The 114520-nt window shown below is 62.7% G+C and carries 106 protein-coding genes, 2 tRNA genes and 1 riboswitch (2 of these 109 cut by a window edge); of the genes, 65 read left to right on the forward strand and 43 right to left on the reverse strand.

The window, feature by feature from the left end; all coding sequences use genetic code 11:
* A protein-coding gene (locus tag BLW08_RS03730) for an SGNH/GDSL hydrolase family protein (protein WP_254779662.1) crosses the window boundary here: on the reverse strand, window positions 1-728 show its 5' portion. It extends 118 nt beyond the left edge of the window; the window shows 728 of its 846 coding nt (coding positions 1-728); the start codon lies at window positions 726-728; its stop codon lies beyond the left edge, outside the window.
* Window positions 729-1011: 283 nt separating this feature from the next.
* On the opposite strand from BLW08_RS03730, the gene typA reads away from it, so the two are divergent.
* The 5 genes from typA to BLW08_RS03760 all read left to right on the forward strand — a co-directional run bounded on the left by typA (window position 1012) and on the right by BLW08_RS03760 (window position 6703).
* Window positions 1012-2928, forward strand: coding sequence for a translational GTPase TypA (gene typA / locus BLW08_RS03735; protein ID WP_062072937.1), 1917 nt, complete (start codon window positions 1012-1014; stop codon window positions 2926-2928).
* Between the two features lie 33 nt (window positions 2929-2961).
* Window positions 2962-3378: a hypothetical protein gene (locus BLW08_RS03740; RefSeq protein ID WP_090818053.1), complete on the forward strand. Its 417-nt coding sequence runs from the start codon at window positions 2962-2964 to the stop codon at window positions 3376-3378.
* A gap of 319 nt (window positions 3379-3697) precedes the next feature.
* Entirely contained in the window at window positions 3698-4024 is a 327-nt protein-coding gene (gene fdxA, locus BLW08_RS03750; protein WP_024817464.1) for a ferredoxin, read from the forward strand.
* A gap of 14 nt (window positions 4025-4038) precedes the next feature.
* Window positions 4039-5187 (forward strand): succinyldiaminopimelate transaminase, encoded by a 1149-nt coding sequence (gene dapC / locus BLW08_RS03755; protein ID WP_091323398.1) that lies wholly within the window; start codon window positions 4039-4041, stop codon window positions 5185-5187.
* A 232-nt stretch (window positions 5188-5419) separates the two neighbouring features.
* Window positions 5420-6703 (forward strand): citrate synthase, encoded by a 1284-nt coding sequence (locus BLW08_RS03760; protein ID WP_090818059.1) that lies wholly within the window; start codon window positions 5420-5422, stop codon window positions 6701-6703.
* A gap of 84 nt (window positions 6704-6787) precedes the next feature.
* Here the strand turns inward: BLW08_RS03760 and galE are convergent, their stop codons facing one another.
* Window positions 6788-7828 carry a UDP-glucose 4-epimerase GalE gene (gene galE / locus BLW08_RS03765; protein WP_091323400.1) on the reverse strand — a complete coding sequence of 347 codons (1041 nt, stop codon included), beginning with the start codon at window positions 7826-7828 and terminating at the stop codon, window positions 6788-6790.
* An 80-nt stretch (window positions 7829-7908) separates the two neighbouring features.
* On the opposite strand from galE, the gene BLW08_RS03770 reads away from it, so the two are divergent.
* Both BLW08_RS03770 and BLW08_RS03775 read left to right on the forward strand, forming a co-directional pair.
* On the forward strand, window positions 7909-8535 hold the full coding sequence (locus tag BLW08_RS03770; protein WP_091323401.1) for a TetR/AcrR family transcriptional regulator: 627 nt from the start codon (window positions 7909-7911) through the stop codon (window positions 8533-8535).
* Window positions 8536-8637: 102 nt separating this feature from the next.
* Window positions 8638-9249, forward strand: coding sequence for a hypothetical protein (locus tag BLW08_RS03775; protein WP_090818067.1), 612 nt, complete (start codon window positions 8638-8640; stop codon window positions 9247-9249).
* Between the two features lies 1 nt (window position 9250).
* On the opposite strand, the gene BLW08_RS03780 is transcribed toward BLW08_RS03775, so the two are convergent.
* Together BLW08_RS03780 and dapD are read right to left on the reverse strand one after the other, a co-directional pair.
* Window positions 9251-10093: a hypothetical protein gene (locus BLW08_RS03780; RefSeq protein ID WP_091323403.1), complete on the reverse strand. Its 843-nt coding sequence runs from the start codon at window positions 10091-10093 to the stop codon at window positions 9251-9253.
* Between the two features lie 13 nt (window positions 10094-10106).
* Complete coding sequence (gene dapD / locus BLW08_RS03785) at window positions 10107-11132, reverse strand: 2,3,4,5-tetrahydropyridine-2,6-dicarboxylate N-succinyltransferase (RefSeq protein ID WP_090818074.1); 1026 nt, start codon at window positions 11130-11132, stop codon at window positions 10107-10109.
* A 95-nt stretch (window positions 11133-11227) separates the two neighbouring features.
* On the opposite strand from dapD, the gene dapE reads away from it, so the two are divergent.
* Window positions 11228-12352, forward strand: coding sequence for a succinyl-diaminopimelate desuccinylase (dapE, locus tag BLW08_RS03790; RefSeq protein ID WP_091323406.1), 1125 nt, complete (start codon window positions 11228-11230; stop codon window positions 12350-12352).
* 6 nt (window positions 12353-12358) lie between these two features.
* Here dapE and BLW08_RS03795 read toward each other — a convergent pair whose 3' ends face one another.
* On the reverse strand, window positions 12359-13087 hold the full coding sequence (locus tag BLW08_RS03795) for a helix-turn-helix transcriptional regulator (protein ID WP_091323408.1): 729 nt from the start codon (window positions 13085-13087) through the stop codon (window positions 12359-12361).
* A 73-nt stretch (window positions 13088-13160) separates the two neighbouring features.
* Between BLW08_RS03795 and BLW08_RS03800 the strand changes: the two genes are divergently transcribed.
* Window positions 13161-13892, forward strand: a complete 732-nt coding sequence (locus tag BLW08_RS03800) for an alpha/beta fold hydrolase (RefSeq protein WP_091323410.1) — start codon at window positions 13161-13163, stop codon at window positions 13890-13892.
* A 190-nt stretch (window positions 13893-14082) separates the two neighbouring features.
* Here the strand turns inward: BLW08_RS03800 and BLW08_RS03805 are convergent, their stop codons facing one another.
* The 4 genes from BLW08_RS03805 to BLW08_RS03820 form a co-directional block, all read right to left on the reverse strand.
* Window positions 14083-14976 (reverse strand): amino acid ABC transporter permease, encoded by an 894-nt coding sequence (locus tag BLW08_RS03805; protein WP_090818086.1) that lies wholly within the window; start codon window positions 14974-14976, stop codon window positions 14083-14085.
* The gene (locus BLW08_RS03810; protein WP_090818089.1) at window positions 14973-15623 is read right to left on the reverse strand and encodes an amino acid ABC transporter permease; all 651 of its coding nucleotides are present in this window, start codon (window positions 15621-15623) and stop codon (window positions 14973-14975) included. Before BLW08_RS03810 ends, BLW08_RS03805 begins: the two co-directional genes overlap by 4 nt.
* A 92-nt stretch (window positions 15624-15715) precedes the next feature.
* On the reverse strand, window positions 15716-16591 hold the full coding sequence (locus tag BLW08_RS03815; RefSeq protein WP_090818092.1) for a glutamate ABC transporter substrate-binding protein: 876 nt from the start codon (window positions 16589-16591) through the stop codon (window positions 15716-15718).
* Window positions 16592-16666: 75 nt separating this feature from the next.
* On the reverse strand, window positions 16667-17422 hold the full coding sequence (locus BLW08_RS03820) for an amino acid ABC transporter ATP-binding protein (RefSeq protein WP_090818095.1): 756 nt from the start codon (window positions 17420-17422) through the stop codon (window positions 16667-16669).
* A 163-nt stretch (window positions 17423-17585) separates the two neighbouring features.
* Here BLW08_RS03820 and BLW08_RS03825 point away from each other — a divergent pair, with 163 nt between their 5' ends.
* The 4 genes from BLW08_RS03825 to BLW08_RS03840 all read left to right on the forward strand — a co-directional run bounded on the left by BLW08_RS03825 (window position 17586) and on the right by BLW08_RS03840 (window position 20460).
* On the forward strand, window positions 17586-18425 hold the full coding sequence (locus tag BLW08_RS03825; protein ID WP_175538566.1) for an LOG family protein: 840 nt from the start codon (window positions 17586-17588) through the stop codon (window positions 18423-18425).
* 18 nt (window positions 18426-18443) lie between these two features.
* Window positions 18444-18785 (forward strand): DivIVA domain-containing protein, encoded by a 342-nt coding sequence (locus BLW08_RS03830; RefSeq protein ID WP_091323416.1) that lies wholly within the window; start codon window positions 18444-18446, stop codon window positions 18783-18785.
* A 77-nt stretch (window positions 18786-18862) separates the two neighbouring features.
* The gene (locus tag BLW08_RS03835) at window positions 18863-20065 is read left to right on the forward strand and encodes a hypothetical protein (protein ID WP_090818102.1); all 1203 of its coding nucleotides are present in this window, start codon (window positions 18863-18865) and stop codon (window positions 20063-20065) included.
* Between the two features lie 227 nt (window positions 20066-20292).
* Window positions 20293-20460, forward strand: coding sequence for a DUF3117 domain-containing protein (locus tag BLW08_RS03840; protein ID WP_064721643.1), 168 nt, complete (start codon window positions 20293-20295; stop codon window positions 20458-20460).
* Window positions 20461-20543: 83 nt separating this feature from the next.
* Here BLW08_RS03840 and BLW08_RS03845 read toward each other — a convergent pair whose 3' ends face one another.
* Entirely contained in the window at window positions 20544-21176 is a 633-nt protein-coding gene (locus tag BLW08_RS03845) for an O-methyltransferase (RefSeq protein WP_090818104.1), read from the reverse strand.
* A 236-nt stretch (window positions 21177-21412) separates the two neighbouring features.
* Here BLW08_RS03845 and sigE point away from each other — a divergent pair, with 236 nt between their 5' ends.
* From sigE to BLW08_RS03860, 3 genes are read left to right on the forward strand one after another with little or no spacing between them, the layout of a single operon-like run.
* A complete protein-coding gene (gene sigE, locus BLW08_RS03850) occupies window positions 21413-22036 on the forward strand; it encodes an RNA polymerase sigma factor SigE (protein WP_090818107.1) in 624 nt (207 codons plus the stop codon).
* A 7-nt stretch (window positions 22037-22043) separates the two neighbouring features.
* The gene (locus tag BLW08_RS03855; protein ID WP_254779664.1) at window positions 22044-22958 is read left to right on the forward strand and encodes a hypothetical protein; all 915 of its coding nucleotides are present in this window, start codon (window positions 22044-22046) and stop codon (window positions 22956-22958) included.
* A 31-nt stretch (window positions 22959-22989) separates the two neighbouring features.
* Window positions 22990-23388, forward strand: coding sequence for a twin-arginine translocase TatA/TatE family subunit (locus BLW08_RS03860; protein WP_090818111.1), 399 nt, complete (start codon window positions 22990-22992; stop codon window positions 23386-23388).
* A gap of 37 nt (window positions 23389-23425) precedes the next feature.
* Here BLW08_RS03860 and BLW08_RS03865 read toward each other — a convergent pair whose 3' ends face one another.
* Genes BLW08_RS03865 through BLW08_RS03875 form a run of 3 tightly spaced genes read right to left on the reverse strand, consistent with a single transcriptional unit; the run spans window position 23426 to window position 26553 of the window.
* The gene (locus tag BLW08_RS03865) at window positions 23426-24553 is read right to left on the reverse strand and encodes an Mrp/NBP35 family ATP-binding protein (protein WP_090818114.1); all 1128 of its coding nucleotides are present in this window, start codon (window positions 24551-24553) and stop codon (window positions 23426-23428) included.
* A gap of 4 nt (window positions 24554-24557) precedes the next feature.
* Window positions 24558-25289, reverse strand: a complete 732-nt coding sequence (locus tag BLW08_RS03870; protein WP_091323421.1) for a DUF1003 domain-containing protein — start codon at window positions 25287-25289, stop codon at window positions 24558-24560.
* Window positions 25270-26553 (reverse strand): magnesium transporter MgtE N-terminal domain-containing protein, encoded by a 1284-nt coding sequence (locus BLW08_RS03875; protein ID WP_026539974.1) that lies wholly within the window; start codon window positions 26551-26553, stop codon window positions 25270-25272. The genes BLW08_RS03870 and BLW08_RS03875 overlap by 20 nt, the downstream gene beginning before the upstream one ends.
* Window positions 26554-26629: 76 nt before the next feature.
* Between BLW08_RS03875 and BLW08_RS03880 the strand changes: the two genes are divergently transcribed.
* Window positions 26630-27448: a YflT domain-containing protein gene (locus tag BLW08_RS03880; protein ID WP_175538567.1), complete on the forward strand. Its 819-nt coding sequence runs from the start codon at window positions 26630-26632 to the stop codon at window positions 27446-27448.
* A 90-nt stretch (window positions 27449-27538) separates the two neighbouring features.
* On the opposite strand, the gene BLW08_RS03885 is transcribed toward BLW08_RS03880, so the two are convergent.
* On the reverse strand, window positions 27539-29140 hold the full coding sequence (locus BLW08_RS03885; RefSeq protein ID WP_091323877.1) for an aminopeptidase P family protein: 1602 nt from the start codon (window positions 29138-29140) through the stop codon (window positions 27539-27541).
* A gap of 80 nt (window positions 29141-29220) precedes the next feature.
* On the opposite strand from BLW08_RS03885, the gene BLW08_RS03890 reads away from it, so the two are divergent.
* Together BLW08_RS03890 and BLW08_RS03895 are read left to right on the forward strand one after the other, a co-directional pair.
* Window positions 29221-30066: a PHP domain-containing protein gene (locus tag BLW08_RS03890; RefSeq protein WP_090818123.1), complete on the forward strand. Its 846-nt coding sequence runs from the start codon at window positions 29221-29223 to the stop codon at window positions 30064-30066.
* Between the two features lie 13 nt (window positions 30067-30079).
* Window positions 30080-30688, forward strand: coding sequence for a MarC family protein (locus BLW08_RS03895; RefSeq protein ID WP_090818126.1), 609 nt, complete (start codon window positions 30080-30082; stop codon window positions 30686-30688).
* Between the two features lie 7 nt (window positions 30689-30695).
* Here the strand turns inward: BLW08_RS03895 and BLW08_RS03900 are convergent, their stop codons facing one another.
* The 3 genes from BLW08_RS03900 to BLW08_RS03910 form a co-directional block, all read right to left on the reverse strand.
* On the reverse strand, window positions 30696-31580 hold the full coding sequence (locus BLW08_RS03900; protein ID WP_090818129.1) for a DNA-methyltransferase: 885 nt from the start codon (window positions 31578-31580) through the stop codon (window positions 30696-30698).
* An 8-nt stretch (window positions 31581-31588) separates the two neighbouring features.
* Window positions 31589-33295, reverse strand: a complete 1707-nt coding sequence (locus tag BLW08_RS03905) for a DEAD/DEAH box helicase (protein ID WP_091323428.1) — start codon at window positions 33293-33295, stop codon at window positions 31589-31591.
* Window positions 33296-33572: 277 nt separating this feature from the next.
* Window positions 33573-35045: an RNB domain-containing ribonuclease gene (locus BLW08_RS03910; RefSeq protein WP_091323430.1), complete on the reverse strand. Its 1473-nt coding sequence runs from the start codon at window positions 35043-35045 to the stop codon at window positions 33573-33575.
* A gap of 123 nt (window positions 35046-35168) precedes the next feature.
* Here BLW08_RS03910 and BLW08_RS03915 point away from each other — a divergent pair, with 123 nt between their 5' ends.
* Window positions 35169-35837 carry a ferritin-like fold-containing protein gene (locus BLW08_RS03915; RefSeq protein WP_091323432.1) on the forward strand — a complete coding sequence of 223 codons (669 nt, stop codon included), beginning with the start codon at window positions 35169-35171 and terminating at the stop codon, window positions 35835-35837.
* Window positions 35838-35858: 21 nt separating this feature from the next.
* Here BLW08_RS03915 and thiE read toward each other — a convergent pair whose 3' ends face one another.
* Entirely contained in the window at window positions 35859-36527 is a 669-nt protein-coding gene (gene thiE, locus BLW08_RS03920; protein ID WP_091323434.1) for a thiamine phosphate synthase, read from the reverse strand.
* 27 nt (window positions 36528-36554) lie between these two features.
* A riboswitch (TPP riboswitch) is annotated at window positions 36555-36673 on the forward strand.
* Here thiE and thiO point away from each other — a divergent pair.
* The 4 genes from thiO to BLW08_RS03940 all read left to right on the forward strand — a co-directional run bounded on the left by thiO (window position 36666) and on the right by BLW08_RS03940 (window position 39331).
* Window positions 36666-37931 carry a glycine oxidase ThiO gene (thiO, locus tag BLW08_RS03925; protein WP_091323436.1) on the forward strand — a complete coding sequence of 422 codons (1266 nt, stop codon included), beginning with the start codon at window positions 36666-36668 and terminating at the stop codon, window positions 37929-37931. (Overlaps the previous riboswitch by 8 nt.)
* On the forward strand, window positions 37928-38164 hold the full coding sequence (thiS, locus tag BLW08_RS03930) for a sulfur carrier protein ThiS (RefSeq protein ID WP_090818147.1): 237 nt from the start codon (window positions 37928-37930) through the stop codon (window positions 38162-38164). The genes thiO and thiS overlap by 4 nt, the downstream gene beginning before the upstream one ends.
* Before the next feature lie 3 nt (window positions 38165-38167).
* Window positions 38168-38965: a thiazole synthase gene (locus BLW08_RS03935; protein ID WP_090818150.1), complete on the forward strand. Its 798-nt coding sequence runs from the start codon at window positions 38168-38170 to the stop codon at window positions 38963-38965.
* Window positions 38966-38995: 30 nt separating this feature from the next.
* Window positions 38996-39331, forward strand: a complete 336-nt coding sequence (locus BLW08_RS03940) for a 4a-hydroxytetrahydrobiopterin dehydratase (protein WP_090818153.1) — start codon at window positions 38996-38998, stop codon at window positions 39329-39331.
* Between the two features lie 58 nt (window positions 39332-39389).
* Here BLW08_RS03940 and BLW08_RS03945 read toward each other — a convergent pair whose 3' ends face one another.
* From BLW08_RS03945 to BLW08_RS03955, 3 genes are read right to left on the reverse strand one after another with little or no spacing between them, the layout of a single operon-like run.
* A complete protein-coding gene (locus BLW08_RS03945) occupies window positions 39390-39692 on the reverse strand; it encodes a cytochrome c-type biogenesis protein (protein ID WP_091323440.1) in 303 nt (100 codons plus the stop codon).
* 34 nt (window positions 39693-39726) lie between these two features.
* Window positions 39727-39951: a DUF3107 domain-containing protein gene (locus tag BLW08_RS03950; RefSeq protein ID WP_090818159.1), complete on the reverse strand. Its 225-nt coding sequence runs from the start codon at window positions 39949-39951 to the stop codon at window positions 39727-39729.
* A 50-nt stretch (window positions 39952-40001) separates the two neighbouring features.
* Complete coding sequence (locus BLW08_RS03955) at window positions 40002-40736, reverse strand: TetR/AcrR family transcriptional regulator (protein WP_175538568.1); 735 nt, start codon at window positions 40734-40736, stop codon at window positions 40002-40004.
* A 6-nt stretch (window positions 40737-40742) separates the two neighbouring features.
* On the opposite strand from BLW08_RS03955, the gene moeB reads away from it, so the two are divergent.
* Both moeB and BLW08_RS03965 read left to right on the forward strand, forming a co-directional pair.
* Window positions 40743-41945 (forward strand): molybdopterin-synthase adenylyltransferase MoeB, encoded by a 1203-nt coding sequence (gene moeB, locus BLW08_RS03960; protein ID WP_091323442.1) that lies wholly within the window; start codon window positions 40743-40745, stop codon window positions 41943-41945.
* A 40-nt stretch (window positions 41946-41985) separates the two neighbouring features.
* Entirely contained in the window at window positions 41986-42972 is a 987-nt protein-coding gene (locus BLW08_RS03965; RefSeq protein ID WP_091323443.1) for an SDR family NAD(P)-dependent oxidoreductase, read from the forward strand.
* 8 nt (window positions 42973-42980) lie between these two features.
* On the opposite strand, the gene BLW08_RS03970 is transcribed toward BLW08_RS03965, so the two are convergent.
* Window positions 42981-44303, reverse strand: coding sequence for a glutamyl-tRNA reductase (locus BLW08_RS03970; protein WP_091323445.1), 1323 nt, complete (start codon window positions 44301-44303; stop codon window positions 42981-42983).
* Between the two features lie 158 nt (window positions 44304-44461).
* Here BLW08_RS03970 and hemE point away from each other — a divergent pair, with 158 nt between their 5' ends.
* From hemE to hemL, 9 genes are all read left to right on the forward strand, one after another.
* Window positions 44462-45577, forward strand: a complete 1116-nt coding sequence (hemE, locus tag BLW08_RS03975) for a uroporphyrinogen decarboxylase (protein ID WP_090818173.1) — start codon at window positions 44462-44464, stop codon at window positions 45575-45577.
* Window positions 45578-45582: 5 nt separating this feature from the next.
* Window positions 45583-47049, forward strand: a complete 1467-nt coding sequence (hemG, locus tag BLW08_RS03980) for a protoporphyrinogen oxidase (RefSeq protein WP_091323447.1) — start codon at window positions 45583-45585, stop codon at window positions 47047-47049.
* 75 nt (window positions 47050-47124) lie between these two features.
* Complete coding sequence (gene hemQ / locus BLW08_RS03985) at window positions 47125-47826, forward strand: hydrogen peroxide-dependent heme synthase (protein ID WP_090818179.1); 702 nt, start codon at window positions 47125-47127, stop codon at window positions 47824-47826.
* Entirely contained in the window at window positions 47823-49046 is a 1224-nt protein-coding gene (locus BLW08_RS03990) for a ferrochelatase (protein WP_090818182.1), read from the forward strand. Before hemQ ends, BLW08_RS03990 begins: the two co-directional genes overlap by 4 nt.
* Window positions 49043-50041 (forward strand): hydroxymethylbilane synthase, encoded by a 999-nt coding sequence (gene hemC, locus BLW08_RS03995; protein ID WP_091323449.1) that lies wholly within the window; start codon window positions 49043-49045, stop codon window positions 50039-50041. Before BLW08_RS03990 ends, hemC begins: the two co-directional genes overlap by 4 nt.
* A gap of 70 nt (window positions 50042-50111) precedes the next feature.
* Entirely contained in the window at window positions 50112-50906 is a 795-nt protein-coding gene (locus BLW08_RS04000; protein WP_368086871.1) for a uroporphyrinogen-III synthase, read from the forward strand.
* Complete coding sequence (gene hemB / locus BLW08_RS04005) at window positions 50903-51883, forward strand: porphobilinogen synthase (protein ID WP_091323453.1); 981 nt, start codon at window positions 50903-50905, stop codon at window positions 51881-51883. Before BLW08_RS04000 ends, hemB begins: the two co-directional genes overlap by 4 nt.
* Window positions 51883-52962 carry an LLM class flavin-dependent oxidoreductase gene (locus tag BLW08_RS04010; protein ID WP_091323455.1) on the forward strand — a complete coding sequence of 360 codons (1080 nt, stop codon included), beginning with the start codon at window positions 51883-51885 and terminating at the stop codon, window positions 52960-52962. Before hemB ends, BLW08_RS04010 begins: the two co-directional genes overlap by 1 nt.
* A gap of 43 nt (window positions 52963-53005) precedes the next feature.
* A complete protein-coding gene (gene hemL / locus BLW08_RS04015) occupies window positions 53006-54325 on the forward strand; it encodes a glutamate-1-semialdehyde 2,1-aminomutase (RefSeq protein WP_091323456.1) in 1320 nt (439 codons plus the stop codon).
* 86 nt (window positions 54326-54411) lie between these two features.
* On the opposite strand, the gene BLW08_RS24070 is transcribed toward hemL, so the two are convergent.
* Complete coding sequence (locus tag BLW08_RS24070; RefSeq protein WP_254779666.1) at window positions 54412-54705, reverse strand: hypothetical protein; 294 nt, start codon at window positions 54703-54705, stop codon at window positions 54412-54414.
* Between BLW08_RS24070 and BLW08_RS04020 the strand changes: the two genes are divergently transcribed.
* Window positions 54704-55711: a glycoside hydrolase family 3 N-terminal domain-containing protein gene (locus BLW08_RS04020; protein WP_254779668.1), complete on the forward strand. Its 1008-nt coding sequence runs from the start codon at window positions 54704-54706 to the stop codon at window positions 55709-55711. The genes BLW08_RS24070 and BLW08_RS04020 overlap by 2 nt on opposite strands.
* 85 nt (window positions 55712-55796) lie before the next feature.
* On the opposite strand, the gene BLW08_RS04025 is transcribed toward BLW08_RS04020, so the two are convergent.
* The 4 genes from BLW08_RS04025 to BLW08_RS04040 all read right to left on the reverse strand — a co-directional run bounded on the left by BLW08_RS04025 (window position 55797) and on the right by BLW08_RS04040 (window position 59293).
* Window positions 55797-56534 carry an amino acid ABC transporter ATP-binding protein gene (locus tag BLW08_RS04025; protein WP_090818202.1) on the reverse strand — a complete coding sequence of 246 codons (738 nt, stop codon included), beginning with the start codon at window positions 56532-56534 and terminating at the stop codon, window positions 55797-55799.
* Window positions 56531-57295 (reverse strand): amino acid ABC transporter permease, encoded by a 765-nt coding sequence (locus tag BLW08_RS24025; protein ID WP_090818204.1) that lies wholly within the window; start codon window positions 57293-57295, stop codon window positions 56531-56533. Before BLW08_RS24025 ends, BLW08_RS04025 begins: the two co-directional genes overlap by 4 nt.
* Window positions 57296-57307: 12 nt before the next feature.
* Window positions 57308-58258 carry an ABC transporter substrate-binding protein gene (locus BLW08_RS24030; protein ID WP_090818207.1) on the reverse strand — a complete coding sequence of 317 codons (951 nt, stop codon included), beginning with the start codon at window positions 58256-58258 and terminating at the stop codon, window positions 57308-57310.
* Between the two features lie 324 nt (window positions 58259-58582).
* Window positions 58583-59293 (reverse strand): 3'-5' exonuclease, encoded by a 711-nt coding sequence (locus tag BLW08_RS04040; RefSeq protein ID WP_090818210.1) that lies wholly within the window; start codon window positions 59291-59293, stop codon window positions 58583-58585.
* Window positions 59294-59358: 65 nt separating this feature from the next.
* Between BLW08_RS04040 and BLW08_RS04045 the strand changes: the two genes are divergently transcribed.
* The 3 genes from BLW08_RS04045 to BLW08_RS04055 are packed head-to-tail and all read left to right on the forward strand — an operon-like array spanning window position 59359 to window position 66655.
* Window positions 59359-59775, forward strand: a complete 417-nt coding sequence (locus BLW08_RS04045) for an MGMT family protein (RefSeq protein WP_090818213.1) — start codon at window positions 59359-59361, stop codon at window positions 59773-59775.
* Window positions 59772-63110 (forward strand): ATP-dependent helicase, encoded by a 3339-nt coding sequence (locus BLW08_RS04050; RefSeq protein ID WP_091323460.1) that lies wholly within the window; start codon window positions 59772-59774, stop codon window positions 63108-63110. Before BLW08_RS04045 ends, BLW08_RS04050 begins: the two co-directional genes overlap by 4 nt.
* Entirely contained in the window at window positions 63107-66655 is a 3549-nt protein-coding gene (locus BLW08_RS04055; protein WP_091323461.1) for an ATP-dependent helicase, read from the forward strand. Before BLW08_RS04050 ends, BLW08_RS04055 begins: the two co-directional genes overlap by 4 nt.
* On the opposite strand, the gene BLW08_RS04060 is transcribed toward BLW08_RS04055, so the two are convergent.
* A complete protein-coding gene (locus BLW08_RS04060) occupies window positions 66618-67916 on the reverse strand; it encodes a macrolide 2'-phosphotransferase (protein ID WP_175538569.1) in 1299 nt (432 codons plus the stop codon). The two genes, BLW08_RS04055 and BLW08_RS04060, sit on opposite strands and share 38 nt — an antisense overlap.
* Window positions 67917-68088: 172 nt before the next feature.
* Between BLW08_RS04060 and nudC the strand changes: the two genes are divergently transcribed.
* From nudC to BLW08_RS04075, 3 genes are read left to right on the forward strand one after another with little or no spacing between them, the layout of a single operon-like run.
* Window positions 68089-69078 carry an NAD(+) diphosphatase gene (nudC, locus tag BLW08_RS04065; RefSeq protein WP_091323465.1) on the forward strand — a complete coding sequence of 330 codons (990 nt, stop codon included), beginning with the start codon at window positions 68089-68091 and terminating at the stop codon, window positions 69076-69078.
* On the forward strand, window positions 69075-71207 hold the full coding sequence (locus BLW08_RS04070; protein ID WP_091323467.1) for an ATP-dependent DNA helicase UvrD2: 2133 nt from the start codon (window positions 69075-69077) through the stop codon (window positions 71205-71207). Before nudC ends, BLW08_RS04070 begins: the two co-directional genes overlap by 4 nt.
* Complete coding sequence (locus BLW08_RS04075; RefSeq protein ID WP_090818231.1) at window positions 71207-71824, forward strand: M48 metallopeptidase family protein; 618 nt, start codon at window positions 71207-71209, stop codon at window positions 71822-71824. The genes BLW08_RS04070 and BLW08_RS04075 overlap by 1 nt, the downstream gene beginning before the upstream one ends.
* Before the next feature lie 51 nt (window positions 71825-71875).
* Here BLW08_RS04075 and BLW08_RS04080 read toward each other — a convergent pair whose 3' ends face one another.
* Entirely contained in the window at window positions 71876-73315 is a 1440-nt protein-coding gene (locus BLW08_RS04080; protein ID WP_091323469.1) for a zinc-dependent metalloprotease, read from the reverse strand.
* Window positions 73316-73525: 210 nt separating this feature from the next.
* Here BLW08_RS04080 and BLW08_RS04085 point away from each other — a divergent pair, with 210 nt between their 5' ends.
* The 5 genes from BLW08_RS04085 to BLW08_RS04105 all read left to right on the forward strand — a co-directional run bounded on the left by BLW08_RS04085 (window position 73526) and on the right by BLW08_RS04105 (window position 79307).
* Window positions 73526-74662 carry a YlbL family protein gene (locus tag BLW08_RS04085; protein ID WP_090818236.1) on the forward strand — a complete coding sequence of 379 codons (1137 nt, stop codon included), beginning with the start codon at window positions 73526-73528 and terminating at the stop codon, window positions 74660-74662.
* Window positions 74663-74787: 125 nt separating this feature from the next.
* Entirely contained in the window at window positions 74788-77784 is a 2997-nt protein-coding gene (locus BLW08_RS04090; protein WP_175538570.1) for a UPF0182 family membrane protein, read from the forward strand.
* Between the two features lie 138 nt (window positions 77785-77922).
* Window positions 77923-77996 (forward strand) — tRNA-Met (locus BLW08_RS04095).
* A 279-nt stretch (window positions 77997-78275) separates the two neighbouring features.
* Window positions 78276-78349: transfer RNA gene (locus BLW08_RS04100), tRNA-Met, on the forward strand.
* A gap of 160 nt (window positions 78350-78509) precedes the next feature.
* Window positions 78510-79307, forward strand: a complete 798-nt coding sequence (locus BLW08_RS04105) for a GntR family transcriptional regulator (RefSeq protein ID WP_090818242.1) — start codon at window positions 78510-78512, stop codon at window positions 79305-79307.
* 90 nt (window positions 79308-79397) lie between these two features.
* On the opposite strand, the gene BLW08_RS04110 is transcribed toward BLW08_RS04105, so the two are convergent.
* Window positions 79398-80186 carry a PspA/IM30 family protein gene (locus BLW08_RS04110; protein ID WP_090818245.1) on the reverse strand — a complete coding sequence of 263 codons (789 nt, stop codon included), beginning with the start codon at window positions 80184-80186 and terminating at the stop codon, window positions 79398-79400.
* 98 nt (window positions 80187-80284) lie between these two features.
* Window positions 80285-82357, reverse strand: a complete 2073-nt coding sequence (locus BLW08_RS04115; RefSeq protein ID WP_175538571.1) for a TPM domain-containing protein — start codon at window positions 82355-82357, stop codon at window positions 80285-80287.
* A gap of 319 nt (window positions 82358-82676) precedes the next feature.
* Between BLW08_RS04115 and BLW08_RS04120 the strand changes: the two genes are divergently transcribed.
* The 6 genes from BLW08_RS04120 (at window position 82677) to BLW08_RS04145 (ending at window position 89216) form a co-directional block, all read left to right on the forward strand.
* The gene (locus BLW08_RS04120; protein ID WP_091323473.1) at window positions 82677-84413 is read left to right on the forward strand and encodes a trypsin-like peptidase domain-containing protein; all 1737 of its coding nucleotides are present in this window, start codon (window positions 82677-82679) and stop codon (window positions 84411-84413) included.
* A 226-nt stretch (window positions 84414-84639) separates the two neighbouring features.
* Complete coding sequence (locus tag BLW08_RS04125) at window positions 84640-85443, forward strand: electron transfer flavoprotein subunit beta/FixA family protein (RefSeq protein ID WP_090819130.1); 804 nt, start codon at window positions 84640-84642, stop codon at window positions 85441-85443.
* Window positions 85444-85457: 14 nt separating this feature from the next.
* The gene (locus BLW08_RS04130; protein WP_091323475.1) at window positions 85458-86411 is read left to right on the forward strand and encodes an electron transfer flavoprotein subunit alpha/FixB family protein; all 954 of its coding nucleotides are present in this window, start codon (window positions 85458-85460) and stop codon (window positions 86409-86411) included.
* 5 nt (window positions 86412-86416) lie between these two features.
* Window positions 86417-87196: a PIG-L deacetylase family protein gene (locus BLW08_RS04135; protein WP_091323476.1), complete on the forward strand. Its 780-nt coding sequence runs from the start codon at window positions 86417-86419 to the stop codon at window positions 87194-87196.
* 74 nt (window positions 87197-87270) lie between these two features.
* Window positions 87271-87816 (forward strand): gluconokinase, encoded by a 546-nt coding sequence (locus BLW08_RS04140; RefSeq protein ID WP_090818257.1) that lies wholly within the window; start codon window positions 87271-87273, stop codon window positions 87814-87816.
* The gene (locus BLW08_RS04145; RefSeq protein ID WP_090818260.1) at window positions 87813-89216 is read left to right on the forward strand and encodes a GntT/GntP/DsdX family permease; all 1404 of its coding nucleotides are present in this window, start codon (window positions 87813-87815) and stop codon (window positions 89214-89216) included. The genes BLW08_RS04140 and BLW08_RS04145 overlap by 4 nt, the downstream gene beginning before the upstream one ends.
* A gap of 80 nt (window positions 89217-89296) precedes the next feature.
* Here the strand turns inward: BLW08_RS04145 and BLW08_RS04150 are convergent, their stop codons facing one another.
* From BLW08_RS04150 to BLW08_RS04165, 4 genes are all read right to left on the reverse strand, one after another.
* Window positions 89297-90130 (reverse strand): anti-sigma factor, encoded by an 834-nt coding sequence (locus tag BLW08_RS04150; RefSeq protein WP_090818265.1) that lies wholly within the window; start codon window positions 90128-90130, stop codon window positions 89297-89299.
* 1 nt (window position 90131) lies between these two features.
* Window positions 90132-90737 (reverse strand): ECF RNA polymerase sigma factor SigK, encoded by a 606-nt coding sequence (gene sigK, locus BLW08_RS04155; protein WP_090818268.1) that lies wholly within the window; start codon window positions 90735-90737, stop codon window positions 90132-90134.
* A 189-nt stretch (window positions 90738-90926) separates the two neighbouring features.
* A complete protein-coding gene (locus BLW08_RS04160) occupies window positions 90927-91394 on the reverse strand; it encodes a tRNA (cytidine(34)-2'-O)-methyltransferase (protein WP_091323478.1) in 468 nt (155 codons plus the stop codon).
* Between the two features lie 76 nt (window positions 91395-91470).
* Complete coding sequence (locus BLW08_RS04165) at window positions 91471-92415, reverse strand: J domain-containing protein (RefSeq protein ID WP_090818275.1); 945 nt, start codon at window positions 92413-92415, stop codon at window positions 91471-91473.
* Window positions 92416-92537: 122 nt separating this feature from the next.
* Here BLW08_RS04165 and BLW08_RS04170 point away from each other — a divergent pair, with 122 nt between their 5' ends.
* The 4 genes from BLW08_RS04170 (at window position 92538) to BLW08_RS04185 (ending at window position 96251) form a co-directional block, all read left to right on the forward strand.
* Window positions 92538-93470 carry a diacylglycerol/lipid kinase family protein gene (locus BLW08_RS04170; RefSeq protein WP_091323480.1) on the forward strand — a complete coding sequence of 311 codons (933 nt, stop codon included), beginning with the start codon at window positions 92538-92540 and terminating at the stop codon, window positions 93468-93470.
* 97 nt (window positions 93471-93567) lie between these two features.
* Window positions 93568-94239: a hypothetical protein gene (locus tag BLW08_RS04175; protein ID WP_254779711.1), complete on the forward strand. Its 672-nt coding sequence runs from the start codon at window positions 93568-93570 to the stop codon at window positions 94237-94239.
* A 73-nt stretch (window positions 94240-94312) separates the two neighbouring features.
* Complete coding sequence (locus tag BLW08_RS04180; RefSeq protein WP_090818281.1) at window positions 94313-94993, forward strand: helix-turn-helix transcriptional regulator; 681 nt, start codon at window positions 94313-94315, stop codon at window positions 94991-94993.
* A gap of 25 nt (window positions 94994-95018) precedes the next feature.
* The gene (locus BLW08_RS04185; protein WP_091323482.1) at window positions 95019-96251 is read left to right on the forward strand and encodes a cysteine desulfurase family protein; all 1233 of its coding nucleotides are present in this window, start codon (window positions 95019-95021) and stop codon (window positions 96249-96251) included.
* Window positions 96252-96261: 10 nt separating this feature from the next.
* Here the strand turns inward: BLW08_RS04185 and BLW08_RS04190 are convergent, their stop codons facing one another.
* Window positions 96262-97497: an NAD(P)/FAD-dependent oxidoreductase gene (locus tag BLW08_RS04190; RefSeq protein WP_091323483.1), complete on the reverse strand. Its 1236-nt coding sequence runs from the start codon at window positions 97495-97497 to the stop codon at window positions 96262-96264.
* A gap of 178 nt (window positions 97498-97675) precedes the next feature.
* On the opposite strand from BLW08_RS04190, the gene mnmA reads away from it, so the two are divergent.
* Complete coding sequence (mnmA, locus tag BLW08_RS04195; protein ID WP_254779713.1) at window positions 97676-98797, forward strand: tRNA 2-thiouridine(34) synthase MnmA; 1122 nt, start codon at window positions 97676-97678, stop codon at window positions 98795-98797.
* A 94-nt stretch (window positions 98798-98891) separates the two neighbouring features.
* Window positions 98892-100517, forward strand: coding sequence for a gluzincin family metallopeptidase (locus BLW08_RS04200; protein WP_139244849.1), 1626 nt, complete (start codon window positions 98892-98894; stop codon window positions 100515-100517).
* 28 nt (window positions 100518-100545) lie between these two features.
* On the opposite strand, the gene BLW08_RS04205 is transcribed toward BLW08_RS04200, so the two are convergent.
* Complete coding sequence (locus BLW08_RS04205; RefSeq protein ID WP_091323488.1) at window positions 100546-101373, reverse strand: caspase family protein; 828 nt, start codon at window positions 101371-101373, stop codon at window positions 100546-100548.
* A gap of 247 nt (window positions 101374-101620) precedes the next feature.
* On the opposite strand from BLW08_RS04205, the gene BLW08_RS04210 reads away from it, so the two are divergent.
* From BLW08_RS04210 to BLW08_RS04225, 4 genes are all read left to right on the forward strand, one after another.
* Window positions 101621-103249: an ABC transporter substrate-binding protein gene (locus BLW08_RS04210; RefSeq protein WP_090819136.1), complete on the forward strand. Its 1629-nt coding sequence runs from the start codon at window positions 101621-101623 to the stop codon at window positions 103247-103249.
* Window positions 103250-103370: 121 nt separating this feature from the next.
* Entirely contained in the window at window positions 103371-104462 is a 1092-nt protein-coding gene (locus tag BLW08_RS04215; protein ID WP_090818298.1) for an ABC transporter permease, read from the forward strand.
* A gap of 2 nt (window positions 104463-104464) precedes the next feature.
* Entirely contained in the window at window positions 104465-105478 is a 1014-nt protein-coding gene (locus BLW08_RS04220; protein WP_090818300.1) for an ABC transporter permease, read from the forward strand.
* Window positions 105475-107181, forward strand: a complete 1707-nt coding sequence (locus BLW08_RS04225; protein WP_091323490.1) for an ABC transporter ATP-binding protein — start codon at window positions 105475-105477, stop codon at window positions 107179-107181. The genes BLW08_RS04220 and BLW08_RS04225 overlap by 4 nt, the downstream gene beginning before the upstream one ends.
* 88 nt (window positions 107182-107269) lie before the next feature.
* On the opposite strand, the gene BLW08_RS04230 is transcribed toward BLW08_RS04225, so the two are convergent.
* On the reverse strand, window positions 107270-107926 hold the full coding sequence (locus tag BLW08_RS04230; RefSeq protein WP_090818308.1) for an NADPH-dependent F420 reductase: 657 nt from the start codon (window positions 107924-107926) through the stop codon (window positions 107270-107272).
* 151 nt (window positions 107927-108077) lie between these two features.
* Between BLW08_RS04230 and BLW08_RS04235 the strand changes: the two genes are divergently transcribed.
* On the forward strand, window positions 108078-108467 hold the full coding sequence (locus BLW08_RS04235; RefSeq protein ID WP_090818311.1) for a chorismate mutase: 390 nt from the start codon (window positions 108078-108080) through the stop codon (window positions 108465-108467).
* Window positions 108468-108470: 3 nt separating this feature from the next.
* Window positions 108471-109505 (forward strand): uroporphyrinogen decarboxylase/cobalamine-independent methonine synthase family protein, encoded by a 1035-nt coding sequence (locus BLW08_RS04240; protein WP_091323492.1) that lies wholly within the window; start codon window positions 108471-108473, stop codon window positions 109503-109505.
* Window positions 109506-109516: 11 nt separating this feature from the next.
* Here the strand turns inward: BLW08_RS04240 and BLW08_RS04245 are convergent, their stop codons facing one another.
* The 5 genes from BLW08_RS04245 to BLW08_RS04265 form a co-directional block, all read right to left on the reverse strand.
* Window positions 109517-110242, reverse strand: coding sequence for a DUF4166 domain-containing protein (locus BLW08_RS04245; protein WP_091323494.1), 726 nt, complete (start codon window positions 110240-110242; stop codon window positions 109517-109519).
* A 26-nt stretch (window positions 110243-110268) separates the two neighbouring features.
* The gene (locus tag BLW08_RS04250) at window positions 110269-111561 is read right to left on the reverse strand and encodes a DUF58 domain-containing protein (RefSeq protein WP_091323496.1); all 1293 of its coding nucleotides are present in this window, start codon (window positions 111559-111561) and stop codon (window positions 110269-110271) included.
* 32 nt (window positions 111562-111593) lie between these two features.
* Window positions 111594-112550, reverse strand: a complete 957-nt coding sequence (locus BLW08_RS04255) for an AAA family ATPase (RefSeq protein WP_090819139.1) — start codon at window positions 112548-112550, stop codon at window positions 111594-111596.
* Between the two features lie 125 nt (window positions 112551-112675).
* Complete coding sequence (locus BLW08_RS04260; RefSeq protein WP_254779670.1) at window positions 112676-113851, reverse strand: DUF4350 domain-containing protein; 1176 nt, start codon at window positions 113849-113851, stop codon at window positions 112676-112678.
* 20 nt (window positions 113852-113871) lie between these two features.
* Window positions 113872-114520 carry the 3' portion of a DUF4129 domain-containing protein gene (locus BLW08_RS04265; protein WP_091323882.1) on the reverse strand. 44 nt of this gene lie beyond the right edge of the window, so only the last 649 of its 693 coding nucleotides appear in the window; its start codon lies off the right edge, out of view — the gene reads right to left on this strand; it ends in the stop codon at window positions 113872-113874.

Below are 114520 nucleotides of genomic sequence, written 5' to 3' on the forward strand. Positions count from 1 at the left end.
AGATCACCCACTGCGTCGTACCGGGTGAGCCAGTCGCCCGTACTGACGAACGGGATGCTGTGTTTGGCTGCGACCCGGCCCAACAGGGCATCCACTTCGGTGCGGCGGCCGCCTCCGTTGCTTGCACCGCGTGCCAAGGTGCCGATCATGGCGAGCTGGGCGCCGGGGTAGCGCTTCTTCAGCGCTGCCAGCAAGCGGTCTGCGTTGCTCGTGATCTGAGTATCAGTGGCTTTCTGCGAGGCATCATTACCGCCGCCCTGGACAACTATCAGGGGCGGAACGCCGTAGGGCAGGATCCAGTCGCCACGCTGCATCGCGTCGATGTAGTTGCCCGTCTTGCCGTTGGAAGCCACGAATCCCGTGCCGCCCATGCCCACAACGTGCAGCTTGTATCCCAAAGCTGCAATGCCTTGCTGGGGCCAGGAATCTTTTGGCATCGCCTGAGAGTCGCCGATCAGCACCGCGGTGTGGCGAACGTCAGCCAGCACCACTTCGTTGCGGTTGTTGGCAGGGTTCTTGTATAGCGATCCCACGGGCAAATCCAGTGAGCTGGGTGTGGGCGCAGCTTGGAGCGGCTTGCCGGCTGCGGCCGTCTGGGCAGGAGCGGGCGCGGCTGAGCGCGTGGGGACGGGTACTGTGGTGGCTTGGTTTGCTCCGCAGCCCACCGACAGAACGCCCACGGCGATCAAAGGTGCGAGCATGCGGATCGCGGCCGAGGCTTTGCGCATCGTGTGGTCTCCGTGTGGCACTGGTTCTGCAGCAATCATGGGGCACGAAGCCGGGAAAATCCAGCATCTGGACTTGCGGTTACAAAAGCGTAATGACATGTGAGCCGCACCACATCCCGGACGAGAATGGCTTGCTTTTTAGGCTCAGAAATGCAACTGCGTTTAGACTGGATGCAGGTGCCCTGTGTCCCGGGGTCTTTTCGCTGTGTGTTCCGATCAAGTAGATCAGGTATGCGCGCGGATACAAACAGCTGACTTCACCACTGAAACGAGTCATTAACGCATGTCTGAAACCATCACCAACACTGCGTCGCGGAGCGATCTGCGCAACGTCGCGATCGTCGCACACGTTGACCACGGTAAGACCACCCTGGTCGACGCCATGCTCAAGCAGACCAACTCCTTCGCTTCCCACGGTGAGGTTGAGGACCGCGTCATGGACTCCGGTGACCTGGAGCGCGAAAAGGGCATCACCATCCTCGCCAAGAACACCACGGTTGCCTACAACGGCCCGTCGTCCAACGGCGAGACCATCACCATCAACGTCATTGACACCCCCGGCCACGCCGACTTCGGTGGCGAGGTAGAGCGCGGTCTCTCCATGGTTGATGGAGTTGTCCTGCTGGTTGACTCCTCCGAGGGTCCGCTGCCCCAGACCCGCTTCGTGCTCCGCAAGGCCCTTGCCGCGCACCTGCCGGTTATCCTCCTGGTCAACAAGACCGACCGTCCCGACGCCCGCATCGACGAGGTTGTCCACGAGTCCATGGACCTGCTCCTTGGCCTCGCTTCGGACCTCGCGGACGAAGTTCCGGACCTGGACCTGGACAAGGTCCTCGAGGTTCCCGTTGTCTACGCAGCCGCCAAGGTTGGCCGCGCATCCCTGGACCAGCCAGCCAACGGCTCGGCCCCGGAGAATGAGGACCTTGAGCCCCTCTTCAAGACCATCATCGAGCACATCCCCGCTCCGACGTACAACCCGGACGGCGTGCTGCAGGCACATGTGACCAACCTGGACGCCTCGCCGTTCCTTGGCCGCCTCGCCCTGCTCCGCATCTACAACGGCACGCTCCGCAAGGGTCAGACCGTTGCTTGGGCACGCGCAAACGGTGAGCTCAAGAACGTCAAGATCACCGAACTGCTGGCCACCAAGGCACTCACCCGTGTTCCTGCCGAATCGGCCGGTCCCGGTGAAATCGTGGCTGTCGCCGGCATCGAGGAGATCACCATCGGTGAAACCCTCACGGATGCCGAGAACCCGCAGCCGCTGCCGCTGATCACCGTGGACGATCCCGCGATCTCCATGACCATTGGTATCAACACCTCGCCGCTGGCCGGCAAGGTCAAGGGCGCCAAGGTCACCGCCCGCCAGGTGAAGGATCGCCTGGACAAGGAACTGATCGGTAACGTGTCCATCAAGGTTCTCCCCACCGAGCGTCCCGACGCCTGGGAAGTTCAGGGCCGTGGTGAGCTCGCGCTGGCCATCCTGGTTGAGCAGATGCGCCGTGAAGGCTTCGAGCTGACCGTGGGCAAGCCGCAGGTTGTCACCAAGACCATCGACGGCAAGCTCCATGAGCCGATGGAACACATGACCATCGACGTGCCGGAAGAGTACCTCGGTGCTGTCACGCAGCTCATGGCTGCCCGCAAGGGCCGCATGACCAACATGGCCAACCACGGTACCGGCTGGTGCCGCATGGAGTTCATCGTTCCTGCGCGTGGCCTGATCGGCTTCCGCACCCGGTTCCTCACGGACACCCGCGGCGCCGGTATTGCTGCTTCCATCTCCGAAGGCTACGAGCCGTGGGCCGGCCCGATCGAATACCGTACCAACGGTTCCATGATCGCCGACCGCGCCGGTGTTGTGACACCGTTCGCCATGATCAACCTGCAGGAGCGCGGTTCCTTCTTCGTGAAGCCCACCTCCGAGGTCTACGAAGGCATGATCGTGGGCGAGAACTCACGCGCTGACGACATGGACGTCAACATCACCAAGGAAAAGAAGCTCACCAACATGCGTGCGGCTTCCTCTGACACCTTCGAAAACCTGACGCCGCCGCGCGACCTGACCCTCGAAGAGTCCTTGGAATTCGCCCGCGAGGACGAGTGCGTTGAGGTCACCCCGGAATCGATCCGTATCCGTAAGGTCATCCTGGACTCCAACGAGCGCGCCAAGGCTAACCGCGCCCGCGCCAAGTCCTAGCCTGAACTGACTGACACGGTCAGGCATAGCTGAATGAAGAGAGGGGTCGCCGGTACGGTCCGTGGCATCGCCACGGCCGTGCTGGCGGCTCTTTTCGTTGCTGCGGCAGGAACCGCCCTGCACCGCCAAGCGCTGCCTTGGTCCGGCGTCGAGGTCCCGTGGGGCGTAGCTGGGGCTTTGCTCCTGCTCGCGTCTGTCCAGTTGTGGCTCGCTGCCTGGTCGCGTTCGGTGGTCCCGACGGCGGTGGCCGGCGTGGTGACTTATGCCGCCGTCGGCGTCTTCTCATCTGCAGGACCGGCCAAGCAGTTGGTGCTGGGCGACGCCGTGGGCAACGTGTGGGTGTTCGGTATCGCTGCGGTTACTGTGGTGATGCTGGTGGCAGCCAGCCGTCTCCGCGCGGGACGGCCTGCCGCCGCGGCGGTGGCGGTGGAACCTCCTTCGCCGCGATGATCATCGCCAACGGAATTTCGACGTCGGCGTTGCGTGTTCGTATGGTGCAACTGCTCTCGCTGGCGTCCAGCAGGTAACCCAACGCGTCCGTGAGGCCGCCGTCAATTCTGTACCGGACCACCACCCGCACGCCGGGCTGTGCAGTGAGTAGGAATTGTCTGGGCGGCAAATGCGGGGGAGTCACTGATTCATACTAAGACGCGGGCTAGGTTGGCGTCAGCGCACTGTTGGATAATAGGCTCGGAAGTTGAGTGCCCGGCATGATGCCGGCAGTATTACCCCGGCCATCGCCGGGACAAACCGTGGAGAGGTCTGGGACGTGACGTACGTAATCGCGCAGCCGTGTGTGGATGTCAAGGACAAGGCATGTATTGAAGAGTGCCCTGTCGACTGCATTTACGAAGGTGAGCGTTCCCTCTATATCCACCCCGATGAATGTGTCGACTGTGGTGCCTGTGAACCCGTGTGCCCTGTTGAGGCCATTTACTACGAGGATGACACCCCGGAAGAATGGGCCGACTACTACAAGGCCAATGTTGAGTTCTTCGACGACCTCGGTTCCCCGGGTGGAGCGGCCAAGATCGGCAATACGGGTAAGGACCACCCGTTCATCTCCGCACTGCCCCCGCAGAACCAAGACCACTAAGGGCGGTTGTTTCATTGATTTCCGCGGCGCCGGCTTTCGGCCTGAACCTGCCTGACTACCCGTGGGAGGCTATGGCGCCGTATGTTGCCACAGCCGCTAAACACCCCGGTGGCGCAGTGAATCTTTCCATCGGCACGCCGGTGGACCCCACTCCCGGACTCATCCGTGAGGCCCTGGCCGCGGCCTCGGACGCCCATGGCTACCCCACGGTGCATGGCACCCAGGCCCTGCGCCAAGCCGTGGCGGACTGGTTCGCCAGCCGCCGTGGAGTGCCGGGGCTGGACCCCAAGGACGTCATGCCAACCGTCGGCTCCAAAGAGCTCGTGGCCTGGTTGCCGTTCCTGCTCGGTTTGAGTGCCGGCGATGTTGTTGTCAGGCCTACCGTTGCTTACCCGACGTACGATATCGGCGCGTCACTTGCAGGTGCCACGGCGGTTGCTGCGGATGACCTCGACGAACTTGATGCAGCCACCCGCGCGAAGGTTCGTTTGATCTGGATCAACTCGCCCGGCAATCCCACGGGCAGCGTCCGTGATGTCGAGTCTCTCCGCAGGATCGTTGGCCAGGCCCGCGAGCTCGGCGCCGTTGTGGCTTCGGATGAGTGCTACGCCGAGCTGGGTTGGGGCGAATGGGATGCCCAACGCGGGGGGGAAGCTGTGCCCAGCATCCTGGATCCCCGGGTTACCGGTGGTTCCACCGATGGCCTGCTCTGTGTCTACTCGCTGAGCAAGCAATCCAACCTGGCCGGATATCGTGCCGCCTTCGTCGCTGGAGATTCGGCCATCATGGCCAATCTGGTCAACAGCCGCAAACACGCGGGCATGATCGTCCCTTACCCGGTGCAGGAAGCAATGCGGGTTGCCTTGGGCGACTCCGGGCACGTCCTGGCGCAGAAAGACCTGTACCGCGGCCGGCGCGAGCGAATCGTTCCCGCCCTTGAAAGCTTCGGATTGCAGATCCAGGAATCCAAGGCTGGGCTTTACCTGTGGTCCACGGCGGGCGAGGCTACTTGGGACACAGTTGCCCGTTTCGCTGAGCTTGGCATCGTGGTTGGACCCGGGGTTTTCTACGGGGATGCGGGCAACGGCTTCATCCGCGTGGCTCTGACAGGCAGTGACGAACGCATCGATGCAGCGGTTGAGCGACTTGGACACGGCGCATAACAATGCTGTGACTTGCACCACGATTAGCGTCATTCCGCCAGTAACCGGACGGCACGGATTAGTTCCGCAGGGTTACTGGCGGTAGCTTTTTAACTGACTATCAATGGTGGCCTTCACTAAGAAAGCACTTCGGCCGTTGGAGCCCTGCAACAGTAGGGCCGAAGGCGGCGGCACCAGAAGTTGGTTGGACAAGCGTTCGATAGAGGCCCAAAGGCCTCATGAAGGGGACTCCATGACTGAGACCACCAGCGCAACACTGCGCCATGCCGGCGGCGAACTCGAACTGCCGCGCATCCAGGTTGTAGAAGGAAACGAAGGCTACGACGTTTCCAAGCTGCTGAAGCAGACGGGCGCCGTTGCCTATGACCCCGGCTTCATGAACACAGCGGCCACCACCTCGGCCATTACCTACATCGACGGCGACGCAGGCATCCTGCGGTACCGCGGTTACCCCATTGAGCAGCTCGCGCAGCACTCGAGCTTCCTCGAAGTTTCCTACCTTCTGATCTACGGCAACCTTCCCACCCCCACTGAGTTGGAAGAGTTCGATCAGAAGATCCGACGTCACACACTCCTGCACGAAGAGCTCAAGGGCTTCTTCGGCGGGTTCCCGCGTGACGCCCACCCCATGCCGGTGCTCTCCTCGGCTGTTTCTGCGCTGTCCACGTTCTATCAGGACTCGCTGGATCCCTTCAACGCGGAGCACGTGGAAGTTTCCACCATCCGCCTAATGGCCAAGCTGCCGGTCATCGCCGCCTACGCGCACAAGAAGTCCATCGGCCAGCCGATGCTCTACCCGGATAACTCCATGAACCTCGTGGAGAACTTCCTGCGCCTGAGCTTCGGTCTTCCGGCCGAGCAGTACGAAATGGATCCGGTAGTAGTCAAGGCACTGGACCTCCTGCTCATCCTGCACGCCGACCACGAGCAGAACTGTTCCACGTCCACCGTGCGCCTTGTTGGCTCCTCCAACGCCAACCTCTTCGCGTCGGTTTCCGCCGGCATCAACGCCCTCTTCGGCCCCGCACACGGTGGCGCCAACGAGGCCGTGCTGAAGATGCTCCGCCAGATCCAGGCCGACGGCATCAAGCCCGAGGACTACATGGAGAAGGTCAAGAACAAGGAAGACGGCGTCCGCCTCATGGGCTTCGGGCACCGCGTCTACAAGAACTACGATCCCCGCGCCAAGATCATCAAGGCAACGGCACACGAAGTTCTGGGCAAGCTCGGCGGCAACGACGAACTGCTGGACATCGCCATGCGCCTGGAAGAGAAGGCCCTGGCTGACGACTACTTCATCCAGCGCAAGCTGTACCCGAACGTCGACTTCTACACCGGCCTCATCTACAAGGCCATGGGCTTCCCGGAGAAGATGTTCACGGTCCTGTTCGCCATCGGCCGCCTCCCGGGCTGGATTGCCCAGTGGCGCGAAATGATTAACGATCCCCAGACCAAGATCGGCCGTCCGCGGCAGCTCTACACAGGGGAGCCGGAGCGCAACTACCCGGCAAACTAATGCCCCAACAGCGTTAATAACGACGGCGGCCGCTCACCTCGTGCGAGGTGGGCGGCCGCCGTCGTTATTGCTGTGGTTGGTGACCTAAGCGTTGTTTGCCGCGGCAGGCTCAGCGGCGTTGTACCCGTAAGGGTTGTTCTTCTGCCAACGCCAGTGGTCCTCGCACATTTGGTCCACGGTCTTGGTGGTGGACCAGCCGAGGTCCGCCAGCGCGGAGGACGCATCGGCCCAGAAAGCCGGAAGATCGCCGGCGCGGCGACCCGTGATCTTGTAAGGAATCGGCTGGCCGACGGCCTTCTCGAAGGAGCGCAGGACCTCCAGGACCGAGGAGCCGCGGCCCGAGCCGAGGTTCCAACGGCGCACTCCTGCGCGTTCTGCGATGTAGCTCAGGGCTGCTACGTGGCCATCTGCCAGGTCAACCACGTGGATGTAATCGCGCTGCGCGGTGCCATCGGGGGTGTCGTAGTCGCCGCCGAAGACCATCAGCTTCTCGCGGCGTCCCACTGCTACCTGCGCAATAAAGGGCACGAGGTTGTTCGGGATCCCTTGCGGGTCCTCGCCGATGCGGCCGGACGGGTGGGCCCCCACGGGGTTGAAATAGCGCAGCAGTGCGATATGCCAGCGATCGTCAGCGTTGCCCAGGTCAGAGAGGATGTCCTCGATCTGTTCCTTGGTGCGGCCATAAGGGTTGTTGGCGCCAATTTCCATCTTTTCGATGTAGGGGATGGGGTTGTGTTCGCCGTACACGGTGGCAGAAGAGCTGAAGACAATGGATCGCACATTGTGCTTGTCCATGGCCCGGAGCAGGTTCAGGGTGCCCACAATGTTGTTGTAGTAGTAGGCGAGCGGCTCCTGGACGGATTCCCCCACGGCCTTCAATCCCGCAAAGTGGATCACGGCGTCGATCTGGTGCTGGTCGAACACAGCCTCAACTGCGGGCTCGTCCACCAGGTCAACCTGGTGGAAGGCGGCAGTCTTGCCGGTCAGCTCGGAAACACGGCGGAGGGATTCCTCGCTGGAATTCACGAGGTTATCCAGCACGACGACGTCGTGGCCGGCTTCCTGGAGGGACAGAACGGTGTGGGAACCGATGTAGCCGGTGCCGCCCGTGACAAGAATTTTCATGGTCCCTACGCTATCGGAAATCGGAGCCACGCCGCTCTGTGTTGAGCGGTGTTGAAGCACGTTCGTGCTAAAAAATACTGGTGCCCAAAATTGTTGATGCCGAAGCCCGGCGCCAGGAAGTTGTCCAAGCCGTCTTCCGGATCATCGCCAGTGATGGCTTGGAACGGGCATCCTTGAGGGAAGTAGCCGATGAGGCAGGGCTGGCCGTCGGCTCGGTACGGCACTATTTCGCCAGCAGCGACGATCTCCTGGTCTTCTCCTTTGGCGCAGTGATCGACCGGATTGCCGGCCGTTTGGAGTCCGCCATGACGGCAGTGGAAGCGGAACGTCAGGGCAGCTCAGCGCAGCAGGCCGCTGTGCTGAATCTCCTCGGCCAGTTCCTTCCCCTGGACGAAGAGCTCGCGGTGGATGCCTGCGTATGGATGGCGTTCCGCCACGCTGCACGTATCAAGCCTGTCCTGGCAGCCGAAGCTGAGCGCAGCCACCGCGCTGTGGCGGCCGTCGTCGGGCGTTTGATCATGCTGTTGAGCCCCCAAGAGGCTGAGGCCCAACAAACCCTTGTAGCGGAAGCGGAGAGGCTCCTGGCCACCATGGATGGGCTGTGCATGCACGCATTGCTGCAACCGGAGTGGATGACAGCGGAAATGTGCAGCGACGTCCTGACGGCGCACTTACGTTCTTTGGCTGGAGCACCTGCTTCGTCCTGAACCACCGAGGCCTCTGCCAAGCAGTGCCTCCGCGCCACTACCGTCTGGACTCATCGGGAATAGACTGGGAGAAGTCGGGAACCTGCCAAGGGAGGAATTCGGATGCATGAGTCATGCGGCCCGGGATGGCGTATCACCATGGACACGTCCGGGCCGATGCTCATCGCCCTCTATTTGCGCGATGTCGCGGGGTTGGATGGTGCTGGCAAACCTGTGTTGTCGCACGCAGCTCCCAAGGTCCGGCATGCCGATCACAGCCACCTCACCTCCGATGTGGGGGGAATTCACGCTCTCAAGACGGAATGGGAAGCGTGGTGGGAGAACCTGGTTAAGTCCTACCCCAACCCGGCATCGGAACTGGCTCCTCCCAGCTTCAAGGCATTCGGGAATTCGCCGGCACTCCAGCGCGTCCTGCAGGCTCACTTCGGATCGGCCCTGGGGTGGGCGACGGATCGCATTGACGAGTATGCAAGCCTTGAGGCTGCCCGCGAAGCAAACGGCGTGACACAGGTCCTGAACGAAATGGTGGAGGACAGGCTGCTAGAAGTCGGCCGCAGTTCCCGGGACTTCGATCTCACCATCATTGAGCTACCCCTCAATGAACCCCGCGCCTGGTATTTGGAACCCAGCACCATGATCATGAGCCACCGGTTGCTGGCCGAGCCAGATGTCTTCCGCAGCTATGTCCAGCCAGTGGTGGAGTTGCTTGCCTGAGTCAGGTGGTGGGGGCGGACACCGTGATAGTGACTCCCCCGGACGGATCGGCAGAAGCATGCCAGCCGTCCCTTTTCTCCCTGTTCCAGGTCTGGCCGGCAGCGTCCACTTGGGTGATGGACAGGGATTTCGCGTTTGCTACGGCCCAGTGGGCAATGGCCCATGCCTGTGTTCCAGCGACCTCCAGCTGGACCGAACGGCCCTGAACCGTGGCCGCGTGGCCGCCGAACGCCGTCGTGATGCCATCGACGACGGCGGCAGGGTCGCCTGCCGCTTCGGGCATACGCAGCTCACAGTTCAACGATGATTCGGAGTGCCCGGTCAGGGCGGAGGCGAAAGCACGACCCATGGCTTCATGCTGGGCATAGGCGCGTGGGAATGCCGATCGCTGGACGGCTTGGGCGGCCTGGGTGATTTCCATGGTCTCGAACCCGGGCACTTTGACCAGTCCGTCATAGAACGCGTTGCTCGCATAGACGGGGTCCATGACCTGGGCCTCGGTGCCCCAGCCCTGTGAGGGCCTCTGTTGGAACAGGCCACGGGAGTCCGGTCCCGCTTCATCGCCGTAGTTGATGTTCCGGAGACGGGATTCCTGCATAGCGGTGGCCAGCGCAATGCTCGCCGCCCGGGGCGGCAACCCCCGCTGCACGGATATGGCCGAAATGAGTGAAGCGTTGGCAGCTTGGTCTGTGGCCAGCTCGTGGGTGTCGGAACCTGCGACGGCGACGCAGCGCTCCGTGACCAAGGTCTCGGAGCGCTGCAGTACAGCAACTATCGCGTAGATGGCACCTGCTACGAGGGCCAAAGCCAGCACCGCAACGATGGCGCGGCGGAACCGGCGCATTGAACGTCTCCTGCTAGTTGGCGTGCAGAGCCTCGTTCAGCTCCACGGTCTGACCCTTGCGCGGCAGAACTTCCACGCCGCCGGTGGTGGAGTTGCGGCGGAACAGCAGGTTGGGAACGCCGGAGAGTTCCACCGCCTTGATGATCTTGCTGGTGTCCTCCCCGTTCTCGTCCTTGGGTCCAGGGACGCGCACGCGGGTTCCGGCGGTGACATAGAGACCGGCTTCGACCACTGAGTCATCGCCAATGCTGATGCCGACGCCGGAGTTGGCGCCGAGCAGCACGCGCTCACCCAGGGCGATCTTTTCCTTGCCGCCGCCGGAGAGCGTGCCCATGATGGATGCTCCACCGCCCACGTCCGTGCCGTCACCGGCAACGACGCCTGCCGAGATGCGGCCTTCGACCATGGAAGTGCCCAGCGTACCGGCGTTGAAGTTGACGAAACCTTCGTGCATCACGGTGGTGCCTTCGGCAAGGTGGGCACCCAAGCGAACGCGGTCGGCGTCGGCAATGCGTACGCCTGTGGGGACAACATAGTCCACCATCCGCGGGAACTTGTCCACGCCATAGACCACAACGTTGCCGCGCTTGCGCAGGCGTGCACGGGTCAGTTCGAAGCCGTCAACCGCGGCGGGGCCGAAGTTGGTCCACACCACGTTGGGCAGCTTGCCGAAGACACCGTCCAGGTTGATGCTGTTGGGCTTGACCAGGCGGTGTGAGAGAAGGTGCAAGCGAAGGTAGGCGTCAGCGGTGTCTGCCGGCGCGGCGTCGAGGTCGATCTGTGCGAAGACCACCTTCTGCTCGGTGCCACGATCGGCGTCGTTGCCTTCATCGGCGAGTGCAGTGAGTGAGGGGTCTGCGTTTTCGATGTCGCGCAGCGACTCGGCCGCTACGCCAAGCGCAGGCGCCGGGAACCAGACATCCAGCACGGTTGCTTCCCCGGAGGCCGAGGTGGCGATGGTCGCGAGGCCGAATCCGTAGGCCGAACGGTCGGTGGCGGGCGCGTTTGCGGGCACAGCAGAAGCAGCAGTTTCAGTCATGCGCCAAGTCTATCCAGCAGTCGGAGGTCGGTTAAAACCCGTCTCACGCCGTGAAGGTCGCATTTGACGTTGTGTCCGGGGATTAAGCTGGACGGGTGACCCTGAACCCTGCTCCCGCCCTCCTTGACCTGCGCCAGGACGTTGCTTTGCTGACGGCCGCGATCATCGACTTCAACAGCGTCTCCGGTAACGAGACCGAACTGGCCGACGCGGTGGAGGCCGCCTTGCGTGCCATCCCCGCTTACGCCGTGGTCCGGGACGGTGACGCCATCATTGCGCGAACCGAACTTGGCCGTCCTGAGCGCGTCATCCTTGCCGGGCACCTGGACACGGTTCCACTGCCCACGGTTGAGGGATCGTTGGGCACCGTTCCCGCGACGTGGGAGTCCGGCGTTCCCGGGGAAGGCGTGCTTTATGGCCGGGGGACCACCGACATGAAGGGCGGGGTCGCGGTGCAACTCGCACTGGCGGCAACACTGTTCGACGACGGACGGCAGCCGGACAAAGATGTCACCTTCGTCTTCTACGACCATGAGGAAGTGGAGGCAGTGAAGAGCGGCCTTGGCAGATTGGTACGCAATCACGGCGACCTGCTGGACGGCGATTTTGCGATCCTCCTGGAGCCCACGCACGGCACCGTGGAAGGTGGGTGCAACGGCACCAGCCGGTTCGAAGCCACCACCATCGGTGAGACTGCCCACTCCGCGCGTGCGTGGATGGGCAGCAACGCCATCCACGCTGCGGCTCCCATCCTTGCCAGGCTGGCTGCGTATGAACCCAGGACCATCAACGTGGACGGCCTTGACTACCGCGAAAGCCTTAATGCCGTGAAGATCAACGGCGGCACAGCCGGTAACGTCATTCCCGATCGCTGCGTGGTGGAAATCAACTATCGTTTTGCCCCGGACAAGACTCCTGACCAGGCCGAGGCCCATGTTCGGGAGCTGCTGGAGGGTTTCGACGTCGTTCGGACCGACGCAGCTGCCGGCGCTCGTCCGGGACTCAACCATCCGGCTGCCGCGTCCTTTGTTGCCGCAGTCGGGGCCGAGCCGAAGCCCAAGTACGGCTGGACCGACGTCGCTCGCTTCAGTGAGCTGGGCATCCCGGCGGTGAACTTCGGCCCCGGCGATCCGCTGCTGGCGCATAAGGACAATGAACACGTCGACGCCGATGCCGTCCGTGAGTGCCTCCGGGCACTGAGGACGTGGCTGGCGCCGTAGCTGGCTCTACTGACCCGAGGGGTTGCTTGGGTGGCCTGGCCCGCCCCTACCATGCACTGGTCTGGCGTTCGGTGGGGGTTCGCCGACTTCGTGGATGGTATGGCCGCTGCAAGGCGTTCCGGTTGCGCTGGCCCGCTCGATGCGCGAGACGGTGAACCATCGCATTGCATCGCGTAGTTGGCACCACCCAACCAGGTACCACCGGCCGTTCGTGGAGGCGAAGAGAACTGGTTCAACGTCGCGGGTAGTGGTGGTCCCGTCTCCCGAGGTGTAGCGAATGCGGACCACCCGCTGCTCGGCCATCGCCGCCTCCAGTGCCGACCTGATGGTGCGTGAAGATGATGGAAGCGGGTTGACCCACACGCGGCCGGCCAGCTGCTCGGCTCTTGCACGTGTTTTTGGATCGAGGACGTCCAGGATCTTCTGGATCCCGGCCGCTGCCAGATCGGAGTACGGGGCGTCAGGTGCAGCGGACACGGCCGCCATCAGCGCAACAGCTTGCGCTGGGGACAAGCTGACAGGCGGCAGGGACGCGCCTATGGCCAATCCGTAGCCACCGCCCGGACCCGGGCGCGACCAGACGGGCGCTCCGCTGTTCTCGAGCGCAGCGAGGTCTCTCTTGACTGTGCGCACGGACACGCCGAACTCTCTCGCCAGCCGTTCGGCGGAGCAACCCCGGGATCCATTGCGGCGCAGCATTTCGGACAGGGCATGCAGTCGCTCTGTTCGCTTCACCCTTCTGCCTGCAGCAAATTCATGACATAAATAGTGACATACACCTGTCTGCACCGCCTACGAAGCTGGTGATATGACAACCGCAACGAGCAATCCGCACATCATTCTCATCGCCGGCCACTGGCTGGGCGCTTGGGCGTGGGATGAAGTCCTCGAATACCTGAAAACCGACCACCCCCGTGCTATGGCCATGACACTGCCTGGGTTGGAGGGGGACGATCCTGAGCGTGCCTCGAAGACTCTCGACGATCAAGCCGCAGCGGTCATGGACCTCATGGTCCGGCTAGGGGTTTCCGAGGACGGGCCTGCCGTAATCGTCGCTCACAGCGGGGCAAATGCTCCCGTCAGTCTTGTCCTGGACCGGCAGCCTGAGCTTGTTCAACGGGTGGTATGGGTGGACTCTGGTCCTGTGGTGACGGGCAGCGTCTTTGCCGCAGACCTCCCGGAGGGGTTGGAGGAGCTTCCGCTGCCGCCCTTCGGTGCGCTGGCACAGCAGGCCAGCCTCGAGGGCCTGAGCGCAGACGTCCTGGAGCGTTTCCGGAGCCGGGCAGTCCCTGAGCCAGGCCCCGTGCTTCGTCAGCCCGTCGAGCTCACGAACGATGCCCGCCGCACGGTCCGGACAACTCTGGTGTGCTGCTCGATCCCGAGCGCCCAGGTGCTGGAACTGGCCCGCGCAGGCCATGCCATGTTTGCCGAAGTCGCGAACCTCGTCAACCTCGATGTCATTGACCTCCCAACGGGCCATTGGCCCATGTGGAGCCGACCCCGCGATCTGGCCAGGGCCATTCTGGCGGCGTCTTCCTGAATGACCTGAACCGCTTGTACAACCTGAGGGGCCAGCCGATTCCGGCTGGCCCCTTCAGTCCGCGAGGAAATTCATGACACAGCGCCACGCTGCTCTCACGGCGGAGCCAGCCCCTAAAAAGCCAACCCCTAAAAAGGGAGAAGGTCCGCAGCCTGTTGGCTGCGGACCTTCCTTGTGCGGTGCAGGATGGCTACTTCGTGCCCGGTCCCTCCACAGAGTCCTTGGCGACGGGATCATTACCGCCGGCTGAAAGGCCTGTGCGAATGCTGGCCGGAGCCACGCCCCCAGCGGCCTTCTTGGAGCCGCGGCGCTCGATCATGATCGCAATCCGGGAAACGGACAGGTTGATCAGGATGTAAATTGCGGCGCCCACGAAGAACGCTGGGAACAGGAAGTCCGGACCCAGGAAGTCAGCCATGATCTGGATCTTCCGCAGGAGTTCTTCGTATCCGACGATGTAGCCCAGCGAGGTGTCCTTGAGGAGCACCACCAGCTGCGCAATCAACGATGGCAGCATGCGTCGTACGGCCTGGGGGAACTCGATGGACATGCGCGACTGGAAGCTGCGCAAACCGATGGCCAGCCCGGCCTCGCGTTGTCCCTTGGGCAGGGACTGGATGCCTGCTCGAAGGATTTCGGCGAAGATGGCGGCGTTGTAGAGCACCAAGCCAACCACGACCGCCTGGAACTGTCCGGTGGCGAAGACCAGCAGAACGAACAACATCATAAGGACCACGGGCATGCCGCGAAGGAACTCAAGGACCACCTGTGTGGGTATGCGAATCCAGGAGATCAAGGAGATGCGCAACAGGCAGAGCGCGATGCCCAACGGGAAAGCAATGACGGCTGCCACTGCGGCCGCAGCCAGGGTGGACAGGATGCCTTGGCCGATCAGGCTCCAGACGTCCGGCGCCAGGGGACCGTAGAAGATTTCCCAGCGGTCCGCGTCGAAGATGCCTTGCTGCGCCAAAGTGACGACGGCGATTGCGAGGACTCCGAGGATGATCAGAATTCCGGCGGCTGATCCGATCAGCGAGTAGAGGCGGGCTTTCGGCCCGGGGACGTCGTACAGGACCGATGTCATCGGGCAATCGCCACCTTTCGTTCAACAAAGTGAGCCAGGAGCCCCAGCGGAACCGTAATCAGGAGGTAGAAGAACGCTACCCCTAGAAGGATCCAGAGGACTTGGTCGCCGTAGTCGTTGGAGAGCTGGCGGCCGTAACCGAACAGCTCCAGGACGAAGAACGCGCCTGCCACGGAGGAGTTCTTGACCAGTGCGATCAGGATGTTGATCAAGGGAGGAATGACTGTGCGGACTGCCTGGGGGAGGACGATGAACCCCAGAACCTGGGTAAAGGTCATGCCGACGCTGCGGGCGGCTTCTGCTTGACCGACGGGCACGCTGTTGACGCCTGAACGGACGGCTTCGGCAATGAAGGCGGCCGTGTAGCTGCTCAGCGCAATAATGGCGGCCACTTCGAATTGCTCGAATTTGACGCCAAGTCGGGGCAGGACAATGGCTGCGAAAAAGAAAATGATGGTCAGTGGGGTATTTCGTGCGACTTCAACATAAAACATGCTGAAACCACGGAGTGCAGCCACGGGGGAAACCCTCATGGCCGCCAGGAGTGTGCCGACGATGAGGGCAATGATTCCTGAAATTACGGAGAGATATAGGGTGCGGAGAAATCCGTCCCAGTATTCGGGGAGGCTTGCTATGACGGCGTCCATGGCTTCCTTCGGCTGCAGCTAATCAGGGAACAGGGTCCTGGAGTCATCAACTGCCGCCGCCCGACGGGGCGGCGGCAGCTAACTGATCCCGACTAGTAGCGGTTGACTGCGGGAAGTTCAGGAGTGGTCTTGATGACCTTGCCTGCAGTGGCTTCCCAAGCCTTCTTGTACTCGCCGTCCTTCTGGAATGCTTCGAGCTGGTCGTTGATCCAGTTGCGGAAGACGGTGTCGTCCTTCTTCAGGCCGATGCCGTAGGGCTCCTTGGTGAAGGTTTCGTCCGAGGCAAGCTTGAAAGCGTCCGGTTCTTTGTCCACGTAGCCGGCGAGGATCACGTTGTCAGTGGTGACAGCCACAACCTGCTTGTTGCGCAACGGCTCCAGGCAAGCGGTGTAGGTGGCGGCCGGAACAACCTCTGCGCCGTACTTCTCGGCGATGGTCTTTGCCGGGGTGGAACCCGTCACGGAGCAGACCTTCTTGCCCTTGACGTCCTCAGGCTTGGTGATGGAGGTATCGTCCTTGTTCACCAGCAGCGCCTGGCCGGCTTCGTAGTACGGGCCAGCAAAAGCGACCTTTTCCTTACGGGCATCGTTGATGGTGTAGGTAGCGATGACGAGGTCAACGCGACCCTGCTCGATGAACGACTCGCGGTTCTGGGAGACGGTCTCTACCCACTCGATCTTGTCTGCAGCAATTCCCAGCTTGGCGGCGATTGCCTTGCCCATTTCAACGTCGAAACCGACAGGCTTGCCGTCCAGGCCCTTCTGGCCGAACAGCGGCTGGTCAAACTTGGTGCCGATGGTGATTTTCTGGGCCTTGTTCAGCTTCTCCATGGTGGTGCCGGCTTCGAAGCTTGCCGAGGCAACAGGGGGAGTGGTGGTGCTGCTGCCGCCACAAGCACTCAGTGAGAGGGCGAGCACGGCAGAAGCGGCCACCAGCAGCGACTTCCTCCGGGTAATGAAAGCCTTCATGACATTCCTTTCTTAGGTTGGCCGTCTTAGGGCCTGGGTGCGGTCTCTACAGTCTTGGGTGCGGGCGATAGAGAGCTAGTGGGTCAAGAGCTTGGACAGGAAGTCCTTGGCGCGGGTGCTCTTCGGGTTGGTGAAGAATTCCTCGGGGGTTGCATCTTCCACGATCTGACCGTCGGCCATGAAGACCACGCGGTCGGCAGCTTTGCGGGCAAAACCCATCTCGTGGGTTACCACGATCATGGTCATGCCTTCTTTTGCCAGCTGGATCATGACGTCCAGGACTTCGTTGATCATCTCGGGGTCCAACGCGGACGTCGGTTCGTCGAACAACATCACCTTCGGCTTCATGGCAAGAGCGCGTGCTATGGCCACACGTTGCTGCTGGCCGCCGGAGAGCTGTGCGGGAAGCTTGGGAGCCTGGTGTCCGACACCGACGCGTTCAAGAAGCGCCATGGCCTCTTTGTCGGCGGTTCCTTTGGCTACCTTCTTGACCTTGATCGGTCCCAGCGTGACGTTCTCAAGAATCGTCTTGTGGGCGAACAAGTTGAAGGACTGGAAGACCATTCCGACGTCGGCGCGCAGGTGCGCCAGATCCTTGCCTTCTTCGGGGAGTTTCTTCCCGTCAATGGCGATGTCGCCGTCGTCGATCGTTTCCAGACGATTGATCGCACGGCACAGGGTGGACTTACCGGAACCGGAGGGTCCGATAACCACCACGACTTCACCCTTCTTGACGTGGAGGTTGATGTCTTTCAGGACGTGCAATTGACCGTAATGCTTATTGACGCCGTTCAGGGAGACGAGGGCATCGCCGGACGCTTGAGTAGTCATACGACGAATCTAGCGAACAAAGAAGCAAATATGACCACGGTCACGCCAAGTTCCTGAAGATCGTGACTGAACAGAAACCTGCTCCCCAGCGATATACCAGACTGCAATGCAAGAAGCGGGTCGCAGCGACTGAGCAGGCATCCATAGGCGCTAGCCTTGGGCAATGAGCATCAGCCAGCACCCAGTACCCCACCCGGATGCCAACGGCCACGTCAGGGCAGCCCATGTGCCCCTGCCATCGGAGGTTGCACCGGCCAAGCACAAAGGCTCTTTGGAGCTTCGCCGCAAACAAGCGGATACGGGGATGTCTGACCAGCACTTGCTGGACACCAGTGGTGCCGGGCAATTCATTCACACTGATCCGTGGCGTGTCCTGAGGATTCAAAGTGAGTTCGTTGAAGGCTTCGGAGCCTTGGCGGATCTGGGACCGGCTGTCAGTGTGTTCGGTTCGGCGCGCACCAAGCCCGGGACCGAGTACTACGAGATGGCCGTGGACGTTGGACGCAAGCTGGCCGAAGCCGGCGTAGCGGTCATCACCGGCGGTGGACCTGGTTCCATGGAAGCGGCAAACAAGGGCGCCGTGGAAGGCAACGGAGTTTCCGTTGGCTTGGGTATTGAACTTCCCTTTGAGCAGGGCCTCAATCAGTGGGTGGACCTGGGTATAAACTTCCGGTATTTCTTCGCCAGAAAGACCATGTTCGTCAAGTACGCCCAAGGATTCGTTGTGCTCCCGGGCGGCCTCGGAACCTTGGATGAACTCTTCGAGGCCATGGTGCTCGTGCAGACCCGCAAGGTGACATCGTTCCCGATCGTCCTTCTGGGCGTCAGGTTCTGGGGCCCAATGATCGAGTGGATCAGGGAAACTCTGGTGGCGGAGGGCATGGTGTCGGAGAAGGATCTGGACTTGATCCAGCTCGTGGATGACCCTGCTGACGCCGTGCACCGTGTCCTGCACGGGGCACCCCTGCCGCCGGCCGCCAACGGCAACCAGCGCCCGGAGTAGCCAGGCGCATCTGGCACGATGGACCTTGTGAGCTTTTTCCTGGTGTTTCTCGCGATCGTTCTTATTGGTGCTGCACTGTATTTCGGTGCAGGAATCGTCCGGGGGCGCTCTATAGGGGCGGGGTTTGATGACCCCGTTCCCACTCTGCCGCCTGTGCTCCTGCCTGCCGAAGCCAAGCCTTCCGACGTGGATTCCCTGCGCTTTGCCTTGGGACTGAGGGGTTATCGGATGGACCAGGTTGATCAGGTCCTGGATGAACTGAGGGACCAGCTTGAGGCGAAGGACCGTGAAATCGAAAGACTCGGGGCTTTGGCCCAGCCCGGGCTGGAGGACGGCGAGACCAGCCGGACCAAGCAGTGAGCCCACAAGGCCCGGTTTCGGCTGGGGAAGGACTCACGGCACGGCTTTCGCGCGCAGTGTCTTCTTCCGGGGCACGAATGGCGGGATGGCCGTGGTGGCTGCAGGTCGCTGTGGTCTTTGTTGTTGCGCGCCTTGTCAGCGCCTGCATCTTCATGGCGGCAGCAATTCACCAAGGCACCAACCCCTGGTTCCCGCCTGCGCCTGACTACTGGAATTTTGTCACCATCTGGGACGGCCGCTGGTACCAGGAAGCCGCTGAGAAAGGCTATCCCACGGTCTTGCCCGTGGACGCGAATGGCGTAGTCAAGGAAAACGCGTGGGCCTTCTACGCACTCTTCCCTTTCCTCGCCCGGGGTTTGTCCGCCATGACCGGGATGGGAATTTTGCCCGCACTGACGGCAATCGCCATGGTGGCAGGTCTCGGCGCAGCGTTGGTCATCTTCCAGCTCTTCAGGGAGTTCGCGGGCAGGCGAACGGCCATGTGGGGCGTCATTTTTGTTTCCACGTTTCCGGTATCCCCTATTCTGCAGGTCCCGTATGCAGAGTCCTTGAACCTGTTGCTCCTTGCGGCGTCATTGTTGCTGGTTGTCCGGCGGCACTATCTCGCCGCCATTCCCGTGGTCCTCCTGATGTGCTTGTCCAGGCCCACCGGAGTGCCCTTCGCTGCCATGCTCGGGCTGCTGTTCCTCTGGCGGTTGTGGGGCAGGCTCCGGCCGTCGTTGTCTGCCCAGCCACCAGAAGGCGGCGCGGCAACACGCCCGACGTCGACACGCAGCTTGGTGTCACTGGCCGTCCTGGTGTTCGCGACCGCGCTCGGAGCCTTGGCGTGGCCGACCATCGCCTGGGCCGTGACAGGGGACCCTGCCGCTTACACGCGTACCGAGACCGCCTGGCGGGGACACGATCTTGTCCCCTTCAAACCGTGGTTCGATACCGGCCGGATGCTGTTCGGCCCCGTTCTAGGAGTGCTGGCGCCTTTTGTCTTCACAGCGCTTTTCGTGTTGCTGATGATTTCCAGGCCCGTCAGGGCCATTGGAATGGAACTCCGGCTGTGGTGTGCCTGCTATATGGGTTATCTGCTGGTGTTCCTGCATCCGCAGACCAGTACCTTCCGGATGCTGTTACCGCTGTTCCCGCTGGCCTTGGGTGCGGCGTTGCTGTCCAAGTCCAAGGCTTACCGGGGGACCGTGGTGGTGCTGTTCGTCCTCCTCCAGATCGTCTGGGTGGTATGGCTGTGGGCCTGGGCTCCGTTGCCCGGTGGGGGCGACTATCCGCCCTGACGTGGAGCTTTGCCCGGGAAACACAATATGTACAAAGCCCGGACAAATAGCCCGCTGATTCGCTACGGACGGGTAAGTACGGGATAATGGACTACGAGCAAGGACAAAGCACCTAAAAGTGCCCGGCCAAGGCGGCCTCCCAAGCGGTGCCGCCGGCTGCAATTGCGAAGCGGATCCAGCCCGGCCGGGTTGGGCGTGACTTGGGACAAATGGAGGGGATTTTCCTAATGGCGGCTATGAAACCACGTACTGGCGACGGCCCTATGGAAGTTACCAAAGAGGGACGCAGCCTTATCATGCGTGTGCCACTCGAAGGCGGAGGGCGACTTGTCGTCGAGCTCAATGCCGCCGAAGCGGAAAACCTCAAGGAATGCCTCGTAGGTGTGACCGAATAGATTTAGGAGCAGGGCCCGGCGGGAGCTGGGCCCTGCTTTTTTGTTTAAGGAACGTTCCGCGCTGAATACTGCAAGCGCTGCGCCTACTTCTTGACCGCGACCAGCAACCCATCGCCGGTGGGCAGCATTGCCGAGGCCAACCGCTCGTCATCGCGGATGGCTTTGCCAATCTGGCGCAACACCACGGTGGTGGAGTCCCGGGCGGCCGGGTTGGCTACGCGGTCTTTGTCCAAGGCATCGTTGATGACCAAGGTGCCACCGGACTTCAACAGACGGATCGCCTGTTCCACGTACTTGGGAAAGTTCGGCTTATCGGCATCAATGAAAACAAGGTCATAGGCGGAGTCCGTCAGGCGAGGCAACACGTCAGCGGCGCGGCCCGAAATGGTGCGCGTCCGGTTGGCTGGGCTCCCTGACTCAAGGAACGCTTCCCTGGCCGCCTTGAGGTGTTCCACATCGACGTCGATGGTGGTCAGGACTGCCTGCGGGCTCAGGCCCCGCAGAAGGCAGACGCCGGACACTCCGGCGCCGGAGCCCACCTCAACCACGGTCTGCGCCTTGGATGCGGCAGCCAGGACCGTCAGCACGGCACCCACGCCGGGACTGATGGGCGTGACGCCCAGCTCGAAGGACCGCTCGCGGGCGCGCAACAAGACGTCATCCTCAGCCGGCAGATCTTCTGCGTAGGACCAGCTGCTTGACTTGTCGGCACTCATGAAGGGTTTCGCTTTCCGCGGGTAGGGGTGTTTGTACCAGACTACTGGGTCCGCCCTTGTAATCCCGCTGTTGGTCAACCGCCCAGCGGTTGTGTCCGACGTCGGATTCAGCCTTGCGGGAAAAATGCCCGCCAGTCAGGAAATTCCCAGACAACCTTGGGATGATAATGCTCCGGTCATCCATGAGGTGGGCGGCGCCGAATTCTTGGTGAATCACAGTTTGAGGGGAGTGGACGATGCCGGCATCGCATGCTGCGCCAGTCCAAACATCGGAAAGCGTTGAGGCCGTTGCTGAGTGGGTCATGCCCAGCTGGGAGGAAGTGGTAGCGAACCACTCCGCCAAGGTATATCGCCTCGCCTATCGCCTGACGGGAAACAAGTTCGACGCCGAAGACCTGACCCAGGAGGTCTTTGTCCGCGTGTTCCGTTCGCTTGAAAACTTCAAGCCGGGAACTCTCGACGGCTGGTTGCACCGTATTACCACCAACCTGTTCCTCGACCAGGCCCGCCGCAAGAGCCGGATCCGCTTCGACGCGCTTGCCGAGGATGCGGAATCCCGCCTGCCGGGCCGCGAGCCCGGACCCGAGCAGAGCTTCGAGCACAACAACCTTGATCTTGACGTCCAGCGCGCCCTGGAGGAGTTACCGCCCGACTTCCGCGCCGCCGTCGTGCTGTGCGATCTCGAAGGCCTGTCCTATGACGAGGTCGCAGAGGCCCTGGGGGTCAAGCTGGGCACTGTCAGGTCCCGTATCCACCGCGGCCGCACCATGTTGCGCGAGAAGCTTGCCCACCGCGATCCTCGTCCGGCGGAGGCTCGCAAGCCACGCCTGAAGATGCCGCGCATCGCCAGCATTCTTTAGGACGTCGATGCCTCGACATCCACGTCGTCCGGGATTTCTGTCCCGGCGCAAACTGGTTGCGCTGCGCCACACGCGAGCCCCCGAACACCTTGAGGTATGCGCGGAGTGCCGCAATGCCCTGCAACGGGAACGTCAGTACCTTGAACGTCTCCGGTGTGCCTCTGTTCCTGAGGCCAGCCACGATCTCGCAGCGCGTCTCATCCAGCACACGGAACGGCTTGCCAACCAGCCAAGCCAGCCGTTTGCCACCCAGCAGGCCCCTCACGGAGGGAGGCGGGCAGTCCGCCTTGCGGCCGTGGCGGCCAGCACGCTGGCGGTCAGCGCCGGAGCCCTTGCTGTGTCCGCTTATGTGGTGGCAGGTGATGACGAAAAGCAGGCGTTTGGAGGGACAAGCGACGTCGGTGCCCTGGCCGGAGCCTGGACGGGAAGCCCGGCAGAAACCATGGTGGGACCGGCGTTCAGGGCCGGCAGCACAGTCAGTTTGAGTTCTGCGCAGCTGGATACGCTGAGGAAAGAAGGATGGGCGTGCCCCGAGCTGTCGGCGATGGGTTTCCACGTCGTGTCAGCCCAAGCAACCATGCATAACGGCCACGCGGCGGTTGAGATCAAGCTGGAGAGCAACGGACACTACGCCACCATCGTGGAAGAGCACCTGCCGGAGGATCGCACTGCCGTGGGTACTTCGACGCCTGCCCGGCTTTCCGTTACCCAGGGGATGCCTTGGAAAGCCGTGTACACAATGCCTGCAGCCGTGATCAGCTACTCGTCAGACCTCCCCGCGGACACCGCTGATGATGCAGTCCCCGAAATCGTCCGCGCCGGCGAGTCCCTGGGAGCCATACCAACCAACGAAAGTCCCGAAGCCTGGCACGACAGACTGCTGCGCGGGCTCCGGACCCTTCTCCGGCCCGCCGGTTTATGAGCGACACCACAGACAAGGTAATCTTCGTAGCGTGTTAGGAATCAACGGCCCGGAGTTCATACTCCTTCTGATTATCGGCGTGCTCGTCATCGGTCCCAGCCGTTTGCCCGAATACACTCAAAAGCTCGCAAATCTGGTCAAGGAAGTCCGCCGGATGGCTTCGGGTGCCCGCGAGCAGATCAAGGAAGAAGTCGGCATCGATATCGATGAGGTCGACTGGAAGAAATATGATCCCCGTCAGTACGATCCCCGGCGCATCATCAAGGATGCACTCCTGGACGATGACGCCAAACCCGTGAGTCCGGGAGCGCCGGCTGTAGCGGCGACCGCTGCCGCCGCAGCGGTACAGACGAAGCCACAAACACCCACCAGGGTGATCGAGCGCTTGGCCGAGGGAGAACCTGCACCCTTCGACTCTGAGGCCACCTAAAACCCGTTGTTGGGCGGTTGTCCGCAGTTGTCCCTGCCTAGCGGGGTTGGATTCCCAGCGGAAGGCCCGACAGTCCGCGCGGCCGTGATGCCAAGGCCTCAGCGATCGTCTCCATAGCTCTTGCAGCTACAGTTTCCGGTGCTGCCAGGACCACGGGTTTCCCGGCATCGCCTCCCTCCCGCAAACGGATGTCCAAGGGAATCTGGCCAAGCAACGGAACCTCGCTGCCCACCGCGGCAGTCAACCTCTCAGCCAGGATGGCGCCGCCGCCGCTTCCGAACAGTTCCATGCGACCGCCGTCGGGCATCTCCAGGAACGACATGTTTTCGATGACGCCAGCCACCTTCTGGCCAGTCTGGGTGGCAATGGTTCCAGCGCGCTCCGCGACGTCCGCGGCAGCTGCCTGCGGCGTGGTCACCACCAGGATCTCAGCGTTGGGCAGCAACTGCGCCACGGAAATCGCGATGTCGCCGGTGCCGGGGGGAAGGTCCAGGAAAAGGGCATCGAGGTCACCAAAGTAGACATCGGTGAGGAACTGTTCCAAGGCCCGGTGCAGCATGGGACCACGCCACGCCACCGGCTGGTTGCCGGCCACGAACATTCCGATGGAGATGACCTTAACGCCGTAAGCCACGGGCGGCAGAATCATGTCGTCCACTTGCGTGGGCTTTTGCGTGATCCCCATCAGTGCCGGTACTGAGAAGCCGTGAACGTCGGCGTCCACGATGCCCACCCGGAGACCCTGGGCGGCCAAGGCGCAGGCGAGATTGACGGTGACGGAGGACTTGCCCACTCCGCCTTTTCCGCTGGCTACGGCGTACACCTTGGTCAATGATCCCGGCTTGGTGAACGGAATGCCGCGCTGTCCACCAGGGCCGCGGAGCTGCTCCTTGAGGGCCTCGCGCTGGGCGGAAGTCATCACCTTGAGTTCAACATCCACGCTGGTGACCCCAGGGACCCGTGAGAGGGCCTCGGTGGCGTCGTTTGTAATGGTGTCACGGAGGGGGCAACCGGCAATGGTCAGCAAGACAGCCAGTTGGACGGCTCCGGCAGCATCGGCAGAAACCGATTCCACCATCCCGAGTTCCGTGATGGGGCGGCGGAGTTCGGGATCAATGACAGTTGCCAAGGCAGCCTGAAGCGCCTCGGCAGATGCGGTGCTCATACGGTCAGGCCCGGCTTTCAGGGTTCTCAGTGGATGGTTTCGCAGAGGAATGCTGTGGCCCGGTGTTCCGCGGAGGGCGGACCTTGGGGATCTGCTGCGTCCGCGGACCGCGCGACTTGTCGCGCTTCTCCTTCAATTTTTCCTTCACCTTGTCGCCGGCCGATTCGGTGCCGTCAGAGGCCGCCTCATTGTCGCGGAGTTCCTCCTGAGCATCGATGATGTCCTCCAGGAGGCTACGGAGCTCGGCCCTGACGTAGTCACGGGTGGCCACCTCGCGCAGGGCGATGCGCAACGACGCCAGTTCCCGGGTGAGGTACTCGGTGTCGGAGAGATTGCGTTCGGCCCTCTGGCGGTCCTGCTGAAGCGAGACACGGTCGCGGTCATCCTGCCGGTTTTGGGCCAACAGAAGGAGGGGTGCGGCGTAGGAGGCCTGGAGGGAGAGCATCAGAGTGAGCAGGGTGAACCCCAACTCCATCCGGTCAAACTGCCAGTCGGTGGGAGCAAAGGAGTTCCAGGCCAGCCAGAACACACAGAACACCGTCATGTACACAAGGAACGTCGGCGTACCCATGAAACGGGCGAAGCCTTCCGTCGCGTTGCCAAAGGCATCCGGGTTGGGCGAGAACTTGGGGAGGATCCGTTGGCGGCCACTCAGCGGCGTATCGAGGCTGCTGCCCGAGCGTCCCGCGGACTTGGCGGATCGGGTGGCGTTGTTATCAGCCAATGCGGCCTCCAAGTTTCCTTATAGGGGCGTCGTCCTCGTGGGCGCGCCAGTCATCCGGCAACAGGTGATCCAGCACGTCATCAACAGTCACCGCCCCCACAAGGCGGCCGTCGTCGTCGACGACTGGAAGGGAATTCAAGTTGTATGTGGCCAGGGTCCGGGCTACCTCGCTGATGTGCGCCTGGTCCGAGAGCGGTTCCAGGTTCTTGTCCACGAGGTTGCCCAAGGGTTCCGGCGGGGGGAACCGGAGAAGCTGCTGGATATGCACCACGCCGAGGAAGCGGCCGGTGGGCGTTTCCAACGGCGGACGGGCGATGAAGATGGAGGAGGCCAGCGCGGGGGAAAGCTCCTCGCGGCGGACATGGGCCAGGGCCTCGGCCACAGTGGCCTCGGGCGGCAGGATGACGGGGACAGGCGTCATGAGGCCACCGGCGGTGTCTTCGTCGTACTCCAGGAGGCGGCGTACGTCTTCAGCTTCCTGCGGCTCCATGAGCTGCAACAACTCTTCGGCCTGGGCAGAGGGGAGCTCGGCGAGGAGGTCGGCGGCGTCGTCCGGATCCATCTCCTCCAGGACGTCGGCTGCACGCTCCACGTCCAGTGCGGACAGGATCTCCACCTGGTCGTCTTCCGGGAGTTCCTGAAGGACATCGGCGAGGCGCTCATCCTGCAATTCACTGGCTACTTCGAACCGGCGTTTGTCACTCATTTCCTGCAGGGCTTCTGCGAAGTCGGCTGGCTTGAGGTCTTCGTGCGTGGCGACGAACTGTGTGGCGGCCTGGGGCTCGTTGTGGGCGCCTGTCTGGGCGTCGGCCCAGTCAATGATCAAGGTTTCGTTGCGGCGCAGCCGGCTCAATGGCGACAGGGAATGTCCGCGGCGGACAAACAGCTTGCTGACAAACCAGTCCTTGGAGCGGTGCTGGTCCATGGCGATGTCCTCGATCGTGGCGTCTCCGCTGCCGTCGGCAAGCGTGACCCGGCGATCGAACATTTCCGCCACCACCAGCGTTTCAGCACCACGCTGTTCGAAACGGCGCAGGTTGACCAAGCCAGTGCAGATGATCTGCGTCTGGTCGATGGACGTAATCCGGGTCATGGGTACAAAAACCCGCTTCTTGCCCGGCACTTCCACCACGATGCCCACCACATGCGGGGCACCACGGGTCCCGCGCGAGAGCACCACGACGTCGCGCAATCGGCCCAGACGGTCGCCCAAGGGGTCGAAGACGTCCAAGCCGAGCAGGCGCGCGACAAAGACGCGTGAAGGATGTGTGCTCATGTTTACAGGCTACCGAGTCTGCTCTCTTTTAGCTGAATTCCAGCCTCTTCACATGTCCATGAGACACAATGGGGCTATGTCTAACATTTTTGGTGGTCCCAAAGCCATTGAGGAATCCCGCAGCGTCCCCCAAGGAGACACCGTGGGGTCGTACACCTCTTATTTGGATGCCCAGAAGGCGGTGGACTACCTCGCGGACCAACAGTTCCCGGTTCAGCTGGTATCAATCGTGGGTAACGACCTCAAAATGGTTGAGCGGGTGACCGGCCGCCTGAGCTACCCGCGGGTGGCCTTGTCCGGCGCTCTGAGCGGCATGTGGTTCGGCCTGTTCGTCGGTGTGATGCTCTCCTTCTTCACTCCAGCCGGCGGTCCGTTCTCCATCATCACCTCGGTGCTGATGGGCGCGGCTTTCTTCATGCTGTTTGGCATCGTCACCTACGCCACCCAGAGGGGTAAGCGTGACTTCACCTCCACCAGCCAGGTGGTGGCCACCAACTATGACGTCATTGTTGCCGTCGAGGCATCCCATGAGGCCCGCCGCCTGCTGCAGCAATTGCCCATGAACCCCTCGCAGGCAGCTGCGCCGCAGGGCAGCAACTACAAACCCCAGAACACTCCGTTCCAGCAGCCCGGCCAAGCTCCTGAGCGTCCCACCACCTGGAACGACCCCTACGGCCAACGTGGCCCGGAGTCCGGCGCGCCGGAGGGCCAGCAGGCTCCTGCAGCCGCGGCGGCACCCGGCCCGCAGCCTGCACAAAACCCCACACCGGCCGCGGTCCGTTACCCGGACCTTCCGGATGGTCGTCCGCAGTACGGTGTACGCGTGACAGAGGGCCAGAATGCACCCCGGGAGGACGGACAGCAGTCCAGCTCCGAAGACTCCTCCAAGCAGTAACAGCCGGAGCAAAGCATTAAGGGAAGGCCACCGGATTCATGATCCGGTGGCCTTCCCTTAATGTTCGCGCTGGAATGTGTTCGCGGCTGGCTAAGCCTTGGTGCTGGCTTGGCCCTGCGCCTCCTGGTAGATGCCGGCCATCCAGGACTCGACGTCGTCTGCCTTGCGCGGCAACGCGGCGCTGAGGTTCACGGGGCCATCGGCGGTCATGAGGATGTCGTCTTCGATCCGGACGCCGATGCCGCGGTACTCAGCGGGGATGGCGAGGTCTTCGTCCTTGAAGTACAGGCCGGGTTCGATGGTGAAGACCATGCCTTCGGTGAGGATCCCGTCGAGGTAGAGTTCGCGCTTTGCCTGGGCGCAGTCGTGAACGTCCAGGCCCAGGTGGTGGCTGGTTCCATGCGGCATCCAGCGGCGGTGCTGCTGGCCCTCAGGGCTGATGGCTTCCTCGACCGACACCGGCAGCAGGCCCCACTCAGCGAGGCGCTCGGCCAACACGGTGGTTGCCGCTGTGTGGATGTCGCGGAACCGGACACCTGGCTGGGCGGCGGCGAAACCGGCGTCGGCGGCATCCAGGACAGCCTCGTAAACCTTGCGCTGGACATCGGTGAACGTGCCGGTGGCTGGCAGGGTGCGGGTGACGTCCGCGGTGTAGAGGGAGTCGGCTTCCACACCGGCGTCGAGCAGGAGGAGCTCACCGGCGTTGACGGTTCCCGAGTTGCGGTTCCAGTGCAGCACAGTGGCGTTATTGCCGGAGGCAGCAATGGTGTCGTAGCCGAGTTCGTTGCCTTCCTCACGGGCGCGGGCGAAGAAGGCACCCTCAACAACACGTTCGCCGCGCTTGTGGGTCAGCGCCCGGGGGAGTGCACGGACGACGTCGGCGAAGCCTTCCACGGTGGCCGCGACGGCGATCTTCATCTGCTCGATTTCCCACTCGTCCTTGAGGAGGCGCAGCTCGGAGAGCGCTTCGCTGAGCTTTTCGTCCAGGGCGTCGAGTTCACCGAGGTCCAGGGTTTCGGGGTCCTTGGCGGTGTTATAGCGGGCGGTGTCCACCAGGGCGTCAATGTTCTCGTCCACCTTGCGGACCAGGCGGATGGAGATGCCGCCGATTTCCGGAGCGCCGACGTTCTTGGTGATCGCCATTTCAAGCTCGGAAATGTGTGCGGTGGGCAGGCCCAGGCGGGCTTCGAACTCGGCCAGTGTGGGGCGTGCACCGATCCAGAACTCACCGGCGCGGGAATCAGCATAGAACTGTTCGGTATCGCGGCCGGCCAGCGGCCGGAAGTAGAGCGTCGCAGTGTGGTGACCGCCGTCGTCGCCCTTTCCTTCAGCCACCGGCTCCAGGACCAGGACGGCGTCAGGCTCGTGGTCCAGGCCCAGCCCCGTGAGATGGGCGAAACCGGAGTGGGGGCGGAAGCGGTAGTCGCAGTCGTTGGAGCGGACCTTCAGCGGACCGGCCGGGATAACAAGCCGTTCGCCTTTGAACAGTTCGGAGATGGTACGACGGCGGCGCGCGGCATGGTCTGCAACGGCGTCACGCGCAGGGGTCACCTGCGGCGCCGGCGCCCAATTGCTGGCCATGAATGCCTTGAAGGCGTCGGAGGTGGGCCTCTGTGAGCGGTTGTTGACACGCTCCTCCAGGGGCTGGGAATTTGCGGTGTCCATGTTTTGGGTGTTTTCGGCATCGTTCACCGTTACATCGTCCCACCAGTTCCGTGAGGAGGCCAACGGCGCAACGCTCCAAGGGGCCGCACATCCCATAGGCTGGGGAAGTGAGGATAGACCTGCATGCGCACTCCAATGTTTCCGACGGAACCGAGACACCCGCCGGGGTGATCATTTCCGCCGTGACGGCCGGCCTGGACGCCGTCGCGCTGACTGACCACGATTCCACGGATGGCTGGGAGCCCGCCGCCGCTGCGGCCTTGGAACATGGCATCGCGTTTGTTCCAGGCATGGAAATCTCCTGCCGGACGGAGCAAGGCATCAGCGTCCACCTGCTCAGTTATCTCCACGACCCCGCACATCCCGGATTACTGGAGGAGATCACCAAGTCGAAGGATGCCAGGCTCACCCGGGCCGAGCACATGGTCACCTTGTTGTCCGAGGATTATCCGCTGACATGGGATGACGTCATCCACCATGTGGCTCCCGGCGCAACAGTTGGACGCCCGCACATTGCCGATGCCCTGGTTGCCGCCGGTGTGGTGGCCGACCGTACGGAAGCGTTCACCTCCATCCTCACCTCACATTCGCGGTACTTCGTGCAGCACTACGCGCCCAACCCTGCTGTCGCCGTCGAGCTTGTCCGGGCCGCTGGCGGCGTCCCGGTCTTCGCCCATCCAGTGGCGTCGGCCAGGGGACGCATCGTAGGGGAACGCACGTACAGGGACATGATCGACGCCGGTTTGCTGGGGCTTGAAGTGGAGCACCGCGACAATCCTGAGGAAGGCCGCATCTTCCTGCGGGGCCTGGCGGCCGAGCACGGCCTGTTCATCACAGGCTCCTCCGACTATCACGGAACGGGAAAACCAAACCTCTTGGGCGAGAACACGACGTCGCCTGAGGTCTTGGCGCAGATCGAGGAGCTGGCAACAGGATCTACGGTGATTCGGTGAAGGGGCTCCGCTGATGGATTTGCAGCTGCTCGCATCGGTAGTCGTCACGTTGTTCGTGATCATGGATCCGCCCGGAACGGTGCCTATTTTCATGTCCTTAACGGCTCAGATGTCCGCGAAGGACCGTAACCGCTCCGCGTTCCAGGCGCTCTTGGTGGCCACCGGCGTGATAGTGGTTTTCGCGATCTTTGGCCAGTCAATCCTGAACTACATGCACATCTCGCTGGCTGCCTTGCAGGGTGCGGGTGGTCTGCTCTTGGTTCTTATTGCCCTGCAGCTGCTGACCGGGTCCACCAGTGGCGAAGAAAACGCCGCCAAATATAAGAATGTGGCGTTCGTGCCGCTGGGGACTCCGCTCATGGCTGGTCCCGGTGCGATCGTGGCAGTCATGGTCTTCGTCCAGCAGTCCAGCGAACTGTCAGAGTATCTTGCAGTTGGACTTGGCATTGCGGTGGTGCTTGCCTCGCTGTACCTTGCGATGCGGTTCGCGGGCGTGGTTCAGCGCGTCCTCGGCGAAAATGGTGTGGAACTTGTCACCAGGATCGCCGGCCTGTTGCTCTCAGCCATTGCCGTGCAGATGATCGCGGACTCCGTGACGGCCTTCGTGAAGGGCGTCGCCTGATCCCGGGTCAGGCTTGGGACACCGAAGGCTGGATGTCGTGGAACACGGCTTTGCTGCCCAGCCGCTTGCGCATGACCTCGATGGCCTGCTCGTTTTGGTCGACACACACGAAGCTGCGGCCCAGCTTGGCTGCGACAGCACCGAGCGTCCCGGAACCTGCGAAGAAATCGAGGCACCAATCGCCCTCGCGGCTCGATGCGGAGACAATCCGGCGCACCAGGCCTTCGGGCTTCTGGGTGGGGTAGCCGGTCTTCTCGCGGCCGGTCGGTGAAACAATCGTGTGCCACCAGACGTCTGTGGGCAGCTTGCCGAGTTCACGTTTGGCGGGGGTAACCAGGCCGGGCGCCATGTAGGGTTCACGGTCCACCTCGGCGTTGTCGAAGTGGTATTTGGTGGGGTTTTTCACGTACACCAAGATGTTGTCGTGCTTGGTGGGCCAGCGGTTTTTGGCGCGGGCACCGTAATCGTAGGCCCAGATGATCTCGTTGAGGAAACATTCCCTGCCGAAGATCGAGTCAAGCATCACCTTGGCGTAGTGCACTTCGCGGTAATCGAGGTGCAGGTACAGCGTGCCGTCATCTGCCAGGAGACGCCACGCTTCCACGAGTTTGGGCTCCAGGAACGACCAGTAGTCGCTGAAGGCGTCGTCGTAACTGTGTAGGGCGCCCTTGATGGTGTCGTAGGAGCGGCCCTTGAAGCCGACGCGGTCGCCGTCGCCGTCCGCGTTGCGGACCATGCGGGTTTCCTGGCGGCGTTGGACCCGGCCGGTGTTAAAGGGCGGATCCACGTAAATGAGTGTGAAGGCGCCGTCCGGCAGCGTAGGGAGGAACTGCGCGTTGTCCGCGTGCACCACCAAATTGCCGCCGTCCGGCGCCCAAACAGTTTCAGTCATTGAGGGTTTTAGGCCTCGGCGCTGCCGGATTGGGCGGCAGCGGTCTCACCGGAAACCACTTCGCCGTTGCGGCGACGCGTACGGGTACGGCGCGTGCGGGCGGGCTTCTCAGCGTTGTCAGCGGTGGCGGTGCGGGCTTCTGCGACGCCTGCAGCCGGGGCTGCTTCGCCATCAGAGGTACGACGACGGCGCGTACGGTTGCGTCCGCCGTCGCCCTTGGACTCGCTGGAGTCTGAGTCGCCGGACTTCCCGGAGCGGCCACGGCGGCCATCGCGGCCACGTCCGCCGTCACGACCGGCATTGCGGTCAGAGCCGCCGGAGCGGGCGTTCTTCTTGCCGGTCTCGCCAAGGTCTTCGAGGACCTCGGCGTCCACGCCTGCGAGAACGCGCTTGTTGCGCGGCAAGCGGCCCTTGGTGCCCTCGGGAATATCGAGGTCGCTGTAGAGGTGCGGCGAGGAAGAGTAGGTCTCGATGGGCTCCGGAACGCTGAGTCCCAAAGCCTTGTTGATCAAACCCCAGCGCGGCATGTCGTCCCAGTCAACAAAAGTGACGGCGGTGCCCTTGTTTCCGGCGCGGCCGGTACGGCCAACACGGTGCAGGTAGATCTTCTCGTCTTCAACGCACTGGTAGTTGATGACGTGCGTGACGTCATCAACGTCGATACCGCGGGCCGCGACGTCGGTGGCCACCAGGACGTCCACCTTGTTGTTGCGGAAAGCGCGAAGGGCTTGCTCGCGGGCACCCTGGCCGAGGTCGCCGTGAATGGCAGCAGCCGCGAAGCCGCGGTCAACCAGTTCCTCGGCCACCTTCGCGGCAGTGCGCTTGGTCTTGGTGAAGATGATGGTGCGGCCACGCCCGCGTGCCTGCAGGATGCGGGCCACAACCTCGGTCTTGTCCATGCTGTGTGCACGGTAGATAAGTTGGCGGATATCGCGCTTGGTGAGGCCCTCATCATTCGGGTCAGCTGCCCGGATGTGGGTCGGCTGTGTCATGTAACGGCGTGCCATCGCGATGACGGGGCCGGGCATAGTTGCTGAGAAGAGCAGCGTCTGGCGGACGGCCGGCGTGCCGGCGATCAGGGTCTCAACGTCCGGAAGGAAGCCAAGGTCCAGCATTTCGTCGGCCTCGTCAAGAATCACCATCTTGACGTTCTTGAGGCTCAGGTGCTTTTGCTTGTAGAGATCGATCAACCGGCCCGGGGTGCCCACAACGATTTCGACGCCCTTTTGCAGGGCGTCAATCTGGGGTTCATAGGCACGGCCGCCGTAAATAGTGGCGATGCGGGCGTTGCGCTTGCGTGATGCGGTCTGGAGGTCGTTGGCAACCTGCACGGCAAGTTCACGCGTGGGAACGATTACCAAGGCCTGGGGTGCACCCGGCACGGCAAGCTTTTCGTAGCCGGCGTCATCGCGGCCTGATACGCGCTGCAGGGCAGGGATGCCGAAGCCCAACGTCTTACCGGTACCCGTCTTGGCCTGACCAATGATGTCGTGGCCGCTCAGTGCAACCGGCAAGGTCATTGCCTGGATGGGGAAGGGGTGCGTAATGCCGGCGTCGGCCAAGGACTCGACGATGTCGGCGCGGACGTTGTAGTCCGCAAACGACTTTTCTTCGATCTCGTGGGGCGTCTCATCCGAGATGATCGTTTCCTCGGGTTCGATGGATTCAGTTCCGGTGGAGTCCGTCAGGACTTCATGGGTATGCAATTCACTCACAGGGAGTTTCCTTATTCATTTGGGCATTGGCGCTGCATGCTCAACGGGGGCGGCGGAGCCGTACCGGAGCACGAACGGGCGCGCAAGCAAGTCCAGTGGAAGCCGATCGCGGGCTATCTAAGTACTGGCACTGGTGACCAGTTGGTACATCTCAAGATCGCGTAGGGGCGGGCTTGTTGAGTTCAAAAATTAACTGAATCAACGACCGGGCATCCATTACTACAGGCCCAGTCTATCCTCTGGGAGCCATAAAGCCCGGATCGCCGGATGCGTCGCGTCACCGCTGCAGTTCGAACCTGATCTCACGGCTGGCAATATCGGCCTTGACAAGCCGCACCCGGACCTCGGTTCCTGACTCCAACTCGCCGTCGCACCTGGCGGTAACAGCGGGTTCCGCAATCTGGACAACGCCGTAAGGGCCGCTCCCGTTTCCGTTGCCGTTTCCATTCCCATTGGAGGGCTTGGACCCGGAGATCACCACGGCATCGAATTCCTGGCCCACATGGTTGGCCACGAGGGCTGCTTCCACCGTGTCCAACGCCGCCCGCTCAAGACGTCCGGCCAGTTGGTCCGAAGACGCCATAATGTCCGGCAATGACGGGAGGGCCTCGCGTGCCCAGTGAGGAATTTCCCTGTTGTTGCTGAGTGCCTCGCAGATCACCAGGACGAACCTGTCAATGAGGCGGCGCAACGGCGCTGTGGTGTGGGCGTACGGCGCACCAATGGCCGCTTGGATCACTGTGTCTGGCACTTCGCCGTCAAACGGGGTATACCCGGCGCCCCTGAACAGTGTCCCGGCCGAGTGCAGGATGGCCAATTGCTTGGGATCTGAGGCATCCAGCGTCCGCAAGTACTCGCCATAGGTAATTTGACCATCCCAAGGCTTTCCAAGTGCAGTGGTTTGCCTCTTGAAGTGCTGCAGGGAGCGCTGGTCCGGGGCGGGCATGGTGCGAAGGATGCCCACTTTCCCGTCAAGCATCAGCTGGGCAGCCGCCATCCCCGTCATCAGCGAGATTTGTGCATTCCAGTCCTCCACCGGCAGCGAGGGGGCAGCCACGATCCTGTAGCCACCGCCGTCGGTTGCCTGGACAATTTCCTGCTCCGGCATGTTGAGGCTTGCGCCGCCGCGCAGCCTTTCCAGCTCAACGCGCTTGAGTCCTACTTCCTTCAGGAGCTGCAGGACGGGCGGGGCTGTTCCATCATCGATGTGCTGCTGCGCGTCTTTGTAGCTCAGCTTGGCTCTGCTGCGCACGGCGGCGCGTGCTACTGACACTGTCTGCACTTTCGCACCCGCGTCCAGGTCGAAATCCCAGACGAAGGCGCTGCAGTCCTGATCGGCCAGCAGGCTTCCGGCGTTTTCACTGATGACCTCCGGGTGCAGCGGGATGCGGCCGTCCGGGGCGTAAAAGGTCTGTCCGCGGTGACGTGTTTCGGCATCCAGCGCGCCACCGGGAGCCACGAACGACGGGACGTCGGCGATGGCGTAGAGGACTTTGTACCCTGCACCGGCGCGGTCAATGAACAGCGCCTGATCGAGGTCGGTTGACGTTGCAGGATCAATGGTCACAAAGGGAACGTCCCGCAGGTCGCGTTCCGGGATCTCGTGTGTTGCCACCGCATGCTGAGCCTCCTCCACGGCTTCTGTGGGGTACGCGCCTGGGAGTTCAAGCTCGGTCCTCAGGGCTGCAAGGGCCGCTGCGAGCTGATCAGTCGAGTCGTCGACGTTGGGAGCAATCCGATGATGTGACACGAAAGTCAGGTTAGCCCGAATCGGGCGGATAGTCTCACAATGGGCCAGCCTGGCAGGGACAAACGCCCGAAGCGGCCAAAGGGGGCCGGAGTAGTAGAGGACATCCGGGGATAGTCTTGACCCATGGGCACTTCCCCGGACGCCTCGCCTTCAGCCGGGCAACTCGCAGCAGAGCTCCTCGGGGCAATGGCCTACGGTGAGTTGTCCGCTTTCGGCAGGCTCTCCTTCGATTCCCGTTTCGCTCCGACACTTCATGACCGATCGGTACTCGCAAAAATCGCCGTCGGCGCCTACGGAAACTTTGCCCTGCTCAACGATCGGCTCACGGAAATGGGCATTGATCCCGAGGAAGCCATGCTGCCGTTTCAACGATCGTTTGACCACTTTCATGAGCGGACCAAGCCCGGAGACTGGTACGAGTCCGTGATGAAGGCTTACGTCATCGATACCGTGTCATCGGATTTCTACAGATCAGTTTCGGCTTTTCTGGACTCCGCGACCCAGCAATTCGTTGAGCGGGTGGCCTCTCCCGATCAGGCTACCGAAGTCCTCCGGGTCCTCCTGCGGCGGGCGTTGGCCGATGACCCCAGGCTCGCGTCGCGGCTGGCTATGTGGGGCCGCCGTTTAGTGGGCGAAGCACTCACACAGGCGCAACGGGTTGGCATGGAACATCCCCGCCTGGGACCTACCCTCAAGAGCGGCGGAGATGCCCGGGCTGCCATCAAGAGGTTGACAGGAGAACTCGCCGAAAAGCATGGGCGACGAATGACCGGTCTGGGCTTGACGGCTTGACCAGCTGCAGCTTGACGTTCGCTAGACCGCGTCCAGGGCTTGCAGCAGCGACTTGGCAGCCGCCGTCGGATCCGTTGCCTCAGTGATCGCGCGGACCACCACCACACGGCTGGCTCCGGCAGCTACCACCTTTTCTACGTTGCTGAGGTCAATGCCACCGATGGCGAACCAGGGAAGCGTAGTTTGGTTGGCGTTCTTGACCGCTTCTGCGGCAAATGTGACCAGGTCCAGTCCGACGGCGTCGCGGCCGGGTTTTGTGGGTGTTGCCCACACAGGACCTACGCAGAAGTAATCCAGTCCGGACTGGCCGGAAGAGGCAGCAATAGCAGCGTCAATCTGCGCCGGAGTGTGTGTTGAGAGCCCGATGCCGATGCCGCCTGGCAGCAAGGTCCTGGCCGCTTCCAAGGGCAGGTCCTTTTGACCGACGTGGAAGACCGGAGCCCCGGAAATACGGGCAACATCGGCCCGATCATTGACCGCCCAGAGCCGTCCGTGGCGCTCGGCGACGCTACGCAGAACCGCCAGCAGTTCCAATTCTTCGGCCGCTTCAATGGTCTTGTCACGGAGTTGGATGATGTCCACGCCGCCCTCGAACGCGGCATCCACAAAGTCTTCAAAATCGCCCTGCCGCTTGCGGGCATCGGTGCACAGGTAGAGGCGGGCTGAGGCGAGTGATTCAGGCTGGGTCATGGGAACCAGAGTAGTTCCTCTAAACTGGGCACGTACTGCGGGAGCCGCGACGTTCGTCATATGACTGTCCGGCTGAGAGGGCTTCAGCGCCGACCGCTTGACCTGATCCGGCTAGTACCGGCGTAGGGAAGGAATCCAATGGCAGGTCCCCGCCATACCAACCTCCAAGCAGATGTGGCCGTCATCGGCGGCGGCGTCATCGGGCTTGGCATAGCGTACGAGGCCCGACGATTGGGCCGCTCCGTGGCCCTGATTGATCCCGCGCCGGCAAGCGGAGCAAGCTATGCGGCGGCCGGCATGCTGGCCCCGGTAAGTGAACTGCACTATCAGGAGGAAGACCTCCTCGAGCTGATGCTGGAATCCTCCCGGTTGTGGCCCTCGTTTACTGCCGGCCTCCCTCAGGGGTCTGAAGCCACCGGATACCGCACGACGCCGACCCTTGCGGTGGGTGCCGACGCGGCCGACCGCCGTGCGCTCGCAGACCTGAGGTCAGTACAGCTGGCAGCAGGATTGGGTGTGGAGCCCCTGGCCCTGCGCGAGGCGAGGGACCGCGAGCCCCTGCTCAGTCCCCAAATCTCCTGTGCATTCGATATCCCCGCTGATCACCAAGTGGATCCGCGAAAATTGGCTGAATGCCTGTTGGCCGGCCTGGCACTCCACGCACCTGGCAGCACCACGTGGGTCCCCGGCGCAGAGAACGGGTTTGCCGTGACATCCCAGGCCCGCGGTTTGCTGTGGGAAGCGGGAAGAGTCTCCGGCGTAGAACTTGAATCTGGTGCACCAGTGGCGGCAACCGAGACGGTTGTTGCCAACGGCCTCGGCGCAGCAAGCCTGGCTGGCCTGCCTGAAGGACTCACGCTGCCCTTGCGTCCGGTGTACGGCGACATCCTCCGGCTCCGCGTCCCCGAACACCTTCGGCCCCTCATCACCTCCACGGTGCGCGGCATGGTGCGTGGCGTCCCCGTCTACATCGTGCCCCGGGAAGACGGCACGGTGGTCATCGGAGCTACCCAGCGGGAGGACGGATTGTCCGCGTCGTCCAACGCAGTCTCAGCGGGAGGCGTTTACCAGCTCCTGCGCGATGCCCAAGTGCTGGTTCCGGCGGTGGCAGAGCTGGAACTGCTGGAGGCCACCGCCCGCGCCAGGCCCGGGACCCCGGACAACGCACCGTTGCTGGGACGCGTCGCCGCAACCAATGGCGACATTAACGGCTTGGTGATTGCTACTGGCTTCTTCCGTCACGGAGTCCTCTTGACACCCGTCGCCGCAAGGATCGTGGGCGAACTGATCGGCGGTTCGACGGACCCCCGATGGGCTCCCTTCCGGCCCGGCCGTTTCGCAGGGGACGCGGCCATTCTCGACGACCTCATCCCAGTCCACGCTCCCAACAAGGAATCAGCATGAACATCAAACTCAATGGATCCGACCATTCAGTGCCGGACGACGCATCCGTCAGCACCCTCGTCAGTGCCATCACAGGCCGCATCCTGGACCCCCGCGGGCAGGCGGCCGACGGCGGCAAGTTGGGCGTCGCCGTCGCACGCAACTCCGAAGTAGTGCCTCGCAGCCAATGGTCTGCAACGGCGCTCGCCGACGGAGACGAACTCGAACTCGTTACAGCAGTCCAAGGAGGCTGAACAATGACAGCAGCAAACACTGAGGTCCGCACCGACGCATTGGTGATTGACGGCGTCGAATTCGGTTCCCGCCTGATCATGGGCACCGGAGGTGCGCCGAGTCTGGACGGGCTTGGCGCAGCGTTGCTTGCCTCGGGGACCGAACTCACCACCGTCGCCATGCGGCGCTATTCTCCTGCCGAAACGGGCTCGCTGTTCCAGCTTCTGGTGGACAACGGCATCCGGGTGCTGCCCAACACCGCTGGGTGTTTCACGGCCAAGGACGCGGTGATGACCGCGGAATTGGCCCGCGAAGCACTCGAGACGGATTGGGTGAAACTGGAAGTCATCGCGGACGAGCACACGCTCCTACCGGATGCCGTGGAACTCGTAGACGCCACTGAGCAACTGGTTAACCGCGGATTCAAGGTCTTCGCCTACACCAACGACGATCCCGTGCTGGCGCTCCGTCTGGAGAACCTTGGCGCTGCCGCCGTCATGCCGCTTGGTTCACCGATTGGAACCGGCCTGGGCATCCTGAACCCGCACAACATTGAACTGATCGTGTCCAGGGCCTCCGTTCCTGTGGTTCTGGACGCCGGAATCGGGACAGCATCCGATGCCGCACTCGCCATGGAGCTTGGCTGCGACGCCGTTCTGTTGGCCACTGCCGTAACCCGTGCACAGAACCCGGTGCAGATGGGCCAAGCCTTCAAACACGCCGTGATCGCCGGTAGGCTGGCCAGGCAGGCAGGCCGGATTCCGCGGCGGGAGCACGCTTTGGCGTCGTCAGCCATGGAAGGCCGTGCAGAGTTCCTCTAGGCGCAGATTTCCACTAAGCAAGGAGCAGTCATGGCGGGCATCGGAGACCAATTGTCGCAAGCGGACATCGACGCCGCCCTGAAGGACCTCCCGGACTGGAAGTTTCAGGACGGCCTGGTGACCGTCTATAAAAGTCCGACGGCGGCCGGCGCGCTGGAGTTCATCGCCGCCGTTGGCCGGATCGCCGAAGAACAAAACCACCATCCGGATCTGGAGTGGCGTTACAACAGGGTCTTTCTCCGTTATGTTTCCCACGACGCCGGACAAGCCATAACGCGGCGTGATGTCGACGCTGCAGTTTCCGTGAGCGTGGCCGCAGCCAGACTCGGTGCCGCCGCTGAACCGGGGCGCTATCCGGCGGCGTGAATGCCCTTAAAAGGCGATGACCACCACCCTGGGGGTGGTGGTCATCGCCTTTACTCTTTTAGAGCCTCAAAGCCTTGGTCAGCTCCGCAGTATCGTGCTTGGTGCGTGTCCGGCCCAGAAAGACTACAACGCCTGCGGCGGCGGCGGTCCCCAGTACGATCGGCAGGATCCAGGGGATCCAGGTCGCGCCGGGCTGGTAGCCCAACCCGGCGCTGATGAAAGCGATCCAGCTGAGCACACCAACGGCCGCAGAGATCCCAGCGGGCAACGCTATCCCGTACTTACCGTGCCGCTTGTCGTTGGCCCACACAATAAAACCAGTAGCAACGGTAGCCAGAACCACCACGACGAGTGAAAGCATCAAGACTCCTTAGCGGACGTGAAGCGGGAAAGGCCTAGAGGGCGCCGAAACCCACGCGGCGGACTTCTTCAGCACCGATTTCCACGTAGCCCAGGACGTTACCGGGAACGATGATCTGGCGGCCTTTCTCGTCCGTCAGGCGCAGTTCCGAGCCCTTGGACACGGCTTCGGCCACAATCTTGGCTACGGCGTCGGCGTCCAATGAGGATTCGAGCACGATCTCACGGCCAACGTTCTGAATGCCGATCTTTACTTCCACAGCAAGGCCTCCAAGCCAATCAAGTGTTAAGTCAGTCCTCTATTTGTAGCCTAGGACTCTTTGGGGAATCGACTGATTCCGCGCCAAGCTAAACGATAGATCAGATCACTGGCCACATCGAGGTCAAGATTTCCATCCGTTTCAAGCCAATAACGGGCGCTGACCTGCGCCATTCCGGCCAGGCCGCGTCCCAGAAGCTGCGCCTCGAGCGGTGGCAACTTGGTGTCTTCGGCAATGACATGCGCCACCGCATCCGCGAACGTTTTGTTGAAAGTCTCCAAACGGGAGCTGACATCGGGATCATTAATGAGGTCCGATTCGAACACCAGGCGGTGGGCTTGATCGTCGTCAGCGATGAACCGGTAATAGGCGCGCATCACAGCCTTGACGCGTTCCTTGTTGTCCGTGGTGGAGTTCAATGCGCTGAGCATCAGCTCCGTCAGTGTGGCCAGATGGCTGTCCAGAAGGGCCATGTAGAGCTCGCGCTTGGAGGGGAAGTGTTGGTACAGCACGGGCTTGCTCACGTGGGCAGCCTCTGCGATTTCGTCCATGGCCGCGCCATGGAAACCGTTGGAGACGAAAACTTCCAACGCCGCATTCAGCAATTGTGCGCGGCGCTCGTCCCGCGGCAACCTTGGTGAACGCGTTGAACCAGTCCGTTCCTGCTTGGCTGGTGCCCCATCGTTTGCCCGTGTGCCGTCAGCCACAGTCTGCCGCCTTTCCTTTGCAGTTATGACCACTCTACCGGTGGGTAATATGACCGGGCGGCATCTGCAGGCATACATTGGGGTATGGCCTCAATTGTTGCTGCCCACACCGCTGCGCCCGCTGTCCTGCCGCCCCTCGTTGAACCTGCTGCCGAACTCACGCCGGCCGAGGTGGAGCGATACTCCCGGCATCTCATCATTCCGGAAATCGGCGCCGTGGGCCAACGCAGGCTTAAGAATGCGAAAGTCCTTGTCATAGGCGCAGGGGGGCTCGGTTCTCCTGCGTTGTTGTACCTGGCTGCTGCCGGGGTGGGGACCCTGGGCATTGTGGACGACGACGACGTGGACCTTACCAACCTCCAGCGCCAGGTCATCCACGGCGTGAAGGACGTGGGCACGCCAAAGATTGAGTCCGCCCGCAACGCCATCGCTGAGCTCAATCCCTTGGTGAACGTGGTCCTGCACAACGTGCGCCTCGACTCCTCGAACGCCCTGGACTTGTTTTCGCACTATGACCTCATCCTCGACGGCGCTGACAACTTTGCCACGCGATACCTCGTCAACGATGCCGCAGCCATTCTGGGGAAACCGTATGTGTGGGGCTCCATCTTCCGTTTTGACGGCCAGGTGAGTGTTTTCTGGGCCGAGCATGGCCCCACCTACAGGGATCTGTATCCGGAAGCTCCTCCCGCGGGCTCCGTACCGTCCTGTGGTGAGGGCGGCGTCTTCGGCATGCTGTGCGCAGCGGTCGGATCACTCATGGTGACTGAGGCAGTGAAGCTGATTACCGGCGTCGGGCGCTCTTTGCTGGGGCGCGTTGCGCTCTTTGACGCCCTGGGCGGCAGCTGGCGCGAGATCAAGGTATCCAAGGATCCGGAAGCCGACCCCATCACGGAGCTCACTGATTACGAGGCGTTTTGCGGTGTGACGCCCTTGGCGCCCACTGACCAGGACCACACAGTGTCCGCCAAGGAACTCGCCGGAATGCTGGCCGAGCGGGAAACGGGGGAGAGGGACTTCGAGCTGGTGGATGTCCGTGAATCGGGCGAGCACAGCATCGTGAGCATCGACGGTTCCGTCCTCATACCGCAAGGCAGAATCCTCTCCGGTGAAGCCTGGGTGGACTTGCCGCTGGACAAGGACATCATCTTCCACTGCAAGGCAGGCACGCGCTCAGCTGCTGTCCTGGAGGCGGTGCAGAAGGCAGGCTACAGCCGGGTCCGCCATCTCGACGGCGGTATTCTCGCCTGGGTCCGGGATGTAGAGCCGGAGAAGCCAATCTACTGAGTTCGTTGCTGCTCGGCCGGTGTGTCTGCGAAGCTCAACCATGAGTGAAATCACGGATACACCCCAGCAACCCCTTGGATCGGAATTCGGACACGGCTCCACGGCCATGGACGTTGTGTCCGGAGTTGACCTCTCTGGCAAGACGGCCATTGTGACTGGCGGATATTCAGGCCTCGGATTGGAGACAGTGCGCGCCCTGGTTTCAGCGGGAGCCAGGGTGACGGTTCCGGCCCGCAGACTGGAGCATGCCAAGGCTGTTCTGGCGGAAGCCGGGTTGGAAAACGAGGTAGAGATTGACCGCCTTGACCTGGCAGATCAGGACAGTGTGAAGGACTTTGCGGCACGCTTTCTTGCCGGGCATGACACCCTGGACATCTTGATCAACAACGCAGCGATTATGGCAAGCCCGGAGCAGCGCGTGGGGCCAGGGTGGGAAGCGCAGTTCGCCACCAACCATCTGGGGCACTACACGCTGGTCAACGTTCTCTGGCCGGCCCTGGTGGCTTCCGGGGACGCCCGCGTTGTCTCCCTGTCTTCCACTGGACACAAGCTGTCACCTCTCCGGTTCGACGACGTCGACTTCGCTTCCGGCTACGACAAGTGGCGCGCCTATGGCCAGGCCAAAACCGCCAATTCGCTCTTCGCCGTCGAGCTGGACCGGCTGGGCAGGGAGTTCGGCGTGCGGGCCTTTGCAGTTCACCCAGGCGGCATCATGACCGAACTGCAAAGGCACTTGCCCATGGAGGAAATGGTGGCCGCCGGCTGGATGGACGCCGAAGGCAATCTTCGTGACGGGTTCAAGACACCGGAACAAGGGGCTGCAACGTCGGTGTGGGCAGCGACGTCCAAAGCGCTGGAGGGCAAGGGCGGTGTTTACTGCGAGGACTGCGATGTAGCCCATCCCACGGATAAGGAATCACCACTGGCGCGGTATCAGGGAGTGGACGCCCACGCCGTGGACAAGGACTCGGCAAGGAAACTGTGGGAGTTGTCCGCCGGGATGACAGGCGTTAACGCCTTCGCCTAGCGTGTGCCTCAGGCGCTTTCGGAGCGAAGCTGCTGGTGGTCCACGGGGCATTCCGCGGCCGGGGCTGCGGACCGGGGCTGTTCCACCTGGATACCGTACAAGGCCTCCAACGCGGCGACGTAGTCGTCTTGTTGGCCGTTGGCGGCGAGCTCGCGGGCGCGGACCGTGGGGATGTGCAGGAGCTGCTTCACCATGCGGCGCAGAGCGAACTCCACTTCTTCGGCTGCGGCCGTGCAACCGTGCCGGGCGCGCACCTTTTCCATCTCCGCATCCAGGACATTCATGGTGTGACGCCGCAGCGCCACGATGGCCGTGTCCACGGACCGGGCTTCACGCTCTGACTCAAAGGACGCGGCCGCCCCGGTGACGATTGCGCTGGCCTGGGACAGGGATTCGGCCTGTTCCTGGGGTGCGGCAAGGCGAACGGACTCAAGGGTCAGGAGCTCTACGCCGTCCAGTTCGCCCACAGCGGGATCGAAATCATGGGTCAGGGCGAGGTCGATCGCGATCAACGGCTTGCCCGAAGTTTGCCGGACACGGGCAAGGTCAGCGGCCTCAACCCGGTTGTCGGAACCGCTGCAGCCAATCATGACGTCGGCCGCAGCAACAGCAGCGGGGAGGGTGTCGGCGTCGAGCGCAATTCCACCGCGGGTGGCGACGAAGCCTTCGGCGCGGCCTGAGGACGAGTAGACGGAGACTTCAGTGCAGCCGCGTTCCCTCAGGAGTGACATAGTGGCGCCGGCGTACGCTCCGGTACCGAAGACCACTACCTTCTTGGTGGCCCAATCGTCATTCTCTGCAAGATCCGTCGCGAGGTCCAAAGCAACGGAGACGATGGACAGGCCGCGGGAGCCCAGGGCGGTCTGCGCGCCGACGTCCTTTGCCGTTTTGGAAGCGGCCTGGAAAAGGCGGACCAAGCCGGAGCTGGCTGTGCCTTCCTGCTGTGCGGTGATAAGTGCCCTGCGCACCTGGCCGGCGATTTCCCGTTCGCCCACAACTGCGGAGTCCAGGCCCGCACTCACGGCGAAGAGGTGCCGGGTGACATCGGAGCCCGTGTGGGTGGCGAAAGAGCGGGAAACCAGTTGCTCGTTAAGGCCACTCAGTTCGCTGATCTGGGAAACGAGAGCTGAACGGGCTGCTTCAAGGTCAGCCCCGTTGGCCGTTTCGCCGTATACCTCGTAGCGGTTGCAGGTGGCCAGCACCACCGCTCCGGAGACTACGGGGGAATCCGTGAGCGCCGCAGAGGCAAGCCCAGAGGAACCGTTGCTCAACTGAGCGACGGTTTCGAGGTCGATGTCGGCGTGTGTAGCCACCAATGAGAAAAGAACCACAGCACCCCAATCATAGCTTTTTCGTAGCCCGGTAGAACAATACGGCGCCGTGGTGATCCACACGCAGGTGAGTGATCCCCGCCACAACGGCCCGGGCGGGGCACGACGTGACAGCTTGTCGTTATCTTTTGCCCCGGATTTTCGGCACAATCGAAGGCATGACTTCTAGTGCGGCAGCATCCAACAGTACGGCCTCCACCGCCCCGGCGGGAACCCTTGGCACCAACCACCCGCTGAAGGACGGCCGCACCTCGGACTCACCGCTGATCACGGCCTATCGCGGCGGAAAGCCGTCGCGCAGGCCCGTATGGTTCATGCGCCAGGCAGGCCGTTCCCTGCCGGAATACCTCAAGGTCCGTGAAGGCGTCGCGATGCTGGATTCTTGCCTGCGGCCCGAACTTGCCGCCGAGATTACCCTTCAGCCGGTCCGCCGCCATGACGTCGATGCCGCCATCTTCTTCTCCGACATCGTCATCCCTTTGAAGCTTGCGGGTGTGGGCGTGGACATTGTCCCCGGCGTGGGTCCCGTGTTGGACAAGCCCGTGCGTACGGCTGCAGATGTAGCGGCGCTGCCCACGCTGACCTGGGAAGCGCTGGAACCCATCCGTGAAGCCGTCCGCCTGACAGTCGCCGAACTGGGGAAGACGCCGCTGATCGGTTTCGCAGGTGCACCGTTCACCCTCGCGGCCTACATGGTTGAGGGGAAGCCGTCCCGTGACCACCTCGGCCCGCGGACCATGATGCACGCCGATCCTGAAACCTGGGCGGCGCTTGCCAACTGGGCTGCCGATACCTCCGGCATGTTCCTCCAGGCACAGCTTGAGGCGGGTGCCTCGGCTGCGCAGCTCTTCGATTCCTGGGCAGGTTCCCTGGGTCTGGCCGATTACACCAAGTACGTGGCCCCGGCCTCGGAACGCGCGCTCGACCATGTGCGTGGTTTGGGAGCCCCTTTGGTCCACTTCGGCACCGGCACGTCCGAGCTCCTGGTTGCGATGCGTGATGTCGGGGTGGATGTGGTGGGCGTCGACTACCGCCTGCCCCTGGACGAGGCCAACCGTCGCTTGGGTGGAACCGTGCCGCTCCAGGGCAACATCGATCCCGCGCTGCTTTCGGCGCCTTGGGAGGTCCTGGAAGCACATGTGCGCGAGGTCATCAGCGCGGGTTCCCATGCCCCGGGGCACGTCCTGAATCTCGGCCATGGCGTTCCTCCGGAGACGGATCCCACGGTCCTGACGCGGGTTGTGGAGCTCATTCACTCGATCCCCGCAGAGTAGGGCCGATGCGCGGGGGACACCCACGTCCAAGGACGCACGAACCCAGGGAGTCCGCCGTTGTAGTGGGCGGTGGTATCTCCGGCCTCCTCGCTGCGCGCGAACTCGCCGTGGCGGGTTTGTCGGTCACCATCCTTGAGGCAAGCCAGGAGTGGGGAGGGTGCGTCGGGAGCCACGTTGTGGCCGGGCTGCACCTGGATAGCGGTGCCGAGTCCTTCGCTACACGGTCCACCGCCGTAGCCGACCTCGCGCGTGAACTTGGCCTGGCGGACAACATCGTCGCGCCGCACCCCGGAGGTGCCTGGGTGCAATTGCCGGACGGCCCGCAGGAACTCCCGAAGACCGGCGTCCTGGGAATTCCAGCCAATCCATGGGATCCCGAGGTGCGGCGTTCCTTGGGGCTGATGGGTGCCATCAGGGCATCCGCGGACCGTTGGTTGCCGGCATCAGTGGGAACCTCGGTTGATGTCACCAGCGTCTCCTCCTTGGTTCGTTCCCGCATGGGTAAAAAAGTGCTGGAGCGCTTGGTTGCCCCGGTAGTGGGTGGTGTTCACTCCGCGGATCCCGGCCTCCTGGACGTCGATATGGTCGCGCCAGGGTTGAGGGCAGGAATCCGCAAGCACGGTTCGCTTGCTGCTGCCGTGGCGGCCCAACGCAGCGTCTCCCAAGGCAAGGCATCCGGTCCTGCGAAGGCTGGTTCCGCCGTCGCAGGCTTGAAGGGCGGCATGAACACGCTGGTAGCTGCGTTGGTGGGTGATCTGCAGAGGCGTGGGGTGGAGTTGCAGGCGGGTCAACGCGCCGAGGCCGTGGTGAAGACGAGTCTCGGCTGGCACGTCACCGCTGGCGATTCCACGTACGACGCCGGCCGGCTGGTGGTAGCGCTCGACGGTCCGGCCGCCGTCGGGCTGCTGGAGCCGTGCCTGCCGGAGCTATCCGGATTGCGCCCCGCTCCCGGGCCCCTGGTGAGCCTGGTGACAATGGTGGTGGACCTGCCGGAGCTGGACCGCCGCCCCCGCGGAACCGGAATACTGGTGGCACCGCAGACTCCTGGAATCAAAGCCAAGGCCCTGACCCACGCCACCGCCAAATGGGATTGGCTGGCCGAAGAGGCCGGCCCGGGCACCCATGTCCTGCGCCTTTCCTACGGTCGGCGGGAAGAAGCTGCCGGGGGAGCGGACGTTGTTCTGGATGAAGGGTCCCTCTTGGACGCTGCCCTGGAAGACGCGTCCATCCTGCTGACAGTTCGGGTGTCCCGTTCGGACATCGTGGATTGGGATGTGGTGCGCTGGTCCGGCGCCCTTCCCTTTGCCGCCGTCGGTCATAAACAGCGTGTAGCGCAGGTGCGCAAGGTATGCGCTGAAGTGGACGGTTTGACTGTCGTGGGCGGCTGGCTGGCGGGAAATGGCTTGGCTGCCGTGGTGGCAGATACCCGGGCGCAGCTTGCTGCGGCTTTTGCGCATAAGCCCTCGCTTTAGTGATTTGCGTCACTTCTACGGCTTGTAGAACTGATCCGTTTCGACTTAGGGGCTGGCACGGGGCAAACTTGAACCATGAGCCACACTTCTGCCGAATCTGTCACTAAAACTGCTGAAACTGAAGAACAGTTCTACACGCTGTGGACGGTCTTCAAGCGCTCGGCCGACGTCCTTCGCAGCGGCGATGCTGCCCAGGAATTCGAAGCCCTTGCGGACAAGCTCGCCGAAGGCGGCGTGATCCTGCGGGGTAGCTACGACGTCTCGGCCATGCGCTCGGACGCTGACATTATGGTGTGGCTCCACGGACCCAAGCCGGAGGACCTGCAATCCGCCGTCCGCTCCATTCGCCGCAGCAAGCTCTTCGCGGGAACCGAGATCGTTTGGTCCGCCATGGGCGTGCACCGCGAAGCCGAGTTCTCCAAAAGCCACGTTCCGGCCTATGCGCGTGGCGTGGAGCCCAGCACTTGGCTGTGCGTGTACCCCTTCGTGCGCTCCTACGAGTGGTACATCCTTCCGGCCGAGGAACGCGGCGCCATGCTCCGCGAACACGGCTTGCTGGGCAGGGAATTCCCGCAGGTCATCTCCAACACCGTCTCCTCCTTCGCGCTGGGGGACTGGGAATGGATTCTTGGACTCGAGGCACCGGAACTCGTGGACCTTGTTGACCTGATGCGCCACCTGCGGGACAGCGAGGCCCGCAACCATGTCCGCGAAGAAATCCCGTTCTACACCGGCCGCCGCGTGTCCGCCGCCGAGATTGCCGAGGTCCTTGCATGAGCACTCCAGTCGTTTCCACGGCCGTCAATGAAGTCACTGAGCGCGGCCGCCAGGAAGCCAAGCGCTACGACGCCGTGCTGCTCGCGTCCTTCGGTGGCCCGGAAGGTCAAGATGACGTCATCCCCTTCCTCCGCAACGTCACCCGAGGCCGGGGCATCCCGGACGAGCGCCTCGAAGAGGTTTCGCACCACTACCGTGCTTTCGGCGGGATCAGCCCCATCAACCAGCAGAACCGTGAGCTGAAGGCCGCCATCGAGGCCGAGCTGGCCAAGCGGGACATCGAGCTGCCCGTACTCTGGGGCAACCGCAACTGGGATCCCTACATTGCGCCCGTCCTGCAGGACGCTTACGACGCCGGACACCGCCGGATCCTGATGCTCACCACCAGCATCTACTCCTGTTACTCCAGCTGCCGCCAGTACCGCGAAGACATCGGCATTGCCCTGACGGAGACGGGCTTGGACGGCAAGCTGGAAGTGGACAAGATCCGCCAGTACTTTGACCACCCCGGCGTGGTCCAGCCCTTCCTCGAAGGCACTGCCGCCGGTCTGGAAGAAATCCGAGGCAAGCTGGCCGCTGCAGGCGAGGCTGATCCGGATTCGAAGATCCGGGTGCTGTTCGCCACGCACTCGATTCCTACCCGGGATGCAGAGGCCGCCGGCAGGTCCGAGGACGAGCCGCGCGAGTTCGCTGAAGGATCCGCCTATGCCGCGCAGCATCTTGCCAACGCCCAGGCCATCATGGACACCGTGGCACCGAACGTTGCCTGGGACCTGGTGTACCAGTCCCGCTCCGGCGCCCCGCACATTCCTTGGCTTGAACCGGACATCAACGACCACCTTGAGGAAATTGCCCCCGAAGGCGTCCGCGGCGTGGTAATCGTTCCTCTGGGGTTCGTCAGCGACCATATGGAAGTTGCCTGGGACCTGGACACCGAGGCGCTGGAAACCTGCAAAAACCTCAACATCGAGGCCACCCGTGTTCCCACCCCGGGGACGCACGCGGCGTTCGTGTCCGGTCTGGTGGACCTTATCTGTGAGCGCACGGTGGAAAACAACATCGCCGATCGTCCCCACGTGACGGACCTGGGCCCTTGGTATGACGTCTGCCGTCCCAACTGCTGCGAAAACTTCCGCGGGGCAAAACCCGTCATTTCCGAAGTTGGCGTCGGCATCGGTATCGGTCACGATGCCTACCCCGCTTCGGAGGCTGCCAAGTGACGGTACGCATCGGCACCAGGGCAAGCAAACTTGCCCTGACGCAGACGCAGCAAACAGCGGACCGCTTGGCTGCCGTTGGCGGCTTCCCGGTGGAGCTCGTGCACATCAAGACCGAGGGCGACGTCAAGACCGGGTCACTTTCCCAGATGGGCGGTACCGGCGTGTTCGTCGCCGCGTTGCGTGACGCGTTGCTGGCTGACAGCTGCGATGTCGCCGTGCACTCCCTCAAGGATCTGCCCACTGGGGCTGCCCTGGGCCTCAGCATTGCAGCGACGCCCAAGCGCGTTGATGTCAGGGACGTACTTTGTGCCCGCGATGGACTGACCCTCGCGGAGCTTCCGGGTGGGGCAAGGGTGGGCACAGGCTCACCCCGGCGGGCCGCGCAACTCCGTGCGGCGCGGCCGGATATTGAGGTGCTGGACATCCGCGGAAACGTGGACACCCGCCTTGGCCGCGTACCCGGGCTGAGCGGAAATGCCACCGATGAAATTGTTCCCGGCAAGTCCTGCGATCTGGACGCCGTGGTGCTGGCCGCCGCCGGCTTGGAACGAATCGACCGGCTGGACACCGTGAGCGAGTTCTTTGCCACGGACGTCATGCTTCCCGCTCCCGGACAAGGCGCCCTGGCCATCGAGTGCCGAACAGAGGACGCTCCACGCCAAGTGGGAACCACTGAGGGCTCCAACGGTGTGCTGGCACAAGCACTCGCAGCATTGAATGACGACGATACCCGGCTGGCCGTAACAGCAGAACGGGCCGTCCTGGCAAGGCTCGAAGCCGGTTGCGCCGCACCCGTCGGCGCGTATGCCTTCCGTAAGGGCAGCATGCTGCATCTGGAAGCCGTTGTCTGCGCCGTGGACGGCACTAAAACTGTCCGCGAGAAAAAGGCCACGGACGGCCTGACCGAAGTTGGAGCCACGTTGCTCGGCATCGAAGTGGCGGAGCTTTTACTCGCTGCCGGCGCCGCGGAGATCGCGGACCTTGCCGCATCCTGATCTGCATGATCGCCAGGGACTGAACGGTCGGCGCGTCCTGATTACCAGGAGCGCCGACCGTGCCAGGCCATTGGCTTCGCTATTAGGCAGCTTGGGAGCAGAGCCGTTGGTTCTGCCGCTTATCGATTTTGAGACGGCGGAGGACCAGGCGCCCCTTGATGCGTACCTGAATCAACTGGCCGCCGGCGATTTTGACTGGTTGGTGCTCAGCAGCGTCACCACCGTGCGGGTTCTGTTGCAGAAGGCTGCGGGGCTTGGAAAATCCCTCGCGGACATCGTTCCTGCCGGAACCAAGGTGGCGACTATTGGTCCATCTTCCCGGGACGTCCTCGAATCCCTTGGCCTCGCGGTTGCCTTGGCACCCACGGACCTCCAGTCCGCCGAAGGGTTGCTTGCTGTGTGGGAGGCTGCCCCGGTGCGGGTACTCCTGCCGCAGGCCGACATTGCTGCGGCGGGTCTGCGGGACGGTTTGGCTGCGAAGGGTGCGGACGTGACCACCGTGGTCGCGTACCGCACCGTCGACTACCCGGCCCGGCCGGAGCGGCGGCTGACAGCGCAACTGCCTGCCGCCGTCGTCAATTCCGAATCCGAACTACCGCCAAGCCTCACCCCTGAAGACGTACTGACGGCGCTCGAAGCAGGGACAGTGGACGCTGTGGTTGCTGCCTCACCCAGCGCCGTCCGGCGGATCGCCACGGTGTTTCCGACGTTGGGTGCCTGTCGTTTGGTTGCGATAGGGCGTCCGACGGCGGCAGAGGCTTCCCGCCTGGGTCTCACCGTCGCTGCCACAGCCAAAGAACCAACCCCGGACGGCATCGTGGCCGCCTTGGAATCTGTTTTCGTCAACGAAGGGAACCCGCAATGAGCTTTCCAAACCATCGTCCCCGCCGCTTGCGCACAACTCCCGCCATGCGCAGGCTCACCGCTGAGAACCGACTGGCACCCGCAGACCTGATCCTGCCCACTTTTATCCGGGAGGGACTCACTGAACCCAGCCCCATCAGCTCCATGCCGGGAGTGGTCCAGCACACCACCGATTCGTTGAAGCGGGCGGCCGCCGAAGCCGTGGAGCTGGGCGTGGGCGGCATCATGCTGTTCGGTGTACCCGCGGTACGCGATGCGCGGGGTACGGCGTCCCTTGAACCCGACGGTGTTCTCAACAAAGCCATCCGCGACGTCAAAGCGGAGGTCGGTGACAACCTGGTGATCATGGGCGATGTTTGCCTGGACGAATTCACCGACCACGGCCACTGCGGTGTGCTGGACGCTGACGGCTACGTGGACAACGACGCTACCCTGGAGATCTACGGCCAGATGGCTGTTGCACAAGCCGAAGCCGGAGCCCACGTGCTGGGGCCCTCGGGAATGATGGATGGCCAGATCGCCGTGATCCGCCAGGCGCTGGAGGAATCCGGCAACAAGAACACTGCGGTCCTGGCCTATGCCGCCAAATACGCATCAGCGTTCTATGGACCGTTCCGGGAAGCCGTCGATTCCCAGCTCACGGGCGACCGCCGGACCTACCAAATGGACGCGGCAAACCGCCGCGAGGCCATCCTGGAGGTTGAGCTGGACCTCGAAGAAGGTGCGGACATGGTGATGGTCAAGCCGGCCATGAGCTACCTCGACATTCTGGCCGACGTCGCTGCCATGAGTCCCGTCCCGGTGTCGGCCTACCAAATTTCAGGCGAGTACGCCATGATCGAAGCGGCTGCGGCCAACGGTTGGATCGACAGGCGTGGGGCCATTACCGAATCCGTGCTTGGAATCAAGCGTGCCGGAGCCGATACCGTCCTGACCTACTGGGCCTCCGAACTGGCAGGCTGGCTGAAGGAGTCCTGATGACCTCCGTTCCCTCCGATCCCGCGGCGCCGGTAGCGTCAAACCAGATCCTGCTGGGCCTGAACACCTTCGGCGACGCAGGCCTGGACGCCCAGGGGAACCCCAAGGAACATGCCCTCGTGCTGCGCGAGCTGCTGGAGGAAGCAAAGCTGGCTGACGCCGTCGGGATCCATGCTTTTGGCGTGGGCGAACACCACCGGCGGGACTTTGCCGTCTCCGCGCCCGAAGTTTTCCTCGCGGCCGCGGCCGCAGTGACCTCCCGGATTCGCTTGGGATCGGCCGTCACGGTCCTCAGCTCGGATGATCCCATCCGCGTCTTCCAACGTTTCGCCACCGTGGACGCCATCGCCAACGGCAGGGCCGAGGTGATGCTGGGGCGAGGATCGTTCGTGGAGTCCTTCCCCCTGTTTGGCTTGGATCTGGCAGAGTACGAGGTCCTCTTTGAGGAAAAGCTGGAGCTGTTCCACAAGGTGCGCGCGCAGAAACCGGTCCACTGGGAAGGGCGCACCCGGCCGAACGTCAGTGGACTTCAGGTCTATCCGCGGTTGCAGCACCACCTGCTGCCGGCATGGATCGGCGTGGGCGGCACACCGGAGTCCGTACTGCGCTGTGCTGAATACGGGTACCCGATCATCTTCGCCATCATTGGTGGTGAGCCCCGCCGTTTTGCCCCCTTGGTGAATCTGTACCGCGAAGCCATGGGCAAGTACGGCCATCCGATGCGCCAGATCGCAACCCATTCGCCCGGATTCATTGCTGATACCGATGAAGCCGCACGGGAGGAGCTCTTCCCGCACTGGCTTGAGCAGCGCAACAGGATCGGTGCCGAGCGTGGCTGGGGACCGGGAAACCGGGCCGAGTTCGATGCCATGTGCGGTCCTGAAGGTGCGCTCTACGTGGGCTCGCCGGAAACCGTCGCGCGAAAGATCGCCCTCCTCAAGAGGAACCTTGGAGTGGACCGCTTCGACCTCAAATACAGCAACGGGACGCTGCCGCACCAGTCCATGATGCGCTGCATCGAGCTGTACGGCACCGAGGTTGCCCCACGCGTCGCTGAACTGCTGGCTGACGCCTCATAACTTGCGGCCTTGCCGCCGATGAATCACTGAAAGAATAGGAACCATGACTTCCAACACCCCTGTCTCCGATCAGCTCTTTGACCGTGCACGGTCCCTCATGCCCGGCGGTGTGAACTCCCCGGTCCGGGCCTTCGGCTCCGTGGGTGGAAACCCAAAGTTCATGGTCTCTGCCAAGGGTGCCTATCTCACGGACGCCGATGGCAAAGAATACGTGGACCTGGTGTGCTCCTGGGGACCGGCACTGCTGGGGCATGCGCACCCCGCTGTGCTCGACGCCGTCCACGCGGCTGTGGACCGCGGGCTGTCCTTCGGTGCTTCGACACCGGATGAAGCCAACCTGGCAGCCATCGTGAAGGAGCGGGTCTCCGCCGTAGAGAGGCTGCGGATGGTGTCCACCGGCACTGAAGCCACCATGACTGCGGTACGGCTGGCCCGCGGCTTCACCGGCCGTAACCTGATCATCAAGTTCGCAGGCTGCTACCACGGCCACCTGGATGGCCTGCTTGCCGCCGCAGGCTCCGGCGTCGCCACACTGGCATTGCCGGGCTCGGCCGGCGTCACCGAAGCTACGGCTGCGGAGACTCTGGTTCTGCCGTATAACGATCTCGACGCCGTTGAGGCCGCCTTCGCTGCCCACGGCAAGAACATCGCTGCCGTCATTACCGAGGCCGCTCCGGCGAACATGGGCGTAGTCACCCCGGGGGAGGGCTTCAACGCCGGGCTGTCCCGCATCACCAAAGAACACGGCGCCCTCCTCATCCTCGACGAAGTCCTCACCGGGTTCCGCACCGGCTACGCCGGCTACTGGGGGCTGACGGGCAGGCAGGAAGGCTGGGCACCGGATCTGCTCACCTTCGGCAAGGTCATCGGTGGCGGAATGCCGACGGCGGCACTCGGCGGCCGCGCCGACGTCATGGACTATCTTGCTCCTGTTGGCCCGGTCTACCAGGCAGGCACCCTGTCGGGGAACCCCGTGGCCATGGCCGCTGGTGTAGCAACGCTGACTCACGCAACTCCTGATATCTACGCCTATGTTGATGCCCGTTCGTTGGAACTCTCGGCAGCTCTGTCCGCGGCCCTGGACGCTGTTGGCGTGGACCACTCCATCCAAAGGGCGGGAAACCTGTTCTCCGTTGCTTTCGGCACTTCGGCCCACGGCGTGCACAACTACGCCGATGCCCAGGGCCAGGAAACGTTCCGTTATGCGCCGTTCTTCCACTCCATGTTGGACTCCGGGGTCTACCTTCCGCCGTCCGTCTTCGAAGCCTGGTTCCTGTCAGCGGCCCACGACGACGCCGCGATGAATCGCATTGTGGACGCCCTCCCGGCAGCTGCGAAGGCGGCTGCCGCAGCCTCCGCCTGATCGCTGATGCCCCGGGCAACCGCTGCCCGGGGCAGTGTGGCGCCCGCACGGGGTAGGCTCGTAGATGGAAACCCAACCCCAACGAATTAACGGTTTACCATGCGCAAGACCCAGACAATTGCATCCCTCGGTATGAGCATCGCGGCGGCTGGAGCTTTCCTCGCCATGGCGTCCGGCTGCTCAACCGGGAGTGGAAGTTCCGCACCGACTGCCACGGACGGGTCGCCGTCGGCCTCTGCCCCTGCGTCGTCAGGCACTCCGGTTCCCACCACCGCGCAGGCGACGTCACCACCGCGATCCCCGGCTCCTTCCACGCCACCATCGGCCCCTGCATCAGGGACGAGCGCGCCGTCCGTGGCGGACCAGCAACTTGCGGCCATGAGCCTGGAACAGCGCGTGGGGCAGTTGTTCATGGTGGCGGCCAAGGCAACTGGTGCTGAGCCGGGGACCATGGAAGCACTGAAGAAGTATCACACGGGCAACGTCTACCTCAGCGGGCGCAGCAAGGCAGGAACCGGGGCCACCACGTCAGTTGTCTCGTCCCTGACGGGCACGGTCTCTCCAGCTACCACAGGTGGTGTGCCCCTTTTTGTAGCCACGGACCAAGAGGGTGGCTACGTCCAAGTCCTCTCCGGCCCCGGTTTCTCCACGATCCCCACCGCGTTGGTCCAGGCGGGGTCCGGGGCGGCTAAGCTCCGCGCTGACGCCGCCGTATGGGGTAAAGAGCTGCGGAGCGTCGGCGTGAACGTCAACCTTGCTCCGGTCTTGGACACGGTGACCAGCCCGGAGTTTGCGCCGTCCAACGCCCCGATCGGGCATTTCCAGCGAGAATACGGTTACGCACCGCCGGCAGTTTCTGCACTCGGCAGCGCCTTTGCCGACGGCATGAAGGACGCCGGTGTCGCGCCAGTGGTCAAGCACTTTCCCGGTCTGGGCAGAGTTGTCCCCAACACAGATGTGACCAGCGATGTCAGGGACACGGTAACAACCCGGAACGATCCCGCTCTGGAACCTTTCCACGCAGCGATCGAGTCGGGCACGCAGTGGGTCATGGTGTCCAACGCGTTCTACGACAAGATCGATCCTGCCAACATTGCGCCGTTCTCCCCGATGGTCATGGACACTATGCTGCGGGCAGACGCGGGCTTCAAAGGCATCGTTCTCTCGGATGACCTCTGCAGTGCCGCTCAATTGGAAGCCTGGTCTGATGCGGACCGGGCCCTGAACTTCTTTAGCGCCGGTGGAACCATGCTGGTGTGCGCCGATCCCGCGGCCATTCCATCAATGCACCAGGCCGTAGTGAAGAAAGCGCAATCCGATCCCGGGTTCCTGGCAAAGGTGGATGCCGCTGCCCTGACGGTGCTTAGAGTCAAAGCCGGGCAATAAGCGCAACGGGGAAACCCCGCCCTTCCTGATCAAGCACGAGGCTTGATGCGCGGAAAGACGGGGTTTCAGTGGAAGCTGGCGGTGGCTACAGGACGTCCGAAAGGAAGCCCTGCAGACGTTCCGTTTGAGGATCGGTGAAGAGCTTTTCCGGCGGACCGGATTCCACCACAACGCCTGCGTCCATGAAGGTCACGATGTCCGAGACATTGCGGGAGAAGCCCATCTCGTGGGTCACCACCACCATGGTCATGCCTCCTTGCGCCAGATCCGTCATGAGGGCCAGTACGCCCTTGACCAGTTCAGGGTCCAGCGCTGAGGTTGCTTCGTCGAAGAACATGACCTCCGGCTTCATAGCCAGCGCGCGGGCGATCGCCACGCGCTGCTGCTGGCCACCGGAGAGGTTGGCAGGGCGGGCATCGGCCTTGTGCTTCAGTCCGACCAGGTCGAGTTGGGCCAGGGCCTCGTCCCGTGCTTCGTCCTTGGACATGCCACGGAGCTTGCGCAAGGCGAGGGAGATGTTCTCAGCCACTGTCTTGTGCGGGAAGAGGTTGAACTGCTGGAACACCATGCCGATACGGCGGCGCAGTTCGTCCGGGTTGTCCTTCAGAACTGAACGGCCATCGAGGAGAATGTCGCCTTGGTCCGGTTCGATGAGTCGGTTCATCACACGGAGCAGCGTTGACTTTCCGGAGCCCGAAGGCCCGATCACAGAGGCTGTGGTGCCCTTCTCCACGTGAAGGTCAATGCCGCGCAACACATGGTTGCTGCCAAATGACAGGTGGATGTTCTTCGCAGACAGCGTTCCTGAAGCGAATTCGCTCATGCCTGGGCTCCCTTTCCAACGACGGCTGCTGCCTCGTCCGGTTCCTTCTTCTCCGGGCGACCGGCTCGCATGCGGGCATCAATCCAGTTCACGAAGTGAGTGAGCGGGATGGTCAATGCCAGATAGAAGATGGCTGCAGCTACATACGGCGACAGGTTGCCGCTGTTGGCAGCAGCGTCCTTGCCGATCTGGAAGATCTCACGTTCCGTTGCCAGCAGGCCAAGCATGAAGACCAAGGACGATTCCTTGATCAGCGCGATGAACTGGTTGACCAGCGCCGGAAGGACGCGGCGGATGCCCTGGGGCACCACCACCAGACGCATGGACGAACCGTAGCTGAACCCCAAAGCGCGGGTTGCCTCGAGTTGGCCCTTGTCCACGCTCTGAATACCTGAGCGGAAGATCTCGCCGATATACGCACCGGACATCAAGGACAACGCCGCGATGGCCATGGGGTACGGGCTCGTGGAACCGGTCAGTTCACGGATGACGGGGCCGAAGCCGAATCCGATGACCAGGATGGTCAGGACGGGCGGAAGGCCACGCAGGATGTCCGTGTAGATGCGGGCAATCCACCGTGCTGCTGCGTTCCGGGAGATCCCCATCAGGGCAAGCAGCATTCCGATCGCCGTCCCGATGATGCCTGATATAACAGCCAGGATCAGCGTATTCGGAAGGCCGATGGCGAACATCTTGGGGATGACTTGGCCCATCGCCTCCCAGTCAAAGAAGGTGTCGGCAAGTTGATTGAGGATATCCATGGAACGCCCGGGTTACTTGGCGGGGACTTGGACGGCCTTGCTGCCCGGCGTCCAGCCCTGCGGGGTCTGCTCGGCAGCAGTCGGACGGTCCTTGTACCATTCGGCGGTGAGCTTGGCCCACGTGCCGTCAGCGATCACTGCGTCGAGGCCGGAGTTCAAAGCGTCGATCAGCGGCTGGTTGTCCTTGTTCACGGCGTAGGCGGTGAAGTTCTGGGTGTTGACAACCTTCTCGGCGATCTTGGTGTTGTCGCCTTCCTTGACCTGGCCCTCAGCCTGCTGCGACGGTGCAACCCAAGCGTCGATCTGGCCGTTCTTCACGTTGCCGTAGACGGTGTTGTAGTCGGGGAAACGAACCGGCTCAATCTTGAGGGTGTTCGTCATGTAGTCGTCCTGGACGGTGCCCTGGACTACACCAACCCGCAGGCCTTCCTTGAGGTCCGCGAAACCCTTGACAGCGGAATCGTTCTTGGTCACGACGGCCATGTAGCCGAAGTCGTAGCCATTTGTGAATCCGACGGTCTTGCGACGTGCGTCAGTGGTGGAGATCGAGGAGGATCCGACGTCGAACTGCTTGTTGGCTACCTGGGACAGGAGGGCCGAGAAATCCGTGGAGGCGAACTCGACCTTAAGGCCCAGCTTGTCGCCGATGGCGCGGAGGAGTTCGTTGTCGTAACCGGTGAACTTGCCGGAGGGATCGATGAAGATGTTCGGCGGGGCATCGGAAAGGGTGCCCACGCGCAGGGTGCCGTCGGTGATGAGGCCGAGCTTGGACTTGTCGATCTTGTCCAGGGGAGTGACGTCAGCGGTGGTGAACTTGTCCAGGGTCTGCTGGTCACTGCCGGCGAGGGCGTCGGTGGGCGAGCCGCTGGGCTCGGAGGTTCCTCCGCCGCATGCTGCCAGGGAAATCACCAGGGCTGCGGCCACCGGGGCAACAGACAGCCACTTAGGGGCTTTGAATTTCATAAAGAAATCACTTTCATCGGGTCACTGAGACGTTTCGCGGGTGGGCGGGGAATGTGGCAACCGTGAGAAGGTTGGCTGCCCTAGCAGACTTCAACCCGCCAAACTTAATTATGTCACCAGCCCACCGGCGCATGGTGAATCGAATAAACGGTTGTCGGCACTCGATTTCACCGAATAAAGTTCCCGCGGATGACGCTATGCGCCTTGGTCTGTTCCGACTGTTGCCTTCGAGATGAAATCCCCGCGCGACTCAGCTTTGTATGGGGGTTCCCGAATTTCATGTGACTTGCGTCGCAGTACGTAACCTGCGGGAGTGCTCCCGGCTTAGAAGCCACCCCGGCTTGCATCTTCGGGTGGGAGGACGGGCCATTCGCCTTCAATGACTGCTGTAGGTTTGCTGCGCCGCAGGTATTGCTGGAAATCGGCAGCCTGGGATGCGGCCCAGTCTACTTGCAGCTGGTGGAGGGTGGATGCGGGCATCTGCAGTTTGGGGAACTTGCCGGCCATGGCGTCAAGGACGCGGAGCGTGGCCAGTGCGTCAGCCGCGGACGTGTGCGCGTTGCTCAAGTCCACACCGTATTCCTCGCACAGGGCCGTCAGGGTGCGCTTGCCCTTGCGGTAGCGGTCCACCTGCTTGTTCATCACATAGGGGTCCAATACTGGAAAGCGGGTCAGCTGGGGGACACCATATCGAGCGGACTCCGCCGCAAGGACCGTGAAGTCGTAGCTGGCGTTGAAAGCGATAACTGGAGTGCCGTCGTCGAACAGCCGCTGAAGCACCTCCGCGACCTCACGGGTGACATCCGCTGCCGGCCGGCCCTCTGCACGGGCTTTCTCCGTGGTGACCCCGTGCACTTCACTTGCTTCAAGAGGAATCTCCACGCCGGGATCGGCCAGCCACTCGTGCTCTGCGATGAGCTCGCCATGAGCATCCACCACCGTGATCGAAGCGGTGACGATCCGGGCCGAACGTGAGTTCTTTCCGGTGGTCTCGAGGTCGAATGCGGCGCGGGAGAGGGTGTTCCAGGAACTCATGACTTCAAGCTACCGGCTGGCTCCGACACTATTGGGCACGACACTCCTGCCGTTACGCTGAACACATGCGGATGGAGTATGTGACGGCGGTGCTGGCCGTCGTGGACCTCGTACCGTCTGGTTCTGCAGTGTCCTACGGAGATGTCGCCGAGCTGCTCGGAGCCGGGGGACCGCGGCAGGTTGGCGCAGTGATGAGCCACTATGGAAGTTCCGTAGCCTGGTGGCGGGTGCTGCGCGCAAGCGGCGAGGCACCTCCGGGCCATGAAGCAGATGCCTTGCGGCACTACCTGGCGGAATCCACTCCACTGCACGGCGCCTACGAGGCATTCATGCGGACGGGCGAGGGCCGATGGCGTGTGGACCTGACAACCGCTCGCTGGGCGCCCACCGACACTGACTTCGACCAACTTGATGTGATCTCTGACCAGTTGGAGCGTCAACTCCATATTTTGTCGGTGCCCAATGATGAAATGACTGTGTGACCGCGACTCCCACCAAAACCCGGCAGGCTCCCGCAGCCCTTCGCCTGCTGCCGCCTAGAGAGACCCACTTCGCGGCACCTGATTTGTCCCAGGACCAACTCGCAGTGGTTTCCATCGCGCAGGGAAGTGGCCCCATCCTCGTTCCCGGGGGCCCGGGCACCGGCAAGTCCACGGTGCTCGTCGAATCTGCTGTCCGCCGTGTACGCCAGGACGGCCTTGATCCTGAAGAGATTCTCATTCTCGCTCCGGGTCGTCACGCGGCAGCAGCTTTGCGGGACACCTTCACGGGGCGGTTGGACCGCAGCCTCAGTACGACGCCGGCACGCACCTGGGCGTCCTACGCTTTTGATGTAATCCGGCGCGCCAAGGCAGAAGGCATCTTGCCGCTGACCCGGCCACCGAAGCTCCTCTCGGGTCCCGAGCAAGACCTCATCATCAAGGAACTGCTGGAGGGGCACTCCCGTCCCGGTTCCCGGTTGCCTTGGCCGGAGGATCTTGCGGCAGCCCTTCCCACCCGCGGCTTCCGCCACGAGATCCGCCAATTGTTCGACCGCATTATTGAGTCTGGACGCACCGCCGAGGACTTGGTTGGCCTCGCCTATGAGTGTGGTCGGCCGGACTGGATGGCTGCGGCCGAACTCTACAGCGAGTACAGGGACGTTCTGGATCTCCGGATGCCGGAGGCCTTCGACCCCGCGGGCATCATTACCACCGCACGGCAAATTTTTCAGGACTCTCCGGCTTTCCTGGCCGCGGAACGCGAACGGCTCAAGCTCATCCTGGTTGACGACGCCCAGGAATCGAACCCCGCAGTATTCGAGCTCCTCGCGGATATCGCCGAGGGCAAGGACGTCGTGGTGACCTATTCACCGGATACCGTGGTTCAGGGCTTCCGTGGTGCTCGCCCGGACCTTGTTGCAGAATTGCCGTCCTTGCTGGGCGGCGCGGAACAGGATGTTCTTGAGCTTCCCCTCTGGGTCACGCACCGGCACACGCCAAGGGTTGCTGAAGCGTGGACGCGGGTTGCGGCCCGGATTTCCCAGCGCTCCGGGGGGCAATTGGCCCGGCGCCTGGAGCAACCGCCCCAGCAGGAGAAGGACACCCTTGGGCTGTCCGGCGACGGAGGCGTGGAGGGGCACGTCCTTCCGTCGGCTGTGCACGAACTGCGATACGTTGCGCAGCGCATTTTGGAAGCGCAGCTCCGTGAGGGCCGGGAGTTCAGCGACATCGCGGTCATCGTTCGAAACGGCGGACAAATTTCTCAAGTGCAGCGCTACCTCAGCGGTCAGGGCATTCCCGTGCGCGTACCCGTGGCGGATTCTGCCGTCCGTGATGAAGTGGCCGTGCGTCCGCTGTTGGAGGCATTCGCGATTGTCCTGGATCCCTCCAAGCTGACGCCGGAGACCGCAGTGTCGCTCCTGACGTCCCGCATTGGTGGTGCCACCGCCATCGAGCTGCGCAGGCTCCGGCAGTCGCTGCGCCGGGAGGAACTTCTTGGCGGCGGCGGCCGCTCCAGCGATGCCTTGCTGGTGGAGGCCCTGCTTCAACCGGGGGCGTTGGCCTCGATCGGAATCGAAGGCAGCCCGGCGCGACGGCTGGCGCGCATGTTTGTGGCAGGCGCCGCAGCTGCAGGCGTACCGGGGGCCAACGCGGAGTCGGTTCTCTGGGCCCTATGGCAAGCTACTGGCCTGTCCTCACGATGGGCCGAGGCGGCTCTGGAAGGTGGAACCTTCGGAGCTCGGGCAGATCGGGACCTGGATGCCATGATGGCCCTGTTCCATACGGCAGAACGTTTCGTGGACCAATTGCCGGGGTCCGGTCCGGAGCAGTTCCTGGAGTACTTGCTCAACCAGGAGCTTCCCATGGACACCCTTGCCGCGCGGGCGCAACTGGAAGCCTGCGTTGAAATCATGACTCCAGCCAGTGCAGCCGGTCGTGAATGGCCTATGGTGATCGTCGCTGGCCTCCAAGAGGGAGTCTGGCCCAACACCCGCCTCCGTGGTGAACTGCTCGGCAGCACGCTCTACGCCGATGCCGTGGAGCACGGAGTGGACTACGCACTCCATCGCGGGCCATTGAGCCGGCTCCGGGATATCCGCTACGACGAACTGAGGAGCTTCTCAACGGCAGTTTCGCGTGCCCGCGAGGTCCTGATTTGCACAGCGGTTTCCTCTGAGGATGAACAGCCCTCGGCCTTCCTGGACTACGCGGCACCACTGGGACCAGGTGAATACCGGCGCGATTACACGCCGGTGGACCGGCCCATGACGCTTCGCGCGCTGGTTGCTGAATTGCGGCAGCATGCTCAGTCCCATGATGCAGCCGGCAATGGTTCCTCGCAGGAGGCGGCACGGATCCTGGCCCGTCTCGCCACAGCGGAGCCGCCTGTACCTGGCGCGCATCCGGACACCTGGTGGGGCTTGGCGCCGCTGAGCTCCCACGAGGCCGTGGTCCCGCCCGGGGGTACGGTCTCGGTGTCGCCTTCCAAAGTGGAATCCGTCCACAAGTCACCGTTGGATTGGTTTGTTCAAGCAGCGGGCGGTGAGGCTGCCACCGATTTTGCTCGCAGCCTCGGGACCTTGGTCCATAGCATCGCCCAGGAGCTCCCTGACGCTTCGGGCGCCGAGTACGTCGCGGAACTAGTCCGGCGGTGGCCAACCTTGGGCATGAAGGACAACTGGGAGGGCAAGCTCGACTTCCAGCGTGCTGAACTGATGGTCCGCAAATTGGCACAATATGTGCTCATCATGCGCAGCGAAGGCAGGAGCCTGCTGGCCGTGGAACGCGACTTCGAAGTCCAGCTTCCTGACATTCAGGTTGATGCGGCCCCCGCTGAGGAGACCGAGGCCGACACCATGCGCCATGCGGTACTCCGTGGCCAGGTGGACCGTTTGGAGCTCGACCAGGAGGGCCGGCTGGTCATTGTTGACCTCAAGACCGGCAAACGCCAACCTGGTAAAGCCGAGGTTGCCCGGCACCCACAACTGGGCGCATATCAGGCGGCAGTCCTTCAGGGAGCCTTCCAGGACGCAGGAACCAACGAGGAAGCACCCGACGCCGGTCCGGTGGCCCAGCCCGCCCAGGACGTAGTTCCGGGCGGGGCTGTGCTGGCCCAGCTCGGAACCAAAACCAAGAGTCCCTCGGTGCAGCAACAGGCACCATTGGACCCTGCGGAGAATTGGGCGGAGAGCCTGGTGAATGAGGCAGCTGCGCTCATGGCTGGCGCGACGTTCGATGCCAGGCACGATCCCAGCAAGAGCGGCCACGGCGGCCACGGTTGCCGGCTTCCGGATATTTGCCCATTGTGCGCCAGAGGAAAGCAGGTCACCGAATGACAACAGAGCTTTTGGACGGTTCTGCTTCCGGCTCCGTTGACCTTCAAGGAGTTCCACAACCACGGTTCTCGCCCACGGAACTGGCGGATATCCTGGGCGAGAAGAACCATCCCACCGCTGAACAAGCGGGCATCATTGCCTCGTCTCTTTCACCGCGGCTGGTGATCGCCGGCGCGGGTTCCGGCAAGACGGCCACCATGGCTGACCGGGTGGTATGGCTGGTGGCCAACGGCTGGGTGCGCCCCGAGGAAGTGCTTGGCGTGACTTTCACACGGAAAGCGGCTGGTGAACTGGCCAGCCGGATCCGGACCAAGCTGGCCACACTTCAACGGATTGCAGCTGAGGATAACGGCAGTATCGGTTTTCCGGAAGGACTCCTGGGCGAAGACGATCTCGAGCCCAAAGTATCCACCTACCATTCCTACGCCAGCGGTATCGTGTCGGATTACGGACTGCGACTAGGCATCGAACGTGATGTCGTATTGCTCGGTGGCGCGCAATCCTGGCAGTTGGCCAGCGAAGTGGTGGAGGCCTACGACGGTGACTACGAACACTTCACCGCAGCCAAGTCCACCCTGGTCAACGCCGTCATCCAGTTGGCGGGCGAATGCGCCGAGCATCTTCAGGATCCGGCCGAAGTACGTGACTGGGTTCTGGAACGGGTGGAGACCTTCGAGGCACTTCCGTATCTGGCCGCTGCCAAGAAGAACCCCACCCAGGCCGCCGCAGAACTGGCAGCAATGCTCCGTACCCGCGCCAGTGTCGCGGATATGGTGGTGCGCTACCAGGAAGCCAAGCGGCAGCGGGGCGTCCTTGACTTCGGTGACCTCGTGGCCCTTGCTGCCCGGATAGCCAGCGATATTCCTCTCGCGGCGGAGACTGAGCGGGCCCGCTACAAGGTGGTGCTGTTGGACGAATTCCAAGACACTTCCCATGCCCAGCTGGTGCTCTTCTCGCGTCTGTTCGGGCAGGGCCACGCGGTGACGGCGGTGGGTGACCCCAACCAGTCCATCTATGGATTCCGGGGTGCTTCGGCAGGGCAGCTCTTTCACTTTGTGCAGGAGTTTCCGGTGAGGCACCTAGCTGGGTCAGGCGACACGGAGTCCTACACCGTAGCTCCCACCTCTTACCTGACCACAGCGTGGCGGAATGGCCGCAACATTCTTGAGGCCGCCAACACCATCGCCTCGCCGTTGAATAAAGCAGCAGCATCGGAAGGTCCGGCGGGGGAGAGGGGTACAGCCGCCAGCGTCTCAGTCCCGGCACTGGTCCCCAGCCCAGCGGCCGTGGACGGCAGTGTGGTGATCGGGCGGTTTGGGACGGATGAGGACGAAGCCGCCGTCATAGCCCGCGATGTCCGGCGCTACCAGCGCACCGTCTTCGAGGAGGAAAAGGACGGCACGCCTGTCAGGCCGACCATGGCTGTTCTGTGCAGGAGAAGGGCTCAGATGGAGTGCCTCCGGCGTGAGTTCGAAGTTCAGGGAATCGCCTACGAAATTGTGGGACTTGGCGGCCTGCTGGACACGCCGGAGATTGTTGATCTGGTGGCGACACTTCGAGTGCTTGCCGATCCGGGGAGGTCCGACGCCCTGATGCGGCTTCTTGCCGGGGCACGTTGGCGGATTGGCCCGGCAGACTTGATGGCCTTCAGCGACTGGTCCCGTTTCCTTGCCCGCCGTCGATCCGCACCTGATACACACCCTGATGCCACGGATGCCAACGAGGAACCGGCGGCGGTGGTGGTTGAAAGCGACATCACCGATGCCGCAAGCCTTGTGGAGGCACTGGACTTTCTGCCCAAGCCTGGCTGGACTTCGGGGCACGGCCGGCGCCTGAGCGCTGCGGCCCTGGATCGCCTGGCCGGCCTCGCCTCGGAACTTCGCTTCTTGAGGAGCTACATCGGTGATGACCTCACAACGCTCCTTGGCGAGGTTGAACGCGCCATGCTGCTTGATATCGAGGTGGCAGCCAAACCAGGCACCAGTATTCATCAGGCACGCCGTAACCTTGATGCGTTCCAGGACGCCGCGGCGGGCTTCCTGCAGACGTCCCAGCGGATAGACCTGTTGGCTTTTCTGTCCTGGCTGGAGGCGGCGGCATCCGAAGAAGGCGGCTTGGACGTTGCTCCGGTCGAAACCAACCGGGAAGCCATTCAGCTGCTTACGGTCCATGCCTCCAAGGGGCTGGAATGGGATGTTGTCTTTGTTCCCGGGCTGAACGCCGGTTCCTTCCCCAGCAACCGGGATTCACGCTGGAGCAGCGGCGCCGCGGCGTTGCCATGGCCTCTGCGGGGGGACCGTGCGGATCTCCCGCAGTGGGACCTCGATCAGCCAGACCAAAAGGGATGGCTGGACGCGGAGAAAGACTTCAAAGCCGAGGTTCAGCATCATGGTGAAGCAGAGGAGCGCAGGCTGGCATATGTCGCCTACACCCGCGCAAAGTTCGTTTTGTGGGCGTCCAGTGCAGCATGGAATGGCTCCCGATCGGGTATGGCGGCGATGTCTGGCTTCCTTGCCGAACTTGCACCTCTCGCCGCTGGGGAGGGGGAGGAAAACGACATACGGAGGCCGCGTCCGTCCGGTATGGCGGTCGTTCATGCGGAGTCGGTAATTGAGGAAGCACTGCCGGAAGAGAGCCCGCTCACCGCAGCGCTTGAGGTTGCCCGGTTCCCCTACGATCCCCTTGAAGGCCCTGTGGACCCCCGCACCGGCGCCCGACTCCGGCTTGTTCCGGGCCGTCGGCTTGCCATGGACCAAGCGGCGGCAACGGTGCGGGGATACATTGCGGAACCCGCCCCGGCGCCGCAGCTGGTTGAGACAGCTGGTGCGGCGCTCAAATGGTCCCAGGAAGCGGAACTCCTGCTGGACCGTCAGCGGCAGCGCAAGTCAGTGCAGGATGTCCACCTGCCCAGCCATATTTCTGCTTCGCTTTTCGTAGACCTCGGCGCTGACCCAGCCGCCGTTCTCTCCCAACTACGCAGGCCTGTTCCCCGCGAACCAGGCATTTCGGCGCGCAAGGGGACAGCCTTCCATGCTTGGGTTGAGGAGTACTTCGGGACAACGGGCATGCTGGACCTGGACGAAGCACCTGGCTCCGACTCCCATATCGACGAGGCCTATGGACTTGATGAGATGGTGGCCGCGTTCAAACAGTCCGAGTGGGCACAGCGCGCACCCGCCTTTGTCGAAGTTCCCGTCGAAACCCGGATCGGCGACGTCGTCGTCCGCGGACGCATCGACGCAGTGTTCCGCGATGCCGATGGTCGCTGGACGCTCATCGACTGGAAAACCGGCCGACGCCCGGCCGGACGCCAACTGGCAACCCGGGCCGTGCAATTGGCCGTCTACCGGCTCGCCTGGGCACGCCTGAAGGATGTGCCCCTCGAGGACGTCAGTGCAGCCTTCTACTACGTCGCCGATGACTCAGTGGTTCGTCCACACGACCTGGGCAGCGCAGAAGAACTGGAGCAGATCGTGGCGAGGGCCCTGGCAGACAACAACCAGGGAATCAGGAACGATCAGCAGCATGAAGCGGCGTCACGTTAACCACACTGATCGAGGCGGTGGAGGTGTCGTCATGATCGGCGGCCGCGGGAAAGTCGCCGTCCGCTGCCTGTGAGCGCCGTTCTGCCGTACCATCGCTAGCTGCCGGCTCCGCCTCTTCGTTTCCGTTCAATGATGGCTCGGGGGAGGGCTCGTGATGAGTTTCAACTGAATCATCTCTGGCCTGCGAATCGCTTGGTATGGCGGCCACTGTAACGGTCGGACCGGCGTCGGGAATGGCAGTGACGCTGACTGCTGGCTGCTGTCCGGCCGGCGCCTCCGAAGCCTGCAACGCCGCAGCCTCGTTCTCCGCGGCTTCGTCCTCTGCGGCCTGGGCCGCGTCGCGTCGTGCCTGCTCGTCGATGTCGTCGGAGAGGGTCTGCAGCATGGACTCCGCCTCTGCCGTCATACTCTGGTGCCCGGCGGCCATGGCCTTGACCAAGTACTGGGCCAAGGCAAATTCGGCCAACAGAGCGGCCCGGCGAAGCAAGTGGACATCAGGGGTCTCCCTGCGTGCCTGTGTGTACTGCCCCAGGACGGCCTCAACAAAGGAGGATTCGTTGGATGCCACAAGCCACGCAAAGTCATCGGCGGGGTCGCCGATTCTGAGGTCCGTCCATCCTGTCAAGGCAGTCACGGAGTCGTCCTGGACCATCAGGTTGTCTTCGTGGAGATCCCCATGGACAACAGAGGTGTTGAAACGCCAGAGCGCTACGTCTTCGAGGGCATGTTCCCAGCGGCGCAGCAGCGTAGCCGGGATCTTGCCGGTAGTGGCGGCCTGATCGAGTTCGTTGAGCTTGCGCTGGCGGAACTCATTGGCCGAATAACTTGGCAGATCGGCGTTGGTGACCAAGGTCAGCGGAAGGTCATGAATGGCTGCCAAGGCTGTGCCGATTTCCTGTGCCAAGGCAGGGCTGCCCGCAGAGAGTTCCTCGATGGAGAGCATGGAGCCCTGCAAGTGGGCATAGACAAACGTGGTGAGCGCACCTTGGCGGACCGTGCCGGCAATCGTGGGCACATGGAATGGCAGTTCAGCCCGGGTGGCCGGGGCGAACGCACGCAGCACCATGAATTCGGTCTCCAACCGTGTGCTTGCTTCCGGATGCCGCGGCGAGCGGACGCGCCAGCGCTTGCCTTCCGCGTCGAGCAGCAACGCCGAGTCGAAGTCGGCGTCGTCGTCCGGGGAATAGGCTGTGGCCGTCGGCGCCAGGCCGGGCACCGCCGCGGTTGCTATGGCGGCCAGTTCTAGCGGTGTTCTTCTCACGTTCTCCACGGTAGAGTGAGCGCGGCCTGTGGCCATGATGCAGTGCGGCGAGTCTTCATATCGGCCCCAAAACAAGGCCATTCTGCCTGCCCTTGCCCGTTCAAGGGAATGCGTCCACAAGGCGGGACCCTTCCAAATGTTTTTTGTCGGTACGAGTCAGTACGGTAGATACATGAGCTATACGGAGTCACCGGCGCTGGCCAACCACCTGATGGACACTGTTCTTCCAGTGCGCCCTGCCATGGTGGATCGCGGCTCAGGCGCCCGTATGAAGCCCGGGATGGTTGAGGACCTCATCGCGTCGGGCACAGCCAAGGCTATGGTGATCTCCCAGCGCAAGGCGCTGGTGACCGCTGACGGACTGTGGTTCGGCGATGCCACGCGGCTGTGGGATGCCTTGAACGGATCCGACGCCGGTGCTGCCGCCGCCATCTATTTGGGGACTACTTTGGGCCCGTCCTCCTTGCCGCAGGGGACGCCCGTTTTGCTGTTTACTGTTCCGGAACCACCCGCGCAGGGTACAGCCTTGGTACCTGGGGACGCTCAATGGGCCGGCTTCCGGGAAGTCGCTGGACGCCTGGACGCGAACGACACCGCATTGTTCATCGAGTCCAGCGCAATTTCCAACTGGCACGCCACCCATACCCATTGCCCCCAGTGCGGTAACCCCACAGACATTGAGGCGGGTGGTTGGGTGCGGCGTTGCCCCAAAGACAACTCAGAGCATTACCCCCGCACGGATCCGGCGATCATCGTCACAGTCGTGGGACCGGATGGCAGGCTTCTCCTGGGTGGGGGTGGCCCCACCGATGCGAAGAATTACTCCACGCTTGCCGGCTTTGTGGAGCCTGGCGAGTCGTTGGAACAGGCTGTGGTTCGGGAGATCGGCGAGGAAGTGGGCGTCCGGGTGTCCGCCTGCCAATACCTCGGTTCGCAGTCGTGGCCGTTCCCTGCCTCGCTCATGCTGGGGTTCACCGCCACCACTGAAGATTCCGTGGCCCGGCCGGACGGCGTCGAAGTGACTCGGGCGCGTTGGTTCAGCCGCGATGAATTGCAGGCAGCGGTGTCCAGCGGCGAGATCACCATCTCAACGCGCCTGTCCATCGCGCGTTCGTTGATTGAGCATTGGTACGGCGGCGTCATCGAAGACCTCCAGCCGTGACAGAAGACATTTTCGACGCCGGTGGTTCACTGGAGGAGCGTATCCTCGGCGGCTTGGATGACGAACAGCGCGAGGTAGCCAGCACCCTGACGGGCCCCTTATGTGTACTTGCAGGTGCAGGCACGGGGAAGACCCGGGCCATCACCCACCGCATCGCATACGGAGTCCACTCTGGTGTGTATAGCCCGCAACGGTTGCTGGCCGTCACCTTTACGGCGCGCGCCGCAGCGGAAATGCGCAGCAGGCTTCGCGACCTGGGTGTGGCAAACGTTCAAGCCCGCACTTTTCACGCAGCCGCCCTGAGGCAGCTGCAGTTCTTCTGGCCGCAGGCAATCGGCGGCACTTTGCCCAACCTGTTGGACCACAAGGCCAACATGATTGCAGAAGCGTCCCGCAGGCTCCGCCTCAGCACCGACCGCGCCTCCATCAGAGATCTGGCAGCTGAGATCGAGTGGGCCAAAGTATCCATGTTGACGCCCGCCAACTATCTTGAAAACGCCCAGGACCGCGGAGCACCCGGAGGCTTTGACCTCACTGCGGTGTCGCGGGTTTTCCAGGCCTATGAGGACATCAAGACCGACCGGAACGTTATCGACTTCGAGGATGTCCTTCTCATCACTGTCGGCATCCTTCAGGAGGACCCGAAAGTGGCGGCTACGGTTCGCGAACAGTACCGCCATTTCGTGGTGGACGAATACCAGGACGTATCGCCGCTGCAGCAGCGGCTCCTGGATTTGTGGCTGGGCGGCCGGAACGAACTATGCGTGGTGGGCGACGCCAGCCAGACTATCTATTCATTCACCGGCGCCTCACCGAAGCATCTGCTGGGATTCAAGGCCCAGTTCCCGGAGGCAACTGTCGTTAAACTCATCCGCGATTACCGATCCACTCCGCAGGTGGTGAAGTTGGCCAATGAACTCCTCGGTTCCAGGCGCAGCGGCGGGCCTGTAGCAGATGCAGCATGGGCGCCGCCACTTAAGCTGGTCGCTCAACGTCCCTCGGGGCCTGAGCCACGCTTCATGGAGTGCCCGGATGACGAGGCCGAGGCCGCAGTAGTGGCAGGCCGGATTCAGGAGTTGTTGAATTCGGGCGTCAAGGCGAGTGAGATTGCCATACTGTTCCGCACCAACGGCCAGTCCGAAGCCTACGAACAGGCCTTGGCTTCTGCAGGCATCGGATACCAACTGCGTGGTGGAGAGCGGTTTTTCGCCCGCAAGGAAGTCCGCGATGCCATCCTCCAGCTCAGGGCCGCCACCAGGGCTGTGGCGGAGGGACCGCAGGAAGCACTGGGGCAAATCGTTCGGGACATTGTGGCATCACTTGGCTACACCGATGCCGCGCCGCATAGTGGTGGAGCGCTCCGCGAGCGGTGGGAATCCTTGGCCGCGCTCGTCGCCTTGGCTGATGAGCTCGCCATCAGCCGTGGTGAGTCCTTTACTTTGGCGGAATTCGTGAATGAGCTCCAAGAACGCTCCGTGGCACAGCATGCCCCCACGGTTCAAGGCGTCACGCTGGCCTCGCTCCACGCGGCCAAGGGCTTGGAATGGGACGCCGTGTTCCTGGTGGGCTTGAGCGAAGGACTCATGCCGATTTCCTTCGCGGACAGCCCCGAAGACGTAGATGAAGAACGCCGGTTGCTTTACGTCGGAATCACCCGGGCGCGGGAGCACTTGAATCTTTCCTGGTCCACGGCCCGTACACCGGGTGGCCGGGCCAACCGTAAGCCCTCACGATTCCTTGACGGACTGCGCCCCAATTCCGTCGCGTCCGCAAACGCACGCAGCAAAACAGGCCCCACGCGCCGAAAAGCTGCGGCGCCGGCGTCGTGCAGGGTCTGTGGAAGCATGCTGGCAAGTGGTGCTGAACGCAAGGTTGGGCGCTGCAACCAATGCCCGCCGTCTTACGAGGAACAGACCTTTGATGCACTGAGGCAATGGCGAAAGGACGAAGCGAAATCCGCGGATGTCCCGGCTTACGTAGTCTTCACCGACGCCACGCTCACGGCGATCGCTGAGGCCAAGCCGTCATCCCTTGAAGAACTGGCTGGGCTGGCTGGAATTGGCCCCTCCAAACTTGAACGCTACGGCGAAGCAGTCCTGGAAGTACTGGCTGAGAGTACAGAACTCTGATGGCCCGCCTCCGGGCCAATGACGTTGGCGTTCCGCTGGTCACAGATGACGGCGCTCCTGTCGTGGTGCGCCGATCCGCCAGGCGCCGCAGGACCGTGGCTGCGTTCTGGGAGGATGGCAAGGCGGTGGTGGCCATACCGGCCAGCTTTACCAAATCCCAGGAACAGGAATGGGTCCGGCGCATGCTGGCGAAACTAAAGCGCCAGGGCGAACAAGGATCAGGCAGGAACAAGCGGCGCCCAGCCACAGACGAAGTCCTCGCTGCACACGCCGCTCACCTGTCGCGGACCTACCTTGGCGGACGGGCCGTTCCGACGTCGGTCCGCTGGGTTGGCAACCAGAACTCAAGGTGGGGTTCCGCGACGCCTGCCGATGGCACCATCAGGCTTTCAAACAAGCTGCAGCCCATGCCGCAATGGGTCATCGACTACGTGCTCGTGCACGAATTGGCTCACCTGGTGGTGGCGGGGCACACTGCAGACTTTTGGAGATTGGTCGAGGCGTATCCCGAGACGCAGCGCGCCAAGGCATTCCTGGAAGGCGTTGCCTTTGCGACGTCGCGGGGCCTCCCCACGGACTCGGACATCGATCATCCAGCTGTAGATCTGGACTCCTGAGAGAACAGCAAAGGCCGCCGTGTGACACGGCGGCCTTTGCTGTCTGTCGGCCTACTTGCCGGGATCTTGAGGATCTGAGCCGTCCGAGTCCGGTTCCTCGGTGGATTCCGCTTCGTCGCCCGCGGCGTCGCCCTGAGCATCATCGGTTTCGTATCCACCACTGAGCAACTTCTGCAGGGCGTCGTCAACCTCACTGTCGCTGGCCTCGGCAAGCCGACGGCGTTCCGAGAAGCCCTTGGGATCATCCAGGTCCTCTCCGGTTGGCAAAAGGTCCGGGTGGTGCCAGATGGCGTCGCGACCCTCGATGCCGCGTTCTTCCTTCAACGTCGCCCACAAGGTGGCTGCCTCCCGGAGCCTGCGGGGACGCAGTTCCAGACCCACGAGGGACGAGAACGCGTGTTCGGCGGGCCCGCCGGTGGCACGACGTCGTCGTACGGTTTCACGCAGTGCCGTGGCGGATGGCAGGACCTTGGCCGTCGCTTCGGCCGTCAGCTCGTCCACCCAGCCCTCCACCAGCGCGAGTGCTGTCTCCAGCTTCTCCAATGCGGCTGTCTGAACGGGGGTACGTTCCGGGGTGAAGACGCCCTGGGACAACGCTTCCTGGATGCCTTCCGGGTTGCTGGGATCAAGATCCCTGGCCAGGTCTTCAATGCGGGACATGTCGATGTGGATGCCGCGGGCATAAGCCTCAATGGCTCCGAGCAGGTGTCCGCGCAACCAAGGGACCTGAACGAAGAGGCGCGCGTGGGCGGCTTCGCGAACAGCGAGGAAGAGTCGAACGTCGTTCTCGGGGAGGCTGAGGCCTTCGCCGAACTTGGCCACGTTGGCCGGCAGCAGCGCCATTTCCAAATCGGCCAATGGAACGCCGATGTCGGTGGAGCTGACAACCTCTGCCGAAAGCGCGCCGATTGCCTGTCCAAGTTGCATGCCAAAGATGGCGCCGCCCATATTCTGCAGCATGGAGGATGCGCCGCCCATCATGGACTTCATTTCCTCGGGCATCTGCTGGGTTAGGGCATTCGACAGGGCATTGGCGATGCTGTTTGCCACGGGTTCAGTCAGGCGCTTCCAGGTACCGAGGGTTGCTTCAACCCATTCAGCCCGCGACCAAGCGCGGCCGATCAGACCGGTTGCCGAGAGATCAGTGACGGGGTCGAGCCATAGTTCCGCGAGCCTGAGGGCCTCATCGATATCCCTGGTTTGCTGGGCATTGACCGAGGGATCACTGCCAGCGGCCGCAACCCGCCGTGCATTCTCGTGGGCAAGCTGCCAGTTAACAGGGCCGTCTGACGTGGAGCTCATCATGGCTTGGACCTGGGCGAACATCTGCTGGAGAAGCTGGGGGTCATTGGGCAGGCCCGCAGCCTTGGCCAGTTCGGCGGGATCGATGTTACCCATGCCCTGGCCGCCCATCAGGTTCTGCAGCATTTCTGCCAGCGGATCCTTTGGGGTTTCGTCGTCGTTGGACGGGTTGTTGGGGTTGGATGTCATGGTGCCGCCGATCGTCGAACTGGCTGGTGATCTCTTTCACCGTACCCCGCAGCCGGTGGGCTGTCTGCCCGGATGCTGCGTCGTTCGCTGTAGGCAAAGCAGACCCGCAACGTCTGACCGCGTAGTGTTGATGTTTGGTATGTGCCGCCACCGTGTTCGGTGGCACGAGCCGTGGAACCGGTCACGTAACGCCGGCATAGAGAGGCCTCAATGCTTACTTCGCCCAGCCCCGAGGGCTCACTGGATCCGCGTCGGACGCCCGACGCGGATCCCTCCTCAGTGCCTCCGGCACCTCCCCGCGACACCAGGTACATGATCATGGTGATTTCAGGGCTGGTGGCGCTTGGGTTGGGCATAGGCGCGGCGGCCCTGCCGGTCCCGTATGTCATCGAGTCGGCGGGACCCACCTTCAATACGCTGGGCAAAGACGGAGACAAACCGGTCATCAGCATCTCCGGCCGTGAGTCCTTTCCGGCCAAGGGCAACCTGGACCTCACCACCGTCGTGATGACCGGAGGCCCCAAGAGCCCCGCAACGATTTTCGATGTCTTCCGAGCATGGTTGGACAGTTCCAAGGCCATCTACCCGGAAGAACTCATCTATCCCAAGGGCACCACTGCAGAGCAGACGGTGCAAGAGGGCGAGATTGCCATGGAGACGTCACAGGAGAATGCTTTCGCTGCAGCGTTGCGGGAGTTGGATATTCCGTTTGAGCAGCGGCTGAATGTCGCAGGCCTCTCAGACCCGTCACCCTCTGCCGGAAAAATCCAGGCAGGCGATCTCCTGAAGTCCATCAACGGCAAGGCCATTACGTCCATGAGCGTGATCCAGGCCGAACTTGCCGCGGGGGCTGGAGCCCCGGCGGTGGTTGTAGTGGACAGGAACGGCGCCCCAGTGACGGAAACTATTACGCCCACCAAGAATTCGGCCGACCGCTATGTACTGGGTGTTCTTTTGGCCAGTGACTTCACATTCCCGTTCGACGTGCGTATTTCCTTGGAGAATGTGGGCGGCCCCAGCGCTGGAATGATGTTCGCCCTGGGCATCGTGGACAACCTCACGCCAGGGGACATGACGGGCGGCAAGCACGTGGCTGGTACCGGCACCATTACGGCCGACGGCGTCGTGGGACCCATCGGTGGCATCGCCCAGAAGATGATCGGTGCCCGTCAGCAGGGGGCCACCATGTTCCTCGCCCCGGCCGCCAACTGTGCGGATGTGGTGGGCCATGTTCCGGACGGTTTGCAGGTGGTGAAAGTGGAAACATTGGCTGATGCCACCTCGGCCGTGGAGCGGCTCGGGACCGGGGACGACACGGCAGGCCTTCCCACCTGCACAAACAACTAGACTGACGGTGGAACTTAGCTTCACCGCCACTCGTGGCATATATGACGGCCTCCGCCATATCCCAGCGGCTGAGATTGTCAACCCTCGCACACCGACTGTCCACTGACACCAATGAGGTACAGAGTTTGTCCCGTCCCGCCAGCTCCAACCCGCCCGGAAGATCACCGCTGAGACGAGGTGCCCTGACTCCGACGCTCATCGTCGTGGCGGTGGCCGTCGTCGGGTTTATTTTCTTCGCCAATGTGTGGACTGACGTCCTCTGGTACCAGCAGCTTGGGTTCTTCGAAGTTTATCTTCGGGAGAACCTCGCCAGGATTATTACTTTCCTGGTTGGTTTCGCAATGATGTTTGCTGCTGTTTTCTTTGCCATCAGAATCGCCTACCGCTCCCGTCCGGTCTATGCACCTGATGCTGAGTCTCGGGACAACCTGAACCGCTACCAGGCGCAGCTTGAACCTGTGCGCCGCGTGGTCATGATCGGTCTCCCCATTCTCTTCGGTCTCTTTGCCGGCAGCGCCGCAGCCAGCCAGTGGCAGAAGGCACTTTTGTTCTTCAACCAGGAACCGTTCGGTCAGACGGACCCCCTGTTTAACCTCGACATCAGCTTCTACCTCATGTCCTTGCCGTTCCTGGGCTTTGTCACGGGATTCCTGATCAGCATTGCTGTGGTAGCCGGTATCGCCGGCATCCTGACCCACTACCTTTACGGCAGCATCCGCCTCATGGAACGCGGTATCTTCACCAGCCGCGCAGCGCAGATCCATATCGCTGTGACCGGCGCCTTGTTCCTGATCCTGCTGGGTATCAACTTCTGGCTGGACCGGTACACGACCGTCCAGAGCAACTCCGGCCGTTGGGCCGGTGCGCTCTACACAGACGTCAACGCCGTTGTGCCAACCAAAGCCATCCTTGCCGTCGCGGCAGGTCTGGTGGCAATCCTCTTCATCATTGCTGCGATCATCGGACGCTGGCGCCTGCCTGTGATTGGTACCGCGATGCTCGTCATTACGGCCATCCTGGCCGGCGGTGTCTACCCATGGGTGATCCAGCAGTTCCAGGTGCGTCCGTCGGAAAACACCTTGGAAAAGGAATTCATAGACCGCAACATCACCATGACGCGGGCTGCCTATGGCCTGGACAAGATCGATGTGTCCGCTTACAACGCCACAACCACCGCCACGACCGGTGCATTGGCAGCTGACGCTCAGACCACCGCCAACATTCGCCTTCTGGATCCGAACCTTATTTCTTCGGCATTTGCCCAGCTTGAGCAGTACCGCCCGTATTACCAGTTCCCCCAGACGCTGAACGTTGATCGTTACGTGGTGGATGGCAAGGTCCAGGACACGGTTATCGCCGTTCGTGAACTCAACCCGGATGGCCTAAGCGCCAACCAGCAGACGTGGGTCAACCGGCACATTGTCTACACCCACGGCTACGGCGTAGTGGCGGCCAAGGGCAACAAGTTCACCGCCGACGGCAAGCCGGAGTTCCTCCAGTCGGGCATCCCGTCCAATGGAGTCCTCGGAAACGACACCACCTACGAGCCCCGTATCTACTTCGGCGAGAATTCTCCCGAGTACTCCATTGTGGGTGCACCCGACGGTGCTCCCAACCGTGAGCAGGACCGACCCGCGGGCCGTGAAGGCGGGGGAGAGACGCAGTACACCTTCAGCGGCAACGGTGGACCCAACGTTGGAAACTGGCTCAACAGGATTCTGTACTCCATCAAGTTCCAGTCATCGGATCTGTTGCTGTCCGACGGCGTGAACGCTGAGTCTCAGATCTTGTACGAACGCAATCCCCGCGAACGCGTCGAGAAGCTGGCACCGTACCTGACGGTTGACGGTAACGCCTACCCGGCAGTTGTTGACGGACGGGTGAAGTGGATCGTCGACGGTTACACCACCAGCCAGTACTTCCCGTACTCGCAGCCGCAGCAGTTGCAGAACGCGACTGCTGATTCGCAGACCAACGCCGGACGCACCGTTGCCTTGCCGAACAGCTCCGTGAATTACATCCGGAACTCTGTGAAGGCCACAGTGGATGCCTATGACGGCTCAGTAAACCTTTACGCCTGGGATGACCAGGATCCGATTCTGAAGGCGTGGCAGAAGGTCTTCCCAACTGCCATCAAGCCCTACTCAGAGATGTCAGGCGATCTCATGAGCCACGTCCGGTACCCGGAGGACCTCTTCAAGGTCCAGCGTGAACTGCTCGGCCGCTACCACGTAACGGACCCGGACAGCTTCTACCAGAACAATGACGCGTGGAGCGTTCCGAACGATCCCACCGTTTCGGAGGCCGTAAAACAGCCGCCTTTCTACATGTCGTTGCAGATGCCTGATCAGGAGAAGCCAGCCTTCCAGCTGACGTCGTCCTTTATTCCGCAAACAGTCAACGGCAGTGCCCGTAACATCCTGTACGGATTCCTGGCAGCTGACTCCGACGCTGGCAACGTGAAGGGCGTCAAGGGGGAGAGCTACGGAAAGCTGCGGCTGCTGGAACTCCCGACTGACACCCAGGTGCCTGGACCCGGACAAGCGCAGAACAAGTTCAACTCCGATCCCACCGTGTCCCAGGCGCTGAACCTCCTGCGCCAAGGTGCATCCGATGTGCTGAACGGCAACCTGTTGACACTTCCCGTGGGTGGCGGCCTGCTGTACGTGCAGCCCGTTTATTTGAAGTCCACCGGTGAAACGTCCTACCCGACGCTGCAGCGCGTGCTGGTCGCGTTCGGTGACAAGATCGGATTCGCGCCCACCTTGGACGCAGCACTGGACCAATTGTTCGGCGGCAACTCCGGTGCCACAGCCGGCGACGCGGACAACAATGGCCAAACACCCACCGCACCACCCGGTACCACCACGCCACCGGCCGGACCTACCGACGCCAAGGCTGACCTGAAGGCAGCCCTGGACGAGGCCAACAAGGCCATCCAGGACGGTCAGGCAGCGCTGGCCAAGGGCGACTTTGCCGGCTACGGCGCGCAGCAGACCAAGTTGTCTGAAGCGCTGAAGAAGGCGCTGGACGCTGAAGGCCGTTTGGGTGCGACCTCCACGCCGTCTGCGACGCCGGAGGCTACTCCGAGTGCGACTCCGTCGCCTTCGCCGAGCAGCTGACGCGACAGCTTGATTGAAAAGGCCCGTGTTGACTCCCGCCAAGGGGTAGTCGACACGGGCCTTTTCTGCGGGGGAGACACACATCACGCAGTCAGGATTTGGTCTGGCATTCACCGGGCGGTAATGTTGTTCTTGCGACGCGGGGTGGAGCAGTTCGGTAGCTCGCTGGGCTCATAACCCAGAGGTCACAGGTTCAAATCCTGTCCCCGCAACTGGAAAAAGGTCCGGATCAGTAATTACTGATCCGGACCTTTTGCTTTTCCCGAATGGCACACTTTGAATTACTAGTGATCTGCCATCCGCAATCTTGAAAGCAGCCAGGACATTCCTGCGAGCCTGAATTCCCATCCCGCCGGTTCTTCTTCAGTAAACGGCGGAAGTGCGTTTAGACGGGTTCTCAGGTCCCTCGGATGCTATGGAGTGATCTACGGCACTATTGCTACCTTATGGTCAAGAGCACCCCAGCGGGTGCGGTAGAGTTGTTCTTGCGACGCGGGGTGGAGCAGTTCGGTAGCTCGCTGGGCTCATAACCCAGAGGTCACAGGTTCAAATCCTGTCCCCGCAACTGGAGAAAAGGTCCGGATCAGTAATTACTGATCCGGACCTTTTGGTTAAGCCCGGACCTCGTGTCCAGCCGGGAACTTTTGATGAGCCAGTTGTCGGGCAACCCAGTGCTAGCATCAAACCCGGATTTACTGAGGCACGAACGATGGATAGGACGCCCAATGGTCAACGACGACTTCACTGCCGGGGCCGATCGCGACGTTCTTCAGCGGGACAGTCCTGTTGCTGTCTACCAGCAAGTGGCCGATGTTCTGACGGAGCAGGTCAGCCGCTTGGAGCCTGGATCCCGGATAGCCACTGAAGAGTCGCTGATGGACCAGTACGGCATCAGCCGGACCACGGTCCGCAAAGCGATCGAAACGCTCGTGGCAAAGGGCCTGCTGGTCCGCAGGCAGGGCAAAGGGACGTTCGTGATGGCCCAGCGTCCAGTGAAAATGTTGAACCGCCTGGCACCCTTCATGGAGACGTTTACGGCGGCAGGGATGAAAACCGTCAAGGGCCTCATCGAATATAAATGGATGGAAAAGGACACATCGGTTCCGGCCAAGCTGGTTTCCGATGACAACCTTGTGCTTGTGATCCGGCGCTCCTATTCAAGCGCTGGCTGGCCCTACGCAATTGCAGAAATCTTCATCCCCTCCCATATCGGGCGCCACATCAGTTTGGCGGACGCCGAACGCAACTCCATTTATCAGGTCATCCAAGACAGGACGCTGAAGCCGCTGCAGCGGGCTGAAATCACTGTGACCATGCATGCCCCGCCGGAACACCTGGCAGATGCCCTGAACGTCCGTGGGTTCGCCATGGTGCCGCGTCTGGAGCGCACTACGCTGGGCGATCATGGAGAGGTGCTGGAGTGCACCGTGACGTACTTTCACCCCAAAGGATTTGAAATCCGGGCCGAGGTGGCAACGGATGCCAGCCCTATCCAAGACTCCGCAGTTCACGGTGCAGGGTAGCTGCACAGCAGGAAGGGGCCGGATTCTTGTCAGAATCCGGCCCCTTCCGTGGTTCAGCGGTACGATACCGGCAATGCGCCGGCCCCAAGCTTAGAGCTTGTCGAAATCAGCTTCGTCGACGGTTGCCCCGCTTGATGCGGTGGCGCCGGCGCCGATGGCAGGTTTGGAGCCGCCCGACTTCAGAGCGGCAAGGCGAGCCTCAATTTCGGTCTGCTCGCCCAGGTCCTCAAGCTGGTTGAACTGGGCATCAAGGCTGGAGCTTGCAAGTTCCTGCTGGCCCAGGACCTTGGCCTCTTCACGGCGGATCTTCTCTTCGAAGCGGCCCACCTCGCTGGTGGGATCCATGATGTCGATGCTCTTGAGAGCATCGTGAACCTGGGACTGCGCGGCCGCAGTCTTGGAGCGGGCCACCAGCTCGTTGCGCTTTGCGGTGAGCTGGTTGAGCTTGTTCTTCATCTGGTCGAGCCCGGTCTTGAGCTTGTCCACGACCTCGGTCTGTGAGGCGATGCTCGGCTCTGCAGACTTTGCCTCGGACTCCGCGGTCATCTGGCGCTGGATGGCTACCTTGGCAAGGTTGTCGAACTTCTGGGCATCAACGGTGTCGCCTGCGTTGCGGTACTCGTCGGCCTTCCGGGACGCCGCCAGGGCCTTGTTTCCCCAGTCCTGGGCGTTCTTGACGTCCTCGTTGTAGTCGGCCTGCAGCATACGGAGATTACCGATGGTCTGGGCCACGGCTGACTCGGCCTCGGCAATGTTGTTCGTGTAGTCGCGGACCATCTGGTCCAGCATCTTCTGCGGGTCCTCAGCCTGGTCCAGCAAGGCGTTGATGTTTGCCTTGGCGAGCTGTGAGATCCGACCGAAAATGGACTGCTTAACCATGGTGATGCCTTTCGTCCTGCTCAGTGGTGCCACTGAAGTCAGTGATCAGTTGTTGTACCGCTTCTATGCGGGGCATGGACCCCACGTAGTCTGTCTGGCTAGAAGCTGCCGGAGTCTCCGCCGCCGAAGTCGCCACCGCCGCCGAAGTCGCCTCCGCCGCCGAAGTCGCCTCCGCCGCCGGAGTCACCGCCGAAGAAGCCGCCACCTCCGCCGCCGTCATTGCCGCCGCCCCAGCCGCCCCCGCCGCCATTGAGGATGGAATTGATGAGGATGCCGCCGAGGATGGCACCGCCGAGGCCGCCGCCTCCGCCGCCACCGCCGAACATGCCACCGCGTCCGTAGCCTTGGCCCTGGTCTGCATAGCCGAACTGGTCGACGTCCGACTGCGCAAGCTGGGCCGCCTGGGCGGCGAGTGAATGCGCCTGCTGGGCATATGTCAGGGCCGTGACGGGATCGTTGCGCGAGATGGACAGTGCGTAATCGAGGTTGCGTTGAGCTTCGGCCAGCCGGGTCCTTGCCTCTGTGCCCACGCCGCCGCGTCGGGCAGTGATGTAGTCGGAGGTGGCGCTGATCTGGGCCTGGGCAGCCATGATGGTCTGCTGCAGAGATGCTTGTGCCCGGCGGGCCTGCTCCTGCTGGTCGCGAATACCGGACAGGGACTGGTCCAAAGCCTGATGGGCTGACTCCACGCGGCTGAGGGTCGCGATGGGGTCGATCTTTCCACCTTGGATCTCGGTCTTCACTTGTGCCAAGGCGGCTTCGACACCAGCTACGGGGCCGGCAAGTTCAGGGTGCTCGCCCGATTGGATCATGGCCCTGGCCTGGGCGAGGTCCTGGCTGGTCTCCGCAACTGCGCCTTCAAGCGATGTGCGGGCCTCATCCAGGCTTCCAGCCGTCTTTGTTATCGCGTCGATCAGCACATTCGTCTGGTGCAGGCTTTCCTCGGCCGCGCGAACGGCTACTGCGGCCAAGCTGTTCTCGCCGACCGCCAATTTCTCCTGTGCAGCGGTGACAGCATTCTGCACGAATGCGAGTCGCTCTTTAGCCTGCAGGATGTTGTCGGAGACCTGCGTCAAGGCGGATTCAGCGTACTTTGCGCGCAAGCCCTCAAGTGATTGCTCGGCGTTTGCGATCTTTGAGTCCGCGTCCTTGGCTCCAGCGGACACCGCTGCCAGGGCCTGGGGGGCATTCTTTTCAAGCTCCCGCAAAGAGTCGAAGTCTGCCTTTTGGTCACGCAGTGACGCAAGTGCCGCCTCTGACCTGCGAATGATTTCGCCGAGCCAGCTCCGCTGTTGCTCTTCAGTGTCCGGAATGTGGTCATCAAGCTGCTGCTGAAGCTTGAAGGATTCCGTCATGTGGCCCTTGGCTTCCTCCAGGGCTTTGGTGAAGTTCCCGATTGCGGAGTCGCCATACTGTGCCTGGGCAAATCCGAGTTCCTGCTCGCTGGACTTGATGGCGTCGTCCGCCTCGATCAACAGCGAGCCGCTCTTTTGCCGCAGTTCCGGGATGCTGAGGCCAGCCAAGGGGTCAAGCTGCTCACCTTGCGGTCCATAACTGGCGCTGGTGGCCTGGCTGCCCTTCTTGCGGCGGTTACGCAAGTACAGGTATGTCCCTGCGCCACCGGCGGCTACAACACCGACTCCAACGAGGACGCCAACTCCGGCGTTGCCGCTGGGCACTGTCCCGCTTCCACCGCCTGCAGCGTCGCCGATGGCTGCAGCCGTATCTATGGCTGCTTGGGCATAGTCCTTCTTGCCGCCTGCCAGATTGGCAACAACGGCATTCTGAGCGATTGCCGACTGTTTGGAGTAGATGGAGCTCCCCGAGTTCAGGGCGAAGTTGTACTGGCCAGCCGTGGAAATCGCCAGAATGGCGTCCGGCTTACCCATGAGCTTCTTATCGGCAACGGCCTTGGTCCACTCTTTGGGGTCCGACGGGTTGGTGAAGGAGTCCACGGTGACCACGTAAAGGTTGTACTTGTGATCCTTGAGCGTTTTTTGGATGGCGTCCTGGACTTCGCCTTTTCGGCTGCCCAGCACGTTGGCGTCGTCCACGATGTTTTGTCCGGACGGAATGGTCACCGGATCGGTGGCCCAGGCAGCTGAGGCCGGGAAGGCCAACAGTCCAGCCACGCCAAATCCGGCGAGTACGCGTTTAAATATTGACCGCATGTGCAACCCTTCAGCACGTCTGCGACTGGAACAAGGCGTACCAATCGTCACAGAATGCTCAGCGCCCCCACGCATGGTGTAAAGCCGCAGGTCGCTGTGGCAATTCCTCTTGATTCTATGGTGCACCCCATGGCCCGTCCACAGCAGTGAATATGCCACCAGCGAAATATAGGAGAGAGCCGGATTGTTCAGCCGCTGAGGGAATTTTGGAGAGCCGGCCACAGGCGCCCACGCCTTTCAGGAAGCTCCCAGCGAACGTCCGCTTTTGTTCCAGTAATTGGGTACATAGTTGTTGAAGACGAGGACGAAAGGAACCCCCATGACGGAGAACCCAGCGCAGGGCACCGCACCAGAGAACCGCGAGCCTGCTGAGCCGCGGGACGTGACGGGAGAGCACAATGATGCCGCCGCCACCCAGCAGCAGCCTGCCTGGTCTTCAGGGCAGGGCGCGGGCGAGCAGGCCGGGAATACACAGCCAACAACTCCCATGCCGGCCTTCCAGCCACCTGCAACCCCGGCCCAGCACAACACGCCGGCCCAGCACAGCACGCCGGCCCAGCACAGCACGCCGGCCCAGCACAGCACGCCGGCCCAGCACAACACTCCGGACCAGCAGGGCACCGCGCCACACTACGGTGCTCCCGCACAGGCGAACCCGACCGCGCAGCAGCCGCACTACTACGGCGCTCCGCAGCAGCAGGACCCGGCGCATCGCCCCAGCTACCCCCAGCACCAGCCGTTCTACGGCGGCGGTTCGAATCCCGGCGACGGCAACGCGCAGTTCAATAGCGCTCAAGGCCAGCAGGGTCCTGGGATGCAGCACACTCCAGGGCACTCATCGGCGGTAGCGACCAAGCGCAAGCCGGCATTCGGCGTCGGTACCCTGGTTGCGAGCATGCTGGCAGCGGGTCTGGTTGGCGGCGGTGTAGTGGCCGGAACCAACATGCTCTGGGACAACCCTGCTCCGGCCGCCTCCACGAGTGGACAATCCAGCACGGTGATCGTGAACAACAAGGACGACGTCAACGTCATCACGGCTGCCGCCGCCAAGGCATCGCCCAGCGTGGTGACCATCAAGGCAACCAGCGGCAACGAAGGTGGGACCGGCTCTGGCATCATCCTGGATGACCAAGGCCACATTCTCACCAACACGCACGTGGTGACCCTTGACGGCGCCACTGCCAACGCAACCATCGAGGTCCGCACCAATGATGGCAAGGTCCTCAAAGCCACAGTTGTTGGCACGGATCCGTTGTCTGACCTGGCAGTCATCAAGGTCAGCGATGCCTCCGGACTGGTACCGGCAACGCTTGGTGACTCTTCCAAGATCAACGTGGGGGACACCGCCGTCGCCATCGGTTCGCCGCTGGGCCTGACGGGTACGGTGACGGACGGCATCGTCTCCACGCTCAACCGCACCATCAGCGTCGCGTCGTCCGCCGTTCCGGAAGGCACCCCTGATGAAAGCCAGGGTGGTGACGAGGGCTTCCAGTTCGCACCGCCGAACGGTAGCCAGAGCCAGAACACGGCCAATGAGGGCTCGATCGCGATCAACGTCATCCAAACCGACGCGGCCATCAATCCGGGCAACTCCGGTGGTGCGCTGGTGAACAGCAAGGGTGAAGTCATTGGCGTCAACGTTGCCATCGCATCGGCTGGCAGCAGCACGTCCCAGTCTTCAGCCGGCAACATCGGTGTGGGCTTCAGCGTCCCGATCAACCACGCAAAGCGTGTGGCGCAGGAGATTATTGATAACGGCAAGGCAAGCCATGGACAGTTCGGTGTATCTGTTCGTTCGAAGTCTTCCACTGGCAGCGATTCCGGCTTCTCTGTGGGAGCTGAGGTTGCCTCGGTGACCAGCGGATCGGCCGCAGCCAAGGCCGGGCTTAAAGTTGGCGACGTCGTGACCAAGTTCGGTGATTACACGGTCAGTGATCCCAACCAGCTGACCGCAGCCGTCCGGGAACAGCCGGCCGGTGCAAAGGTCAAGGTAACAATCCTGCGTGGTGGCCAGTCACAAGAGGTTGAGGTCACCCTCGACGCCGCTCAACAGTAGTCGGTACAGGCAACGCACGACGACGGGCGGCACCTCATGGGTGCTGCCCGTCGTCGTGGCGTCCCCGGTATTGCCCGGCTGAAACAGGCGTTAACGCTGGGAGTGGTTTTCTGCGGGCAATATGCTTAGCTAGGACGAGCCCACGCGCTGGGCAATTCGCGGCCACGCTCTTGCGGTTGGCCGTCCACAAGCATGGAAGGCTGCTTCGAAGACAGTGGAAGAGACATTGAAGATTGTCGTTCTGGTCAAGCACGTCCCGGACGCGCAGTTCGACCGGCACATCACCGGACCTGGCAACACGACCGACCGTGACGAGAGCATCTTGTCCGAACTCGATGAGTACGCACTTGAGGCAGCCTTGCAGCTGGCGGAAGAGCGTGGTGGTCCGAAGGCCGGCAATGAGGTCATAGCCTTGAGCATGGGTCCGGCCGGTGCGGTCAACGCGGTGAAGAAGTCGCTGCAGATCGGCGCGTATTCTGGCGTTCACCTCAGCGATGACGCTCTGGCAGGTTCTGACGCAGCCGCCACCTCGCTGGCCCTTGCCGCCGCCATCCGGCACCTTTCGGCTGACGGCCGTCCGGTGGACCTGGTCCTGACCGGCATGGCATCCACCGATGGAGAGACGTCGCTGATTCCCGCGCAGCTCGCGGAGCGGTTGTCATTCCCGCAGGTGACCTTTGCTTCCAGCCTTGACATTGCGGGTGGCCAGGTCACTGCACGCCGCGACGCCGGAGCATACTCGGAGACCGTCGAAGCGCAGCTTCCTGCCGTGGTTTCGGTGACGGACCAGATCAACGAGCCCCGCTACCCCAACTTCAAGGGCATTCTGGCCGCGAAGAAGAAGAAGATCGCTTCCCTGTCCCTCGCGGACATCGGCGTGGATGCCTCGCAGGTAGGCCTGGCCGGCTCCTGGACGGTGGTGGAATCCGCTGATGCCCGGCCACCGCGGACAGCCGGCACCATCATTACCGACGACGGCGACGCCGGCATCAAGCTGGTCGACTTCCTCGCCGCACAGAAGCTGCTCTAAAGGGGACTCCAACCATGGCACATGCACTTGTTTTCATTGACAATCCCGGAGCAGCTCTTAAGAAGAGCAGCCTGGAACTCCTGACCATCGGCCGTTCGTTGGGTGAAACCGCCGTCGCCTTCACCGGTGAATTGAACGACGACGTCGCCGCCACCCTGGGTGCCTATGGCGTCACCGCCGTGTACCGGCCGTCGGCCGACGACCTTGACGATTATCTGGTGGGCCCCAAGGCCGTCTACCTGGCCGCCGCTGTGGGAGCTTCCGGTGCCTCAGCCGTTCTGGTGGACAATTCCCCGGAGGGCAAGGAAATTGCGGGCCGGCTCGGGATCAAGCTGAATGCCGGCGTTATTACTGACGTTGTGGGCGTGGAGCCCGACGGTACTGCACATAAGTCGGTTCTTGCAGGCTCGTACACCACCACTGCGAAGGCCACCACCCCGGTGACGATTCTTTCCGTCAAGGCCAACAATGTTGAGCCCGCACCGGCCGCCGTGGCTACGGCTCCGGCTACCGCAACTGTAGATGTCCCGGCTGATGCGGCGGTGAACTCCGCCCGCATCGCCACGCGCACCGAGAAACCCGTCAGCGGCCGGCCGGACCTTGGCGAAGCCAGGATCGTGGTAGCCGGCGGTCGCGGCGTAGACGGCGATTTCGGACCCGTGGAAGAGCTTGCTGACGCCTTGGGTGCAGCTGTGGGTGCTTCACGTGCTGCAACAGATGCGGGCTGGATTGGTCACGACGCACAGGTTGGCCAAACCGGCGTCACGGTCTCCCCGCAGTTGTACATCTCTGCCGGCATTTCAGGTGCCATCCAGCAAAAAGCCGGAATGCAGACCTCCAAGGTCATCGTGGCCATCAACAAGGACGCCGAGTCACCGGTGTTCGAAATCGCGGACTATGGCATCATCGGAGACCTTTTCAAGGTGCTCCCGCAGGCTACTGCCGAAATCAAGAAGCGGAAAGGCTGATCCCTTTGCCCACTGACGTTCCGTCAGCAAAGAGCCCGTTCGACGCCTCCACGGAGCGCGTTGAGCGGGTGCTTTGTTTTACTGCCCATCCCGACGACATCGATTTTGGTGCTGCAGGGACCATCGCGGCCTGGACGGCGGCCGGCGTTCAAGTCAGTTATTGCATCATGACTGACGGCGATGCCGGCGGCTTCGATCCCGCGGACCGCGAACGGATCATCGAGCTGCGGGCCGAGGAGCAAAAGCGCGCCGCTGCTCTGGTGGGTGTTACGGATATCCGCTACCTTCACGAGCGGGACGGGTACCTGGAACCGACACATGGCGTCATCAAGCAGGTAGTGAAGCTGATTCGCGAAATCCGTCCGGACATCGTGCTGACCATGCACCCGGAACGGAACTGGGACCGCCTCCAGAAGAGCCACCCGGACCACCTTGCAGCGGGGGAGGCGGTGACCCGGGCCGTGTATCCAGCAGTGGAGAATCCGTTCGCCTACCCGGAGCTGGCCGCGGCCGGACTAGAGGCCTACAAGTTGCCGTGGCTGTGGTTTATCTCCAGCCCGGAGTCCAGGGAGAACCACTCTGTGGATGTTTCGGAGCATGTCGACGCGAAGCTTGCCGCTATCAGGGTCCATGCGAGCCAGCATCCTGATATCGAGGGAATGGAACGCGTGGTCAGGGCCATGATGCTGGGCAATGGTGAGCGGGCCGGCCTGCCCGGCGGAGCGAGCGCTGAGTTCTTCCACGTAGTTGCAGTCAACGGATCCACCACCATCGCAGGTTTCTGACGTTGCCGTGGTGTAACCCGTGTCATATGCTTGATCTCGGTTAAATCATATTTATTCGAGGAAGGCAGACTTTGATGGCGAAGACTGCGCAACAACCCGTACTGGTGATTATGGGAGTCTCCGGTTCCGGTAAGTCGACCGTGGCAGGCGTTCTCGCTGGGAAGCTTGGGTGGGACCTTGCCGAAGGCGACGACCTGCACCCAGAGGCCAACGTGGCCAAGATGCAATCGGGGCTGGCTCTCAGCGATGACGACCGGTGGCCCTGGCTGGGCATCATCTCGGACTGGATCCGTGAGCGCGCGGATGCCGGAACTCCGGCAATCATTACGTGCTCGGCACTGAAGAAGAAGTATCGCGATGTGCTCCGCGGCGAGAACGTTGTTTTCGTCTTCCTGCAGGGGAGCAAGGACAAGATCTCCGATCGGCTCGCCTCCAGGCACGGCCACTTCATGCCGCCGTCACTCTTGGAATCGCAGTTCGACGCTCTCGAGGAACCGACGGAGGACGAGAGCTACATCTCGTTGTGTGTTTCGGCGTCTCCTGCCGAAGAAGCGGACGAAGTCATTGAACGTCTTGGTCTGCGCCCTGTAGTTGCAGGTACCGAAACGAACGCTTCGTGAGGCTCCTGGAGACCGCCACAGAGGTACAGGAATGGACGGCGCATGACACCCAGTTGCTGGTGGTCGCAGCGCTGGGCATCGCCCTGATTGTGGTGCTGATCGCCAAACTGAAACTGCACCCGTTCCTGGCGCTGGTTCTGGGCTCGGCTTTTGTTGGCCTGGCGTCAGGCGTGGAGCTGGGCAAGGTCATCACCAACTTCGAGGACGGCGTTGGGGGAGTCCTCAAGGAAGTTGGCCTGCTTATTGCGCTGGGGGCCATGCTCGGCAAGCTGCTGGCCGATTCCGGTGGCGCCAACCGTGTGGTGGACACGTTGCTGGCCAAGGCGAGCGGAAACAAGTTGGTCTGGATGATCACGCTTGTAGCCGTCATCATCGGCCTGCCGATGTTCTTCGAAATCGGGCTCGTCCTGTTGCTTCCGGTGATCGTCCTGGTGACCCAGCGATCCAAGATGAAACTGATGCGCATCGCGATCCCGGCGCTGGCTGGACTGTCGGTCCTCCACGGGCTGGTGCCGCCGCATCCGGGACCGCTGATCGCGATCAGTGCAGTCAAAGCGGAATTGGGAACAACACTGGGCCTGGGCATCCTCGTAGCGATTCCCACAGTGATCATCTGTGGTCCGCTTTTCTCACGGTTGGCTGCCCGCTGGGTCCCTGTTGATGCGCCCGCCGTAGCCGGCGGCATCGACACCCAGCACGCAGCGGACCTGAGCGAAGTGAAGCGCCAGCCGTCGTTCCTGGTGACCCTGTTGACCATCATTTTCCCCGTGGTCCTCATGCTGCTGAAGGCTTTGGGCGGCATCATCTGGCCCAACCCTGAAACAGCGCCCGCCATCCGGATCTTCTTCGACTTCGTGGGCCAGCCGTTGGTGGCCATGACACTGGCAGTCCTTCTGGCGATCGTAACGTTCGGATACGCCGTCGGATTCACAGGCAGCAGGATCACTGCGAAATTGGGCGAAAGCCTGGGACCCATTGCGGCGATCCTCCTCATTGTGGGTGCCGGTGGCGGGTTCAAGCAGACGCTGATCGGTGCGGGCGTGGGTGACGCCGTCAAGAAGTGGGCCGAGGGCGCCAACATGTCGGTCCTGGTCCTGGGTTTCATCGTGGCCGTGGCACTCCGCCTGGCCACTGGGTCAGCGACTGTCGCTACGGTGACCGCAGCGGGCATCGTGGCACCGTTGGCAAGCAGCCTGAGCCCAACACACGCGGCTTTGCTCGCCCTGGCCATCGGTGCAGGCTCGCTGTTCCTGTCCCACGTCAATGACGCCGGCTTCTGGCTGGTCAAGGAACTCTTCGGACTCACCGTTGGGCAGACGTTCAAGACGTGGTCAGTGATGGAGACACTGATCTCCGTTGTGGGCTTTGGCTTTGTGATGCTTCTGTCGCTCGTGTTGTAGCCCCAGGAAACCACGGAAACGCCCGACGGCGGCCGTCCCCGCAGGTGGGACGGCCGCCGTCGGGCTTTAACGTCTGCGACTCAGGCGGTAAGCGCCACTACCAGGACCGGAGCGGTGGTGGGTGCGTTCGACCCGCCCGTGGGTTCAACAGTGATGGCCACGGATGACGCCGAGGACAAGCCCTTCACGACTGCAGGTTTGGATAGCGTCTGGGCGTCCATGGTGCCCTGGGGTACGGGGGCCGAGCCGTCCTTGGGCAGTGTCCACAGTTGATAGACCTTGCCGTCGGGTGCGGGAGCCACACCGTCCATCAGGACCACGAAGGAATCCTTCGCCGATGACGCGGAGATGGTGGCAGTACCGCCACCGGGAACGGGTGCGGACTTCTTCTGGACGTCCTGGGCCTGCAACACCTGATTGACGGGGTCGTTCTGCGCCGACACGTAGGTGCCAACTCCGATGCCCCCGAGGGCAATCACGGCCGCTGCCGCTGCCCCCACAATCCACCGGCGTGCGCCGCTGGCGCGCGTACGTTCTTCCCGCCTCATCCTCGCAGCAGCGAGGTCGTCGACTGCGGGGCTGGCCTCCGTGGGCGCTTCCGGCTGTACGGGGGGCTGCGTGGCAGCATCCTTGGTGATGCGCTCCATGATGTTGTCGAAGAGACCCGCAGGCGGTTCCTCTTCGGGAACGAAGCTGACAGCCAGGGTCTCGCGGGCTTGGCCAACCCGCTCCAGGAACTCGGGGCGTTCCGGGGCGTCTTTGATGTAGTCGTCGATCATGGCCCGTTCGTCGTCACTGACGGCGTCCAGGGCGTAGATTTCCGCCAACTCAAGGACCCGGCCCTCGGCAAGGTCGGTAGCGATGTCATTGGCAAACATTCTGCGGATAAAGCCTCCACCGGTGTTTTCACTCATGTCAACCCACCCCCAGGCAGGTCTTCAAGCGCAGCAGTCCGTCGCGGATGCGGGACTTAATGGTTGGGACGGCGGCGCCGAGGTGCTCGGCAACCTCCCGATACGTCAGTCCGCCGTAGTAGGCGAGCCTGACTGATTCACGCTGGGTGTCCGTCAGTGTGCCCAGGCACCGGCTGACGGCCTCGGCCTCAAAGTTTGTGTCGGCCTCTTCAGCCACCACATCACGGTCGGGGTCTTGGCTCGCAGCACCATATTTGGCTTCGCGGTCTGTCGCGGCCTGCACAGCGCGGACGCGGTCGATGGCCCGCCGGTGTGCGATGGTCATGAGCCAGGCCAAGGGGCTTCCTGAAGCGCGGTCGAACCTGGCTGCTCCTTGCCATACCTGGATAAAGACTTCCTGGGTGGCGTCTTCGCTGAGGTCAGGATCGATCAGGACGCGCCTGGCCATGCCAAAGACGCGCCGGGATGTCAGGCGGTAGAACTCGGCGAAAGCCTGTTGGTCGCCTGCTGCCACGAGTTCGATCAAGCCAGCCAGTTGCGAGTTCAAATCTGACGCAGTGCCGGTGGCCTCGAAAACCGGGGGGCCGGGGTTGTTGGGGGTGTCCATCACCGTCCAGCATATGTCGTCCCGTTTGAATCCGGCAGCACAACCGGCTGACGTTGCGGGCGCGGCGGCGTATCGGCTTGGTGCCTTCACCCTGGTCTGCAGCGCGCTCACGTAGGCTCCCTCGATAAATATCAAAGGCAGGACTTGTTCCTGCATAAGGTATTCGGCGCAGATGCCCCGTTGGATGGGCTAGACCTTGGCGCCGGCGAATCCGTTCTGACGCCAAGCTTCAAAGACTGCGATGGAGGCGGCGTTGGCCAGGTTCAGTGAACGCAACGAAGGCTTCATCGGAAGACGAACCCGTGCCGTCACATGTGGATCCTGCTTGAGCCAGTCCGGCAAACCGACCGATTCGGGACCGAACATGAGGACATCGCCCTCGCGGTAGTTGATGTCCGTGTAGGAGGTCTCGCCATCGGAGGTGTAGGCAAAGACGCGGTCAGGCTGCAGGGCAGTCCAGGCCGCCTCGATGTCCTTGTGGACCGTGACTACCGCGAGATCGTGGTAGTCAAGGCCGGCGCGGCGCAGCTTGGCATCGGAAAAGTCGAAGCCGAGGGGCTCCACCAGGTGGAGCTCGGCTCCAGTGATGGCGGCCAGTCGTATGGCGTTGCCCGTATTGCCCGGGATTTCTGGGGTGTGGAAGAGGATGCGGAACACTGTTACATCTTAGTCAGGCCGCACCCTTGCTTCCCTCGCGCTGCACTTGATGCACGCAGGGCGCCTGGAGGTGGGGCTAGTGCATGCCGCGCAGCAGACGGGCCAGGACCGGCACCACCACGGTGTTTGGGGCCGGACCTGAGCTCAGGAACTGCTTGAGTCCCCGGACCAAACCAGCGCCATTGACTACCTCCACGGAGTTCAGGCTTGACTGTCCCTTGCCGTACTGGTCAATGACGGGCTCATGAAGATTGCCATCGGGGCCGTGCAGAACCACCCAGCCGGTGACGTTGAGCTCGGGAAAGATGTCCTGCATGTGCCGGACAATATGGGCCAGTTGCGGGGGAGCGACGGATCGTCCACCGTGCCGGAGTGATTGACCGTCCCATGCATAAGCGCCTTTGGGCAGCAGCATGGATCCCACCAGCGCCAGCCTGTAGCCGGAGAGCACCGCGTGGTCGATGTGGTTGTTGTCCGAAGGGGAACGGAGGCCGTTGATGAGCCGGGCTGCCGGTATGGCGGGCAGGACCTGCCGGCTGATGAGTTGAACCGTACGCATCTCCCGTTGGATGCGCGCCTCGGCACCAAAGATGCCGCGCTTGCGGGGAAGTCCGTGGACCTGCTGGGCCGCTTCCGCCAGCGAGATGAGCGGGACTTCGTTGGGATCGTCAAAGGCCGGTACATAGACCGGTGGATCACCGGCCGTGTTGCGTGGCGCCGAGGGTCGCTTGACATTGGCAGTAGCCGTGGGGCCCGGCGCCGGAGTGCCCGTGTAGTCGCCAGGGCGCGCCTGGCCACGGCTCGCAGCTCCGCTGGCGTACCGGCGGTCGTACTCGGCCCTCCGCTGAGGGTCGATGAGTGTTTCGTACGCGAGAGTGACCCGCCGGAACATTTCGGCTTCTCCACCGTGATCGGGGTGGGCCTTCCGGGCAGCCTTACGGTAGGCCACTTTGATCTCCTTGTCCGTCGCGGTGACGGAGACACGGAGAACCTGATAGTGCGAACTGCTGCCCTCGGCCAAGCACGGGCCCTTCTCTAAGGTGATGATCCGCTCCAGAGCTGGCGCGGTACTGGAAGTTTATCCATCCACAATGTGAACGTGGGCACCGGGGTGCCGGGTTCCCTGCTGGCATAATTCACGCTGTGACTTCACCGGAACCCGCGCATCCCTCCAACAAACCGGGGAAGATCGCACTGGCCATCAATCCAGGGGCGTCCTTCGGCCGCACCCGTGACGCCGGGGACCATGCCGCACAGTACTTCCGCGCCGCCGGCCGGGACGTCGTCGTGCTGGAGGCTGACAGCTATGACGCCCTGCAGAGGATTGTCCGGGATGCCTTGGCACCCGGTTCCGCGGTGGAGGCTCTGGTGGTGGTAGGCGGCGACGGCATGGTCCATCTGGGAGTCAACGCGCTCGCAGGGCTTGAGATACCTCTTGGCATTGTTCCCAGCGGTACCGGCAATGACGTGGCACGGCTGTTGTCTTTGCCGCTGGCTGACACTGCGGCCGCCTGCAGCCGGGTGCTGGCGGCGATGGCGACAGGCGGACGGAGGATCGACGTCGGCCGGGTCACCGCGGCGGGCCGGACCACGCGCTTTGCCGGTGTGCTGTCAGCGGGTTTCGACGCTGCCGTCAATGAACGGGCGAATTCCTGGCGCTGGCCGCGCGGAAAAAGCCGGTACAACCTGGCAATGCTGAGGGAACTCGGCTCTTTCCGGCGGATCGAATATACGGTGACGGCGGACGGCACAACGTGGAAGCAGCCTGCGTTGCTTATCTCAGTGGCGAACGGGCAGTTCATCGGCGGCGGTATGCAGATCACTCCGGATGCTTTGCCCGACGACGGATGGCTGGATCTCTTTGTGGTCAGGCCATTGTCCCGCCTGCGTTTTCTTGCGGTGTTTCCCAAGGTGTTTGCCGGCAAGCACACGAGTCACCCCGCCGTTGAGATCAAGCGTGTCAGAAACGTGCGGTTGGAGGCAGCAGGAGTGGTGGCGTACGCCGACGGCGAGCGCCTCGCCAGCCTGCCCGTTGAGGTGGACGTCATACCTGGTGGCTTGCGTGTCCTTGCCTAGGCGGGAATCCCTTGAGGAGCCTGCGTTTCAAGGCGGGCAGCTAGACTCGATCGCGCCAGAAGGTAGCGACAGATAAATGGGGCTGGGAGCGAAAGTGATGCGAAACGTTCGTCGACGATTGGCTGGGTTGACTGCCTTGGCAACCCTTGGCGTCGTGCTGGCCGCCTGCAGTGTCAACGTTCCGGACCCTGCCGCACCCAAACCGTCACCCTCGGAATCAACTATGGCGACGCCGACGATTACGCCGGGGCATGATGCGGCGGCCGTGGCGGCGAAAGACCTGCCGTTATCGGCCGGCGGAACTTTGGCTCCGGGAGATCCTGTGACGGTGTCCAGCCGCTTGGAGGAAGTCCCGGGATGGTCAGTGGTCCACGCGGCGCTGCAGGGTGAGGTCCGGTACCGGAAGACTGACGGGTGCACGCTCGCTGTTCGGGTCAGCGTCAACCAGGGCCCCCTTGTAGTTGCGGGCGATGACGCTGCATCAACCAAGGAACTCTTCCGCTACCTGGATGCAGGGATAGCTGTGGACAAGCTGAAGACCGCGGCGCTCCGGTGGGGCCAGGAGTCCAACCAGCCGCAGCACAGTGTGGAATTCCTCGCCGTGGAATCGTCGGCTGCATCCGGCGGGGCGGCTGCTGTTGTGCTGGCCAGATTGTTCAGTGCCCCCGAGTCGTCTGTCTACATCTCGGTGGCCTGCCCGGATGCCGCCGCTCTGGCGAAGGCCCGGGCGGAGATGGAGGCCCAGCTGGTGGTGGTCCCACAGTCCTGAGCCGCCCATCGGCCGGTCTTGGGCTGGGTGCCTGTTAAACAGTGGATCTTACTTTTAGAGCTACCCTGTGGTTATGGGCACTTCCAACCTCCCCTGGTCGCGCAGGATTGCGGCCCTCGCCTCCCTGGGAGACGTGAATCGTCGAAAGCTTTTTGAGTATGTCCTGGGCGCCGGCGACGCTGTCGGCCGTGATGAGGCGGCCACGGCCATGCATCTTCCCCGTAGCACGGCCTCGTTCCATCTGGACCGGTTGGTGCGTGAAGGGCTTCTACGCATCGAATTCAGGAAAGCCCCGGACAAAGCCGGCCCTGGCTCCGGGCGTCCCGCCAAGCTCTACAGGCCGGCGTTGGCAGAAGTCAGTGCCTCGGTGCCGGAGAGAAACTATGACCTTGCCGGTGAGCTCTTGGCGTCGGGCATCTCGCAGTCGCTGGCCGAAGGAATTCCCGTGAGCGAGGCATTGCTCACGGTTGCCGACGCCAAGGGGCAACTGATGGGGCGGGCCGGTGATTTCCTGGAAGTTTTGGCCGGACTCGGGTATCAGCCGTCCCCGGATCCAGGCGGGGGATACCGGCTTCTTAACTGCCCCTTTCATCGCTTGTCGCAAGAACACAAGGACGTTGTATGCGCCATGAACGGGGCATTCTTAAAGGGAGCGGCGGTGGCCTCCGGGCTGAACCCGGCAGCAGTGGTTCCTGATGCTGGTCCTGGCCATTGTTGCGCCCGCATCGCCACCGTGGAGGGCCAGAGGTCCTGAAGGTCTCCGCCGGTAGAATGGCAAGGTGTCTGTATACCTCGATCACGCTGCCACCACGCCCCTGTCGGCTGAAGCGCTCGCCGTCATGACGCGCGAGCTGGCGCGAACGGGCAACCCGTCCTCGCTGCATGGCGCGGGCCGCCGGGCCCGACGGGCGGTAGAGGATGCCCGTGAGACGTTGGCGGCCGCGGCCGGTGCCCACCCCTCAGAAGTTATTTTCACCTCAGGTGGAACGGAAGCCGACAACTTGGCGGTCAAAGGCCTGTATTGGGCCCGCCGCGACGAAAACCCGAGGCGGACCCGCATTCTCTGCTCCGCCGTCGAACATCACGCGGTCATGGACACCGTGGAGTGGCTTGAGCGACACGAAGGTGCGGATGTTGTCTGGCTTCCCGTCGACGGCGACGGACTCGTCCGGCGGACGGCTGTGAAGGAGGAAATCGACAGGGATCCCGGTTCTGTTGCCCTGGTCACCGTCATGTGGGCCAACAATGAAGTTGGTACGATCCAGCCGATCGCTGACATCGTGGAGCTGGCCAAGCCCCACGGAATACCCGTCCATTCCGATGCCGTGCAGGCCTTCGGATCTGTTCCCGTTGATTTCCGAGGGTCCGGCCTCTCAGCTATGTCTGTCTCGGGGCACAAGCTCGGTGGCCCGGTGGGGGTTGGTGCGCTTTTCCTGGGGAGGTCTGTGAAGCTGACCCCGGTCCAGCATGGCGGTGGCCAGGAACGCGATGTCCGCTCGGGGACGCTGGACACGCCCGCGATTGCCGCTTTTGCCGCAGCCGCTGAGGCCGTCACAGGAAAGCTGTCGGGAGAGCGGGAGCGCCTTGGCTTGTTGCGGGACCGCCTTATTCGTGGGGTCCTGCACTCGATTCCGGACGCTGTGTTGAGAGGTGCCCCCGGCGACGGGCGGCTGCCTGGAAACGCGCACTTTACGTTTCCTGGTTGTGAAGGGGATTCACTGCTCTTCCTTCTGGACCTGGCAGGCGTTGAGTCGTCCACTGGCTCCGCTTGTACTGCGGGGGTGCCACGTCCCTCGCACGTGCTCCTCGCCATGGGCTTGGATGAGGACACGGCACGTGGAGCCCAGCGCTTCACTCTGGGTCACAGTTCCACGGAAGCGGACGTCGATGCCCTGTTGAAGGCACTTCCCGGGGCTTGCTCGCGGGCACGGCAGGCCGGCATGGCAGGCCATGAGTCCACCATCCAAACGGCAGCAACAGTCGCGCGGCAGGGCTTAACCGGACCCGCCTAGCGGGCCGCTGCTAGCTGGGCAGCAGGCTTTCCAGCGGCACGTCCGGATCAGTGAGGCTTGTGACATCTACGTGCAACCGACCCGAGATCAGGGCCTTGATGGGCTTTTGGACCCGGTGCTGGTTGACGTTCATGCCGGCTACGACGGCTCCATCCCGCAACCAGAAAGCGATGAAGCTGCCCTCGTCCAATGAACCGCGGATGGTGGGCGCAACTCCGGAGGCCAGGGAAGGGAAACCCGAATACTCCATGCTGACGTCGAACTGGTCGGTATAGAAGTAGGGGACCACATCCAGGGTGGCGTCCTGGCCCAGCATGGACTTTGCGGCCACCTTGCCGCCGTTGAGCGCGTTGGCCCAGTGTTCGCTTCGGTGATGCTCGCCGGTGAAGGGGTGCAGAGCATTCGCGACGTCTCCAGCTGCCAGCACGTCCGGTGCGTTGGTGTGGAGTCCCGCATCCACCAGGATCCCGTTGCGAACGGCCAGCTGCGCTGTTTCCGCGAGCGAGGTGTCCGGGACGACTCCGACGGCAACGATCACGATGTCGGCCGGGAGCGTCTGGCCTGTGGTGGTGCGGACCGCACTCGCGCGTCCATCCCGGCCTTCGACGCTTGCCGCGCTCGCCGGGAGGACGAACTTGACCCCGCGGGCCGTGTGGATCTGCTGGAAGTAGCTGCCAAGCTCGGGGCCGATGGCGGCGCTAAGGGGGATATCTTCCAGCCCGATCAACGTGACGTCGTTGCCGTAAGTGCGTGCGGCAGAAGCCAGCTCCATGCCGATCCATCCGGACCCGATCATGACTACCTGGCGTCCTCCGTCCTTGAGAAGGGACTGGAGCCGCAGGCTGTCCGCCAGAGTGCGGAAGGTCATGACCCCATCAAGCCCTGCGCCCGGGATTGGAATTGATCGCGGCTGCGCGCCGGTTGCCAGCAGCAGCTTGGCGTAGTGGAGCCTCCGGTCGTCGGACAGGCGGACCATGTGGTCCGCCGGTTCAATTGCGACGGCTCGGCTCCCCAGGACGAGTTCGACGTCGTTATCCCGGTACCAGCCTGCCGGCACCACCAGCACGGACTCCTCGCCGGCTTTTCCCAAGAGGAACTCTTTGGACAGGGGAGGGCGAATGTACGGAACGTGGTCTTCGGCCGCTATGAGGCTGATGGGGCCGGTGAAACCCTCTGTACGGAGGGTTTTGGCCGCGGTGGCCCCGGCAAGCCCCCCACCGGCAATGACCATGCGATCCTGTGCCATGTCAGCTCGATTCTAAAACCAGTAATTTTGACTTTAGAAGCGTCGGGCAGGCCCGTCAAGCGTTTTTAGCCCACGCGTGGTAATGCAAGCTAGAATGGACGGGCACGCCGGCAGTTCTGGCCGGAGCAGTTGCCCAATCCCACATACACGGAAAGCCAGCATGCGAGTACTTGCAGCAATGAGCGGCGGAGTCGACTCCGCCGTGGCCGCCGCCCGAGCCGTTGAGGCAGGACACGACGTCGTCGGAGTCCACCTCGCGTTGTCGCGGATGCCAGGCACCCTGCGCACAGGAAGCCGGGGTTGTTGCACTATCGAGGACTCCCGCGACGCTTGGCGTGCCTGCGACGTCCTGGGAATCCCTTACTACGTGTGGGATTTCTCCGAACGCTTCAAAGAAGACGTAGTCCAGGACTTCATCGATGAGTATGCCGCTGGGCGCACCCCGAACCCCTGCATGCGCTGCAACGAGCGCATCAAGTTCGCCGCCTTGCTGGAAAAGGCCATTGCGCTGGGCTTTGATGCCGTATGCACCGGGCACTACGCCAAGGTCCTCGAAGACGCCGACGGCAACCGGGAACTGCACCGTGCTGCAGACTGGGCAAAAGACCAGAGCTACGTCCTGGGTGTCCTGACCCATGAACAGCTCAAGCACTCCATGTTCCCGCTGGCAGACACACCGTCCAAGGCCGAGGTTCGTGCCGAAGCGGAGCGCCGTGGCCTCTCGGTAGCCAACAAGCCGGACAGCCACGACATCTGCTTTATTTCAGACGGCGACACACGCGGATGGCTGGCCGAAAAGATCGACATGACCACAGGCGACATTGTGGACGAGACCGGGGCCAAGGTGGGCGAACACCCGGGCGCAAATGCCTTCACCGTGGGCCAGCGTCGTGGCCTGAAGCTCGGCACCCCCGCAGCCGATGGCAAGCCACGGTTCGTCCTTGAGATCCGACCCAAGGAAAATAAGGTTGTTGTCGGTCCGGAGGCCTTGTTGGCCATTGACGAGATCCGGGGCATCAAGGTTTCCTGGGCTGGGCTGCCTATTTCCGAAGTTGCCACGGGCGCCGAGTTCGACTGCCACGCGCAGGTTCGGGCACACGGCGACCCCGTGCCGGCAGTTGCGCGCGTGGAAGCGGTACGGGACGAGTCCGGTGTTGAGAGGACGCAGTTGGTGGTCACCCTGACAGATCCCCTCCGCGGAGTGGCTCCCGGCCAGACCGTGGTTCTTTACCAGGGAAGCCGCGTACTGGGACAGGCGACCATCGATGCCGCCCGTTCCCTGCAGCGCGTAGCCCTCTAGGAACCATTGCCTCGGGGTTGCACCGCCTCCATACTGGGCTAAGCAGCGCTTCCGCTGCGGTGTTTGGGGTTCCGCACTCGGGACGGCGATGGCTGTGGCATTTCCAAAAAAGAGTCCGGGGGATATTCGGGCCGGTCAGATGGTCTCCGTGACTGTCCTGGCCGAAGGGCCGATTGGCACTGCGGGCGCCCCGCCGCTGACAGCGCAGGTTCGGATTCCGGTGGAACGGCTAAGGCGTGGTCCCACCGGGCACCGTTACGCGATTCATATCCGCAAGTGGCGGGGAACCACAGTGTCACCAGTGACCCTCACCCTGCAGGGAGATCCATGGCACCTGGTATCCGAGCCTCCACCCGCGGATCTTCGCGAACTCCTGGATGACACCCGGTTCCTGGCCCAACACGTGTACGGCGTTGCCATGGGTACGCTGGACATTTTCGAGTCCACGCTGGGCAGGCGCATGCCGTGGAATCCGGAAGGTCGGGTGGTTCTCAAGGCCCGGGACCTCGTTACCGCAACGGACACCGGGTATGAGCGGGGAACCAACATCATCCGCTTCGGATCCGTTGACCGAATGGGATACAAAGTGCCCACCGCCCTGTACCGGGACATCGTGGCCCATGAGGTCACGCATGCCATCCTGGACGGATTCCGGCCTGCGTGGGCCGACCAAATGGCCACCATGGAGCAACTGGCCTTGCACGAGGCCCTGGCTGACACTGTCGCCATCCTTTCGGTATTTTCCTCCCGCGAGGTGGTGTATCGGCAGCTTGAAGCGGCGGCAGGCGGATTCGAAGCGGGGCAAGTGGTTGATGACGCGGTTCTGATGCGTTCACTCTTCGACTTCGCACGTGACCTCTTCGCCCGGGGACCCCTGCGCGAGCCGTTTGTTGGTGCCGTTCCGGACGAGTGGCAATCGTTGCCCGAGCCCCATGCCCGGGGCGCCGTAGTGGTGGGAGCGATTCTCCGCAGCGTGCAGCGATTATGGTCGGCAAGGAACGCGCGGTTTGGGGAAGGCCAAAGTTTGCAACAGAAGGCAGAATCGGGATCGATCGTTGCCACCAGGGTCCTGCGGATGGTGATCCGGGGCCTCTCCTACATGCCTCCGGTGGATGTTTCCTGGCGGGACCTGCTCCGCGGCATCATTGCAGCGGATCTGGACATGGTTCCCGAAGACAACTATGGCTACCGTGAAGCGCTCCAGGCAGAGTTCTCCGCCGTAGGGATCCGGCGGGTGTCCATGAACAACATCAGCGGCGTAGACAAGTACCAAGGGCTCCGGTATCCCATCCGGCTCTCGGCGCTCGGTTCGGACCCCCAGGAGGTTCAACGTTTCGTCTGGGAGAATCCACGGCTCCTGGAAGCAGCGCGGCTTGAGAGGCGCACGCCCCTCAGTTCAACCCGTGTCCGAACCTCGGAGCGCGTTACCCCGGACGGTTTCATCATTTCCGAAATAGGGGCCTCGTTCATCCAGACAGTCCGCATGAGCCGCAGGGAGGCGTACGTCCGCCTGGGGATCAAGACACGGCGGGACTATGTGGATGTCCGCGGGGGAGGCTTGCTGCGTTTCGACGCAGGCGGCCGCTTGGTGTACGCGGCCCTTAAACCTGTGATGGACAGGGAGCGCCAGGCGCTGCTGTTTGGTTCGGACCAGCATCATGACGCAGAGGAAGAAGCGTCGTCCGGCGTCCGTAATAAGTTTCACGGCACGGGAGATTAGTGGCGACTGACTTCACCACAGGCGGAGCCTAGCTACCCCACGCAGCCTTGCGTGCCGCCGTCGTGCCTTCCAACTGGGCGATCTGGTCAAAGCCACCGGTCTTCAGTCCCTTGCTGACCAGCTTCAACACCTCGGCCCGTCCTGCGGTGCCGCCGTCCTGTACGGTCTTCACGAAGTGATAGGTGAAAGCGCCGTTGTAGCGTCCGTCGATCAGGGCATCGGCCGCTGTCTGGTCAGAGCGGCACGCCGCCATCAGGACCGGTGTTGAGAGCTTGGCTGTCCTAACCATGTCCCGCAGACTTCGCGTGTCTTTGGATTCGTTGGCGATCACCGCCCGGGGCGTGGGCGCAGGGAGGAAGCGGGGACGGCGGCCCGGAAGCAGGTCCAGGGACTTGAGCCCCGTGCCGCTATGGCAGGTATCCAGCACAACATCCATGAGCACGCCCTTCGGAAGGCGGGCGAACAGTGCTGCAAGCTCATCGTCGGAAATCACCGTGTCCGGATCCCAGGCATCTCCGGAATTATTGATGTCGTAGCATGCGAAGGCCTCATCAAGGCTGTCACTTTCATCTCCACTGGTGTCCGGCACCTGCGTCCCATGACTGGAGAAGGTGAAGACCAGGTGTGTGGCCGTTCCCGCAATAGCGGCGTCCAGCAACTTGCTGAGTTCAGCCATGACCGACTTCTTGGAGGCCTTGGCATCGCGGAGCACGGTGATATCGGAGGCATCGAAGCCGTACTTTTTCTCAAGCAGCGCCGCCAGGTCCTCGGCATCATTGACGCAGCCGTTGAGCCAACTTGATTGAGGAAGAAACTTGAACTTGTTGATCCCTACACAGAGGGCTGCCTTGCTCATGTGCCTGTCCTTTGGGCCGTCCTTCAGCGATTGAAGACTCGGACACAACGATATTCCGGCACACCCTCCGGGGCAATGGCCCTTCGGCGGAAGAACGAAGCTACTGGAAAGTAAATTTTGTGTCTCAAATCACTGAATTGGGGGTTCGTCGTCTCAGAAGTCTGGTTGAATCGAGGCACTAAGAGTGTGCGCCGTCACAAATATCCCACGGCGGCGCGCCGAATCCATCGAACAGAAGGTTCACCAGATGGCACTGAACAAGAAGGCCCTGCACAGCGTTATCGCGCTGGCGGGCATCTCCGCGCTCGCCTTGACGGCCTGCACGGGACCCTCCGGCGGTGGCTCCTCATCCGCGCCGGCCGCCGCAGGCCCCATCGCCTACGGCACAACTGACAAAGTAACGTCGTTGGACCCCGCAGGATCCTATGACAACGGTTCATTCATGGTGATGAACCAGATCTACTCCTTCCTCCTGAACTCCAAGCCCGGGGGAGCGGAGCCGGTTCCGGACCTCGCCGAGTCGTCGTCCTTCACGGCTCCTTCGGAGTACACGGTCAAGCTGAAGTCCGGGCTGAAATGGGCAAATGGCCACACCTTGGACTCCAAGGACGTCAAGTTCTCCTTCGACCGCCAGGTAGCCATTAATGACCCCGCAGGACCCGCGTCGCTGCTGACCAACATTGAGAGTGTCAGCGCACCCGACGCCACCACGGTGGTGTTCAAGTTGAAGAACGCCAACGACCAAACCTTCAGCCAGATCCTGAGCAGCCCTGCAGCGCCGATCGTGGACGATGAAGTCTTCCCGGCCGACAAGATCCTCTCGGACGACGAGATCATCAAGGCGAATGCTTTCTACGGCCAGTACACCATTGACAGCTACAAGAAGAACGAGCTTGTCAGTTTCAAGGCCTTCGCCGACTATCAGGGCGTGCTGGGCAAACCGGCCAACGATGCGGCCACCATCAAGTACTACGCCAGCCCCACCAACCTGAAGCTGGAAATCCAGCAGGGAGCAATCGACGTTGCCTTCCGCAGCCTCAGCGCCACGGACATCGACGACCTCCGTAAGGATTCCAAGGTCAAGGTTCTTACCGGGCCGGGTGGAGAAATCCGGTACATCACGTTCAACTTCGACACCATGCCGTACGGCACGAAGGCAGCAGGGGCAGACCCTGCCAAGGCACTCGCTGTTCGCCAGGCCGTGGCCAACCTTGTTGACCGGCAGGCCATTGCAGACCAGGTCTACAAGGGCACCTACCTGCCCCTGTACTCCAACGTTCCCAGTGGCTTCCTGGGCGCCAACGAGTCCTTCAAGGATGCCTACGGCGATGCAGGAAAACCAAGCTTGGACAAGGCCAAGAAGGTCCTCACGGATGCCGGAATCACCGAACCCGTTGCCCTCAACCTTCAGTACAACCCGGACCACTACGGTGGATCATCCGGCGATGAATACGCCATGGTCAAAGAGCAGCTGGAGAAATCCGGACTCTTCACGGTGAACCTGCAGTCCACTGAATGGGTCACGTACAGCAAGGCAAGCCGTGCCGACGAATACCCACTGTTCCAGTTTGGTTGGTTCCCGGACTTCAGCGATGCCGATAACTACCTCACCCCGTTCTTCCCGGAGGGTGGCTTCCTGAAGAACCACTACAACAACCCCACGGTGAACGACCTCATCGGTAAGCAGCTCACCGAAGCAGACAAGACCAAGCGCGAAGCGGACATCAAGGAAGTCCAGAACGCGCTGGCCAAGGACATCTCCACCCTGCCCCTGCTCCAGGGTGCTCAGGTGGCGGTGGTCGGAAGCGGCGTGAACGGTGTCGACAAGACCCTGGATCCGTCCTTCAAGTTCCGTCTCGGAACAATTTCCAAGTAAACACGCCCGGGGGAGGCGGGACACTGATCCGGTGTCCCGCCTCCTTTGCTGACCACCACGATGGCCGGCACGCATGAGACAAAACCCCGCGTAATCCACGGGCAGGAAATGCAGGTAACAAATGACAACACTTATAGAGGTACCCGAGGCTGAGCCCGGGATTGTTGCTCCCAAGAGCAAGTCCAAGGCCGGGGGAGGTCTGGGCAGGTACATCGTGATCAGGTTCTTCCTGATCATTCCCACCGTCTTCATCCTGGTGACGTTGGTTTTCTTCCTGATGAGGGTCATCGGCGATCCCATCACGGCATCCCAAGGCGGCCGGCTCCCCCCGGACGTCCTGGCACAACGAATTCATGACGCCGGCTACGACAGGCCGGTTCTGGTGCAGTACTTTGAGTACCTTGGCCAGCTCATCACCGGCAACTTTGGCACCACGATCACCGACCGACGGCCAGTGGTAGAGGTGCTGACCACCTTTGGCGCGGCCACACTGGAACTCTCGATCAACGCTTTGATTGTTGCCCTCGCTGTCGGCATCCCCTTCGGCCTCATCGCCGCTCAACACCGCGACAAGACCCCCGATGCCCTGCTGAGGTTCTTCGCAATCCTCTGCTACGCCACTCCCGTCTTCTTCTCGGGACTGCTGCTGAAACTGACGTTCTCCGTGTGGCTCGGATGGTTCCCCGTTGCCGGCCGTGCCTCTACGCGGACGGAACTGACCATGAGCGGGCTGGCTGCGCCATCAGGGATTTATTGGCTTGACGCGATCCGCAGCGGAAACTTCACTGCGCTCGGAGACATCGCCGCGCACGCCGTCCTCCCCGCAATAGCCCTCGGCCTCCTGACCGCCGGTGTCTTCCTCCGCCTGGTGCGCACCAACGTGATCGGAACGCTGGGGAAGGACTACATCGAAGCAGGACGATCCCGGGGCGTCAGCGAGTACCGACTCGTGACCAAGCACGCTTACAAGCCGGCCCTGATTCCCATCATCACCGTGATGGGACTTCAAATCGCGCTGATGTTGGGCGGCGCAATCCTGACCGAAACCACGTTCGAATGGAAGGGCCTGGGGTACCAGCTGGTGCAATATCTGAATGCCCGTGACTTTGTGGCTGTCCAGGGAATCGTTGTACTGCTGGCCATCATCGTGGCCGTCACCAATTTCATCGTGGACATTATCGCCGCGCTCATCGACCCCCGAGTGAGGTACTGATCATGAGCACTCCTGCATTGACAGCACCCAAGCAGCCACTGTTCTCCCGGCTGCCCGTCATCTCACATCTCAAGAAGAGCGTGGGCCTTCAGCGTGGCATGCTCGTCGTTGGCGTCGTCCTCAGCGGATTGTTCATCCTGACCAGTATCTTCGCGCCACTGCTGGCTCCTTATGGCTACTCGCAACTCAGTGATGCCTCGGGTTCTTTCCCCACGCAACAAGCCCCAAGCAGTGAACACCTGCTGGGAACCACAGTGGGCGGCTACGACGTTTTGTCGCGCGTTATCTGGGGATCGCAAACGGCCGTGACGGTCATCATCGTGTCTGTAGCGATGTCCCTGTTCCTCGGTGTGGCTCTTGGCTTGCTCAGCGGCTACTTTGGCGGGTGGCTGGACAGGATCCTGGTGGTTGTCGCAGACGCCATTTACGCCTTCCCCACACTCCTCCTTGCCATCGTCATCTCCATTGTGATCAGCCGGGGGCAATCCAGCTTCTGGGGCGGTATTTTCTCCTGTGCTTTCTCCATCACTGTGGTCTTCGTCCCGCAGTACTTCCGGGTCATCCGTGCAGAGACCATCCGCCTCAAGGCTGAGCCGTTCGTCGAATCGGCCAAAGTGCTGGGAGCGTCCAGCATGCGCATCATAGGCCGCCATATTTTCAAGAACGCCACCAGGACCCTGCCGCTCATGTTTACGCTCAACGCCTCCGAGGCAATCCTGACGCTGGCCGGTCTGGGCTTCCTGGGCTTCGGCATCGAGCCCACCTCGGCTGCTGAATGGGGCTTCGACCTCAACAAGGCCCTGGCTGACACGTCGTCCGGTATTTGGTGGACGGGCGTCTTCCCGGGTATCGCGATTGTCCTCACGGTCCTGGGACTGACCTTGGTGGGCGAAAGCATCAACGACCTCAACGATCCCCGCATCCGTGGACGCAAGCGCGCAGGCAGAACACCCGCACCCGGGACTCCGGCAGCACCAACAACGCCGTCTACCCCGGCAGAGGCAGGTAAGCCATGACCACCAATCTTGGACATGTTTCAGACCAGGCCGGCAGTGGTCAGCCTGTTCTCACCATTGACCAGCTCCAGGTCACATTCGCCACGGACGGCGGTGATGTTCACGCCGTCAAGGACGTCAGCCTCGACGTAAAGGCCGGTGAAGTCGTTGCGATCGTGGGCGAGTCAGGATCCGGCAAGACTGTTACCGCCAAGACCATCCTGGGCCTGCTTCCGGAAACGGCCATCAGTTCGGGCGCCGTGGTGATCAACGGCAACAACGTCATCAGTGTCAGCAAGTCGACGCTGCGCAAGATCCGCGGGCGCGATGTAGCCATGGTGTTCCAGGAACCTTCCACAGCACTGAATCCGGTCTTTACCGTGGGCTGGCAAATTGCCGAAGGCATCCGGGCACATGCAACGGACGGCAAACGCATCTCCGCCAAGGAAGCGAAACAACGGGCAACTGAGGCACTCCGCAAGGTGGGTATTCCGGACCCCGAAACCCGGGTCAACTATTACCCGCACCAGTTCTCAGGCGGCCAGAAACAACGCGTGGTTATCGCAGCCGCGCTCGCACTGAACCCCGGGTTGATTGTGGCAGACGAGCCAACAACGGCCTTGGACGTCACGGTCCAGGCGGAGATTCTGCAGCTCCTGCGCGATTTACGGGACAACTACGGGACCTCGATTGTGCTGATTACCCACAACATGGGTGTGGTGGCAGACCTCGCGGACCGCGTCGTGGTGATGTACCAGGGCGATGTCGTGGAAGAAGCTCCGTCCAGGGTGCTCTTCGCCGAACCCAAGCAGGAGTACACCAGGAAGCTCTTGGCTGCCGTGCCTCACCTTGGCCGTCATTCGGCCTCGGAAGGTGCCCGTGGCCGCCTCCATCAGGACGGCAAGATCCTGGTGGAAGCAAAGAACCTCACCATCGAGTACCCGGGCCGGTTCGGCAGGCACGGATTCAAAGCCGTGGACGACGTCAGCTTCACGGTTTCGGAGAACGAGGTCTTTGGGCTGGTGGGTGAGTCCGGGTCCGGCAAATCCACCATCGGACGTGCCATCGCAGGCCTGAACCGTTCGACGGGGGGCAGCCTGAAAGTACTCGGCTACGAGATGCTCGACTTCAAGGAGCGGACTTTCCGGCCGCTTCGCAAGGAGATCGGCTTCGTTTTCCAGGACCCTGCGGCGTCCTTCAACCCGCATCTCACCATCGGTGAGTGCGTGGCCGAGCCGCTGATGATCCATACCAAACCGAGTGCGGCTGAGGCGCGGAAGAAGGTAGGCGAGCTGCTTGAGTCAGTCCAGCTGCCGGCGTCGTATGCGCAGCGCTACCCGCATGAACTGTCCGGCGGGCAGCGGCAGCGCGCCTCCTTGGCGAGGTCCTTGGCGCTCAACCCGCGTCTGCTGATCGCCGACGAACCGACGTCCGCCCTGGACGTCTCGGTGCAGGCCAAAGTCCTGGATCTTTTCAAGGACATCCAGGAGCAGTTCGGCTTCGCGGCGCTCTTCATCAGTCACGACCTCGCAGTGGTGGACATGTTGTCGCACTGGGTGGGCGTTCTGTACAAGGGCAAGTTGGTGGAGCAGGGCATCGGTAACCACGTCATGGGTTCACCGCAGCACGACTACACCAAGCGGCTGATCGCCTCCCTGCCGGTACCGGACCCTGACGAACAAGCACGACGACGGGAAGCCCACCGCGCGCTGCTGGGCGGTTAGGCCCGGGCGCGCAAAGCCGGACGCCACAGCAAGTGGTGCGTCCCTCGCCGGAGGGGCGTACCACTTCTGCGTTGGCGGTGAAACGGCGTTATTCAGAGATGATGCCGATGTTGAACATCTTTCCTTGTGGCTGCTGTATGAAGATACGGAGCCACAGGGGTAGCCACATCTCCATTCCGCGGGCAGCGTCGAGGCCCCCGAGGTCCCGGATGTGCCCGGGAGACCAGCCGAATTCCTGCAATAGCCCGGAAACGATCGACTTGGCGCCCTGATCGTTTCCCGCCATGAAGATGTCATGGGCGCCAGGGAGCATGCCAGGATCCACCATGACCGGGGCACTGACCGTGTTCAAGGACTTGACCACACGAACTTCAGGGTAGCTCCGTTGAATTGTCTCGGCGATGCTGTCCGTGTTGCACACCGTCAGAGATGGCGGGAAACCGCCCGAAGAGTCCAGAGGATTTGAGACGTCCAGCAGCACCTTGCCGTTGAGGTTTTCAGTACCGGCTTCCGCCAGTGCCGCGAGGCTCACGGTGCCCGGCGTGGCATTCACGATCAACTCAGAGAAGGCTGCCGCTTGGGCGAAGGAGCCCGCCCGTGCATTCGGTCCGGACTGCCCGGCCCATGCCTCGCCCTTGGGATTGCCGGACTCGCGGGATCCCATGGTGACCTCGTGCCCCAGGGATACGAGCTTCCCCGCGAGTGCATGCCCAACCATCCCCGTGCCCAGAACAGCGATTTTCATGAAGGCTCCTTTGCCGGAACAGCAGTGATGATGCCATTGTGCTCCGATGGAGGCCCGGGGGATACTGCCCTGCTGCCTTGATCCTGCTGCGGCGCCCGTGGACGAAGGTAACACCCGCAGCGGAACTGGGAATCACCATAGACTGGGTTGCATGACCGAGCAGAACAACGCCCTTCCCCATGACGCCGATTCCTTCAACCCGGCTGCGAGTTCCCTGGCCGGCCAAGTGGACCGCACCGTCATGGATGAGTTGTTGTCCATCCGGTCCAGCATCGACAACATCGACGCAACACTGGTCTTCCTGCTTGCAGAGCGGTTCAAAGCCACACAGAAGGTTGGCATTCTCAAGGCAACCCATAAGCTTCCCGCCGGTGACCCGGGCCGCGAAGCCGCCCAGATCGCGCGCTTGCGCCGGCTTGCGGAGGATGCGCACCTGGATCCCGCTTTCGCCGAGAAGTTCCTGAACTTCATCATCAGTGAAGTGATCCGTCACCACGAGGCCATCGCCGAGGATCACCAGATTTCCAGCCAGCAGGCTTGATCAATGTCGTCAGTGAATGACCTGCGCGCCAGCGCCACCGGTCTGGGGCCATGGCCGGGCGGCGATCCCGCAGAGGCCAACCGGATTATCCGGGGGGAGTTGGGGCACCCGCACCTGCCTTTCCTGCCGGAACTTCCGGACCGCGGTGTGGGCTCGGATGCCGTAGGCCGGTCAGCTTCTTTGCTTGTTGACCTGGCCATCGATGTCCAGCCGCATGGCTGGCGGCTTGTGGACCGGCCGGGGAAAGACGCCCAGCGGGCGCGCTCCGCGCTTGCAACGGACATCAACATCCTGGCCGACGTCGCCGGAGCCGAAGAAGTTTCCGCAGGGGAACTCAAGGTCCAGATGTTGGGCCCCCTTAGTCTGGCGGCAAGTCTCCACCTGCACAACGGCGAACGCGCCCTGCTGGATTATGGTGCCCGCCGGGATATTGCGGAGTCCTTGGCGGCCGGTGTGGCGGATCACCTCCGTCGTGTTTCGGCTGCCGTCCCAGGGGCAGGGATTGTAGTCCAGGTGGACGAGCCGGACATTGCCTCGGTGATGGCTGGAACCATCCCGACGGCCAGCGGATACCGAACCTTGCGGTCCATTCCAGGGGAAGAAGTGACCGCTGCCTGGCGGCTGCTGATCGATGCGCTCAAGGCCGCTGGCGTCGTCGAGACTGTCCTGTCCGTCCCGGAAGTTGAGGCGCCCATCGAGCGGATACTCGCGGCCGGGGCCGATGGAGTGTCCGTCCCGCTCCGTGCCCTGACTACCAGGCAGTGGGAACACCTTGCTGCAGCTGTGGAAGATGGAAAGCGGGTGTGGGCGGGAGCGTTGCCCACCTATGATTCCCAGGCGCCTCTGCCCCGGGCATCCGATGTGGTGGAAAGCATTTGGAAACCGTGGCGCCAACTTGGCCTGCCGGCCTCGGCCCTGTCAGGTCTGCGTGTCACTCCCTCGACAGGACTCGCGGGCTTCAAGCCCTCGGCGGCGAAGGACGTCCTGACCAAATTGACGCACGTGGCTGACGGACTGGACCAGTTGGCTCAAGGCTGACGCATGGGCCGTCAGATTCTCTTTTCCCAGCGTTCCGGTTCCGCATACCGGGGGAGCGTTGTGCCGGGTGCGGCTCCTGGAAGATAGGGCGCCAGGTGATAGTCGAAGCGTCCGGCATACACCAGTACAAGGCCGATTTGGGGTTGGATGACCTTGACTTGGATCCGGTGCTTGCGTTCCACCCCGTCCCACCATTGTTCCGCATAGGCGCGGGCGTCGAGGGCTGCGGGCAAAGGGAGGCGCAACGGCCCCAGGAGCAGCCTGCTCGCGTTGGACACCCCACGCAGGCGGCCTTCGGCGGTGACAGTTACGTCCAAGTCGGTTACCAGCCTGCGATACCGTCCCACGTGGTCCACCAGGCGTGCCCGCCCTTGGGCACCCTGTCCGTCGCCGGCCGGCCTGATGGCACTTGTCGTGTCATGGAAGAGCCTGGTCACTGAGGGGAAGTAGATCTCCCTTCGGGCCGTCAAGGCGGGGCGTCCGAACGGGTCCACGTGCGCGTGGTTTTCTATCCGGAACGGAATGCCTTCGCCGTACTCCGGAAAGAAAGCCTCCTCGCTTCCTGTCAACGCCAACAGTGGCCGCAGCCATTTCTGGCGGCAACCCACGACGTCGAAGGTTCCTTGGCCGATGCCGTAGGTTCCGGAACCGGCGGCCAGCGAGAAATACTCCCGCAGCTCAGGGGCCAGCTTGGCGAAATCGTCGCCGAGTGCCAACTGATAAATGGGTGCGCTCATGGCAGTCCTTTCCTGGAGTCCGGGAACTAGAGTCGACCGGCAGCTTTGAGCCGGATATAAGTGTCAGCGAGCAGTGGAGGAACGTCCAGGGGCTCGGCGTCCACCACTTCGGCCCCAAGCTGACGCAGCTGCGCTGTGACGGCGGCGCGTTCCAAGAGGGCACGTTCGGCGGCCGCTGCCCGGAACACTTGGCTTGCCGTGGTTCGCTGTTCCTTCATCGCCCCCAACAATGGATCCCGAACCGAAGCCACAATCACGACGTGCTGCCGGGACAGTTGTGCCACGGTGGGGAGCAGACCTTCCTCGGGGGCGCCGCCGTCGAGCGCCGTCAAGAGCACCACCAACGACCGGTGCGCCGACACGGCCCTGACCTGACCCGGAATCTGCTGCCAGTCCAGTTCGATCAGTTCAGCTTCCAGAGGGGCCATGGCCTGGACAAGCTGACCCAGCAGATTGCCTTTGGACGCCGACTCAACGCGCGCGCGGAGCCGCCGGTCATAGGCAAGGAAGTCCACGCGGTCTCCGCCGCGTTCGGCCAGTACCGCAAGAAGCAGAGCCGCCTCAATCCCGGTGTCGAGGCGTGGCTCATCCTCGATTCTTGCTGCGGCAGTGCGTGAAGTGTCCAGCACGATGACAACGCGCCGGTCACGTTCGGGGCGCCATGTCCGAACCACTACGGAGGTGCGACGGGCAGTGGCTCGCCAGTCGATGGACCGGACGTCGTCGCCGCGGACGTAGTCTCGAAGGGAATCGAATTCTGTCCCGGCTCCGCGGATTTGCACAGCAGCCCGGCCATCCAATTCCCTGAGCTTGCGAAGCTTGGAGGGCAGGTGGCGCTTCGAATGGAACGGCGGCAAGACCCGCAGCTGTCCGGGCAGCGGACGGGTGCGTTGCCGGGCGGCCAGACCCAACGGACCCAGAGAGCGGATGGTCACGTGCGGGCTCTCAAGGTCGCCCCGGCGCCGGGGGAACAAACCAACGGTCATTCGGCGACGTTCGCCCGGTGGCACCATAAGCGGCTGTGCCGGTCCGATAGCACCGGCTGATGGTTGCCATGCATCCCTGACCGTCGCCCGAAGCTTCTTCCGGGTGGGGTTGGTGACTGTCACAACAGATTCTGCTTTGCCTTCAAGCGTTACGTTGCCGGGTTGCCGGCGTGTCAGATCCAGCTTTGCCGGCGATGCCGCCAACAGCAGGTCAACGCTCAGCAGGAGCAATAAACCCAGGCCAACCAACAGAACCGTGATCCATGCAGGAAACATGACCAAGGGCACTAAACCCACGAGCGCCAGCACCACGAAACGCCCCGTGATGGCCATTCAGGGCACCCTTCTGTACACCAACAGCCGTGTCACCGCGGTACCGGAACCGATCCGAGGATGCTGCCCAGGATGTCATCCACCTGGATTCCATCCATCTGCGCTTCGGGACGCAGGCCAACCCTGTGACGAAGGCACGGCAACGACAAAGCCTTGACGTCGTCCGGGGTCACGAACGACCTTCCGGACAACCACGCCCACGCCTTGGAGGTGTTCAGCAGCGCGGTGGCGCCACGGGGAGAGACGCCCAACTGGAACGACGGAGCAGACCGGGTGGCGCGAACGATGTCCACGATGTAGGCAAGGATTTCCGGAGCAACAGCCACCTGCGCCACTGCCGCTTGGGCGGCGGCAAGCTCGACGGCGCCAGCCACCGGCCGCACGCCGGCGGCCGACAGGTTCCGCGGATCAAAGCCGCTGGCATGGCGACGTATGACTTCGATTTCCTCTGCTCTTCCCGGCAACGGCATGGTCAGTTTGAGGAGGAACCGGTCCAACTGGGCCTCTGGCAGTGGATAGGTGCCTTCGTATTCAACGGGGTTTTGCGTGGCCGCCACAATGAAGGGAACCGGAAGCGGACGGGATACGCCATCCACCGAAACCTGTCGCTCTTCCATGGCTTCCAGAAGTGAGGCCTGGGTTTTGGGAGGGGTCCGGTTGATCTCGTCCGCGAGCATGATGTTGGTGAAGACAGGGCCTTCGCGGAACGTAAATTCGGACGAGTGGGCGTCATAGACGAGGGATCCGGTGACGTCGCCGGGCATGAGGTCCGGTGTGAACTGCACCCGCTTGGTATCCAGGCTCAAAGCGGTGGACAACGCCCTCACCAGCAAGGTCTTCGCGACACCTGGAACGCCCTCAAGGAGGACATGTCCGCCGCAGAGCAAGGCGATGAGCATGCCAGTGACGGTGGGGTCCTGTCCCACCACAGCCTTGGCAACTTCCGCCCGGACGTTGAGCAACGACTGCCGGGCGGGATCGTCAACCATCTCATGGTGCCCGTTGTGCGAGGCTTCGCCATGGTGGGGCATGCCGTACTGGTGTGTGCCCTGTTGGGCCGCCACACCGCCCGTGTATTGGCTGTTGCTGTCCGTGTAGCTGTTCGGCTGGTTGCTCATCGGGCGGTCGCCTCCTGTTCTATTCGTTCGATCTGTTGTGCCCACTGCACCAGTTGTCCTTCGTCGGCAGGCATGAAGTCGATCAGGATGGATCGCACTTCCGGGGCTGGCCGGCCCAGGTGTTGGGCTGCCGCGGCCACAATTGAATCTTTGCCCGCATCCGCCCCGAGATTGAAGTGCCGGGCAAGACGCGCCAGGGTTCCGGCACGCAGGTTGTCGGCAGCCCGATCAACAGCTCTCGAGTCCTGGTACAAGCGGGCCCTGCCTTCCGCCGTCTCCGCGGCTTTGACAAACACCGGAAGGGGCTCGAAAACCAGAGGACCCATACGCCGGCCCCGCCACATGATAGCCAAGAGCGCCACCACCGCCAACCATGGACCGGCGAAGGCCAGCCAGCGGGGAGCAAGTTCGTTGAGGGTGGGTGTGGAATCGTTCGCCGCAACATCCCGGACTCCCGGGGTGTACCAGACGAGGTCAGTGTTATTGCCCAGGGTGCGCAAGGCGAGGGCGGCGTTCCCTGACTCCGCGAGGTGCTGATTGTCTACCAGATCGGTGCTGCCGAGAACTATCACCCGGCCATCGGATGAGGATGCGTAGAGTCCGGGCCCGTTGTCCCTGACGGCATAGCAGACTGTTGGGCCGGCATAGATTGAGCCTTGCGCCGACACACGCCCTGCTGCCTGCGCATCGTCCTGGGCGCAGGCAGGCTCCAGTTCGGTGGTCGCTTCAGGAACCACGCCACCAGGCCGGAATTCCGCTTCGAGGCCGTTGAGAGTCCTGAGCCGTGGCGTGATCACCACCAAGCGATCAGCCGCCGCAGTCAAGTCCGCTATCTGGGAGCCGTCCAGAAATCCGCGGGGGTCATAGAGAAGGACTGTGGATTCGGCATTTCCCGACAACGCTGCCAAGGTCTCGTCGAGGGAGTCTGTCGGGGTGACGTTGACCCCGTGTCTGCCCAGGATCTCGGCCACGGCCATGGCCCCATCCGGAGCTGGGTTACGGGCAGACAACGTCCGTGCATCCTTGGTGCCGGCAAGATTGGCGATGGCAAGGTATGCCACCAGGCCAAGCAGCAGGGTACAGATCGCAATCCACGCCAGGCGCTTCCTGAACCAGGACTTGAAACCCTGGCCTGGGCCATTCAAGGGAGTTACCTCGTCAGGGCGCTTCATCGCCTCCTTGGCAGCCACTGTCATCGGGGCACCGCGAATCCGGCGGTGGCATGGCCCGCGAAGTCGGGCTTCAGTGCGAGGATATCGGCATCCAACTGGCGGATAGCAGCGTAATCGGCGTTCGTTGCGCCCTGCTCGCCGTAGCGCACAGCATCGAAAACGCGCGCGGCGGAGTCGAGCCGGGATTGGGCGGTGCCAAACACCGTCCCCAGCTGCCCGGCAGCCTCATCGGCAGTCCTCCCGGCGCGGACGTCAATGACGTCCCTCTCTTCGGCGGAGCGGACCACCGCGCGGAATTGATCGACGACGGCGGCAGGCCAGTCGCCGTCGTCGGCTGCCTGTGCAGCCCGTGTCCGGTAAGCATCAGCATCGAGAGTGGCGTCTTCCCCGTAGATGTCCGCCGTGGCCGCCTTTCTGCGGGCATTCAGGCGTGGACGGACCACCACGATGGCCACGACCAGCAGGGCTACGGCCAGAGCAACAATAAGGGGAATCGCAAAGTTAGGTCCGGCGCCGGTTCCGTCCCCCTCCAAAGAGGACAACCAGTCCATGAAATCGCGCCAGAGCTGGTCCAGCCAGCCGGGCCGGGCATCAGGGTATTGGGGCTTGGAAAGTTCTTCAGCAGCCCAGCGCCGCGCTTCCTCGCGGTCCGGGGTTACGGGAGGTTCC

Origin of the sequence: Arthrobacter sp. cf158 (genome assembly GCF_900106835.1) — a bacterium.
Classification (GTDB): Bacteria; Actinomycetota; Actinomycetes; order Actinomycetales; family Micrococcaceae; genus Arthrobacter.

Coding starts and splice junctions, on each gene's coding strand:
- typA (WP_062072937.1), top strand. CDS start 1,012: ATGTCTGAAACCATCACCAACACTGCGTCGCGGAGCGATCTGCGCAAC.
- BLW08_RS03740 (WP_090818053.1), top strand. CDS start 2,962: ATGAAGAGAGGGGTCGCCGGTACGGTCCGTGGCATCGCCACGGCCGTG.
- BLW08_RS03760 (WP_090818059.1), top strand. CDS start 5,420: ATGACTGAGACCACCAGCGCAACACTGCGCCATGCCGGCGGCGAACTC.
- galE (WP_091323400.1), bottom strand. CDS start 7,828: ATGAAAATTCTTGTCACGGGCGGCACCGGCTACATCGGTTCCCACACC.
- BLW08_RS03775 (WP_090818067.1), top strand. CDS start 8,638: ATGCATGAGTCATGCGGCCCGGGATGGCGTATCACCATGGACACGTCC.
- BLW08_RS03780 (WP_091323403.1), bottom strand. CDS start 10,093: ATGCGCCGGTTCCGCCGCGCCATCGTTGCGGTGCTGGCTTTGGCCCTC.
- dapD (WP_090818074.1), bottom strand. CDS start 11,132: ATGACTGAAACTGCTGCTTCTGCTGTGCCCGCAAACGCGCCCGCCACC.
- BLW08_RS03800 (WP_091323410.1), top strand. CDS start 13,161: ATGACAACCGCAACGAGCAATCCGCACATCATTCTCATCGCCGGCCAC.
- BLW08_RS03805 (WP_090818086.1), bottom strand. CDS start 14,976: ATGACATCGGTCCTGTACGACGTCCCCGGGCCGAAAGCCCGCCTCTAC.
- BLW08_RS03810 (WP_090818089.1), bottom strand. CDS start 15,623: ATGGACGCCGTCATAGCAAGCCTCCCCGAATACTGGGACGGATTTCTC.
- BLW08_RS03815 (WP_090818092.1), bottom strand. CDS start 16,591: ATGAAGGCTTTCATTACCCGGAGGAAGTCGCTGCTGGTGGCCGCTTCT.
- BLW08_RS03820 (WP_090818095.1), bottom strand. CDS start 17,422: ATGACTACTCAAGCGTCCGGCGATGCCCTCGTCTCCCTGAACGGCGTC.
- BLW08_RS03825 (WP_175538566.1), top strand. CDS start 17,586: ATGAGCATCAGCCAGCACCCAGTACCCCACCCGGATGCCAACGGCCAC.
- BLW08_RS03830 (WP_091323416.1), top strand. CDS start 18,444: ATGGACCTTGTGAGCTTTTTCCTGGTGTTTCTCGCGATCGTTCTTATT.
- BLW08_RS03835 (WP_090818102.1), top strand. CDS start 18,863: ATGGCGGGATGGCCGTGGTGGCTGCAGGTCGCTGTGGTCTTTGTTGTT.
- BLW08_RS03840 (WP_064721643.1), top strand. CDS start 20,293: ATGGCGGCTATGAAACCACGTACTGGCGACGGCCCTATGGAAGTTACC.
- BLW08_RS03845 (WP_090818104.1), bottom strand. CDS start 21,176: ATGAGTGCCGACAAGTCAAGCAGCTGGTCCTACGCAGAAGATCTGCCG.
- sigE (WP_090818107.1), top strand. CDS start 21,413: ATGCCGGCATCGCATGCTGCGCCAGTCCAAACATCGGAAAGCGTTGAG.
- BLW08_RS03855 (WP_254779664.1), top strand. CDS start 22,044: ATGCCTCGACATCCACGTCGTCCGGGATTTCTGTCCCGGCGCAAACTG.
- BLW08_RS03865 (WP_090818114.1), bottom strand. CDS start 24,553: ATGAGCACCGCATCTGCCGAGGCGCTTCAGGCTGCCTTGGCAACTGTC.
- BLW08_RS03875 (WP_026539974.1), bottom strand. CDS start 26,553: ATGAGCACACATCCTTCACGCGTCTTTGTCGCGCGCCTGCTCGGCTTG.
- BLW08_RS03880 (WP_175538567.1), top strand. CDS start 26,630: ATGTCTAACATTTTTGGTGGTCCCAAAGCCATTGAGGAATCCCGCAGC.
- BLW08_RS03895 (WP_090818126.1), top strand. CDS start 30,080: ATGGATTTGCAGCTGCTCGCATCGGTAGTCGTCACGTTGTTCGTGATC.
- BLW08_RS03900 (WP_090818129.1), bottom strand. CDS start 31,580: ATGACTGAAACTGTTTGGGCGCCGGACGGCGGCAATTTGGTGGTGCAC.
- BLW08_RS03915 (WP_091323432.1), top strand. CDS start 35,169: ATGGGCACTTCCCCGGACGCCTCGCCTTCAGCCGGGCAACTCGCAGCA.
- thiE (WP_091323434.1), bottom strand. CDS start 36,527: ATGACCCAGCCTGAATCACTCGCCTCAGCCCGCCTCTACCTGTGCACC.
- thiO (WP_091323436.1), top strand. CDS start 36,666: ATGGCAGGTCCCCGCCATACCAACCTCCAAGCAGATGTGGCCGTCATC.
- thiS (WP_090818147.1), top strand. CDS start 37,928: ATGAACATCAAACTCAATGGATCCGACCATTCAGTGCCGGACGACGCA.
- BLW08_RS03935 (WP_090818150.1), top strand. CDS start 38,168: ATGACAGCAGCAAACACTGAGGTCCGCACCGACGCATTGGTGATTGAC.
- BLW08_RS03940 (WP_090818153.1), top strand. CDS start 38,996: ATGGCGGGCATCGGAGACCAATTGTCGCAAGCGGACATCGACGCCGCC.
- BLW08_RS03945 (WP_091323440.1), bottom strand. CDS start 39,692: ATGCTTTCACTCGTCGTGGTGGTTCTGGCTACCGTTGCTACTGGTTTT.
- BLW08_RS03955 (WP_175538568.1), bottom strand. CDS start 40,736: ATGTATGCCTGCAGATGCCGCCCGGTCATATTACCCACCGGTAGAGTG.
- moeB (WP_091323442.1), top strand. CDS start 40,743: ATGGCCTCAATTGTTGCTGCCCACACCGCTGCGCCCGCTGTCCTGCCG.
- BLW08_RS03965 (WP_091323443.1), top strand. CDS start 41,986: ATGAGTGAAATCACGGATACACCCCAGCAACCCCTTGGATCGGAATTC.
- hemE (WP_090818173.1), top strand. CDS start 44,462: ATGACTTCTAGTGCGGCAGCATCCAACAGTACGGCCTCCACCGCCCCG.
- hemG (WP_091323447.1), top strand. CDS start 45,583: ATGCGCGGGGGACACCCACGTCCAAGGACGCACGAACCCAGGGAGTCC.
- hemQ (WP_090818179.1), top strand. CDS start 47,125: ATGAGCCACACTTCTGCCGAATCTGTCACTAAAACTGCTGAAACTGAA.
- BLW08_RS03990 (WP_090818182.1), top strand. CDS start 47,823: ATGAGCACTCCAGTCGTTTCCACGGCCGTCAATGAAGTCACTGAGCGC.
- hemB (WP_091323453.1), top strand. CDS start 50,903: ATGAGCTTTCCAAACCATCGTCCCCGCCGCTTGCGCACAACTCCCGCC.
- BLW08_RS04010 (WP_091323455.1), top strand. CDS start 51,883: ATGACCTCCGTTCCCTCCGATCCCGCGGCGCCGGTAGCGTCAAACCAG.
- hemL (WP_091323456.1), top strand. CDS start 53,006: ATGACTTCCAACACCCCTGTCTCCGATCAGCTCTTTGACCGTGCACGG.
- BLW08_RS04020 (WP_254779668.1), top strand. CDS start 54,704: ATGAGCCTGGAACAGCGCGTGGGGCAGTTGTTCATGGTGGCGGCCAAG.
- BLW08_RS24070 (WP_254779666.1), bottom strand. CDS start 54,705: ATGGCCGCAAGTTGCTGGTCCGCCACGGACGGCGCGCTCGTCCCTGAT.
- BLW08_RS04025 (WP_090818202.1), bottom strand. CDS start 56,534: ATGAGCGAATTCGCTTCAGGAACGCTGTCTGCGAAGAACATCCACCTG.
- BLW08_RS24025 (WP_090818204.1), bottom strand. CDS start 57,295: ATGGATATCCTCAATCAACTTGCCGACACCTTCTTTGACTGGGAGGCG.
- BLW08_RS24030 (WP_090818207.1), bottom strand. CDS start 58,258: ATGAAATTCAAAGCCCCTAAGTGGCTGTCTGTTGCCCCGGTGGCCGCA.
- BLW08_RS04040 (WP_090818210.1), bottom strand. CDS start 59,293: ATGAGTTCCTGGAACACCCTCTCCCGCGCCGCATTCGACCTCGAGACC.
- BLW08_RS04045 (WP_090818213.1), top strand. CDS start 59,359: ATGCGGATGGAGTATGTGACGGCGGTGCTGGCCGTCGTGGACCTCGTA.
- BLW08_RS04055 (WP_091323461.1), top strand. CDS start 63,107: ATGACAACAGAGCTTTTGGACGGTTCTGCTTCCGGCTCCGTTGACCTT.
- nudC (WP_091323465.1), top strand. CDS start 68,089: ATGAGCTATACGGAGTCACCGGCGCTGGCCAACCACCTGATGGACACT.
- BLW08_RS04075 (WP_090818231.1), top strand. CDS start 71,207: ATGGCCCGCCTCCGGGCCAATGACGTTGGCGTTCCGCTGGTCACAGAT.
- BLW08_RS04080 (WP_091323469.1), bottom strand. CDS start 73,315: ATGACATCCAACCCCAACAACCCGTCCAACGACGACGAAACCCCAAAG.
- BLW08_RS04085 (WP_090818236.1), top strand. CDS start 73,526: ATGCTTACTTCGCCCAGCCCCGAGGGCTCACTGGATCCGCGTCGGACG.
- BLW08_RS04105 (WP_090818242.1), top strand. CDS start 78,510: ATGGTCAACGACGACTTCACTGCCGGGGCCGATCGCGACGTTCTTCAG.
- BLW08_RS04110 (WP_090818245.1), bottom strand. CDS start 80,186: ATGGTTAAGCAGTCCATTTTCGGTCGGATCTCACAGCTCGCCAAGGCA.
- BLW08_RS04115 (WP_175538571.1), bottom strand. CDS start 82,357: ATGCGGTCAATATTTAAACGCGTACTCGCCGGATTTGGCGTGGCTGGA.
- BLW08_RS04120 (WP_091323473.1), top strand. CDS start 82,677: ATGACGGAGAACCCAGCGCAGGGCACCGCACCAGAGAACCGCGAGCCT.
- BLW08_RS04130 (WP_091323475.1), top strand. CDS start 85,458: ATGGCACATGCACTTGTTTTCATTGACAATCCCGGAGCAGCTCTTAAG.
- BLW08_RS04140 (WP_090818257.1), top strand. CDS start 87,271: ATGGCGAAGACTGCGCAACAACCCGTACTGGTGATTATGGGAGTCTCC.
- BLW08_RS04150 (WP_090818265.1), bottom strand. CDS start 90,130: ATGAGTGAAAACACCGGTGGAGGCTTTATCCGCAGAATGTTTGCCAAT.
- sigK (WP_090818268.1), bottom strand. CDS start 90,737: ATGGACACCCCCAACAACCCCGGCCCCCCGGTTTTCGAGGCCACCGGC.
- BLW08_RS04175 (WP_254779711.1), top strand. CDS start 93,568: ATGCGAAACGTTCGTCGACGATTGGCTGGGTTGACTGCCTTGGCAACC.
- BLW08_RS04180 (WP_090818281.1), top strand. CDS start 94,313: ATGGGCACTTCCAACCTCCCCTGGTCGCGCAGGATTGCGGCCCTCGCC.
- BLW08_RS04190 (WP_091323483.1), bottom strand. CDS start 97,497: ATGGCACAGGATCGCATGGTCATTGCCGGTGGGGGGCTTGCCGGGGCC.
- mnmA (WP_254779713.1), top strand. CDS start 97,676: ATGAGCGGCGGAGTCGACTCCGCCGTGGCCGCCGCCCGAGCCGTTGAG.
- BLW08_RS04205 (WP_091323488.1), bottom strand. CDS start 101,373: ATGAGCAAGGCAGCCCTCTGTGTAGGGATCAACAAGTTCAAGTTTCTT.
- BLW08_RS04210 (WP_090819136.1), top strand. CDS start 101,621: ATGGCACTGAACAAGAAGGCCCTGCACAGCGTTATCGCGCTGGCGGGC.
- BLW08_RS04215 (WP_090818298.1), top strand. CDS start 103,371: ATGACAACACTTATAGAGGTACCCGAGGCTGAGCCCGGGATTGTTGCT.
- BLW08_RS04220 (WP_090818300.1), top strand. CDS start 104,465: ATGAGCACTCCTGCATTGACAGCACCCAAGCAGCCACTGTTCTCCCGG.
- BLW08_RS04225 (WP_091323490.1), top strand. CDS start 105,475: ATGACCACCAATCTTGGACATGTTTCAGACCAGGCCGGCAGTGGTCAG.
- BLW08_RS04230 (WP_090818308.1), bottom strand. CDS start 107,926: ATGAAAATCGCTGTTCTGGGCACGGGGATGGTTGGGCATGCACTCGCG.
- BLW08_RS04235 (WP_090818311.1), top strand. CDS start 108,078: ATGACCGAGCAGAACAACGCCCTTCCCCATGACGCCGATTCCTTCAAC.
- BLW08_RS04240 (WP_091323492.1), top strand. CDS start 108,471: ATGTCGTCAGTGAATGACCTGCGCGCCAGCGCCACCGGTCTGGGGCCA.
- BLW08_RS04245 (WP_091323494.1), bottom strand. CDS start 110,242: ATGAGCGCACCCATTTATCAGTTGGCACTCGGCGACGATTTCGCCAAG.
- BLW08_RS04250 (WP_091323496.1), bottom strand. CDS start 111,561: ATGGCCATCACGGGGCGTTTCGTGGTGCTGGCGCTCGTGGGTTTAGTG.
- BLW08_RS04255 (WP_090819139.1), bottom strand. CDS start 112,550: ATGGTTGACGATCCCGCCCGGCAGTCGTTGCTCAACGTCCGGGCGGAA.
- BLW08_RS04260 (WP_254779670.1), bottom strand. CDS start 113,851: ATGAAGCGCCCTGACGAGGTAACTCCCTTGAATGGCCCAGGCCAGGGT.